Origin of the sequence: Chryseobacterium sp. KLBC 52 (assembly GCF_003347605.1) — a bacterium.
Classification (GTDB): domain Bacteria; phylum Bacteroidota; class Bacteroidia; order Flavobacteriales; family Weeksellaceae; genus Chryseobacterium.
In genome coordinates this window covers 57,672-173,014 of record NZ_QDFZ01000001.1, presented here as the reverse complement: position 1 = coordinate 173,014, position 115,343 = coordinate 57,672, and the positions used below count along the sequence as shown (strand labels likewise).

General features: G+C 35.7%; 80 protein-coding genes and 2 tRNA genes (2 of these 82 cut by a window edge). 28 read left to right on the top strand and 54 right to left on the bottom strand.

Translation table 11 applies throughout. From position 1 onward, the window contains the following. From DDF69_RS00705 to DDF69_RS00685, 6 genes are all read left to right on the top strand, one after another. Positions 1-160 carry the final stretch of a DUF6263 family protein gene (locus DDF69_RS00705; protein WP_114819091.1) on the top strand. 890 nt of this gene lie to the left of the window's left edge, so 160 of the gene's 1,050 nt are visible here — the last part of the coding sequence; the start codon falls outside the window, past its left edge; the stop codon is at positions 158-160. 62 nt (positions 161-222) lie between these two features. Further along, positions 223-453 carry a hypothetical protein gene (locus DDF69_RS00700; RefSeq protein WP_114819090.1) on the top strand — a complete coding sequence of 77 codons (231 nt, stop codon included), beginning with the start codon at positions 223-225 and terminating at the stop codon, positions 451-453. 29 nt (positions 454-482) lie between these two features. Further along, positions 483-3,014, top strand: coding sequence for a YfhO family protein (locus DDF69_RS00695; protein WP_114819089.1), 2,532 nt, complete (start codon positions 483-485; stop codon positions 3,012-3,014). A gap of 74 nt (positions 3,015-3,088) precedes the next feature. Continuing rightward, complete coding sequence (locus tag DDF69_RS22415) at positions 3,089-3,256, top strand: GIY-YIG nuclease family protein (protein ID WP_306594833.1); 168 nt, start codon at positions 3,089-3,091, stop codon at positions 3,254-3,256. Beyond that, positions 3,214-3,396, top strand: a complete 183-nt coding sequence (locus DDF69_RS22465; protein ID WP_410494284.1) for a GIY-YIG nuclease family protein — start codon at positions 3,214-3,216, stop codon at positions 3,394-3,396. Before DDF69_RS22415 ends, DDF69_RS22465 begins: the two co-directional genes overlap by 43 nt. A 55-nt stretch (positions 3,397-3,451) precedes the next feature. Next, positions 3,452-4,753: a glycosyl transferase family 1 gene (locus DDF69_RS00685; RefSeq protein WP_114819088.1), complete on the top strand. Its 1,302-nt coding sequence runs from the start codon at positions 3,452-3,454 to the stop codon at positions 4,751-4,753. 69 nt (positions 4,754-4,822) lie between these two features. On the opposite strand, the gene DDF69_RS00680 is transcribed toward DDF69_RS00685, so the two are convergent. Next, positions 4,823-5,464, bottom strand: coding sequence for a hypothetical protein (locus DDF69_RS00680; RefSeq protein ID WP_114819087.1), 642 nt, complete (start codon positions 5,462-5,464; stop codon positions 4,823-4,825). Between the two features lie 121 nt (positions 5,465-5,585). Between DDF69_RS00680 and DDF69_RS00675 the strand changes: the two genes are divergently transcribed. Then, the gene (locus DDF69_RS00675; RefSeq protein WP_114819086.1) at positions 5,586-6,551 is read left to right on the top strand and encodes a YpdA family putative bacillithiol disulfide reductase; all 966 of its coding nucleotides are present in this window, start codon (positions 5,586-5,588) and stop codon (positions 6,549-6,551) included. Between the two features lie 92 nt (positions 6,552-6,643). On the opposite strand, the gene DDF69_RS00670 is transcribed toward DDF69_RS00675, so the two are convergent. After that, positions 6,644-7,831, bottom strand: a complete 1,188-nt coding sequence (locus DDF69_RS00670) for an MFS transporter (RefSeq protein WP_114819085.1) — start codon at positions 7,829-7,831, stop codon at positions 6,644-6,646. Positions 7,832-8,132: 301 nt separating this feature from the next. On the opposite strand from DDF69_RS00670, the gene DDF69_RS00665 reads away from it, so the two are divergent. The 3 genes from DDF69_RS00665 to DDF69_RS00655 all read left to right on the top strand — a co-directional run bounded on the left by DDF69_RS00665 (position 8,133) and on the right by DDF69_RS00655 (position 12,127). Next, positions 8,133-9,011, top strand: a complete 879-nt coding sequence (locus tag DDF69_RS00665; RefSeq protein ID WP_114819084.1) for an AraC family transcriptional regulator — start codon at positions 8,133-8,135, stop codon at positions 9,009-9,011. Positions 9,012-9,100: 89 nt separating this feature from the next. Then, positions 9,101-11,029 carry an oleate hydratase gene (locus DDF69_RS00660; RefSeq protein WP_114819083.1) on the top strand — a complete coding sequence of 643 codons (1,929 nt, stop codon included), beginning with the start codon at positions 9,101-9,103 and terminating at the stop codon, positions 11,027-11,029. Positions 11,030-11,230: 201 nt separating this feature from the next. Further along, on the top strand, positions 11,231-12,127 hold the full coding sequence (locus DDF69_RS00655) for a 3-hydroxyacyl-CoA dehydrogenase (protein WP_114819082.1): 897 nt from the start codon (positions 11,231-11,233) through the stop codon (positions 12,125-12,127). A gap of 456 nt (positions 12,128-12,583) precedes the next feature. On the opposite strand, the gene DDF69_RS00650 is transcribed toward DDF69_RS00655, so the two are convergent. Continuing rightward, positions 12,584-14,257: a glutamine--tRNA ligase/YqeY domain fusion protein gene (locus tag DDF69_RS00650; RefSeq protein ID WP_114819081.1), complete on the bottom strand. Its 1,674-nt coding sequence runs from the start codon at positions 14,255-14,257 to the stop codon at positions 12,584-12,586. Positions 14,258-14,410: 153 nt separating this feature from the next. Between DDF69_RS00650 and DDF69_RS00645 the strand changes: the two genes are divergently transcribed. Then, complete coding sequence (locus tag DDF69_RS00645; RefSeq protein WP_114819080.1) at positions 14,411-15,541, top strand: alpha/beta hydrolase; 1,131 nt, start codon at positions 14,411-14,413, stop codon at positions 15,539-15,541. 625 nt (positions 15,542-16,166) lie between these two features. Here DDF69_RS00645 and DDF69_RS00640 read toward each other — a convergent pair. Then, entirely contained in the window at positions 16,167-17,171 is a 1,005-nt protein-coding gene (locus DDF69_RS00640) for an o-succinylbenzoate synthase (protein ID WP_114819079.1), read from the bottom strand. Beyond that, the gene (fbp, locus tag DDF69_RS00635) at positions 17,172-18,188 is read right to left on the bottom strand and encodes a class 1 fructose-bisphosphatase (RefSeq protein ID WP_034695188.1); all 1,017 of its coding nucleotides are present in this window, start codon (positions 18,186-18,188) and stop codon (positions 17,172-17,174) included. 324 nt (positions 18,189-18,512) lie between these two features. Between fbp and DDF69_RS00630 the strand changes: the two genes are divergently transcribed. From DDF69_RS00630 to DDF69_RS00620, 3 genes are all read left to right on the top strand, one after another. Further along, on the top strand, positions 18,513-19,751 hold the full coding sequence (locus DDF69_RS00630) for an aspartate kinase (protein ID WP_114819078.1): 1,239 nt from the start codon (positions 18,513-18,515) through the stop codon (positions 19,749-19,751). Between the two features lie 22 nt (positions 19,752-19,773). Further along, positions 19,774-21,615 (top strand): lysophospholipid acyltransferase family protein, encoded by a 1,842-nt coding sequence (locus tag DDF69_RS00625; protein ID WP_114819077.1) that lies wholly within the window; start codon positions 19,774-19,776, stop codon positions 21,613-21,615. A 109-nt stretch (positions 21,616-21,724) separates the two neighbouring features. Continuing rightward, a tRNA-Phe gene (locus tag DDF69_RS00620) sits at positions 21,725-21,797 on the top strand. A gap of 155 nt (positions 21,798-21,952) precedes the next feature. Here DDF69_RS00620 and DDF69_RS00615 read toward each other — a convergent pair. The 10 genes from DDF69_RS00615 to tssD form a co-directional block, all read right to left on the bottom strand. Beyond that, the gene (locus DDF69_RS00615; RefSeq protein WP_114819076.1) at positions 21,953-22,375 is read right to left on the bottom strand and encodes a hypothetical protein; all 423 of its coding nucleotides are present in this window, start codon (positions 22,373-22,375) and stop codon (positions 21,953-21,955) included. A gap of 51 nt (positions 22,376-22,426) precedes the next feature. Beyond that, the gene (locus DDF69_RS22235) at positions 22,427-23,662 is read right to left on the bottom strand and encodes a hypothetical protein (protein WP_228411893.1); all 1,236 of its coding nucleotides are present in this window, start codon (positions 23,660-23,662) and stop codon (positions 22,427-22,429) included. A 47-nt stretch (positions 23,663-23,709) separates the two neighbouring features. Beyond that, the gene (locus DDF69_RS00605; RefSeq protein ID WP_162800842.1) at positions 23,710-24,954 is read right to left on the bottom strand and encodes a hypothetical protein; all 1,245 of its coding nucleotides are present in this window, start codon (positions 24,952-24,954) and stop codon (positions 23,710-23,712) included. A gap of 15 nt (positions 24,955-24,969) precedes the next feature. Continuing rightward, the gene (locus DDF69_RS00600) at positions 24,970-29,202 is read right to left on the bottom strand and encodes a hypothetical protein (RefSeq protein WP_114819074.1); all 4,233 of its coding nucleotides are present in this window, start codon (positions 29,200-29,202) and stop codon (positions 24,970-24,972) included. Between the two features lie 18 nt (positions 29,203-29,220). Then, positions 29,221-30,015 (bottom strand): hypothetical protein, encoded by a 795-nt coding sequence (locus DDF69_RS00595; RefSeq protein ID WP_114819073.1) that lies wholly within the window; start codon positions 30,013-30,015, stop codon positions 29,221-29,223. Positions 30,016-30,047: 32 nt separating this feature from the next. Then, positions 30,048-30,530, bottom strand: coding sequence for a hypothetical protein (locus DDF69_RS00590; RefSeq protein WP_162800841.1), 483 nt, complete (start codon positions 30,528-30,530; stop codon positions 30,048-30,050). 337 nt (positions 30,531-30,867) lie between these two features. Continuing rightward, positions 30,868-31,410 (bottom strand): hypothetical protein, encoded by a 543-nt coding sequence (locus DDF69_RS00585; protein ID WP_162800840.1) that lies wholly within the window; start codon positions 31,408-31,410, stop codon positions 30,868-30,870. Between the two features lie 4 nt (positions 31,411-31,414). Continuing rightward, entirely contained in the window at positions 31,415-32,776 is a 1,362-nt protein-coding gene (locus DDF69_RS00580) for a hypothetical protein (RefSeq protein ID WP_114819070.1), read from the bottom strand. A 1-nt stretch (position 32,777) separates the two neighbouring features. Next, positions 32,778-34,658, bottom strand: a complete 1,881-nt coding sequence (locus DDF69_RS00575; RefSeq protein ID WP_114819069.1) for a type VI secretion system Vgr family protein — start codon at positions 34,656-34,658, stop codon at positions 32,778-32,780. A gap of 127 nt (positions 34,659-34,785) precedes the next feature. After that, on the bottom strand, positions 34,786-35,190 hold the full coding sequence (gene tssD, locus DDF69_RS00570; RefSeq protein ID WP_079242745.1) for a type VI secretion system tube protein TssD: 405 nt from the start codon (positions 35,188-35,190) through the stop codon (positions 34,786-34,788). 541 nt (positions 35,191-35,731) lie between these two features. On the opposite strand from tssD, the gene DDF69_RS00565 reads away from it, so the two are divergent. Next, positions 35,732-35,804: transfer RNA gene (locus tag DDF69_RS00565), tRNA-Phe, on the top strand. A 615-nt stretch (positions 35,805-36,419) separates the two neighbouring features. Here the strand turns inward: DDF69_RS00565 and DDF69_RS00560 are convergent. The 3 genes from DDF69_RS00560 to DDF69_RS00555 all read right to left on the bottom strand — a co-directional run bounded on the left by DDF69_RS00560 (position 36,420) and on the right by DDF69_RS00555 (position 40,694). Further along, entirely contained in the window at positions 36,420-38,597 is a 2,178-nt protein-coding gene (locus DDF69_RS00560) for a prolyl oligopeptidase family serine peptidase (RefSeq protein WP_114819068.1), read from the bottom strand. Between the two features lie 66 nt (positions 38,598-38,663). Then, positions 38,664-38,831, bottom strand: coding sequence for a hypothetical protein (locus tag DDF69_RS21970; protein WP_162800839.1), 168 nt, complete (start codon positions 38,829-38,831; stop codon positions 38,664-38,666). A gap of 123 nt (positions 38,832-38,954) precedes the next feature. Then, positions 38,955-40,694 (bottom strand): helix-turn-helix domain-containing protein, encoded by a 1,740-nt coding sequence (locus tag DDF69_RS00555; protein ID WP_114819067.1) that lies wholly within the window; start codon positions 40,692-40,694, stop codon positions 38,955-38,957. 322 nt (positions 40,695-41,016) lie between these two features. Between DDF69_RS00555 and DDF69_RS00550 the strand changes: the two genes are divergently transcribed. From DDF69_RS00550 to DDF69_RS00540, 3 genes are all read left to right on the top strand, one after another. Then, a complete protein-coding gene (locus tag DDF69_RS00550) occupies positions 41,017-41,325 on the top strand; it encodes a hypothetical protein (RefSeq protein ID WP_114819066.1) in 309 nt (102 codons plus the stop codon). A 77-nt stretch (positions 41,326-41,402) separates the two neighbouring features. Beyond that, positions 41,403-42,149, top strand: coding sequence for a GLPGLI family protein (locus DDF69_RS00545; protein WP_114819065.1), 747 nt, complete (start codon positions 41,403-41,405; stop codon positions 42,147-42,149). Then, positions 42,149-44,716 (top strand): hypothetical protein, encoded by a 2,568-nt coding sequence (locus DDF69_RS00540; RefSeq protein ID WP_114819064.1) that lies wholly within the window; start codon positions 42,149-42,151, stop codon positions 44,714-44,716. Before DDF69_RS00545 ends, DDF69_RS00540 begins: the two co-directional genes overlap by 1 nt. Before the next feature lie 307 nt (positions 44,717-45,023). On the opposite strand, the gene DDF69_RS00535 is transcribed toward DDF69_RS00540, so the two are convergent. The 5 genes from DDF69_RS00535 to DDF69_RS00515 all read right to left on the bottom strand — a co-directional run bounded on the left by DDF69_RS00535 (position 45,024) and on the right by DDF69_RS00515 (position 52,322). Continuing rightward, a complete protein-coding gene (locus DDF69_RS00535; RefSeq protein ID WP_114819063.1) occupies positions 45,024-46,079 on the bottom strand; it encodes an aldose epimerase family protein in 1,056 nt (351 codons plus the stop codon). Positions 46,080-46,082: 3 nt separating this feature from the next. Continuing rightward, on the bottom strand, positions 46,083-47,366 hold the full coding sequence (locus DDF69_RS00530) for a galactokinase (protein ID WP_114819062.1): 1,284 nt from the start codon (positions 47,364-47,366) through the stop codon (positions 46,083-46,085). Positions 47,367-47,398: 32 nt separating this feature from the next. After that, a complete protein-coding gene (locus tag DDF69_RS00525; protein ID WP_114819061.1) occupies positions 47,399-48,472 on the bottom strand; it encodes a UDP-glucose--hexose-1-phosphate uridylyltransferase in 1,074 nt (357 codons plus the stop codon). 19 nt (positions 48,473-48,491) lie between these two features. Next, the gene (locus tag DDF69_RS00520; protein WP_114819060.1) at positions 48,492-50,375 is read right to left on the bottom strand and encodes a beta-galactosidase; all 1,884 of its coding nucleotides are present in this window, start codon (positions 50,373-50,375) and stop codon (positions 48,492-48,494) included. A gap of 219 nt (positions 50,376-50,594) precedes the next feature. Then, entirely contained in the window at positions 50,595-52,322 is a 1,728-nt protein-coding gene (locus DDF69_RS00515; RefSeq protein ID WP_114819059.1) for a sodium:solute symporter family transporter, read from the bottom strand. A 245-nt stretch (positions 52,323-52,567) separates the two neighbouring features. Between DDF69_RS00515 and DDF69_RS00510 the strand changes: the two genes are divergently transcribed. Then, complete coding sequence (locus DDF69_RS00510) at positions 52,568-53,566, top strand: GntR family transcriptional regulator (protein ID WP_114819058.1); 999 nt, start codon at positions 52,568-52,570, stop codon at positions 53,564-53,566. Between the two features lie 65 nt (positions 53,567-53,631). Here DDF69_RS00510 and DDF69_RS00505 read toward each other — a convergent pair whose 3' ends face one another. The 11 genes from DDF69_RS00505 to DDF69_RS00455 form a co-directional block, all read right to left on the bottom strand. After that, positions 53,632-57,444, bottom strand: coding sequence for a TIM-barrel domain-containing protein (locus DDF69_RS00505; protein WP_114819057.1), 3,813 nt, complete (start codon positions 57,442-57,444; stop codon positions 53,632-53,634). Positions 57,445-57,762: 318 nt separating this feature from the next. Further along, entirely contained in the window at positions 57,763-61,830 is a 4,068-nt protein-coding gene (locus DDF69_RS00500) for a LamG-like jellyroll fold domain-containing protein (RefSeq protein WP_114819056.1), read from the bottom strand. 55 nt (positions 61,831-61,885) lie between these two features. After that, complete coding sequence (locus tag DDF69_RS00495) at positions 61,886-63,538, bottom strand: RagB/SusD family nutrient uptake outer membrane protein (protein ID WP_114819055.1); 1,653 nt, start codon at positions 63,536-63,538, stop codon at positions 61,886-61,888. 19 nt (positions 63,539-63,557) lie between these two features. Continuing rightward, on the bottom strand, positions 63,558-66,428 hold the full coding sequence (locus tag DDF69_RS00490) for a SusC/RagA family TonB-linked outer membrane protein (RefSeq protein WP_114819054.1): 2,871 nt from the start codon (positions 66,426-66,428) through the stop codon (positions 63,558-63,560). A gap of 754 nt (positions 66,429-67,182) precedes the next feature. Continuing rightward, complete coding sequence (gene nagB, locus DDF69_RS00485) at positions 67,183-69,117, bottom strand: glucosamine-6-phosphate deaminase (RefSeq protein ID WP_262510843.1); 1,935 nt, start codon at positions 69,115-69,117, stop codon at positions 67,183-67,185. Between the two features lie 181 nt (positions 69,118-69,298). Then, a complete protein-coding gene (locus tag DDF69_RS00480; protein ID WP_114819052.1) occupies positions 69,299-70,213 on the bottom strand; it encodes an NDP-sugar synthase in 915 nt (304 codons plus the stop codon). 651 nt (positions 70,214-70,864) lie between these two features. Further along, positions 70,865-71,626, bottom strand: a complete 762-nt coding sequence (locus tag DDF69_RS00475; RefSeq protein ID WP_114819051.1) for a LytR/AlgR family response regulator transcription factor — start codon at positions 71,624-71,626, stop codon at positions 70,865-70,867. Positions 71,627-71,705: 79 nt separating this feature from the next. After that, positions 71,706-73,025, bottom strand: a complete 1,320-nt coding sequence (locus DDF69_RS00470) for a RagB/SusD family nutrient uptake outer membrane protein (RefSeq protein ID WP_114819050.1) — start codon at positions 73,023-73,025, stop codon at positions 71,706-71,708. Between the two features lie 12 nt (positions 73,026-73,037). After that, positions 73,038-76,367, bottom strand: a complete 3,330-nt coding sequence (locus DDF69_RS00465; RefSeq protein ID WP_114819049.1) for a SusC/RagA family TonB-linked outer membrane protein — start codon at positions 76,365-76,367, stop codon at positions 73,038-73,040. Positions 76,368-76,373: 6 nt separating this feature from the next. Beyond that, complete coding sequence (locus tag DDF69_RS00460) at positions 76,374-78,947, bottom strand: zinc-dependent metalloprotease (protein WP_228411892.1); 2,574 nt, start codon at positions 78,945-78,947, stop codon at positions 76,374-76,376. A gap of 129 nt (positions 78,948-79,076) precedes the next feature. Further along, positions 79,077-80,660, bottom strand: a complete 1,584-nt coding sequence (locus DDF69_RS00455; RefSeq protein ID WP_114819047.1) for a histidine kinase — start codon at positions 80,658-80,660, stop codon at positions 79,077-79,079. Between the two features lie 295 nt (positions 80,661-80,955). Between DDF69_RS00455 and DDF69_RS00450 the strand changes: the two genes are divergently transcribed. Genes DDF69_RS00450 through DDF69_RS00440 form a run of 3 tightly spaced genes read left to right on the top strand, consistent with a single transcriptional unit; the run spans position 80,956 to position 82,989 of the window. Next, entirely contained in the window at positions 80,956-82,131 is a 1,176-nt protein-coding gene (locus DDF69_RS00450; RefSeq protein WP_114819046.1) for a thioredoxin family protein, read from the top strand. 14 nt (positions 82,132-82,145) lie between these two features. Beyond that, entirely contained in the window at positions 82,146-82,778 is a 633-nt protein-coding gene (locus DDF69_RS00445; protein WP_114819045.1) for a DUF3575 domain-containing protein, read from the top strand. A gap of 4 nt (positions 82,779-82,782) precedes the next feature. Next, complete coding sequence (locus DDF69_RS00440; RefSeq protein ID WP_114819044.1) at positions 82,783-82,989, top strand: hypothetical protein; 207 nt, start codon at positions 82,783-82,785, stop codon at positions 82,987-82,989. Here DDF69_RS00440 and DDF69_RS00435 read toward each other — a convergent pair whose 3' ends face one another. After that, complete coding sequence (locus DDF69_RS00435; RefSeq protein WP_114819248.1) at positions 82,990-84,186, bottom strand: exo-beta-N-acetylmuramidase NamZ domain-containing protein; 1,197 nt, start codon at positions 84,184-84,186, stop codon at positions 82,990-82,992. A gap of 4 nt (positions 84,187-84,190) precedes the next feature. Between DDF69_RS00435 and DDF69_RS00430 the strand changes: the two genes are divergently transcribed. Both DDF69_RS00430 and DDF69_RS00425 read left to right on the top strand, forming a co-directional pair. After that, entirely contained in the window at positions 84,191-85,420 is a 1,230-nt protein-coding gene (locus DDF69_RS00430) for an ABC transporter permease (protein ID WP_114819043.1), read from the top strand. Positions 85,421-85,587: 167 nt separating this feature from the next. After that, on the top strand, positions 85,588-86,580 hold the full coding sequence (locus tag DDF69_RS00425) for a PLP-dependent cysteine synthase family protein (protein WP_047434153.1): 993 nt from the start codon (positions 85,588-85,590) through the stop codon (positions 86,578-86,580). A gap of 59 nt (positions 86,581-86,639) precedes the next feature. Here the strand turns inward: DDF69_RS00425 and DDF69_RS00420 are convergent, their stop codons facing one another. From DDF69_RS00420 to DDF69_RS00410, 3 genes are read right to left on the bottom strand one after another with little or no spacing between them, the layout of a single operon-like run. Continuing rightward, positions 86,640-87,170 (bottom strand): YcxB family protein, encoded by a 531-nt coding sequence (locus DDF69_RS00420; protein WP_114819042.1) that lies wholly within the window; start codon positions 87,168-87,170, stop codon positions 86,640-86,642. A gap of 37 nt (positions 87,171-87,207) precedes the next feature. Then, on the bottom strand, positions 87,208-87,510 hold the full coding sequence (locus DDF69_RS00415) for a chaperone modulator CbpM (RefSeq protein ID WP_114819041.1): 303 nt from the start codon (positions 87,508-87,510) through the stop codon (positions 87,208-87,210). A gap of 3 nt (positions 87,511-87,513) precedes the next feature. Beyond that, the gene (locus DDF69_RS00410) at positions 87,514-88,425 is read right to left on the bottom strand and encodes a DnaJ C-terminal domain-containing protein (protein WP_114819040.1); all 912 of its coding nucleotides are present in this window, start codon (positions 88,423-88,425) and stop codon (positions 87,514-87,516) included. A gap of 93 nt (positions 88,426-88,518) precedes the next feature. Here DDF69_RS00410 and DDF69_RS00405 point away from each other — a divergent pair, with 93 nt between their 5' ends. Both DDF69_RS00405 and DDF69_RS00400 read left to right on the top strand, forming a co-directional pair. Next, the gene (locus DDF69_RS00405; RefSeq protein WP_114819039.1) at positions 88,519-89,718 is read left to right on the top strand and encodes a dicarboxylate/amino acid:cation symporter; all 1,200 of its coding nucleotides are present in this window, start codon (positions 88,519-88,521) and stop codon (positions 89,716-89,718) included. A gap of 28 nt (positions 89,719-89,746) precedes the next feature. Further along, positions 89,747-90,259, top strand: coding sequence for a hypothetical protein (locus DDF69_RS00400; protein WP_114819038.1), 513 nt, complete (start codon positions 89,747-89,749; stop codon positions 90,257-90,259). Between the two features lie 33 nt (positions 90,260-90,292). On the opposite strand, the gene DDF69_RS00395 is transcribed toward DDF69_RS00400, so the two are convergent. From DDF69_RS00395 to DDF69_RS00385, 3 genes are all read right to left on the bottom strand, one after another. Then, positions 90,293-90,676: a DUF779 domain-containing protein gene (locus tag DDF69_RS00395; protein WP_114819037.1), complete on the bottom strand. Its 384-nt coding sequence runs from the start codon at positions 90,674-90,676 to the stop codon at positions 90,293-90,295. A gap of 89 nt (positions 90,677-90,765) precedes the next feature. Next, complete coding sequence (gene adhP / locus DDF69_RS00390) at positions 90,766-91,800, bottom strand: alcohol dehydrogenase AdhP (RefSeq protein WP_047434164.1); 1,035 nt, start codon at positions 91,798-91,800, stop codon at positions 90,766-90,768. A gap of 208 nt (positions 91,801-92,008) precedes the next feature. After that, positions 92,009-93,538: an aldehyde dehydrogenase family protein gene (locus DDF69_RS00385; protein ID WP_114819036.1), complete on the bottom strand. Its 1,530-nt coding sequence runs from the start codon at positions 93,536-93,538 to the stop codon at positions 92,009-92,011. Positions 93,539-93,721: 183 nt separating this feature from the next. Between DDF69_RS00385 and DDF69_RS00380 the strand changes: the two genes are divergently transcribed. Then, on the top strand, positions 93,722-94,645 hold the full coding sequence (locus tag DDF69_RS00380) for a helix-turn-helix domain-containing protein (protein WP_114819035.1): 924 nt from the start codon (positions 93,722-93,724) through the stop codon (positions 94,643-94,645). Between the two features lie 75 nt (positions 94,646-94,720). On the opposite strand, the gene DDF69_RS00375 is transcribed toward DDF69_RS00380, so the two are convergent. From DDF69_RS00375 to DDF69_RS00315, 13 genes are all read right to left on the bottom strand, one after another. After that, a complete protein-coding gene (locus DDF69_RS00375; RefSeq protein WP_114819034.1) occupies positions 94,721-96,181 on the bottom strand; it encodes a RagB/SusD family nutrient uptake outer membrane protein in 1,461 nt (486 codons plus the stop codon). 14 nt (positions 96,182-96,195) lie between these two features. Beyond that, a complete protein-coding gene (locus DDF69_RS00370; RefSeq protein WP_114819033.1) occupies positions 96,196-98,991 on the bottom strand; it encodes a SusC/RagA family TonB-linked outer membrane protein in 2,796 nt (931 codons plus the stop codon). A 538-nt stretch (positions 98,992-99,529) separates the two neighbouring features. Then, positions 99,530-101,077, bottom strand: a complete 1,548-nt coding sequence (locus DDF69_RS00365; protein ID WP_114819032.1) for a RagB/SusD family nutrient uptake outer membrane protein — start codon at positions 101,075-101,077, stop codon at positions 99,530-99,532. 24 nt (positions 101,078-101,101) lie between these two features. Next, positions 101,102-103,936: a SusC/RagA family TonB-linked outer membrane protein gene (locus DDF69_RS00360; RefSeq protein ID WP_114819031.1), complete on the bottom strand. Its 2,835-nt coding sequence runs from the start codon at positions 103,934-103,936 to the stop codon at positions 101,102-101,104. A gap of 400 nt (positions 103,937-104,336) precedes the next feature. Next, positions 104,337-105,665, bottom strand: a complete 1,329-nt coding sequence (locus tag DDF69_RS00355) for a hydroxymethylglutaryl-CoA synthase family protein (RefSeq protein WP_114819030.1) — start codon at positions 105,663-105,665, stop codon at positions 104,337-104,339. Positions 105,666-105,835: 170 nt separating this feature from the next. Continuing rightward, on the bottom strand, positions 105,836-108,346 hold the full coding sequence (locus DDF69_RS00350) for a M1 family metallopeptidase (RefSeq protein ID WP_114819029.1): 2,511 nt from the start codon (positions 108,344-108,346) through the stop codon (positions 105,836-105,838). A gap of 25 nt (positions 108,347-108,371) precedes the next feature. Beyond that, complete coding sequence (locus DDF69_RS00345) at positions 108,372-108,590, bottom strand: hypothetical protein (RefSeq protein WP_114819028.1); 219 nt, start codon at positions 108,588-108,590, stop codon at positions 108,372-108,374. A 225-nt stretch (positions 108,591-108,815) separates the two neighbouring features. After that, complete coding sequence (locus DDF69_RS00340; RefSeq protein WP_114819027.1) at positions 108,816-109,610, bottom strand: thymidylate synthase; 795 nt, start codon at positions 109,608-109,610, stop codon at positions 108,816-108,818. A gap of 135 nt (positions 109,611-109,745) precedes the next feature. After that, positions 109,746-110,186 carry a hypothetical protein gene (locus DDF69_RS00335; protein ID WP_114819026.1) on the bottom strand — a complete coding sequence of 147 codons (441 nt, stop codon included), beginning with the start codon at positions 110,184-110,186 and terminating at the stop codon, positions 109,746-109,748. A 146-nt stretch (positions 110,187-110,332) separates the two neighbouring features. Then, positions 110,333-111,682 (bottom strand): alpha-amylase family glycosyl hydrolase, encoded by a 1,350-nt coding sequence (locus tag DDF69_RS00330; RefSeq protein ID WP_114819247.1) that lies wholly within the window; start codon positions 111,680-111,682, stop codon positions 110,333-110,335. A gap of 181 nt (positions 111,683-111,863) precedes the next feature. Further along, on the bottom strand, positions 111,864-112,460 hold the full coding sequence (locus tag DDF69_RS00325; protein ID WP_114819025.1) for an IS1096 element passenger TnpR family protein: 597 nt from the start codon (positions 112,458-112,460) through the stop codon (positions 111,864-111,866). A gap of 134 nt (positions 112,461-112,594) precedes the next feature. Then, positions 112,595-113,626, bottom strand: coding sequence for a sensor histidine kinase (locus tag DDF69_RS00320; RefSeq protein WP_079242785.1), 1,032 nt, complete (start codon positions 113,624-113,626; stop codon positions 112,595-112,597). A gap of 48 nt (positions 113,627-113,674) precedes the next feature. Further along, positions 113,675-114,349 carry a response regulator gene (locus DDF69_RS00315; RefSeq protein WP_076596113.1) on the bottom strand — a complete coding sequence of 225 codons (675 nt, stop codon included), beginning with the start codon at positions 114,347-114,349 and terminating at the stop codon, positions 113,675-113,677. Positions 114,350-114,674: 325 nt separating this feature from the next. Here DDF69_RS00315 and DDF69_RS00310 point away from each other — a divergent pair, with 325 nt between their 5' ends. Continuing rightward, positions 114,675-115,343, top strand: partial view of a TonB-dependent receptor gene (locus tag DDF69_RS00310; RefSeq protein ID WP_114819024.1) — the beginning only. Its footprint extends 2,121 nt past the window's final position; 669 of the gene's 2,790 nt are visible here — the first part of the coding sequence; its start codon is at positions 114,675-114,677; the stop codon falls past the right edge of the window.

The following is a 115,343-nucleotide window of genomic DNA, read 5'->3' as shown; positions in this document are numbered from 1 at the left end:
GAACGGAACCATTAAGTTTGACGAAAGCACAGGATGGATTACCAACCAGAATATCAACGTAAAAACAACTCAGATAGAAACCATTTCCGATGGAAAACAATCTCAGTCTATGAAAAGCGTTTCCAATTCTTCGGTAATGGTAAACCCATCTGCTAAATAACTGAAGTAAACATTCAGGGTTTACAATATACTTTAAACCCTGAACTTTAAATTTTTTAAATTATGAAGTACATTCTTGAGTTAGTACTCACTGCCATTATTATTTTCTTTGTCTGGAATATTCTGAAAAGAATTTTCTTTAAGACATTTTACAGCTATCGTTTCAATAATGATAACCAGAATAACAGACAGCAGGATCTACACAACTCGAATAAGAATAACCAACAAAACCTTAAGTGGGACGCAGAAACTGTAGACTACGAAGAGGTGAAAGAGAGTAATGACAAAAGGTAAATTCAAAGAAATAAAAGATAATAACCAGCATGGCAAAAAATAAAAACTTAATTTATATTGCAGCTTCATTAGTAGTATTTATAGTTTTAGCATTTTTATATTCCACTCCTGTATTTTCAGGAAAACAGCTTTTCCAGCACGATATTGTGCAGTACAGAGGAGGAGCAAAAGAACTGCTCGACTATAGAGCCAATACCGGAAATGAAACCTACTGGAGCGACTCCATGTTTGGAGGAATGCCGACTTATCAGATGGGAAGCCAGTTCAAAGGCGACATCATCAAAAAAATCGACAGCAATCTGAATTTCCTGCCAAGGCCAGTCAATTATCTCTTCCTGCTATTTGCAGGTTTTTTCCTTTTGGGAATGGTAGTGGTCAGAAACTGGAAGTACGCTCTCTTAGGAGCCACTTTCTTCGGGCTTTCAACCTATTTTTACATTATTATTGCAGCGGGACATAATGGTAAAGTCAATACCATTGAATATTTTGCTCCGTTGCTGGCCGGTATTTTACTGGTGTACATCAGAAAACAATACATCTGGGGCTTCATTGTCACTACCCTTTTTATGGGGCTTCAAATTGCTGCCAATCACATACAGATGACCTATTATCTGTTTCTTGCTTTAGGATTCTTATTCCTTTCTGAACTTATCAGAGCCATCCAGAAAAAGACACCGATGAAGCATTTCCTTATTTCATCAGGAATTATTGCTGCATCATGTATTATTGGAGTTGGAATGAATTCACAAAGAATCATGGCCAATTCAGAATATGTAAAAGAAACAGTTCGTGGAAAGCAGATTTTAAATAACGACAGCCATACTTCAGGAAAATCCGGAATGGACAAAGAGAGTATGCTGATGTGGAGTTATGGACAACTGGAAACTTTAAACCTTTTCATTCCAAGATTAATGGGTGGCGGAAGCCAGGAACCTGAAGGAAAAGAAATCATGAACAGAGTTCAGGAACTGGTTCAGGAAAATGTAGGCTCACAGGCTGAAATGGATAGAATTTCCAAAGGTTTCAGCGGAGTAACCTATTGGGGAGACCAGCCGGGAACATCAGGACCTGCTTATCAGGGAGCTATCGTATGTTTCCTTGCCCTATTAGGATTCTTTTTTGCTTCAAAAAAATACCGTTACTGGATTTTGGGAGCTTCCATCCTGACCATTTTACTGGCTTGGGGAAGTAACTTTATGCCATTATCCGATTTCTTTATCGATTATGTACCGTTCTATAATAAATTCAGAGCTCCTTCTTCAATCTTAGTGGTAGTAGAGTTATTATTCCCGTTAATTGCTATTCTGGGATTATACAGATTCTTTACAGATGAAAAACTGACTGAAGAATACAAACAAAAGATCCTTATGTATGTAGGAGGTGGAACGTTAGGATTTTTATTGATTCTTTTAATCTTTGGAAAGTCATTGTTAGGTTTTGCTACAGAAAGCGAAAAAACCTACTTCCCTCCTTTCCTGCTTGATTATCTTGTAGATGAAAGATATAAATTATTCAGAATAGATGCCATAAAAGCATTCATTTATGTAGCGATTACTGCTGCTGCGTTATTCTTAACTTTAAAGAAAAAGCTGAACCAGAATATTGCTTTGGTAGTGATTGGACTTGTAAGTTTATTCGACCTTTGGACGGTAAACAAACGTTATTTAAATGACGAAAACTACGTAGATAAAATCTTTGCTGAAAATCCTTTCCAGACAGAAAGCTCAGACCTGTTGGCTGAAAAAGTGCAGGGAAATCCGAATCTGGAATCTATTTTATCCAATGTCAACATCAATAAAACATTGGAAACTATTGCTGAAAAAGATAAAACACACTACAGAATCTACAACCAGACATTGGGCGTAACCAGTGAAACCAATACCTCTTATTTTAAGGCTTCCATCGGTGGTTATCACGCTGTAAAATTAAGAAGATATGACGATGTACTGAATGAATACATCAATAGTATTGACAGTGTAAAAACACCTAATGTATTAAACTTACTGAATGCTAAATACATGGTTTTCGGAGGTCCTGAACAGCCACAGGTTGTTCCTAATCCAAAAGCCAATGGTAATGCATGGTTTGTAAGTGATTTAAAATTTGCAGATACTCCTAATCAGGAAATTAAAGCTATCGGAACTATTGACAACAAGAAAACGGCTGTCATTGCTTCATCTGACAAATCCTATTTTGATAACAAACCTGTTCAGGCAGATTCTACAGCATTTATCAACCTAACGAAATACCAGCCTAACGAACTTGAGTTTAAATCTCAGTCGAAAACGCCTCAATTGGCTGTATTTTCCGAAGTGTATTATCCTCACGGATGGAAAGTTCTGGTAGACGAAAAAGAAGTTCCTTACATCAAAGCAGATTATTTACTTCGTGCAGTACATGTTCCAGCAGGAAATCACCACATCAGAATGGTTTTTGAACCTGAAGTGATTGAAAAAGGAAAATGGGTTTCTCTTCTTTCATTCGGATTATTTATCCTGTTGGCTGCATTTGGAATTTTCTGGATGAATAAGAAGAAGAAAAAAGAGATTGTAGCTGAATAAAAAAGCTTAAAATAATTATTGAAGTATGTCATTCTGAATGAAGCATAGCGTAATGAAGAATCTCAAAATCAAATATGAAAACGTTAGGTACTCATAATTACTATGTTTATATACTGACTAATAAAACAAAGACAGTATTATACACAGGGGTTACCAACGATTTGAAGAACAAATTATATTGGCATAAAACCCTGAAGCTATTGAAAAAAGCTTCACCTCAAGATATAAATGTTTTTATTTAATATATTTTGAACATTTTGGTGACATTGAGACAGCAATAAATAGAGAGAAACAAATAAAAGGCTGGACCAGACAAAAGAAAGAAAACTTAATTAAAGAATTCAATCCAGATTGGAAATTTCTCAATGAAGAGATAGAGTGAGATTCTTCACTGCGCTACGCTTCGTTCAGAATGACAAAGACCATTAAGAAAATAAATGGAACAAAAGAAAATACTGATTATCACCTATTACTGGCCTCCTGCGGGAGGTCCTGGTGTTCAAAGATGGCTGAAGTTTGCAAAATATCTGCCTGATTTTGGCTGGAAACCGATCATCTATACTCCGGAAAATCCAAGTTATCCATTGCTGGACGAAACACTGATGAAAGATGTTCCGGAAAATATTGAGATGGTAAGAACCAAAATATGGGAACCTTATCAACTGGCTGAAAAACTGAATAAGAGCAATAAAAAATTCAAAGCCGGACAATTTGATGTAGGCAAAAACCAAAGCTGGAAATCTAAACTTTCGATTTGGGTAAGAGGTAATTTTTTTATTCCGGATGCCAGAGTTTTTTGGGTAAAACCTTCCGTTACATTTCTGGAAAAATACCTGAAAGAAAATAAAATAGATACTATCGTTACTTCCGGCCCACCTCACTCACTTCATCTGATTGGTTTGGGGCTTAAAAATAAAATGCCGGAGCTCAAATGGATTGCCGATTTCCGTGATCCATGGACAGAAATTTCTTATTATAAACATCTGAAATTAACCAAAAGTTCAGATAAAAAACACCGCCAGCTGGAAAGTGCTGTATTTAAGAATGCAGACATTACCTTAGCGACAAGTTATACTGATGCTGAAAATTTCAGCAAAGCGGGAGCTAATGCCGTTTGTATTACGAATGGATTTGATGAAAGTGATTCAAGCGAAAAAGCAGAAGAACAAAAAAATTCTCAAATTGAACAGGCATTTACGCTAAGCTATATCGGGGTTTTGGAACAGCTGAGAAACCCTGAAAATCTCTGGAAAGCACTCGACGAACTGGTGAAAGAAAACCCTGAATTTGCGGCTGATTTTAAGTTGAAATTTGTAGGAAGAATAGATGATAAAATCCTTCAGGCTATCGAAAATTCAAGTCTGAAAAATCATATCCTGAATCTCGGATATCTTGCCCATGGGAAAGCTGTTGAAGAAATGCAAAATTCAGATTTGCTTCTTATTACCAATTTCCCGAATGAATCTTCAAAAGGAATTATCCCCGGAAAGATATTTGAATATCTGGCTTCAGGAAAACAGATCCTGTCATTCGGTCCGGACAAAGCGGATGTCGCAAAAATTCTCGAAGAAACGCAGGCAGGAAAACATTTCAGTTATCAGGATACTGAAACCATTAAAAAGTTTATTCTTGAAAAATATGAACTGTGGAAAAATGGCAGCCTTCTTGAAAACACTCAGCATATTGAACAGTTTTCAAGAAAAAATCTTACTCAACAACTGACTGAAGTTTTGAAATAAAAAGAGAAAGGAAGTTAGAGGCTGAAAACTGGAAGTTTATTCCATTTCCCTGCTTCTAACTTCTAACTTCTATATCGTCCACTGGTCATTCACAACAGCAATCAGGTAGTATTTACCCTGAAATTCTTCAAATACAAAACGAACGGTTTTCCAATCCATTTCGCCATATTTTTCTGTTCCTTTGATATAATTTTCCGTGAAATCAGCTTTAGGATAAATCTCCTTTAAATTATTCAGGGAGTTACCTCCTCCAATAAATTTATTCAGTGAATATTGTGATGTTGTAAAATCTTTAGAAAACACCCATTTACCAAAATAATCATTAATCGTTGCTTTATAAAGATCACCTGAGCCATCATGCGCTCCCCATGTAAACAAGGTTTTGGTAGGCTGGTATTTTTCAAAATCTGCTTTAGAAAAATGTTTGTCTTCCTTCAGGTTAATAAAAGCATACATTGAAAACCGGACTCCTTTTTGTGGATGAATTAAGGATGCAAAAGTTGCATAATCTTTAGCTTTCAGTGCTTTCAGTACCTCATCATTAGTCTGCTTTAAAACAGCTTCTTTCTCAGCATTACTCTGAACAATACCTGCACTGTCTGTTTTATTTTCTGCGATGGAATCTATTTCACCGGGAACAGGCTTTCCGGCTTCTTTTTTACAGGCTACAATCATAGTCAGGGCGAATACCGCAATCAATACTTTTTTCATAGTTTACATTTTGAAATTGGTAGAAAACACCAAAACTGATGCCAAGTACTAGAAGAAGTAAACAATCACAAATTCATCATTCATTATTGATAATTTGTAATTTCAGTCGTACATTTGTTAGATGGAAATGTTGGATATTCTGATTATCGGGGCCGGACCAATCGGTTTAAACTGCGCCCTTGAAGCTCAAAAAAACAATCTTAGTCATGTAATTATAGAAAAAGGAACGATTGTCAATTCACTATACAATTACCCTTTATATATGCGTTTCTTCTCTACTGCAGAAAAACTGGAAATTGACGAAGTGCCATTTATTTCTACGGCTCCAAAGCCGGGAAGACAGGAAGCTCTGGAATACTATCAGGGCATTGCAAGACAAAAAAATCTGAATATCAATCTTTATGAAAGGGTTTTGAATATCTTGAAAAAGGATGAAATATTTGAAATCAAAACTACCAAAGCAATTTATCAGGCTAAAAATGTAGTTATTGCTACCGGTTTCTATGATATTCCTAATTTTATGAATATTCCAGGAGAAAATCTTCCGAAGGTCAAACATTATTATACCGAGCCTTATCCTTATGCACAACAGAAAATTGTAGTAGTAGGATCAAGTAATTCTGCTGTAGATGCTGCACTGGAAACCTACAGAAAAGGAGCTGAAGTAACGATGATTGTCCGCCATGCTGAGATTTCAAAAAGTGTAAAATATTGGGTAAAACCGGATATTGAAAACAGAATTGCCGAAGGGAGCATTAAAGCCCATTTTAATGCCGAAATGATCGAAATTAAAGAAAATTCTGTTGTTTTTAAAGATGAGAAAGGAGAAACTCATGAAATTGACAATGATTTCGTACTGGCTATGACCGGCTACCTTCCGGATTTTGATTTCCTGAGAAATTCAGGAATCGAACTTCATGGAGATTGTCTGAATCCTTTTTACCATCCTGAAACCATGGAAACCAATATTTCTAATCTCTATCTTGCAGGAGTAGTTTGCGGAGGGAAAGACACTCACCTCTGGTTCATTGAAAATTCAAGGATTCATGCCAATATGATTATTAATTCGATTATTTCAAAATCTTAATTGTAAACGACTTATATATATTAAAAATGTTTCGGGCAATTTCTACGAAATTGCCCGAAACATTTTATTTTAAAACTCACGAATTAAAAGTATTATACAATCCCTTCTTCAGCTTCAGTTTTATTTTTATCCCCAAGCATCCACGGAATGATAAAATAAAAACCAAAGGCAATAAATACAGCAAGCAGCCCGGTCCCGATCCATAATACATTGAATCCCGCCTTTTCTGCAATCAGTGTTCCTATATAAGGCGTAATGATAAATGCAATGGAAAAAGACATTCCGTTCAATCCCATATAAGCGCCTTTATTGTTTTCTCCCGAACGTAATGCTGTAATAGTAGACATAAATGGAAGTGTCCATATTTCTCCCACACAAAGCAATGTCATAGACAACACAAGGGTAATTATACTGTAATCAAATGCCAGCATTGCATAGGAAACACCACACAGGAAAGTTCCGAACAGCATTGTAAAGGCTAAAGTAAAATACTTTTCAGCGACCTGTACCAATCCCATTTCCAACAATACAATCAGGAAACCGCTGTATCCCAGAATGTATCCGATATTTTGCTGACTTAAATGTGCTGTATCCTTATAAAATATGGTCAGAGTACTGAACAACTGAAAGAAACATATGGAAAACAGCATACAGAATACACAGTAAATCAAAAATTTACTATCGCGGTAAGGAGAACTTTCTTTTTTAATAATGATCACTTCTTTTACTTTTTTCGCTTTCTCTTTCGCCAGTCTTGCACGGCCTTTAAAGAACCAGATATACATTAATCCCGCCAGCAAAGCAGCCAGTGCATTACTGAAAAACAGAAATTCATAAGAAATAGCCGACAAAATACCACCCAGCGCAGGACCAATAGAAAACCCAAGATTTACGGCCATACGGTTCAGTGAGAAAGCTCGGGTAATATTTTCAGGTTTTGCATATTTGGTAATCGCCACCGAGTTCGCAGGACGAAAAGTTTCGCTTACAATACTTTGGGCTAAAATAATTCCCGCCAGACCAGCTTCAGTAGTAAAGAGAGGAATCATACAGAATAAGGGCACACTGAGAAGTAAGCTCAGACTCTGTACCCTGTACTCACCTATTTTGTCCGTAATCATTCCACCTAACCATGATCCGATAACCGAACCTATTCCAAAGAAGCTCAGTACAATTCCGGAATTTTCAATACTGAAATGCAAATGATTCGTCATATAAACTCCCAGAAACGGAAGTACCATAGAACCAGCCCTGTTGATGAGCATTACCAACGCCAGCATCCAACTCTCCTGCGAGAGTCCTTTAAAAGAACTCGTATATACGTTAATGAGTCTCACAATAATATTTTGGGGAATTTGAAAGTGCAAAATTAGATAAAAATAACCCAAAAAGCCTTTATTTAAACCTCTTTTTTATCAATAACATCTCTTACAACACAATTTCAAATGCATCCTGAATAAAATGTTTTTTTTAACATATAAAACCGAAAAACTTTCATAAAAATCGTAAATTGCAGTAACAACAAGCGTTTACAAACTAAAAATACTTAAAAACACAATAAAAATTTAACCGATACTGAGAATGGTAACCTACGAAAATTTACATGACACGCTATCCTTTTACAGTATTGACTGCCGGCAATCCTACTATATTTCTTCAGGAAAACCCATTTTTGAATTTCCAAAGGCTCCCTTCAGAATGGATTACTATGCGCTGTGTGTCTGTACTGCCGGAGAAATCAATATTGAGATCGATCGTCAGAAATATAAAGTAGATGTTCACAGTTTTCTTATCGCTGCACCATCTACGATTGTAAAATTTGGAAAAACCAGCGATGATTTCACAATGAAACTGCTGTTCTTTGACAAGAATTTTCTGATTAAAAACATCTCCAATCCTTTCATCATCGAGAAAATGAATCTTTTCTCTAAAGGTTCCTACAGCATTATAAAAACTAGTGAAAAAAACTCATCACTCCTTCAGAACCTTCTGGATTATCTTGATAAAAAATCTCAGAAGGAAGGGAAGTTTACAGAAGAAATTATACGTACTATTATTTTTAATCTGCTGCTGGAGACCGCTGAGATTATAGAACAGCAGAATTCTGCAGATCCGGCAAAAAAAGAAGAAAAAAAAGATCTCTATCTGAAGTTCGGCAAGCTGATCAGAGAAAATATCAACCGGGAACGAACCGTTCAGTTTTATGCAGATCAGCTTCATGTTTCCAATAAATACCTCATTGAAATCATAAAAAAAGCAAGCGGAAAAACACCTCATGAAGTGATTGATGAAGCCTTACTGAAAGAAGCTTATGTCATGCTTGGAAATCCTGATATGACGATTTCTGAAATTGCGTTTGAGTTACAATTTAATTCCGCCTCGGCATTTGGTCGTTTCTTTAAAAAACATACTACACTTTCCCCGTCAGAATACAGAATAAAGGAAAATATTCAATCATGAGAATTTGGGGATAATAATTCTGAACTTGGGGATATACATCGCTTTGTGAATAGAGCTACCTTTATACTGTTAATTAAAAACAATACAAAATGAGTACGATCAATTCAAAATTCGACAAAGTTTTAAATGCCTCTGACCAGTTCGGAAACGTAAACCACGAACCGGATTCAAGTAAAGAGGTTCAGATTAACACTCCTGAAAAAACAATGCCTTTTTCCGATCAGATCGGAAATTATCAACGTAACAAAGGTATTCCTTTACAGTCTTACGAAAACAGTAAAATCTATATTGTAGGAAGCGGAATTGCGGGTATGTCTGCCGCTTATTATTTTATCCGTGATGGCCGTGTACCAGGCAAAAACATTATTTTCCTTGACCAGCTGAATGTGGAAGGCGGATCTCTGGATGGAGCCGGTAACGCAAAAGACGGTTACATCATCCGTGGAGGTAGAGAAATGGATATGACCTATGAAAATTTATGGGACATGTTTCAGGATATTCCTGCTTTGGAGCTGCCTGCACCTTACAGTGTATTGGATGAATACCGTCTTGTTAATGACAACGACCCAAACTATTCTAAAGCAAGACTGATCCACAATCAAGGACAGATCAAGGATTTCAGTAAATTCGGATTGGAGAAAAAAGATCAGCTGGCGATTGTAAAACTACTACTAAAGAAAAAAGAAGAGCTGGATGATCTTACCATTGAAGATTATTTTTCTCCATCTTTCCTCAACAGTAATTTCTGGTTCTTCTGGCGTTCTATGTTTGCCTTCGAAAACTGGCACAGCTTACTGGAACTGAAACTGTATATGCACAGATTCCTTCATGCTATTGACGGAATGAAAGACTTCTCATGTCTGGTATTTCCAAAATACAATCAATACGACACCTATGTGACGCCTTTAAAAAACTTCCTGGTTGAAAAAGGAGTACAGATCCAGTTCAATACATTGGTAAAAGATCTTGATATTCATATTAATACGGAAGGAAAAACTATTGAAGGAATCATCACTGAACAGAATGGAGAGGAAGTAAGAATACCCATCGGTAAAGATGATTACGTTATTGTAACTACCGGGTCTATGACTGAAAGTACATTCTACGGAGACAATAATACTGTTCCTGAAGTTACGATAGACAACAGCAGCGCCGGACAAAGTGCCGGATGGAAACTTTGGAAAAATCTGGCTGCAAAATCTGAAGTGTTCGGGAAACCTGAAAAATTCTGTAGCCATATTGAAAAATCTTCATGGGAATCTGCTACATTAACCTGCCGTCCTTCTGCTTTTACAGAAAAACTGAAAGAACTGTGTGTAAATGATCCTTATTCAGGAAGAACAGCTACCGGAGGTATTATTACCATTACAGACTCCAACTGGGTAATGAGTTTTACCTGCAACAGACAGCCGCACTTCCCTACTCAGCCGGATGACATCCTTGTAGTATGGGTATATGCCTTGTTGATGGATAAAGAAGGTAATTATATTAAAAAAACAATGCCTCAATGTACCGGAAACGAGATTCTTGCCGAACTGTGTTATCACCTTGGAATGACTGATCAACTGGATAATGTCATAGAAAACACCATTGTACGTACAGCGTTCATGCCTTATATTACGTCTATGTTTATGCCAAGAGCGATGGGAGACCGTCCGAGAGTAGTTCCTGAAGGATGTACCAACTTAGGTCTTGTAGGACAGTTTGTAGAAACAAATAATGATGTTGTATTCACTATGGAAAGCTCTGTAAGAACGGCCAGAATAGCGGTTTACAATCTTTTGAATCTTAACAAACAGGTTCCGGATATCAATCCTTTACAATATGACATCCGACATTTATTAAAAGCTACTCAAGCTCTTAATGATTATAAACCTTTCTTAGGGGAAGGAATTTTAAGAAAAATATTGAAAGGAACCTATTTTGAACACATCCTTGTCAACCGTCCGGAAGAAAAAGAAGAACACGAATCTTTCCTGACCAGATTTCAGGAATGGGTAAAAGGAGTAAAAGATTGAAAATATTAGCTTACAAAACAATAGTTTTAAAGTAGTGCATACTTTATTTTTAACGCAAAGATTTATAAAAAACTTATTCTTATTTCAAGAGAGCAAAGGCAGATAAATCTACTCCGCAAAGCCTTTGCGTTAAAGGCAAAGTATCATTTTTTTAAAAAGTATCATCTACTTTAAAAACATTTTTAATTAAAAATAAATCTCATGGATTTTAAAAATATAACGATAGCAGGAAGTGGTGTATTGGGATATCAGATCGCCTTCCAGACTGCCTATCACGGTTTCAACGTTACCGTATATGATATCAATGATGAAGTATTGGAAAAAGCCAAAGGTAAATTTACTGCATTAAGTGAAGCTTACCAGAAAGATTTGGGAGCAACTAAGGAGCAACTTGATGCCACATTTAAAAATATCAATTATTCATCAGACCTTGCTGAAGCCGTAAAAGATGCCGATCTTCTGATAGAAGCAGTTCCCGAAGATCCAGCCATCAAAACGGAGTTCTACCATAAGCTGGCTCAGGTAGCCCCTGAAAAAACAGTTTTTGCCACAAACTCCTCTACCCTTCTTCCAAGCCAGTTTGCAAAAGATACAGGAAGACCAGAGAAGTTTGTCGCCCTCCATTTTGCCAATGAAATCTGGAAACATAATACCGGAGAAGTGATGCGCCACTCGGGAACTTCACAGGAGGTATTTGATGCAGTCATCCAATTTGCAAAAGATATAGGAATGGTTGCTTTACCTATCCAGAAGGAACAACCTGGGTATATTGTCAATTCATTACTGGTTCCCTTGCTTGGCGCAGCAGTCAATCTCTGGGTTGATGAAGTATCAGATATAGAAACAATTGATAAGACATGGATGGTAGCTACAGGTGCACCTGCAGGGCCTTTTGGTATTCTGGATGTTGTGGGAATTACAACAGCTTATAATATTAATAAAATGGAAGCTGAGGAAACTCAGGATCCATTAAAGATCAAAGCTGTAGAAAAATTAAAAGAAGAGTATATTGATAAAGGAAAACTGGGAGTATTGACAGGGGAAGGGTTTTATAAATATCCTAATCCTGCGTATCAAGACAAAGACTTTTTGAAATAGGATCTTATACTTCAGATTTTAAACTATTAAAGTAAAATCAGGACTTCATTTGGAGCCCTGATTTTACTTTATCAACTATTCTTAATATTAATTCTGACTTATAAAATTATAGGTTGGAAAACGCAAAGACGCAAAATTATTTTTTCTAACCGTTTTTAAGGCGCCAGGATTTTATCTTCGATACAATTAAAGGCTGCTGATTTTAAATTTTCTCGCAGATTTTGCAAAGTAAGCAGATGATAATAGAAAGTTTATTTCTGTGTAATCTTCCTACTCTTTGAGAACATGATAACATATTATTATTTATTATTTCTTGCCGGAAATCTTCGATTTTCCTTGCGTCTTAAAAATAATCACTAGGTATAAACTTCCTAGCGACTTTGCGTTTTCCAACAGAAACAAAAAAGCAGAACTCCAAATGAAGCCCTGCTGTTGTTTATGATCTATTCCTGAAAATTATTCAGGTTTATAGGAATCTTTCAACGTTACTGTACGGTTAAATACCAACGTATCTTCTGTAGAATCCTGATCTTTTGTAAAGTACCCGATTCTCTGGAACTGTAATGGTTCTCCCACAGCAACTTCTTTCAGACTTGGTTCAGCAAATCCCTTCACTGTAGTTACAGACTCAGGATTGATGAAGTTTAAGAAGTCTACATCTTTTTCCGCATCAGGCTGCTCCACTGTAAACAGTTGGTTGTAGATTCTTACTTCTACAGGAATAGCATGTTTTGCAGACACCCAATGTAAAGTTCCTTTTACTTTTCTTAAACTCTCCTCTGTTCCACTTCCTGACTTACTTTTCTCATCATAAGTCGCATAGATGGTAGTAATCTCACCATTTTCATCCTTCTCTACTCTTTCAGCTTTGATGATGTAAGCAGATTTTAAACGAACTTCTCCACCTAATTTAAGTCTGAAGAATTTATTGTTTGCTTCCTCTTTGAAGTCCTCGCGTTCGATATAGATTTCTCTTGAGAATGGTACTTCTCTTGTTCCTGCATTTTCCTGTTCAGGATTATTTTCAGTTTCTAACCATTCTTCTTTGTCTTCCGGATAGTTTTCGATCACTAATTTTACAGGATCTACTACGGCCATTACACGTTTGGCAACCTTATTCAGGTCTTCACGTACGCAGAAATCAAGCAGCTGGATTTCGATAAGATTTTCTCTTTTCGCCACCCCAACTTTTTCAATAAAGTTTCTGATGGAGGTGGGAGTAAATCCTTTTCTTCTCATTCCAGAAATAGTAGGCATTCTAGGATCATCCCATCCGGTTACCACTCCTTCTGCTACCAGTCTCTGTAGCTTTCTTTTGGAAGTAATCATATAGGAAACATTCATCCTCGCAAATTCTCTCTGCTTGTTTTTCACCCTTCCTTCTTCATAAACCTGATCCAAATACCAGTTGTACAATGGTCTGTGATTTTCAAACTCCAAAGAACAAAGTGAATGTGAAACCTGTTCTATGTAATCAGACTCGCCATGAGCCCAGTCATACATTGGATAAATTTTCCAGGCTGTACCCGTTCTGTGGTGAGGCTTATTCAAAATTCTGTACATCACAGGATCACGCATATTCATATTGGGTGAAACCATGTCGATTTTTGCACGAAGAGACATTGAACCACTTTCAAATTCTCCGTTTTTCATCCTTTCGAATAAATCCAAAGACTCTTCAACAGGACGATTTCTGTATGGTGATTCAATTCCCGGTTCTGCAGGATTTTTTCTTTGCTCGGTAATCACTTCAGACGGCTGCTCATCTACGTAAGCTTTTCCTTCTTTAATTAACCGCACGGCCCAATCGTAAAGCTGCTGGAAGTAATCTGATGCATACAAAACTTTATCCCATTTGAAACCTAACCATTCAACATCTTTCATGATAGAATCTACGAATTCCTGTTCTTCTTTTTCAGGGTTCGTATCGTCGAAACGAAGGTTTACGGGAGCATTGTATTTTTCACCCAGCCCAAAGTTGATGCAGATGGCTTTTGTATGTCCTACATGCAGATAACCATTGGGTTCAGGTGGAAAACGGAAACGGATCTGATCTCTTTTCAGGCCGTTTGCCAAATCATCTTCTATAATTTGCTCAATAAAATTGAGTGATTTTTTTTCTTCTTCCATTAAAGTAGCTTTTATTTTTTAGCAAAAAAAGTTTCACAAAGTTACGGAAAAATAAGCTTTTGTAAAAGTGATAATTTAAAAGCCTTATCTGTTGTATTCCAATATTTTTCACTAATTTCGGAAAGCTAATACCATTACAACCAATTACCTCTCATGGCCGTTTATATCTTAAGCAACCGGAAAATTATCCGGCACAAAGGCGAAAGAGTAGACTCTTTTTCCAACGAAGAATACTCGATTCCTAATTTCAGGATCGCTAAATGTGATTTTGATAATCTTAAGGAGCCTACCGCGCAGGACAAAAAGAAAAAAGACTATACCAACAGAAACATTTTAAATTACAAGCTTTTTTCTGAACCCGAAAAACAGGGTTATGAAGAAGTCTTAGACGTTCTGTTGAGCGAAAAAGGGATAAAAAAATCCTCTCTTACAGCTAATAATCTGGGCGGAACGCAAAGAATGTTTTATGAATTGTACAAAAACATGTCTTCTACCAAAGACAGAAGTGATGTCCTTATATTCATCCATGGTTATCTGTATGATTTTGATGATGAGTTAAAAGCTATACTAGATCTTAAGAAAATATTTATTGATAATCCGGCCTCTCCTGTAGAACATATCTTATTTGTAAGCTGGCCCGCTTCCGGCAGTATGATCCCGCTGAGTTATTTTGATGATAAGGCTTCCAGCATCAATTCCGGAACCTCTCTGGTGAGATTGTTTTACTTCTATACGCAGTTTTTAAAAGATATTTTTTCCAACCGGAATCTTGCTCCCTGTAATCAGAGGATACATCTTATGGCTCACTCTATGGGAAACAGGGTACTTCAAAGTATGTTATACAGTCTTAAAAGAGAAAATATACTTCGCGTTATCGACCAGGTTCTCCTGCTGAATGCCGATGTAAGTTATAAAGTATTTGAAGATTCCGAGGATTCATTTAATAAACTTCCTTTATTAGCCAACAGGATTTCCATTTATTTAAACAGACAGGATATTATTCTGGGAGCTTCTCAGTTTACGAAAAATATACTTACCCCAAGACTTGGTAAAAATGGCCCGAGCGATATTGCTCATTACAAAGACATTGTATCCGTTATCGACTGTACCTTCGTAAAGGATGATCTTCTAAACAGCCTTAAATATGAAGTAGGAAATCATTGGGGATACCTTTCAAGCTCGCAGGTACAGAATGATATTTTTCAAAATTTATATGGAATCGACAGAAATCTTATCAGCAACAGATCCCGGGATAACGAAAATATATTCACAATTATTTCTTAACAAATAATTAAAATAATTCTTAAAAAATAAACTCTATGTTAAAATTAGCCCTGATTTAAAGTATGGCACAAAGATTGCTAATTCAAACATTAGGGAATTACAAATTTTAATTATGGGACAGATTAAAAAAAGGTTTTCTGATATATTAAACTATATAAAGAAAGCCATTTTCGTAAAAGATGTGATTTAATTGAGTAACAACCTCTAAATCAACAAAATATTCGATCTATACCTGCCAGGTCTTCCTACAGACCGGATTGAAAAAAAATTCAAGCGTTCTGAACAGGAAGGGATTGTCAGAGTAAAAACTATAACCTTCCCCAATCCATATTCCACACTACTCAAATATTTCAAAGGAATTAAATACTATTACATAATTCCCCAAATGTTATATGAGTCAAAAAAGTTTCGACATTTACTTGTCAATCAATTAAAACCAATAACAGGAAAAATAAAAGAAAATCAAAAGGGGAGAATTAAATCCCATTCAAGGAGGACGACCACCAATTGGATGCAACAGCTGGAATCCGGCAGCGATGTGCTGCAGATCATGGGCCCCTGACTACTGTGGCCAGACTACATGTCCAGATTCACCTCCACCATTATGCTAATTACCTCTTGACAATTATATTTTGAACCACAGCAACTCATTTCTGAGTTCTAAATCGGATTCAAAATTATTAACAAATAAAGCTCCAGTACCTAAACCTTGAGGCATTGGATTTTTTTTGGTAAATGTATATTGAGCAATGGCATTTAATCCGATATTACTTTCCAGCGCTGAAGTAATCCACCATCCGATTTTCTGATTTTCCGCCAGAGAAATCCATTCATCAGAACCTGAAAAACCTCCTACTAAAGCAGGTTTCAGAATAATATACCGAGGGTTTATTGTTTCTAAAAGCTGTTTCTTTTTTTCAGGATCAATAATTCCGATCAGTTCTTCATCCAACGCAATTGGAGTAGGTGTTTTTGCACATAGCTCAGCCATATCATTCCAGTTTCCTGCTTTGATTGGCTGTTCAATAGAATGAATATGAAGATCAGCAAGCTGTTGCAAAACATTGACTGCTTCCTCTTTACCGAATCCACCATTGGCATCCACACGAAGTTCCAGCTGGTCTTTGGAAAATTTCTCTCGTAATTTCTGAAGAATAACATGCTCAGATTTCCAATCGACACCAATTTTTAATTTAATGCAATGAAATCCTTTATCCAGCTTTTCCTGAATCTGTTCTTCCATATAGTCTGCGTCGCCCATCCATATCAGACCGTTGATAGTAATCGCAGATTTTCCTTCGGTAAATTCACCAGGAAAATAAAGACTGTCACCATATTTCAGATTCTGAATTGCCTGCTCATACCCAAACCAGATGGAAGGAAATTCTTTCAGTTCGTCTTTCAAAAAGTCAGCATCCTGATTGATATTTTCACAAAGCCATTTCAGTTTTTCTTCATAATCAGGTCTGTCATCAAAACTCAGTCCTCTGAAAACAGCACATTCCCCTACTCCATTTCTTCCTTCTTCGGAAATGGTCAGAATAAAGGTCTCTTTATCAAGCAAAACGCCGCGAGATGTTCCACTCGGGCGTTTAAATTGTAATAAATATTGTAAGTATGTTGCTTCCATTTATTTCACGCTGTCGATACGCATAAATTCTTCAGCTTTTTCCACCATTTCAATACTTCCGCAGAAGAAAGGAATTCTTTGGTGAAGTTCAGTAGGTTCTATTTCAAGAATTCTTCTGAATCCGTCAGTTGCTTTTGCTCCTGCCTGTTCTGCAAGGAAGGCCATCGGATTACATTCGTATAAAAGTCTTAATTTACCATTCGGAGCCTGTGAATAAGAAGGATAGATATAAATACCTCCTTTCAGCATGTTTCTGTGGAAATCTGCAACTAAAGATCCGATATATCTTGAAGTGTAAGGGCGGTCACCTTCTTCCATCTGACAGTATTTAAGGTAATTTTTTACTCCCTGAGGGAACTTGATATAGTTTCCTTCGTTAATAGAATAGATTTTACCCGTTTTTGGGAAAGTCATGTTAGGATGAGAAAGATAATATGTTCCCAAAGATGGATCTAATGTAAATCCGTTTACTCCGTTACCCGTTGTATAAACAATCATGGTAGATGAACCGTAAATAACATATCCTGCTGCAATCTGATTGATCCCTTTCTGTAAAAAATCTTCAAGCTGTACGGGAGTTCCCGGCTCAGTCACTCTTCTGTAAATAGAGAAAATAGTTCCTACAGAAACATTAACATCAATATTGGAAGATCCGTCCAGAGGATCAATTAATACAACATATTTGCTCAAATGTCCGTTTTCACCACATTTAATATCAATAAAGTCATCATTTTCCTCAGAAGCAATACCACAAACAACCTCTCTCTGAGACAAAGCCGTAATAAAAATTTCGTTAGCAATCACATCTAGTTTCTGCTGCTCTTCTCCCTGAACGTTCTGGTTTCCTGCAGCTCCTGTAATATCTACAATTCCGGCTTTATTTACTTCTCTGTTTACCACTTTCGAAGCCAATCTTATTGCACTTAGAAGACGAGAAAATTCACCTGTAGAATACTGAAAATCGTCCTGTTTATCTATAAGAAATTCTCCTAAAGTCTGTAATGGTTGATTTGACATATTTTTCTTTTTACGTTTTGCCCAAATTTCGGAAAATTTATTGCATTAAGAAAATTTAATTAAAAAAGAGATTAACCACTGTATTTCAATACAATACAAATCAAAATCAACATAATACCTGGCCATTATTAAAAATTACATCTCCAAATTTGTTTGCTAAGACCCACAAAAAAATTAAATTATTTCATTATTTGTTGATTTTAAGGAAATCTTAATTCTATCTGCGCACCAGACTATTTCATATCTCGTTGTAAATTTATAATTTTGACGTCCGTAAAAAACTCATGTATTTTTTTATCTAACAATTTTATTTTTAACAATTTAATGAAAATTTTCAAGTTTGGTGGAGCATCGGTAAAAGATGCTGACAGTGTAAAAAACGTGTCCATGGTTCTAAAAAGCCAGGGATTTGCCAAATGCCTGCTGGTGATTTCAGCAATGGGCAAGACGACAAACGAGTTGGAAAAAGTTGTTGAACTTTATTTCAAAAAAGAAAACTATCAAACTGAGATTGAAAAGATAAAACAAAAACACATGGAAATTGCGGAAGGACTTTTTCCTGAAAATCATGCAGTTTTCGCCGAAATAAGCCTCTTTTTTGATGATATTGATTCTTTTTTAAGAAGAAATAAATCTCCTAATTACAACTTCGTATACGATCAGGTAGTAAGCTGTGGAGAAATGATTTCAACTAAAATTGTGAGTGAGTATCTGAATGAAATCCAATTTACAAACCAATGGCTGGATGCAAGGGATTATGTAAAAACGGATAATTCTTACAGAGAAGGTACAGTAGACTGGATAAGAACGGAAGAATTTATTTCCCACCTCAATCCTGAAATCTGCTATGTAACACAAGGGTTCATTGGTTCTGACGACAATAATTTTACGGTGACATTGGGAAGAGAGGGTTCTGACTACTCTGCCGCTATTTTCGCTTACTGCCTGAATGCTGAAGCGATGACGATCTGGAAAGATGTACCTGGAGTAATGACAGGAGATCCAAGAAAGTTCAATGATGTGACTCTTCTTTCCAACATCTCTTATGAGGAAGCTATTGAAATGGCTTATTATGGTGCAAGTGTTATCCACCCAAAAACATTACAGCCGCTACAGCAAAAAAACATTCCTTTTTATGTAAAGTCTTTTGTAGAGCCTACCAAAGAAGGAACAAAAGTGGGTGCTTCCGATAAAAATCAACAGGAAGAATCTTATATTCTAAAAGAAAACCAGGATCTTTTGAAAATCTCTACCAGAGACTTCTCTTTTATCGCAGAAGATCACATGAGTCTGATTTTCGGATACTTATCCAAATATAAAATTAAAGTTTCCCTGATGCAGAATTCTGCAATCTCTCTGGCATTGTGCCTAGAGGATAAATTTAATCATATTGATGAGCTCAACGAAGAGCTTCAAAAAATTTTTAAAACCGAAGCAATTAAAAATGTATCTTTATTCACAGTAAGAAATGCGAAGAAGGATCACATTGATAAATTTTACCATGAAAAAAATGTATTATTGGAACAAATCTCCAAGAATACTCTTCAAATGGTAACACAATAATATTAATTGCGACTAAACACACATGAGTTTAATTTCGAAAAACGATCTGATCAAAGCTTCCGGCTTAAGTAAACTTGGGTTCCTCAAGAACCCGGTAGCATCTGCTGTGATGAGCATTGCTAAAATAAACGAAGTAAATAAATTATACGATAAACTAAAAGACAAGGAAGGCAAAGACTTTTTCGACTCATTTGTGAGAGAAAGAAACCTAAGCTATGTAGCTTTTGAAGAGGATCTGGCAAAGATTCCGAAAACGGGACCATTTGTTTTGGTTTCCAATCACCCGCTGGGTGCTATTGACGGGATTCTGATGTGCAAGATCTTATCAGAAGTTCGTCCCGATTTCAAGGTAATGGGGAATTTCCTATTGGAAAAGATCAAACCTATGGAGCCTTATGTAATTGCTGTAAACCCTTTTGAAAACAGAAAGGAGGCCTACAGCAGCTCGTCGGGAATGCGTGAAACGCTCAAGCATTTGCAAAACGGAGGCTGTGTAGGTATTTTCCCGGCAGGAGAAGTTTCTAATAAAAATAATCCTTACGGGGAAATTTTAGATAAGGAGTGGGAAAAAACAGCGCTTAAGCTGATCAGAATGGCTAAAGTGCCGGTAGTTCCCATGTATTTCCATGCTAAAAACAGCAGACTTTTCTATCAGGTAGCTAAGCTTCACCCGAATTTACAGACATTGATGCTTCCTGCAGAAATGATGAATGACAGGGAAAAACCTATCAGAATCAGAATCGGACGTCCCATCACCGTAAAGGCAATGGATGAGATGGAAACGATTGAGGAATTGGGAGAGTTTCTGAAACGTAAGGTGTATATGATGAAATCTTACTATGAAAAGAGAAAATCTCTTGCTCAAAGTATCAATCTTCAGAATTTATCCGTAAAGTTCCCTTTATTGAAGGAAGAAAATATTGTTCAGAATATCATTGATGAAACCCCTCTGGAAGACATTATTAAAGATGTTGATAAACTGAGAGGAACTGATAAAATGCTTTTCAGTAACGGAAATTATGAGATCTACTTTACGACTTATGAAGAAATCCCGTCTATTATGAGGGAAATCGGACGTCAGAGAGAACTTACATTCCGTGCGGTAGGCGAAGGAAGCAATCTTCCATTTGACCTTGATGAGTATGACAAACATTACCATCACCTGTTTCTTTGGGATAACGGTGAGAAAAAGCTGGCTGGTGCTTACAGAATGGCATTGGGTAGAGAGGTGATGAAGAAATATGGCATCAAAGGCTTCTATACAAGCTCTTTATTTGAGTTTGAACAGGACATCCATCCTTTCTTCAAAAAGGTGATTGAAATGGGTCGTGCTTACATCTGCCAGGAATATCAGCAGAAACCACTTCCACTCTTCCTTTTATGGAGAGGAATTGTGCATGTATGTCTAAGAAATCCTGATCATAAATTCCTTATGGGTGGAGTAAGTATCTCGAATAAGTTCTCTGAATTCTCAAAATCGCTGATGATTGAGTTCATGCGTTCAAACTATTTTGATTCCGCAGTAGCCCAATATATCACTCCAAGGAATGAGTATAAAGTAAAACTTCGTGACAGGGATAAAAACATTTTCTTTGAGGAAATGGAGTCTGATTTAAATAAGCTGGACAAAATTATTGATGACCTTGAACCTGAATTGAGACTTCCTGTACTGATCAAAAAATACATCAAGCAAAATGCTAAAGTAATTGCGTTTAATGTGGATCCTAACTTCAATGATGCCATTGACGGATTGATGTATATCAGAATCAGTGATCTTCCGGAAAATACGATTAAACCTGTATTGGAAGAGATGAGCGAGCAGATCAGAAAGGAGCAGGAAAATAATCCGGCTGATAATCAGTAAGTTTTTAACTTTATCCAAAAAAAGTACGATGAATACTTGCTTTGTATACTAAAACTTACTACTTTTGCATCACTTTAAAACAACGAAGTAAGTCAAACAAAAATATAATGGTTTCTTAGCTCAGTTGGTAGAGCAATGGATTGAAAATCCATGTGTCCCTGGTTCGATTCCTGGAGAAACCACTTTAAAACCTCTGATTAGTCAGAGGTTTTTTTGTTTTCTATTTTTTTCTATAATTCCTTAAAATTATCACTTAAAAATAACAAGCCAGCTGCTTTAAATAATAGCTGGCTTTTTTATCTTGTCCTTTTTAAAGATCTATTTGAATTTTCATCAGTTAATCCGGAGCCAAAATATAAGTGCTGTATGGATTTGCATCGATACTATTCAAATTTTTATACAGTTTCAAGTCCTTCGAACATTTATCTTCGAAATTGACATGTAAATACTTTGATTCTGACTTCGGATCAATTACCCTATTGAATATTTGGTTAATCTTATTAGAAAAATCTTCCTGATTTGGCTTCCTATACACATTATCATCTAATTCTTTTGCTATAATAGATTCAGTAGCTTCTAAATCTTTTAATGTAAACTTATAGGTCGGGTAATCTGTTTCACTTTTCTCTCCACTTGCTCTGGCTGATAACTGTGATTTAAGAACAGGCAGAAAAGAGTTTTTCATACCCAATGATATATTTTGTGAATACAATTCATTCAATACTAAAATAGCCAGAGAAATTATAACCTTCTTTATCATTATTGTGTTTTTAAAATAAAAGCACAGTTAGATTTAACTGTGCTTGATATATTATTTTTTAGGATGTTGTTTTCTCCAATCTGTAATATTCATCGGTTGATTATCCGGGCCACATGTTCCATTGTATTCACATTCTTCAACAAAATATTCATCATAGTCTGCATTATCCCACCATTCTTTAAATTTCGGGAGATTGAAATAATTATTTTCCTGTAAAATATTTACTTCCTCCTTATCTAAAAAGAAGCGTAACCTCCCCATCAATTTAGAGTTGTCTCCGTATCCTGAAACAAATCTTTTGTCATACTTATATTGTTCACCAAAATAAACAATATTTGCAAGTATTTTCAACTTATCCTCCTTCGAAACACCAGTTTCTTTGTTATTAAAATCAGCAAAATATTCAAGATAATTTTTTATATGATCCAAAATAAATCTGTTTTCGGAAGAATCATTAGGAAGATAAAGTTTTTGCAATACTTTAAAGGTATTGGCATGAAGCCTTACACTTTCATCACAATTCTTTATCCAAAATAGTTTGCCATAATCAGAAGGATCTTTTTTATCAAATTTTGTTCTTTCAATAACCCATTTGAGAAGTTCAGTATCTTGAGTATAACCGAAGGTTTTAACTAAACTTTCCATGAAATTCTGATCATTTAAAACGAGCCATTTGAATTGTGGCTTACTATCATTAAAAAGATACATATTGCGTGCAATAATATATCGTGGAACTTTAATTTTAAAAGAATTATCACTACTAATATTTATTAATTCTTTTAATAAAAGCATGGGAAAAATAAACTGATTATTAGTATTAATGAAAACATTCTGAGTGGTTGAATAAAGTTCATATTTATTTTGTTCAAGTGTCGCAGGATTGCCATCAAGGCGATTACCAAATACTGTTATATATCCATCCTTCTTATCAATACTCACGCATTTATTAGAACTATGACTGATTGAAAAAATAGTTTCAACCTTATTGTTAAAGGATTCAGCGTTTGGCTTACTATAATTATTACTTATTAAATCATCATAAACAATATTTGAAACTAATTTTAAATCTTCTATATTAAGATTGTATGGATCACTGTACTCTACCTCATCAGACTCAACTTTTTCTTGCAATTTAATATGCTTTTTAACATCCTCAATATCAATTTTGGTATCTAAATTTTCTGATTTTGCATATTGTTTAGTTGTAGTGTTCATGTTGTTATCTTGTCCCATACTATTACAAGCAATGAGTAGTAGAATAATTGTGAAAATATTTGAAGTTTGCATCACTAATTGTGTTTAAAAATTAAAAGAAGCATATTTCAATTATGAATTTAATCCGGAGCGCCTACACTATCAAATCCTTCTGCATAATTAATTACTTCTTTTAAATTTGGAAGATTATAATAATTATTTTTCTGCATTTCTTCTTTCAACTTAGGCCATTTAACCTTACTCCTTGAATCATCTTCAAAATATGCTCCTAAAATATTCCATCTAGGATCCCAGCCATCCTGATTCCTATGATTATTTTTGAACAGGAAATCATAAGTATTTGCAAGATAAGCTACCATTTTAATTTTTTCATTCTCTGAATAATTATTGTATTCATCTGTTTCTAGTAATTTTGAACTCAACTCCATTAATCCATATAAATCTTTAGGATTTGAGCTTTTTTGATAAGCATTAGTCAAACTCTGCAATATTCCCTCCCGTACTTCTAATTCATTATTACAATTTTTAGCAAATACCAGTTCACCTATTTTATATTGATCTTTAGATTGAATATATTCATTAATAAGCATTTCATTAAATTTAGGTTCTTTATCGTAACCGAAATTTTTAACCAATAATTTTATAAAGTTTTTATCATGAGTTACTAACCAAATGATATATGTTTTATTATCATTGAACAAGTACATATTTCTTGCAATGATTCTTTGATTATTTACTTTTCTTTGCTCTTTTAGATTTGCCACGTCTTTCCAGTGTGGAATTTCAACATCGACTTTTGAACTTGATTTTCTAATAATTTTACTAGATTCGATATCACTTAATTTGGGATATTCTTTTTGATAATCAAGAATTTCAGGTAAATAGTAAAATTCGGTAAAAAGTTTTCTTTTTTTGTCAACATATCCTCCCTCATAATCAACACTATTATTACTATAACTTACAAAACTTCTGTCACATTTATCAAAATAGTTTACATATAAGAATGGATTACTTGAATTAATATCTATTGTCCTTCCAAAAACAGTTTTAATTTTATCAATAAATTCATTATTAGATATTTCCTTAAATCCATTTGAAAATAATATTTTTTGCACAGTTTCAGCTGATGCATCAAGTTCTTCAATATCAAATGGTATTTTAACTAGTTCAGCTCCCGCCTCATCAATTGATTTACTTGAACCCTCCTGCAACTGCTTCTTGAGAACTTTTGGTATTATAGTATCATCATTCATACTTATTGCTTTTTGATTATTTCCTGAGCTGGGCTTTTTTTCCTGGCAGCTTAAACTGCTCATTATTAATAAGGAATATATTGTTAGTCTAATTTTAATTTTTATATTCATAGAAATTATATTTTATTATCTGGAACTTTCTTTAGAATTTTCAGCATTTACATCATACTTTGGAAGTTGTTTGTCTTTTTCAGATATTGTATATTTTTTAGGTTTAGTAATCGCAATAATTGATTTACTCTTTTTATCAACAGAGCCTAAAATTATTTTTTGATGCCCTGCTGTTTTTTCGCCATTCCCCTGATTTCCTCCCAAATATACATATCTTGTTCCATCTAAATTTTCACCAGCTATTAATGCCACGTGTGAAAAATCAAAAACTATCAAAGCTCCTACAAAAGCTTCACAATCTTCTCCATTTTCCCATGTACTTCCTTTCCACCCAAAAGCTGCTGCACTTTTGGCAGTATTAATCCTTTTATAATCCTGAGTTTGATCGAAACACCATGCTAGAAATGCTCCACACCAAGGATTTGTATAATCATAGCCTAGCCCTGCAGCAGAAGACACATCAAAATATTCTGTGATCTTTTCTTTTAAAGGACTATCAATTTCCCTTAATCCTTTATATTTTTCATATTCTTTCCAGGCAACCTGGAACCATGGAGCATCTCCTACTAAATTTAATCCTGCGCCTTTACCACATTCTTCCACTTTAAATACAGATTTCATAGAATCACCAGATTTAACTTCCCAGTTACCTAGCTTACCTCCACGATACCAGATTTTACGGTTCAGCCTTGATGGTGTAAGCTTATTTAAAATATCAATAATAGAATCTACTACCACATCATCAGCTGATTTACCTGTATCATCAGCTTTCAAATACATAGAATCCTTATACCAATCTGCCATCCCAGTTATTGCCGCTTCCTTAGGCGTATAATCTCTATCTACTCCATCAACAATTTTAACACCAGAATCACTAGCTTTTTCATCTATTTTCTTCTGAATTTCTTTATAATTACCTTTTCCTGTTATTTGTAATAATCCTCTACCTCTAAAGTTCCAAGTATCATCAACTGATTCATTCCCAAGCCTTCCTCCATATGCTATTTCTGCTATCTTTTTTTCATTAGATTTATAACCGTTTTTGGAACTTCTACCATACTCATAAGCCAGATCATTTGGGGGACTTTGTTTACCCAGTTCAGGATTTGCCCTGAAGTTTTTAAAGTGTTTTGGTAGATCTTCTGCAGCATAATCTAAACTTTCCCCATGAAGACCTCCTTTTAAATTGATTCCTGCTTCTTGTAATGATTGCGCAAAAAAATGAGCTTTTCTTGCACATGTATTGAGTTCAAAGATATTTCTGTATTTATTTAAAGTTAGCGCTAATTCCTGAAGATCCTCATTTTTTGCATTTTTGTATACTTTTTTGAGAATATCAATTGTAATTTCTGCTTTGCATCGTGGACAACCACTTTCGCCATCCCTCTTCACCTCCGCCATTTCCACAACCACAGGCATCACATCATTATCAATAGCTTCAGGTGTTTCTTTCTGAGATACTTTAAGACATCCACTTTCGTAGAAGATAAATTGTTTTCTAAGTTCCAGCATTTCTTCTTTCGTAAAAGGAGTTCCGTCTTTTTTATAAGCTTTAATCCCCAGTTTTTCCATATCCTCTGTTCTAACCAGATCGGCCGGAAGTGTACTGTTGATCGTAAACTGGCTTTTTTCTATTTTCCAGACTTTCTTTTTGGGATCGGCAGGATCCTGAACCTGGCGGGAAACCTGTGCGATGTAGTAATCAAAGTTTTTGGGTGGATTTTTCCATTCTTCTTTTGCAGTGAAGGACACTTCCAGCAGACCATCTTTTCCGGTTTTTTCTTCGTTATAACTTTGTTTACTTTCGTGGGTATAGGTGATATGGTCTTTTTCGTTTAGTCCTTCTTTAGGAATCTCTTTCAGAACATCAATTTTCAGAACTTCTTCAGTCATATTAACGGTATGCACCCAAAGTTTGTGGGTTTTACCATAGAAAGTCTGCATACGCTGAATATCTTTACCATCCTCAGTAGAGAACATAATCGACACAATCTTCTGTTCGGAAGTAATGACCAGTTCTTCATTGGAATCTAAAACTTCCAGATACGTTGTGGTATTGTCTACCACCACAGGTTTCGTTCCCTGAATGGTAATGTTACCCGGAAGTACAATATCTCCGGATGAGCTTGCCTGAAGCTCTACTGTAAATACGATTCGATAAGACGGATTGGGATTTTCCGTTGTTTTTGGTATAGAGGCCAGCAATTTTTTCTTGTAATCGTCATTGGTGGTAATCAGGAAAGAAGCTTTACCTTCATTATTTAACGTGACTGTTTTCTCTTCCAGCATGTATTTGTCTTTCTCTTTATAGAAATCATCGCCTTCACCTTTTACCCAGATTTTTACTTTTAAAGCCTGGTTTTGCAGCCCGTCAATTTCAATAAATCCATAGGTTTCTTCACCGAATCCGGTTTCGGTTCGTTTCACACCGGTTCCATAAGCCCACAACGCTCTTTTTACAGCAGGTTCAGAAACTTTTACTTTCGCTTCTATTTTCTTTCCATCCGTATAATCTCCTGTTAAATAAGCAGAGAGAGTATATTCTCCGAGATCATTAAAGGTAATGGTTCCGTCTCCGTTATTGGTTACTTTATCGGGAACTTCTATTTTTATGGTTTCATTGCCTGCCAGCGTAGCAATTCTTGCCGTTGCTGTATATTTTATTTTTGTTCCTTTCGGAATATTGGCAGCCGGAAGGGTGAATTTATCTATGACATTTTGAATCACCTCAAAATTAAAACAGTCTGATCCGGAAAATCCGGGCTGTTTTCCAGTTCCTAACGGATTAGCGTAGGCTTCAAGTATATACTTTCCAAAATATTGATTACTGGCCAGTTTTGCATCATTATACAGAAGTTCGGCCACCTTTTTATTGATTGTGCCTGTTCTGAAGCAAGGAGAGTTTTCAAATAAAGCCACCCTTCCTATACCTTCTTTTTTAAGATACCAATATACAGAAGTTCCTGAAGGCATATAATTGACATTAAATTTCGAAGCCTGCACTTTGATCATATCACTGAATCTGAGCAAGCCAGGTTCTCCTTTAACTCCCAGTACTCCCAGGCTGTTTTCGATTTTAATTTCTACAGATTGCGGTTTGGGATCTGAAGGATCTGTAAAAGCTTCTATGGTATATTTTCCTGCATTTTTAAAAGTGAGAATAACACGATCGCCCGCACCAGCAACGGAAACAAGGTGTAATGAAGAAGCTCCGGAAGAACTGTTGTACAATACTGCATTTCCTTGTTTTATGGTCCAGTGAACAGTATTTACCGGCATAAAGAATCCTATGTTCAATATTTTTGCCTGATCTGTTGTGCTGTTGAGCTTACGTTCAATCGATAGCGGCAGAGGAATGTTAATCAGTGTTGAGGATCCGGGGCTGACAATTTTCTTAACAAAATCCTGTATAACTTCTACATTGAGAGAGCATTTAGCATCACCTGCTTTTTTACCATAAGCTTCCAGCCGGTACTTCCCTTCTGTAAGTCCGTCGAATATTTTACTCATGGACTGGCTGAAATTGCTTCCCAATCCGATAAATGTCTTTATTTTATCTTTTGTTCCTTCCCCTTTGAACAATGCCCAGATAATCTTTTTCTCATCACCTTTGAACAGAGCTTTCAGATCAAGATTATCTCCGCCAAAAGGGTTCATAACAGGAAGAAGCGGGCCATTCATTCCTTTGATATAATAGTAAGTACCATTAAGTTTATCAGTGGGTATCGGTCTTATCATTGAAATGGATGACACAGCTATACTCGCCTCGGACGATGAAGATGAAGGCCATTGCGGGGAAGTATTGGCAACGGAAAACTCATCGGCTTCTTTCACATCGATCTGTGAAACATTGTTGGCCTGCCCGGTGGTAGCAAAAGCAATTGTTCCAGGAACACCGTATCCCGGACAATTTCCAGTAGAAGCATCCAACAGGATTTTCATACTCTTGTTGAATTCTACATTTTCGTAATAGTCTTTATATTTGATATTACATTTGCCTTTGCAAGGATAAGTTTTACCATCCGAACCTTTACAATTTCCGAATCCGTTTCCTCCTCCGAAACTATCTGCCTTATCATCAAGATAAGTTGCTACAGGTTTATTCTGTGCAAAATATTTGTTTTTGCCCAGCTTTTTTTTCTGGCTTTTCACTTCCATCGGAACGGCAGTCCCATTGGAGTTGTTGGTTACAGAACTGCTGCAGTACGCAGTAGCTCCTTCTATAATGATGTATCCTTTATCCGCCATGTCATTTGTTCATAAAGTTTAAGTCATTGTGATCGTTTCCCGGTATACTGTTTTTTCTCCATCTGACAATATAAAGTCAGCTTTCTTTTTGGAATACTGTTTTTTGTGGGAATTGTATTCCATTTCTATATGCAGTCTTATCTGATACTGTCCTGCCTGATACAGGTATTTTGTATCTAATTCTTTTTTTATTGTTTCCGGAATTTCAATTTCAGAGGTAAAGAAAGCTTCAAAGCCATATTCTCTCTGTTCTGCAATGATAATTCCGCGGCATTCCACATCTCCGATTCCTTTGATATTCCAAACAATGGATTCTTCATTTTTTCCTCCGTTGTCAACATAATAAGGAGCAAATAAAAGGAGGTTCCAAAAGGGTTCTTTGAGCTTATTTTTATAAAAACCGGCTTCATCTTCCAGGGCAGACAAATATTGGTTTCTGAAAACATCCACATTCTGGTATTTTTCCTGAAGGTCTGACGTTTTAAGTTTCCAGTTTTCTATATTATTCTGATGATCTGCAGCGCCCAGAAAGTTTCCTTTTTCATCTACTTTTATTTCCAAAGGATAAGAGCTTTTTTCCAACACATGCAAGATTTCCATGAATTTATTTTCTGATGGAAAAGGGGAATCTTCTACTTTTTCTATCATCCAGATTTTGGTGAGATCTTCATTTACCTTTTCCTGCAGCGTAATGCTAAAAGATGAATAAAATCCTTTTGTTTCTCCAAACTGTATTTCAAGAGCATTTTCCACCTTATAATGATGGATTCCTGATGTATATTTCTGAAAAGGTTTTACTCTTGTTTCTACCATATGGGGTTATTATTTGGAAAAAATAAACAGCACTATTTATCACAGTTTTTGTTTACCACCGTCTCTTCCGGCAGATTGTAGAGGTATATTTTCTCTATTGTTCCTTTTCCACATTTGCTTACCAGATAATTGGCTATAAAATCCTGCTGATAATGTGATATTTCTTCTCCTAACAGCTCTCCGGCACTTTCCTTATTCGTGATAAAATATGAAGTATTATCCGTTTTTCTGTAAAAAACAAAGTTGAGTGAGGAGGTTTCCGGTTTTGCAAGAACCTTATTGTTTTTCAATCTGTTTTCTACATACTTTATAATTTCTTTTTTCAGAACACTTTCAGTAGGTTCCAGATTGTCTATAAGTATATAGTATGAAACCTTGACCGCATTTTTATAATAAGCATTGGTAAAAGTCATATGCTCAAAGGGAATAAAGTCATTATGTTTCTTGTCACAGCTCAAGGCTATTAAAAGAAAACATACAACGGTAATCATTTTTATAGATTGTAAATACTTCATTTTTTGTGTAAATCGTTAATCATTTAATATTCTCCCGGCCTTCTTCTGCCCATGTTACGAAGATGATCTTCTCTGCTTTTTTCTTCTTTATATTAATATCATTTTTGCTCTCTTTTAAAAATTAGAATACTTATAACTGATAAAAAAGCCATTATCAAAACAGAATATATCACTGTTGATAAAAATTCTATCATATTTAGCAATATTAGTAATACCATCTCCATACAATTCATCATTTTTATAAAAGGAATGAACAATATACGCTCTTGTTAAAAATAGAAGCTCGAGAAACATTATAATTCCAATGACTATCTTAGATCTTTTATCAATTATCATTCTATTTCTTTTCAGCTATTTCATCTGGAATATTAGTTATTTCATAAGATGTTTCTAAATCATTATATACCTTTTTTGAGTCAGATAAAAGCTTAACATCAATTTCATCATATTGTTTTTTAAAAATTGGATAATGAAGATCTGAAGTAAATTTATTAATGGTTTTATTTTTATCATTTATTATGTAAAACCTTAAACTTGCATAATAGGGCTGATCATAGCTAACATTGACTGTTATATCCTGATTATAATCTCCAAAATAAATGGTTTCATTTTCCAAACTGATTAATATCCTATTTCCTTTCAGATCAATACCGTCTGAATGGTTTATTTTAAAGTTTATTTTCTTGCTAAGCTGATGTACATTTTTATTAAATAATTGGGGAATTTCTCCTACAAAATTTTTAAATGCGACTGTATCAGTAGTGATAGAGCCATTTTCTAAACTATAATTTTCTCTATATCCACCCAGATCCTTATTTTTATTACAGGTTATCAAGATTAGAGTTGTAAAAATTAATGTGAGAAGAGTTTTTATTTTCATAATATTATTTTGGTAAAAATTTTTCATAAGTTGCTGGAACACCTACGGGCCAGGTCCCTGCTTTTACATCCAAATATGCTCCATCCGGATTCCAGATTGCTTTATCTAATTTTATTTCTTTTTTTCTGTATTTATTGTAAGTTTCCATATCATTTGGATCCGACTGATATGTATCTTTTAAATCTGTTTTAAAATTTTCCCAAGTTGAACCTCCCTCATCATGATCAGAAGCATAAGTATCCCTATGATTCTGTGTTCCCCATGCATCTTCATACAATGATCTCCTCATATAGCCATAGACTGTTATTTTACCATGATTAGCCATTTTTTGTGCTAAGCTTTTATCTTTAAAAGCATTTGTAGTTGTCTCTGAACTTGTTCCGATACCGGTTCTGCATGCATAAGAATAAAATACAGATGTGTTTCCATCTAAAAAAACAGCTGGATTAACTTTTGAAAAGCTCTTGGCATCAAGTTCCTGCTTATCAGCACCTTTACCTTCGTACCCAAATGCTATTACTCCCTCATTTGTTGTATTTCTTACATAACCATGTGAATATGCAAAAATTTCCTTAACTCTTCTTTTATTATCAAAAGCTGTACTATCCCTATTTCCAGAATTAATAATATTAACAACATCATCTATTGTAGTAACTCTTATCACTGTTAAGCTCTTGTTATGCTTAATTAAATCATTTGTTATTGTTGACAACTGATTTTCGGAATATCCATCAGTAAATAAGGCTACCTTAACAAAGGGGTAATTAGGATATTTAGTACGAACTTTTCTGACTGCTTCCCCGGGAAACATCAGCTTATTTGCAATATTTGTCGAGTGTTGCTCTGTACCTATAATTATTACTACCTCTTCTTTTATTAAATAAACTTCTGCTTTTACATTCGGGCTATATTCTTTAAAAAAGGCATACACTCTCAGTTTAGCAATATTTCTATCCTTCGGTACAGCATAAGAAATCTTCTCTTCACCCGTTACCTGTGGTGCATTAGCTATATTGGTATCATCATATTGTATCGCCCATTTAAGACTCTTCAATTCTGATTTTGTCGGCGTTCTGTTGTATTGAATGGCTTTAAAAAAATAACTTTTCCCTTTTTCTATAATTTTAATCTCTTTTGTACATGCAAAATCTTCATAGCATTTTACAGCCTTTACCTGTAATGGCTTTGTTTGCTCTTTCTCCTGATATTCATCAAATTTCTTCCCTCCTTTCTTCCCATAAAAGGTATTTTCCTGAGGAGATTTAAAATCCAGAGTTCCTTTGGAAGCATCTTTCATAATATGCTCTGCTTCCTTGTAAGATCTACCAAAGACATTTCGTACGATATTTCCGCCTTCGCCTGCCATATTACTGCATTTTTACCTGTTTACCACTATTGATAAGCACTTCCTTGGCACTTTCTACATTAATGGCATCTTTTGTACTGATGTAAGAACCTGCTTCCATATTCTCTGTAATATTTTTAGCAGTAGATTTTCTGCCAGCCTCTGCGGTTTCAATAATATTGCTTGCTGTCAGATTATAATCATCATTAGCCGTTTCTGTGATGTCTTCTCCAGCCATAATATTTATATTTCTCTGCGCAGAAGCAATAATGTTTTTCCCGGCATTGATCTGTACATTTTCTCCGGCTGTGAAAGTGATATTTTTGGGAGCATTCACCACAATATTCCCCTTTCCGTCCATGAGATAAGTATTTCCACTAGGATCTTCAATGAAGATACTTCCTTCCTGATCGTTAAAAATCACTTTATTACCACTTCTTGTCTGAATAGATTTAAGATGATTATTAATGCTTCCTCCCAATGCAACCTGCCCGTGGAACATTCCTCCCATCGCAAAGGGAAAATCGGGATGATGGTATTCAAAACCGACCATTACCTGATCTCCTACTTCCGGCACAGCTACAAAACCTCTGTTTTGAGTGACCATATCTGTACCTCCGGCATCAGGGCTCATCATTCTAATAAAATGGGTGGTATCCGGGTTTTTCTGCCAGTCGAATCTCACCTGTATTCTTCCCTGGTTAAGTGGGTCTGTATTGGAAATAACAGTGGCAACCTGTGGCTCGGCCCTGGGTTGTATAAAATCCGGTTTCGGCATAAAACCTGTTCCTTCAGCAATCGCTTCAAAACTGCCGTTATAATATCCTCTGGCGTTGACTTCATGAGTCACCTCCGTAATAGTAAGTTTTGTAAAGTAAGATGTCTGGCTGGTGTCAGGTTTCCGCATTTCCATATCAGCAAGGCAGCCTGGATACAGAAAAGGAACCGTAGTATTGCCTGCCACCGTAAAAACTTCCACAGCAGCACTTCCGGCAGCACTTTTCTGAGAATCGCTTACATCCACAAACATATTGGCATTGATGGGTACGGGTGACAGCGAAGGTGTTTTAAAGATGGTATTGTTAAGCTCATAAGCTTTTGAAGGGATTTCTCCCAGATGCCTGATATTATTTTCTGAACCCTCCATTTTAGTATGACTGCTGCTGTTATATCCAAAAAACTGAGGATTGGTATGAACAGCATTCAGTTCTACCTGAACATCTGTTGCATTGCTTCCATAGACAAGACGGATCGGTTTTTCAGAAGGCGGAAGTTTTCCGAAATGAAGGACTTCGCCATCGTAGTAAAACTGTTCTCCGTAGGCTTCGGCTGTTCTTGCAAGATAGTTATAATGGGTCTCGTTATATTGTGAGCTATAGTTGATATAGCTTTTATTCTGTGTATCTACTCGGAAATCAAATTTTTCTGATCCAAGGGCTTCTTTAAGTATTTTGTTGGCAATAATTCCTGTATTTACAGCCTGATCACCTCCAAAACTTTGAGTATGGGGAGCAGCATCCATCAAAATCGTAGGACTTTGGCCTCTCAGTACAATATTTCCCAGACTCATTTTTTCCTGGCTGAACGCGGCTTTGGTAATTACTCCTACAAAAGTCCTTTCGGGGCTTTCACTTTCATAATCTTTATATTTGAAAACAATGGTAATTCTTTTTCCCAAAAACTGACGGGCTTGTTCCAGCGTGTGGTTTTGAGCTTCCCCAAGAGAATCATGGGCCAGAATAAGTTCAAAATTGTGATGGCGTCTTGCACTTTGCTGCAGGCGGAAATGCTTGAAGTGTTTGATTATTTTGCCTTCAATCACAATATCCAATTTTACTACACGGTTGATTCCGGGAATATGATTCTCAGAAATCTTATCGGAATTCGAGGCATTTTTATTCATAGTAATTAGGTGTTTTTTTCAGAACTTTAATTTAAATAAACAGTCGTTCTATAAGGTTAAAAAAGGCAGAACAGCTTCCCTTGAAACGGATGTACTATTCTGCCTGATATTTAAATTCTGAATATGCTTAAGAAGGCCATGCTCCGAAGTAAGAAGAATTCCCCAGGTCTATCTGTTCTGCACTTACCACAAAACTGATATACATACTGTTCTCGTCTACCGCATCGAAATCTACTTCATGCTGGATTACATAACCATTGTTCCACTTTAATGTTGTGAGTGTTCCTTCTTCGTGAGATTTGTTGAAAGTAATCTCTCCTACTGTAGGCTTATACTTTCCGTTCAGTAAACTTTCCAGGATGTCTGATTTATCAGTAGCTTCCACTGTAATTTTGATAAGAGCATTGGAAGGATCTGATGCTACACGCCCTGATACATCTGTAGCTCTTGATACGCTATAATTAAGTTTTAATAGCTTTTGTCCTTCTCCGTTGTTGAATTTTAAAATTCCTCTTGAATTTCTTTCTGCCATGATTGTAAATTTTAATGGTTAATGTATTGTGATTGTTTGTTTTCTATATCACCAAATATAGATGTATTTGTAAAAAGCAAATAGCGTTTATTATTAAATTTAAAAAAATGTAGTAATAGTACGACTAACACTCGTTAGGTAGATTATATGTTATAAATCAAGCGTTTGCTGTTTTTCATAACTAAAAATCGGATTATTTTATGGTCTGTTTAACATTGTTTAAAGAAGCAGCAATTTAGCTCCGAAAGAAGTTCTGCAGAAAAAGTCATCTGCTCCATCCTTTATAAGTGCATATTTTTTGAGAAAAATTTTAAGTATCAGGGCTGAAAACCTTTTAATAAGGTTCTTTGAAAATTATATTCAAAAAAAACAGAAAAAAAATAACCATATAAAAGCCCTGATGAACAAGACATTAAACCTAGAATCCAGCTATACCTGCATATTTATTCAAAAAAATTAACCGAAAAACTTGCGCGGTATTATAAAATGTTATACTTTTGCATCACTTTAAAACAACGAAGTAATAAACAAAAACATAAATGGTTTCTTAGCTCAGTTGGTAGAGCAATGGATTGAAAATCCATGTGTCCCTGGTTCGATTCCTGGAGAAACCACTTCAAAACCTCTAATTTATTTTAGAGGTTTTTTTGTGTTTTGCATATAAACGGTCAATCATCGTATTCGATCAAGCGCAAAAGTTGGGACTACACTTCATGGAACCCGCCATATTCAAAGTGATCTCATTTACCTTCATCCGAAGTTTTCTGTTGATTTCTTTTTTCAGATGCTTTTACCAAATTTCGTGATGAACCTATCAGGAAATGCATATCCAGGTTAGTGTCCCGGATTTTATTGCCTCTGTAGATTGCGGTTTTTTAAAGGTTAGACTCAAAGTATCTTAAATTCCCCTGAACCAACTTCTGAAAACAAGCCGAAAGGAGTACATCGGGTACTCATCCGGCTATACTACTTAAATAAACTGTTTTTAAGTTTTTGAAAATCTCCTGATGAAAATTCTTTTTCTGAATTGAGTCATTAATTAAGTTCTTCATGCAAATATGGAGCTGCTAAAAAAACAGCTTCTTTAAAAATTGAATTAGTAAAAATTTCTCGGAACTCTGCATCTGATAATTCATTATTTCCTAATTTCTCTCTAAAGTTTTCATATGAAAATAAATGAGTCCGAATTACATACTCTTCAAAAAAAATGATAAGAAAAGCGAGACATATTATTTGTTTACACTTTCTTTAGGTTGATAATCCGGATGACCCAATTGCCATAAAGCGAAGGCGAAAATATCAGCTATTTCTTCATAAGCCTTTTTCTTAGTATTATCTCTCCCATGACCACCATCAAAATCAACCTTCAGCAAAATAGGATTTTTTGAAGTGTTATCAGCAATTAGTTTAGCTGCAAACTTTGCTGACATCCATACTGGAACTCTAGGATCATTATACCCAGTTGTTATAAGAGTTGCGGGATATTTTACACCTTTTTTGATATGTAGATAAGAGTCCATTTCATATAAATACCCAAATTCATCTTTATCCTTAACTGTTCCAAATTCCTTTACACTATTGGCTCCATTAGGAGAAGCCTCCCCTCTTACAGTATTCAGAGTCCCAGCTGCTACAATTACCGCTTTTATCAAATCTGGTCTTTCTGTCATAGTTCTACCTACTATGATTCCTCCGGCACTGATTCCCCAAATAGCTGTTTTACTTGGGTTTGAATATCCTTTTTCATGCATAAATTCTATACAAGAAATAAAATCCTTCCACGAATTAGGTTTTGTTTTTTTAAAGCCCCCCAAGTGCCACTCTTCTCCTTTTTCTCCACCACCTCTTACATGTGTGTATGCTACTATTCCTCCTTTTATAGCCCATAATAAAGCTATTCTGGCATAAAAAGGACTGTAAGAATTACTATATGCTCCATACCCTAAAACTAATAAAGGTAATTTTTCTTTAGGGTTTAATTCTTTGTTATAGATTATGGATAAAGGAATATCTTTTCCATCATGAGATTTTGCGGTTGTTTCTAAAACTTTAACATCCTTAAAATCAGCAAATTCTACAATAGAATTTATATTTTCAGGAACAAATTTGTTTTCGGATACATTATATCTATATCTTCTGTCTGGACTGTTCCATCCTGAACATGTAACCCAAAGATCAGAATAGCTGTTTGATTTTGTTGTTAAGTTTACATTACCGGCCGAAATTGGCAAAATTATTTCCTGAAGTTTTTTTTGCGAATTATAAAAGTAAAATTTAGCCTCTACACCATTTTTTGTTGTCGCAATAAATAAACCGTCTTTTGTTGAATAAACAGCTCCAATCACCTCATCTTTCATCTCATTTATAATGATTTGAGGCTGTGAGAAATTCGGGCTTTTTAAAGAAGTATGTGCAACAAAATTGTTCTTCGTACCTTTTGCCCCCACATAATACAGGTCATCTTTTACCAATGTATAATCAACAACTTTATCCTCTTTTTTATACAAAGGTTTCCAATTAATATGTTTACTATTTAATTCTGAAGAATAAGCATAGTAAGTGTCAGAAAAATTTGCAGCCCCCCCAATCTTTGCTATCAGGTAGTTTTGGTTATTTTTATTAATTGAAACAATAGGAAAATCTTCTTCTTTTAAATTTAGCTCTAAATAATCTTTTCTTGACAATATGGGATGAATTTGCTCAGGGTCATCTCCTATTTTATATACTACAGCAGCCATGTTTTTTAAAAATAAATCCGATTTATTATCCATTATTGGATAATACAGATAAATGAAGCCGCTATTATCAGGTAACCAAGAAATACCACCACCATCAGATGGCCAACAGTGGGTAATTGTATAAGGTAATATGTTTTTTTTCTCAACATCAATAATGATCATTTCTCCAATCTCCTTCCCTCCCTCGGTTAGGGCAACAACAATTTTGGATCCATCATAATTAGGTTTTATATAATTTATAACATACTCTTTGTTATTTTTTTTGTACTCAGAAGAGGTAAATAACAATTCTTCTTTTCCATTGAATCCATTACGAACATACAATTTTGGGGTATTTTCTTTAACCTGCCTTTTTAAGTAGAAGTATTTATCATTATCCGTAATCTGTAAATACGAGATAGAATACTCATTCTTACTATCCATCTCACCAAGTTTATCAATTAGATATTGACGATTTGAAATAGACTGTAAAATAAAATTAGCATAATTATTTTGGCCTTTCATCCAGTCAATAACAGATGAATCTTTAACATTCTCAATATTACGATATTCATCAATTATTTTCCTTTCAAAATATTGATCAGTTGAAGGCGTTGGTTTAATCACTGGCTGTGTTTGAGAAAATAAAATGTGATTACAAAAAATCAAAAATGTGATTATATATTTCATATTACTAAGTATGATGTAAATAAAGATGTAAGGTACAGTTTTGTACCTTACATCTTAAAAAAATAGCTAAATGTTATTAAGAGCATTTAGTGCTGTTGCTTGTCCCAGATCACCTGTATTATTACCACCATCTCCTCCATCTCCTCCTTTAATTCTTCTTAAATTAGTAACACTTACCAATTGGAATTTTTTAAAAGATAATTTCTTTTGTGTTTTTTGATCTTGTTTTTTCATTCTATTTGATTTTTTGTATTTTAATCGATCCAAAATAAATGCTTTTTTCCAAAATACATTACAATATGTTGCCGATATTGATCAATATAGTATCAGTCAAATATTTAATAACCTGAATACCAACTAAATACCGTTATCGCGTAAAATTTTTATATAATAAGAAGGTAAGGTACCTGTAACATTTTTAAATGCTTTTGTAAAGGATTCTACATTACTAAAACCCACATCCTCTGAAATAGCAGCTATCGTTTTTAACCTTAATTTTTTATTTTCCTTTAACTCGGTAATAGCAAAATTAATTCGTAATTCATTTAAATAATTTGAGAAACTTTTACCTTTTATTTCATTGATTACTTTAGACAAATAATCTCTATTCGTTTCAAAGTCTTTAGATAAAGAATACAACGTAATATTTTTGGTAATAAATATTTTATGTTTTTCAAAATCATTTAATTTTACAATAAGTTCTTGTCTTACATTTTCAGGAATCTGACTTTTAGCTTTATTAATTTTCTCACCTGCTATAAGTTCAGTAATCTCTATGGCGTGATCTTCTTCACTCAATTTTTTTAAACCACCTACAGCATTCGCTATCGAACTTTCATTCTGTGTATCTATTAATTTTTGAGCCTGAACACTATATGTTTTTAATTTTCGTTGGTTTATATTAAACAAATAGATAAATGTGAAAAGTAATAATGAGCCACCACCGAGCAACCAATATAATATTGTACTTCGTTTATCTAAATTTGAAATTAACTTCTCTTTTTGTTCAAGCAATTCAGGAGTATCAAACTTTTGGTGAATCTCTTTAGAAAATTCATAATTTGATTTATAAATGGTATCATTGAGCTTTATAAGCCGATCAATCAAATAAACTTGTTTTTCTTTATTTCCCTCCAATTCATAATATTGCAACGAATTTTTATATAAACCTATTAATTCGGGACGAATAAACTTGATCCTTTTTTGTATTGAATCCATTTTATTAAAAGAATTAAAATATTCACGTTTATTATTTAATTTTTGGTAGTTCATGGATAAATACATATACGTTATCCCGAGATTGGTAGAATCATATTTTTTGAAATAATCAATATTTTGTTTTAGCCCTTTAACTGACTTCGGATAGTCTTTTAGGTAAAACTTCATAATATTACAACTGAGATCATATACTTTGAAATAATATTTCTTGTTATAAAGAAGACATTTTGACCTGCCCATTTCCGCATAAGCATAAGCCGAATCATATTTTCCTACTGCATTATATGTAATTGCTAAGCTATGTAAAATGGATAAATAATTACTAGGATCTTTTTTTTCTTCATTCTTTATATAACTGAAAGTTTCTTTAAAAATTTTTAAAGCTTCTTCATAATCATATGTGAAATATTTTATTTTTCCAATTGCATGCTTTATGAGTACTATTTCTTTAATATTGTTATTCTTTTTTGCATATGGAAGTGCCTTCAAATAATAGGATAATGCCTGATTATATTTATTACAATTATAATAAATATCACCTATTTTATAATTCCCATATGATAATTCATCTATATTACCATTTCTCTTAATAACATTTTGTATACTGTCTATGTATTTGATATTTTTTTTGAATTTTGTAAAAAGAAAAAAGTATCCATCAAACTGTTTTTTTGCATTCTTCTCATTTTTAGCTTTTACTAAAAAAGTATTTGCATATAGTATTGCTATATCATCTTGCCGGAATTCTTTACTGTAAGATTTTTCTAGCTGTTCAAAGGTTTTATTTTTTAGTGAATCGGGAATACGAAACCCTTTTATACTTTGAGGAAAATATAAACTTGTACAAAAAAGAAATAAGATTATTATAATTCTATACATATGTGTTTTTTGAAATGCAAAAATACCACATTTTAATTGTTTTCATTAATAAACAATTTATCACATTTAAAATCAATACATTACAAATACACTAAATACCAATATTGATCAATTTTAATTTTGATTATCCTGAAAATTGGTCAATTTTGGAATGCTTTGCTTGTGAAAATTATTTATCCCTAGCATCTTTGCTGTCAGGAAACACAAATATTTTCCTTTTCATAATGCGCAGTATGAAAAGTATAAATAGAGCTGATCAGCAAAACCCATGTCAGGGTTTATATGACAAAATAATTTACTTAATTTTAAAAATTAAACTAAAATGAAAACACTATTATTCGCAGCATTCTTATTAGCAGGAACAACCTTAGGATTTGCTAAAAGCAATGCACAAGTTCATAATTTTTCTAATGAAAGCAAAGAAACTGTATCTTTGACTTCTACATCTGACAAAGTGAATTCTTTGGAAGATGTTAAAAATGATGAAAAAGCAAAAGATGTTAAAAACATCTGCCATCAAACAGTTTTCACTAATGAGGTTACATATAGTTATTTTGATGATGGTATGGGGAATCTTATTGTAACAAAATCAACTGATTTGGTAATGACTACCTATTGGTATGGTTGCTAAATAATAGTTACTGCAAGTATAAATGAAATAAGAGCGCCTACTTATCTAGGCGCTTTTATAAATACAATTTTATAGATATGAAATACACTCTCTTTGTCTCCTTATTTTTTTTAAATTTTATTAATGCCCAAAATTTAAAGATAGAATATGAATATGTAAATAAACAGGATCTTAGCGAATACTCTTCAGAATCTTCAGGCACATTTAAAAGCCAGGCACAGGCACAGCTTAAAAAAGCTCAAAAACAAATACTTTACTTTTATGAAGGAAATACATTTTATAAAAGCATTCCCACTGAAGGATTTGAAAACGAGAAAGAAAGAAAAAAGATAGATGAAAGAACTACTAGCATAACAAAAGAATCATTTGTTATTAAGCCGATTAAGATTTACCATAAGAAAAATGACCCCGGCTTTTATCAATATCAGAATTTTGGAGATGAAGAATATTATAAATATTATGCACCCAAGTTTTCCAAAATAGAGTATAAAGATAATGTTGAACAAATTGAAAAATACACATGTAAATTAGCAGAGGTTACATTAAATAATGGAGGTTTAGTAAAAGTATGGTATGCAGAAGATTTTCCAGTAAGTGCAGGTCCTTATGTATATAACTCTTTTCCTGGTCTTGTATTAAAGGTGGAATCTCCAAATTTTATTGTGTATGCTACCAAAATAAGTAATGACGGAAAAGAAACAGATTGTGAACCTATGAATCCAAAACTTAAGGTTTTAGATCAGGAAAAAGATCAAGATAAAATTCAGGAAATTATGAAAGAAGCATCAAAAGTAAAAGAAACCCATACAGATATTCGGTTATAATGAATTTTAAATTTTCAATCATTATTTTTCTGTTGTTTTTCAGCTACTCTTTTTCACAAGACATTAATATTAAAGTTAAAGAAGCGAACGGGAACTCTATATCGGAAGTTAACGTTCAGCTTCTTAAAAACGAAAAAACTTTAGACTTCCAAAAAACAAACGACAAAGGCATTTGTAATTTCCAAGTCTCCCAGAAAGGAAACTTTTCCTTAAAATTCACCTCCTTATTATACAAAACAAAGGTCGTAGAAATTAATACAAACGAAAAAAATGATTTTGAAATTGTACTAGAATCACAGGTTAAAACCATACCTACAGTAGAAATAAAAGCACGTCCTAAAATAGCAAGTGCAAAGGAAGACACAATAGCTTTTAACCTGAAAGCCGTAAGAGATGGTACAGAAAGAACAACAGAAGATCTCATTAAGAAACTTCCGGGCTTGAATATTAATGAGAACGGAAAAGTAACCTATAAGGGAAAAGCCATAGGACAAGTTTTAGTTGAGGGGAATGAGTTTTTCGGGAAAAACCATAAGATGGCAACTCAGAATATTTCGGCTAATATGGTTGAAAGTATTGATCTTTGGCAAAACTATACTACCATTAATGGAAACCGCTCCACAGCACTTAATTTAAAGCTGAAAGATGAATATAAAGGAAAGATTACCGGAAATATAGAAGGTAATTATGGTTCCAAAAATTCATATTCAGGGCATGCTAATTTGTTCCGTATTGGAAAACTTGGCAACCTAGCCCTGATTGCAGATGCAAATAATATTGCTAAAGATCCGATAAGCTTTATGGATTTTTACGAAATGAATACTCAGGAAGATATAGACAATGCAGATAATAATTCAAATATAGATATTCCTACTTTTCTTAATAATGATGGAAAAGTAAAATCTAAGGATAATCAGTTTGGAGCTTTGCAGTATTCTAAGTCAAAAAAAAATTTTAGCATTACAGCCTTTTCTATTTTCAACAACGCTCAGTTAAATAAATTTTCAACTTCTAAAAGGACTGCATTCGAAGGACAGTCAAAGGATTTTAATTTTTATGAGCAAAAGACCGAAAATAATAAAGGCTTTTTAGGGACTACTCAAATTAAGATAAAGAAGAGTTTTGCAGATGACAGTTTTCTTTATTATAATTTTGGCTATAATCCTACTCAGGATAATTTCAACCAAAATATAGATAGATATTCCACAGATATCAATTTTTACATTATTAATAACACCTCAAAAAATAATGGAATAAGTAATTTCCTTTCATGGAATAAACAGTTAAATAATTCAAAAATAATTTTCGCTTTCAACCAAATCAATGAGAATTATTTGGGAAGCTTAAATATACTTTCCAATAAAGATCTATTCCTGACTGATAACAATTCGTTATTTCAGCAATACGACGTGAATTCTAACAGATATGGACTGGACTTTTACTTGAAAAATAAAAACAAGCTTATCAATTTTAATTTTCACTCAGGATTTTCTTACAAAAATGAAAAATCGGAACTTACAGAGCTGATGTCACAGGCAAATGAGAATAGGACGTTAAAGACGTATCATTATATCAATGACCTAAATATGTACAAACAATTCGGGAAATTTGATTTGTCAGCTTCTTTAAGTTCCCATCTTCTGAATATCAATGAATATGAGAAGCATTATTTTGAGAAAAGGCTAAAATTTCAATACAGTCCTTCATCCAAAGCCAGCACAGAAATTAGCCTTGAATATAACTCAATATATAAGCTTCCCACTTTAAAGCTTCTGCAATACAACCCATTATATACAAAAGATTTATATTTTAATCAAAATACAGATCTAACCCCTGATTTGCTAAGCAATACAGACAGTTATAAATTAACCTTTCACAGAGCTTATTTAGAAAAAGGAAGCAGCACGTTTCTTATGCTGATGTATGATAAAACCAAACCTAGTTATACAACAAATACCATTAATTATGGTACATTTTCAGCTATGGAAAATACAATGGGAAGATATAGTGACCGATTGATATTTTTGTTTGCCAGTGATCGAAGATTTAGTAAAAATTATACATTAAAAACAAAGTTTACAAGTGCGATAGCCAGGAATGTAAATTTTATCAGTGACAATGAAAATATTTCTACCGTCCAAAATTTTGAACTGTCTCAAAAACTTTCTACGAATTTTAAAAACAAACCATTACAGTTTGATTTAGGCTACACTTTTACTAAAAGTATTTTTGAACAAAGTTTCTTCGATACTATGTCAAAACAAGATAATATAAAACTATCTTTTGGGATAAGAACCAATATTAAAAAAGAATGGATCGGGAATATTTTGGGGGAATATTTAATACAGAAAACGCAACAAAATACACTCAGGAATTTACTAATTGGTGGTCAGGTTTCATATAGAAAAGAAAAATCAAACTTTGAATATAACTTGCAGTTTAATAACATTCTGAATTTAAACTCTTTTCAGTATATTAACAGCTACACAAGCCAGCTAGGTGTAGATGAAATTTCTACAACAGCGTTACAAGGCTATGTCATTGGTGGTTTAAAATATAACTTTTAAGTAATATAAGTATTTTTTATTTTTAAAATATCTAACTAAACCTAACAGGTTTTGAAAACCTGTTAGGTTTAAAAATTATCAAAATGAAAAAGATAAATACCGGGGTAACCCGTGGGATAGTCGGCTACGTAGTAAATTAAAACTTCTTAAAACCTTTATTAAAAGGCAACAAGAAAGAAAACATATATTCCTGGAGAAACCACTTCAAAACCTCTAATTTAGTTTAGAGTTTTTTTTGTTTTATATCGGTTCGTTTCAGAAGTATCTAAAATTGAGCCGCATCAAAAAATTTCATCAACTGCTAAATCTAATTGGATATTGAGAATTTGTAAATCGTTGAATGTTTATACACATTTTCAGGAGTTAGTATGGGTGATGGAAAATGAGATTGATTAATTGCATTGGGAAAATTTTGCGTTTCTAAACAAAAAGCTTCTCTTTCCTGGTAGATATGATCTTCTTTTCCTTTTACATTTTTTATCCAATTGGCAGTATATAACTGCAAACCCGGCATAGTGGTAAATACTTCCATTTTTCTGCCGGACCGTGGCTCTATCACAGTAGCTGCTAAATCTAAACAATGCACAGGATGCTTTAACACAAAATTATGATCATATCCCTTTCCGATCATAAGTTGCTCATGATCCGTATTAATTCTATCTCCAATACCTGTTAAGGAGGTAAAATCAAACGGGGTATTTTTTACTGTTAAAATCTCACCAGTTGGTTCAAGATTTTTTGTGAGAGGAGTGTAAAAATCAGCCTCAATCTGCAATTGATGATTATTTATCGTTCCGCTGCCCTCTCCTGCTAAATTAAAATAAGAATGGTTTACCAGATTGAGTATAGTTTCCTGGTCTGTTGTTCCTGAATAATCTAACCGTAATTCATTATTTTCATTAATGGAATAAGTTACTGTTACAGATACTGTACCAGGATAGCCCTCTTCCCCATCAGGAGAAGTGTATTGAAAAGTCACTTTCGATGCAGAAGACTCTTTAACATCCCATACTTTTTTATCAAAGCCTATCAGACCGCCATGCAAATGATTATCTTCATCATTAACTGTTAATGAGTATTCTTTTCTGTTTAATATGAATTTTCCTTTTCTGATACGATTGGCACATCTCCCACAAATGGCCCCCTGGTAAAATTCATTATTGTCTATGTATTCTTGTGCTGTTTCATATCCCTGTACCACATCTGCCTGTTTTCCGTCTTTATCTTTCACATTAATACTCACGATAATTGCCCCATAATTTGTCACCTGTGCAATCATCCCATTTTGATTGCTTAGCGTAAATAACCGGACTTTTTGATGGTTGTGAACTGTATTAAAAGCCACTTCATTGATAACACCCATTTTTTAAAAATCTAATTTAACAACTCCTTTTTGTCTGATAAATAAAGGATGACAGGAACCCGCTCCAAATAAATGATTTAAAGAGGTGGTATATTTTTCAAGCAAATTTTCAGGAACGAAGGCCTGTATTGTTCCTGCAAATCCTCCACCATGCACACGCCATGCTCCGGCACCTTTCAGTACCAATTCGCTGTAAGCTAATCCCAATGAAACGGCTTGTTCATGTATATTATTTGCTACATAAACATTTTGATTGTACATATACGAACTATGTCCCGAGTCTATGATCAATTGTAAAAATTTTTTAAAATCATTATTCTCCAATGCAGTCACCTCATCTCGTACACGGTCATTTTCACATTCAAAATGAATGGCTCTTAAAATAGCCCTATCTCCTACTTTTTTACGGATAGAAGGGGCAATCTCCATTACTTTTTCCAAAGTGGTTTCTCTCAGCACACTACATCCTAAATGGGCTGCAACTTCTTTCATCTCTTTAGGTAAAACAGCGTATTCATCATTCAAATTGGTATGATCGCCCCGGGTATCTGTAATCACTAAAGAAAAACCAGTAGATTCAAAATCAAAATTTACTTTTTTAACAACAGGATTGGTGACGTCTGCAAAGTCAATAATTACCAAGCCTCCTACTGCACAAGCTACCTGATCCATTAATCCACAAGGTTTTCCAAAAAAAACATTTTCTGCATATTGTCCGATACGGGCATTTAATATGGGATCTATGGTCCCCTCATTAAATAAATGGCTCACAATTGCGCCAATTAAAACCTCAAATGATGCAGATGAGCTTAATCCGGAACCTTTGGGAACGCATCCATCAATTACAGCATCAAATCCTCCTATTGTATATCCCAACTCTTTTAGTCGGGCATTAATTCCACGAACAAGAGCATTTGAGGTTAAAAATTCGTTCTCATTGGGAATAAGCTGATTCAAATCTACTTCAAATGACTGATAGCCTGAAGATTCAATCCGGATTATATTGGAGTTATTTTTAGCGGCAATGGCTATATTATCTAAGTTTATGGCACTCGCTAATACGAGACCATGATTATGATCTGTGTGGTTACCTCCAATTTCGGTTCGTCCCGGTGAACTAAAAACAGAAACCTCTTTTTCACCAAAAATTTCTTTAAAACGGGATAATGTTCTGGTATAACGGATTGCCTGCTGATGTAGCAATTCTGAATTTTGTCCGTACAACTCTCTAAATTGAGGAACATCACCTTTATTAATTAAAGAATCAATATATTTATTATTTGACATGTATTGGTATCTGATTTATAAAACTGTCTATTTTATGAAGAGCTATTTTGCTGATTTTTATAATGAGTTGTTGAACTTTTCTTAAGAATCTCAGCACTTTGTTCCGGAGTAATATCTCTTTGGGCTTCTGCTAACATTTCGTATCCCACCATGAATTTTTTCACACTGGCTGAACGAAGCAAAGGGGGATAAAAATGCATATGAAAATGCCATTCTTCATGGGATTCCAAGTCTGTAGGTGCCTGATGTATTCCTGCAGAATAAGGGAAAGAGGTTGAAAAAATATTATCATATTTCGTCGTCAGATCTTTCAATATCTGAGCAAATAAAACCTGATCTTCATATGAAAAAGCCAATAAACTATTTAAAGGTTTCTTACTAATAATCATTGTTTCATAGGGCCAGGTTGCCCAAAATGGCACCAAAGCCACAAAGGCTTTATTTTCTAAAACAATTCGTTCCTGGCTTTCAATTTCTTTCTGAAGGTAATCTGACAAAAGGGTTGTTCCATGTTTATCATAATAGCATTTCAAATTTTGCTGTGTTCTGACCACTTGAGAAGGAATGGATGCCTGTGCCCAAATCTGACCATGAGGATGAGGATTACTACAACCCATCACTGCCCCTTTGTTTTCAAAAATCTGCACATGATTGATATAATCCAGTTTCCCCAGATTCTGATATTCTTCTTTCCAGACAGACACCACTTCTGTAATCGCTTCTACAGACATTTCAGGAAGAGTCAATGAATGATCGTTTGAAAAGCAGATAACCCGGTTAATTCCTCTTTCAGGTTTCATTTTAAACAACTCATCCTCTTCATCATCCGTTTTATCTGTGATTAGTTCTTCTTTCAATAAAGCTCCAAAATCATTATCGAATACATATACACCTTCATAGCGAGGATTTTGGGTCTCATTGGCTCTTGAATTTCCGGGACACAAGTAGCAATTTGGATCATATTGATCCTGAGTGCTTATTAATGGCTTTTCCTGTTGTCCCTGCCATGGGCGTTTTGCCCTTTGAGGTGATACCAAAACCCATTCATCCAATAATGGATTATATCTTCTATGCGGATGATTCTTGCTGTTAAATGAATTACTCATACTGAGTTTATTATTTATATCAGTTTGACCCGTTTTCTGGATTTAATTTGTCTACAATAGGTTCAGCTAATGTGTTTAGTTCGTTTTGAATTTTATTATTTTTCTGTTCAAAAATAACAATCTCATTATTCCCATTTTTCAGGTAACATCCCGGCAAATAAAGGGTTTGCTGTGGTCCTACCGACCAATATCTTCCCAAATTAATTCCATTGACAAATACGATCCCTTTCCCGAAAGGTCTCATATCTAAAAAAGTGTCTCCCACCTGCGACACATTAAAATTTCCTTTATAGATAACTGGTCTGTTTTCTTTTATATCAGATTTTTGTTTTGCATCAATTACCGGAGCCTTTTCAAAAGGAAGTCCGTACATTTCCCAATCTCCTGTTATTTTTCGGTCATTAATAAATACTGGAGAAATAATTCCTTTTGTATTTTTATTAATCTCAGACCCGTAATTAATTCTCCCCATGTTTTCTACGATAATGTCTAATTTTCCATTGAAGGGTATATTAACATTACATTCATATTTTTTATAGTAGCGGTTAAGTTCTCCTACTTTTTCCCCATTCACATATACAATCGCATAATCTCTTAATCCGTCAAGTTTTAAAGTTCCTTTAATGGGCTGATTAAAATTTTTGCTGTACCAAACATAGCCATGCCCCTGATTTAACTGTTCAAAAGTCAAAGGGTTGTCATTAATTACTGGTTTTACATTCTTTTTTAAATCTTCTAAATCAATTGCCTGAGATAGTTGAATACCCGGAATCTTAATAACCGGAATTCTAGAAGGAACAGGAGGTGTAGAGGAATCTTTTAACAATTCTCTTAATTTCATATACTTTTCGGTTTCCCAACCTGCCTCAGTAATAGGAGCATCATAATCATAACTGGTCATACTTGGCTGTATATCATGATCTTTATCGTAATTAGCTCCAGAGGTAAATCCGAAGTTAGTTCCTCCATGCACCATATAAATATTAAAAGAAATATCATTATTCATGAATTTTTCAATGTGGCCTTTTACTCTTTCCGCGGCTTTACGGGGAAAAGGCTCTGCCCAATGGTCTAACCAGCCGGGATAATACTCCGCTACCATAAAAGGACCTTTCCCATCATGGTATTTTTTTACCTCTTTCTTAATATTTTCAGGGTCTTCATCTCCATTTGCAGTTGGTAAGGCTCCAGGCAAAGCGCCTCCTTCAAATAACCAGTCTCCATCTGAAGTAAAAAACTCCATTCCTTTGAAACCAACTTCTTTTAATTGATCAAATACAGATGAACTGTATTTTTTATGATCTTCCAGCTTAATGTCTTCCCGCTGACTAACAAAAGACCCAAACTCGTTTTCTCCCTGCACCATAACAATAGGACCTCCGTTAACAATCAGATAAGGTTTTACCACCTTGTAAAGTTCTGTGAAATATGCTTTTGTTGAATTTAAAAAAGGAGTATTGTATTCTCTGATTTTCATATCCTTATCATTTTGCAAAAACCACGGATAGCCTCCGAATTCCCATTCTGCACATACATAAGGACCAGGTCGAAGGATTACCATTAAACCTTCTTCTTTTGCTATTTTTAAAAATTCAGCTAAGTTTCGATTGCCGGTTTGAAAATCCCATTTTCCGGGAGCTATTTCATGATAATTCCAAAAAACATAAGTAGCTATCGCATTTAAGCCCATAGCTTTAACCATTTTCAACCGGTGTCTCCAATAAGCCTGAGGAATTCTGGCATAATGAATCTCACCTGAATGTAATTTAATTGCCTTTCCGTTCAATTTAAATTCTCCGTCTTCAATTTTGAAAGATTCATATTTAACCGGTTTTTGCTGGGCATTTATCAAAGTGGTTCCCACTAAACAAAAGGCTAAAATTATGTTTTTAATAAACTTCATTGTATGTATTGTATTAGCTATTAAAATTGATTATGTATTAAAACAAATTTATAAATTTACCGGACGTTGACGTAGTGGTTACCACCGGTTTTTGCAGCTTTACCACCAGTTAAAAAAAATATTGAAAGATGATGGAAATAATTCCAGATCCGGTTGTCATCCAATACCGGCAAATTGTAAATTCTATTGAACCTGCACTTTCCCGCCAACTGCTAAAAATTACCAAAAACGAGCATAAATAGCAGTCAGAAGCAAAACAATAAGGACGATCAGGAATAATGTTCTATTGTCCACATTGAACATCTTTTTGTCTGTAACAAAAGCTTTTGGATTTACTTTTGGCCCTAAAACACTTAAGAGTACCATTACCACTACAGTAATGAAAAAGGACCAACCCATATTGATCAGGAAAGGAATTTCTGTAATGGTTTTTACCACACCATTTTCCAACTTTTCATAAGTAAATGCTGTATACATCCATGTTTCTTTTCCAAATAGCTCAACTGCAAAACTGTTAAAGAATACAGATAATAAGAAGCCGAGAATAACTCCAGCTATCGCAGCTGTTCCGGTAGTTCTTTTCCAAAACATCCCTAAAATAAACATCGCAAATACACCGGGACTAATAAAACCGGTATATTTTTGTATAAATGTGAAACCGCCTTCTCCACCGATTCCCAAAATATCTGTCCAGGTAAATACCAAAGCAATAAGCATCGCCACTATAATGGCGCAACGTCCTGTTCTTACCATTTGTATTTCTGAGGTGTTTGTTTTTATATATTTTTTATAAATATCTAAAGTAAAAATGGTGGATATACTGTTTACTTTTCCGGCAAGAGATGCTACTATTGCAGCCGTTAAAGCAGCCACAGCAAGACCTTTAAGACCAGATGGCAGCAACCCCAGGATGGCAGAATAAGCACTGTCTTTTTCCCCATTAAAATTGGACAAATGACCTTTTGTATAGAGTACGTAAGCCGCGATCCCGGGAAGTACAACAATTACAGGCATAAAAAGTTTTAAAAATCCTGCAAATAAAATTCCCGTTCTTGCTGTTTTTAAGTCTGCTCCTAATGCTCTTTGGGTAATGTATTGGTTGCATCCCCAATAATTAAGTTGTACAATCCATTGCCCAGCAAAATACATTGCTAAACCTGGCAAAGCTATATATTTCCGAACTTCTAAATTTTCTGGCATTGGTAAACAAGTGGTGGTAATTTGTGGTTTACTCAGAATGAGGTTGAAATGTCCCGGAGCTTCTTTCAAAAGGGTATTTAAACCCGTTAAAGCATTTCCAGCAGCAACACCATTAATTCTTTGATCCACAACCTGTAGTGCCATATAAACTGTAGCAAAGCCACCAATAATAAGAACGGCCACCTGGATAACATCCGTGTAGCCAATGACTTTCATTCCACCTAATCCAATAATCAAAGCCATTAGTAAAAGTGCAATCATAATGATATGCAGATGCCCTCCACCGAGCAATGAATCTATAGCTACAGCTCCTAAATAAAGAATGGAAGTAAGATTAACAATTACATATAAAAACAGCCAAAAGACAGCCATAATAAGAGAAACAGCCTTATTATACCGTGTTTCCAAAAACTGAGGCATCGTATAAATCTTATTTTTGAGATAAATAGGAATAAACCATACTGCAATAATTATAAGTGCAATGGCAGCCAGCCATTCGTAGGCGGCTACCGCTACTCCTGTGAAAAAGCCTTCGCCGCTCATCCCAATAAATTGTTCTGCGGAAATGTTAGATGCAATCAAACTCGCTCCGATTGCCCACCATGTAAGCGAGCCTTCTGCGAGAAAATAATCTTTAATTCCTGTAGTTTTGGATTTTTTTCGTTTGTATATCCATAGGCCATATGCTGTTACAACAAAAAAATAAATCAGAAATGTAGCAAAATCAAGTATCGATAGTTTTCCCACGCTTAAAAATTTTTATAGTAAGTTTATCATATATTTCTATACCTTTTCAGCAATTTCATGCACTATAAAGTATTCAATAGTTCAGCAATCCTATTGTATCATTTAGAATAAAATTTAAAATTTTAAACCGAAACCATACAAAAGAAAGCCATACACTGCCAAATGTATAAATTTGGAAAACACTTCCATACTTGATCCTACCAGTTTTTGTATATTTACTACTAGTTAAAAAAACCGGCAATAGTATGAAGCTTATTAAAATAATCCCCGATTCAGTTATTCCTAAATACCAACAGATTATAAATTCCATTGAACAAGCTCTTGCCCAACAACTTTTAAAAAAAAATGACAAACTGCCTTCTATCAATAAAGTGTGTATGGAATTCGGGGTTTCCAGAGACACTGTCCTGTATGCCTACGAAATGCTAAAAAAGAAAGGAATAGTAAATGCTATTTTGGGTAAAGGATACTATATAAAAAGTACTGATTGGAACTTTGAAGAGCGCATCTTTTTACTGTTTGATGAACTGAATGCTTTTAAGGAAAACCTTTATTATTCATTTTTGGAGGAGATACAGCAAAGAGCGAATGTACATGTATTTTTCCACTATTTTAATATTGATGTCTTCAAGAAATTAATAGAAGAAAACAACGGGAACTACACAAAATATATCATTATGCCCGGGAATATGAATGATACAGCTCCCATTATTAAGATGCTTCCCAAGAAGGATGTTTATATATTGGATCAAACCAATTTATTTTTAAGGGAATATTCATCGGTACATCAGAATTTCGCAAAGGACATGTACAGTGGGTTATTAAAGGCGAAAACGATGCTTGAAGCCTATCAAAGATTAATTCTTATTTTCCCGGGACAAAAAGAGCCTGTAGGTATGGTAGAAGGATTTACCAGTTTTTGTGAGCAGTATAAAATGAAGCATAAGGTTATCTGTAATTTCATTGATGAAGAAATACTGAATGGAGATGTATTTATTATTCCGGATGACAAGCATCTGGTCAACGTCATTAAACAATCTAAAAAGCAGAAGCTAAAGATCAGAAAGGATTTCGGAATTATTTCCTACAACGAAACGCCCCTTAAAGGTATTGTAGAAAATGGCATTACGACGATTTCTACGGATTTTTGGCAAATGGGAAAGATTTTAGCAGAAATGGTTCTTAATACCAAAGAAGGAAGAATTGAAAATGCTTCTAATTTAATCATAAGGAACTCGCTGTAATTATTTTTAAACAAAGGCTCAGATTATACAATCCGAGCCTTTATTTTTAGCTTTAAACTTCGTCATTAAAAATCAATAGAATTCAATGTTTTATCAACCAGTAATCCCTTCGTTGCTTTTATATTAAATGATCCGCTTCGTTTTGCTTTAAATTTAATGATGAACAAATCCGTTGTGCCTTCTAAAGGATGTTTTTGTCCTACATTAACGAGTGTAGGATATAGTACCTTCTCTTTATTGGTGTGCAGTCTGTCATAGGTCAGGTTTTCCATTTGTTCAATATGTACTGGGGTAATGCCTATATATTCCAGTTCCTGCTGGTCATATGGAATAGCAAAACTTAATGCATTTACAGATTGCAAGTTATTCCCTTTTACTACTACTTCAACAATATCATTTTTAGCATATTGTTGTTTTGAAGCAGAAATTGAAATGCTGCCCTGCAGTGGTTTCACTTCTTCATTGTTTACTCCTCCATCTATTTTTATAGCGACATTGGAGATGTCCAATGCATCGATAAAACCATTTTTATTAATATCTCCTTTACTGATATATCCTTCAAAATCAGAGTCACCTTTTCTCAACCCTGTATAATTCATATATGAAATAAAGTCATTCCTGTCAATTTTCTGATCATTATTAATATCTCCGGGAAGTAAACTGGTGGAACCCGGCACTTTAAATATGTATAATTCATTTCCGGTAGCAAAGTTTCTGAAGGCACTGCTGACTTCAATTTTAATGAATCTTGTGGCAGGATGTGCAGCAAAATCTAAAGATTTAGGTTTGTTATTTTTATCCCAGACAAAAGAGCCAAGCTCTGTCCAGTCTTTTTTATTATCACTATACGCAATTTTACCTTTCATCCATATTCCGTTGTAACCGCTGCTTCTAGGAATATATTCTAATTTACTTATTGTATTAACAGAGCCTAAATCCAAAATCATTTCAAAAGGAACCTTGCTGTTTTCATAATCGGAATGCCAGCCTGTACTCACTTCCTGATCAAAAAGGTTTTCTATCTCTTCTCCTTCCTGGCTTGGAATAGTGGCGGTGGCTTTTATTCCTTTAATTGCAAATTCGTAAGGATTTTTATTGGTGTGGGATGAAAAAGAAACCCAATCAGAAGTATTGGTTTTATTGACAGCTCTTACTTTGAAATCATATTTTGTTTCAGGAGCTAATCCTTCAAACAGGAAAGAATTATCTTTTATATTACTGTAAACCATATTTTTATGCAGTATTTCGTAGTAATCTGCATTAGGTATTGTATTCCAGGATGGCAATATGGAATTGGCGGTGTTTGTATTTTCTGAAGTGACAGGTTTTAAAGCTTCTGCCAATGCCCCGGAATTATTTTTCAATTGATTAGAACTAATAAATTGGTAGTCTTTAATGACAAGCTCTACTTTGTTTTTGCTGATATCGGTAATTTCTGTTTTTACCCAAAGTTGAGGGTTTCGGGTAATTGAAACCTTTGAAAATCCGGAATCTTTTGTAGAGAAATTATTGAATTCCGGTTGGCTGTTATAAAAAAAGACGTTTGCTCCTTTGTTGAATTCATCTAATGTATTTACTGCTTTCAGATTTACATTTTTACCTCCAACAGAAAGTTTTACACCGGATGGCTTTTGAGTAACGTTAACTCTGAATTCTGTCATTTTTTCTTTTTCAAAACCTTTAAAGTTACCTTGAGCAGGAGAAATACTTATGACAGCTGTATTTTTCACTACATTGCTTTCTATAAGCGTATATACAGATTCATTTTTCTTATAATTTTCGGTAATACCATCGTCATCATATTCTGTAAAACTGGATTTTTCTGAAGGATACACTTCATAAATCCTTAATTTTTTATTGATTTCATGAACATTATTATTAGCATTTACCATGGGAATAATAGCACCTGGCTTCACAAATAAAGGAAGCTTCCAAATGGGAGCATCGAAATGATTTAAGATAATTCCCCCTTCATACGTTTGTCCTGTGAAGTAATCAATCCAGTTTCCTTTAGGGAGGTAAATATTATTTCTGATATCATTCCCTTCTTTATCCGTTTTTGTGGCTTGATATATGGGAGCTACTAAAAAATAGGGACCATAGAGATACTGATACTGAGTAGATTTTCCGAGGGTATAATCATTAGCCTGCTGCAAAAACATTGCTCTGATGATTGGCAATCCGTCTACAGCTTCTTTAGCCACACTATAAGCATAAGGAAGTAAGCTCGACTTTAATTTTAAATAGTTTCTGTTGATAGAAGTAACCGGCTCACCTAAAGCATGCGGATACTTTTCATTGGCTCCCCAGCCATCCATATTCAGCTGCATGGGAGTAAAGGTTTTCCATTGGAAATCTCTGGTATTGACAACCGGGTTTTGCCCGCCAAAAATACCATCCATATCCGAAGTAATATTAGGCTGGCCAGACAAGCCTGAACCTATGTACGTAGGAATATGAAATCTGATGTATTCCCACTCTCCCCCTGTTTGGTCCCCTGTCCAGATACCTGCATATCGCTGTGAACCTGCCCATCCGTCCAGTGAAATGATAAAAGGCCGGCTTCCGTTACCATATCGTGGCATTATCTGAGCGACATCTGAAATACCATTCAAGCCGAATGAATAGCCATTACCTACCCAGGCTACATCGGTTTTTAACACTCTTACCCCGGCATCCTGCACTTCTTTTATAATATCTCTCTGCAAAAGAGCAGCGACTCCCTCTTTAGGATGTAAATCTGATTGTGTCCACAATCCTATTTCTACTCCATTTTTTCTGGCATAATCTCCAAATGATTTTAAATTGGCGATGTTGCCTTCCAACGTTTCTGTTTGTCCGTAGCCAGCACCATAACCATCATTTGGCAATATCCATCCTAAAGGCATATCCGTATTTTTATACCGGTCTATCACTGCTCTTGCAGAAAACTGATAATTGTTTTTTTCGCCGTTTAATGATTCTTTAACTCCGCCATTATCTTTTTGGCTCTCTTTATATTTTTTTCCGTCTTCAAATGGTATCCCTTTGTCATCCTGCTTCCAGTAATCTCTGTTGTACGCATTAAGGTGTCCTTCATAAAAACCAAATTTGGGTAAGAGCACAGGGTTTCCTGTTAGCTGGTAAAAATCATTCAACAAAGATTTGGGGGTATCATCTACCATAAAGAAAACGTCCAGATAATCGGTCTCATGAGCCAGCTTCACTTCATTTTTATTTTGTTTACCAAAATCATAGTATCCTTTTTTGAAAGTATGCCACATACAACCATATCCGTTTGTAGACCAATAATAAGGATTGGGAGATGCTACACCACCATCAGTCCAGTTATTCTGATTTACAATAAAAATAGTGTTTCCTTTATGAGAGAATCTCCCATTCTGTACGCCGCCCCCATAGAAATATTCATCTTTTCCCTGAGATAATGTCAGCACGACTTCTTTAGAATTAAATTCTATGGGAGCCATAAAGGAAAATACTTCTTTATGAAGATTCAGATCAAATACTTTAAATAAAGAGGTTGCTTTTTCAATTTCTATTTTAGTTTTAGCCGTAGAAACAGAAACAGTCTGTGATGAATTACTGACCGCAATTTCTTTTACTTTTTTTCTGGGCTGATCTGCCAGAATCTGAGCGGGAGGTGATGCTTCCGGGTTTCTCATTTCTCCGCCTTTGGGATCTAAAAATAATCTAAAAAGATTTTCTCCGTAAAAATCTATTAATAATTTTTTGTTGTCAGAAAACAAGACTTCTACAGAAGTTTCTCCTTTCTTAGAAACATTTTCAATTTTTTGAGCCTGAGTTCTTCCGGTGAAGAAAACAAGAAAAGAACTCAGGAGTAAAATTTTTTGATTTTTTGAATTTAAAACGGTATTCATGTACCTTGGTTTTTATATATTAATTTATATTGTATACTACTGTAAGAACGTGAGATCAATATTAGAGATAAAACAACTGTATCATCTTTTGTGATCGCAGGACTTTCAAAAATATAGATCATTTATTCACTACTTTATTTAATAAGCTGACTCTGTTTATTTCAGAAATATAGCTCATACAATAGGTCTGCTCAATTTACTGCTTAATTTTAATTCATCGGTTGGTGGAGAAATAAAATTCAGTTTCTGTCTGTAAATTGTGACGTCTGGTCATATAAAATTCCCACATCAAAAGTGTGGGAATTTATCAATTCAAATTTATTTAATAATGAATTTTTCGATATACTTATCTGATTGTTTAATAAATAATGCCGTGTAAGTTCCCTGAGGAAGGTTAAGCAATATATTTTCATCAGCTTTTAAATTGAATTTCTCAGCAATTTTTCTTCCTGAAGCATCATAAATGATCAGATGAGAACTTATCCATTTTTCTGGTAAACGTATAGAAATAGGAGTACCATGTAATATGGGATTGGAAACGATCTGGGGATGAGCAACCTTGGATTTTACAGGATTAAGAGCTGATAACACAGGTGAATTAACGGTTAGTATAAACTGACTGAAAGAGTTAACGTTAAGCCCGTTATTAAAGGTTACTTTTGTATTAAGCCCACTTCCTGAAACAGTATCTGCATTGTCAATACTGCTTCCCCAGCTATTTCCGAAATCATTACTTCCTCTTTTGAAAAGATGGTAAGAAGATGCTGAAGGATAATTAGCAAAATCAGCATTCTTATAAAAAGACAGTGAGGTAAGCGGAGCAAATGTTTGGTTAGCACCATAATTATTAACAATAGAATAAAAGCCAAAGTTCGTATTACTATCAGGCAGCTGATCAGGATTTATACTGCCTCTCGACACCCAAACATCACCATTAGGATAGGTTCCCGGAGCAAATTCCATAGATATTCCTGCGTTGGTAAAATCTTTTAACCCGGAAGAATTGATATTAATCTTCTCGCTTACTCCATGAAAAACAGGAACATTAGATAATAATCTTGTATACCCGCTGCCCTTATATGAGGCTGCAGTATTAGAGTTATTTTTATTGATCGTAATATTACCCACTGATTCATTAAACTGAAGATAATATACTAAACCGTTCAGTATAGGGCTTCCTGCTGTGCTTTTTGTAAGATGTCTCCATTGTCTGACCTCATCTATTGATAAAGCTCTGTTCCATATAGCCACTTCATCCATTTCCAATTTGGTGAACCTATTAGAAAAACCTCTTCCATAACTTCCTAAAAATAAAGTATTAACAATTTCTGAAGGCAATGCTGTACTGTTCACACTTTCTTTTCCATTAACATATATTTTTACGTTGATCCCATTGCTTACCAATGCTACATGTGTCCATTGATTTGGAGGAGCCTGCAAACCTGAAGACCACGACCACCCCGGGTGAAAACCTATGGTATTATTTCCACCGTTAAAATTCATTCCAAACGCACTCGTATCACCCTGAGACATAAAAATACCACTATAATCCGTCTGTACTCCATCCGGTTTAATCCAGCAGGAGAAGGTAAATGAGTTTTTGTTAATATTCAGATCATTGATTTCCACGTAATCTTTATTACTGTCACCGGTAAGTTTTATACTGTTTCCAGGGATACCATCGGGCTGGCTTGATCCACACTGATTATTGACTTCAATAAAATTATTTAATGTTTGTGTACTGGTACCATACTGATCTGTTACCGTTAATGTTACAGAATACAATCCATTCGGCGCATTTTTATAAGATACTATCGGATTTTCCAATGAAGACGTTGAAGGAGTTCCACCAGGGAAGCTCCATTGCCATGTTGCGACGGCATTACGGACTACTGAATAATCTTTAAACTGTACATTTTCTGTTACCGGACAATATATTTTGCTTTTATCAGCTGAAATCAGAGCACTAGGCGGGCTTATTTCATACAAAGTGTGTTCAAAGGCTCCTCTGGAAGTTCCTATTTTTAACTTATTTTCGTTATAATTAATAAACATAAAGCGTATATCACACATAGGAAGACCATTACCCAGCATCGTCCAATTGTTCATATTGTTATTTCTATAAAATACGCCAGCTTTATTACCTACGTATACTCCGCCATTAGAACCTCTTTGAAATATAATTTTAGTAAGAGGAGATGAGGTTAATACAGAAGAAGTAAGGTTCAGCCAGGTGGATCCGCCATCACTGGATTTTAAAATCTTACAGTCTTGCTGAACTCCACTGTAAGTAACCCAAATTTCATTAGGATTATTATCTCCGATAGCAATATCTGATATATTTTTGGGACCTAATGTGATGGTTGTATCGGGTGTTATATCTGTCCAGGTAACTCCCTGATCTGTAGTTTTCCAAAGCTTATTACTGGTAATACCTTCTACAACAATCATTATATTTGGATTCTTGGCAGAAATTTTTTCTCTGAAAACCTGTTTAGTAAAAGTCTTAATAATAGAAATACTGTTTCCGTTATCTTCGGTTTTGATAAGAGAGTTTTTCCAAGTTGCGAGATTAGGATTTCCATTCGGATATTGACCTGCATGATGGGTAATAATGCTGTAATATTTATTAGGATGAAATTCTATAGAATTGAAATAATCATAGATTCCTCCCAAATCTAAAAAATTAGGTTCTTCTACCAAAGTATGAACACCGGTTCTGAAATAACGATAATTACTATATCCCTGGCTGTAAATATAACGGTCATCCAAAGGATTTACATCTGTGTTCCCCTGATCTGCACCTGTACCGTTATACCATGTAAACCCATTTCCACTTTCTTTGATCATAGCAGGGCCATGGTTATTTCCTGACGCTACCAGATTACTTTTAAATGCACTGCCAAATCCCCACAATTCATGATTACTGATACTATTGGTTTTTGTTGTTAAAGTATTTCCCAAATCATTAGAATCTGTCATTTCCCCATCACTTCCTACGACTAACTTTCCGTTGACAAAATCAATGGCCCTGATATCGGAATGCGTAGTTCCTGATGCTAGTGAAAATGAAGCACCATTGTTGGTAGAAATATGTATTTTTTGATTTCCATAGCCTCCGTAGGCTATTTTATTTTCATCTTTACGGTCCATCTGAATATCTCCGTGGTGTAGTAACGGATCATGATTATACACATCTCCAATGCCGGAAACCATATTGATTCTGGTAAGCTCTACATTTCCTGTTAATTTATTGAATTTGTATAATTGAACTGCATTATGACCATAAGCACTTGAACCAGTACCTGCCGCTACGTAGAATGAAGTCGTATTATTAACAGGTAAAAAAACTTTCGTCCACCCAATGATCTGGCCATTTGCGGAAGTATCCAATGTGGTTGAATTCAACTGGGAAAAACTTGATCCCTGATCCACAGACTTATAAACTTTGAAAACATTAGTATTGGAAGTACTGGCAAAATAAACAGAATTACTGTCATTGGGATCCCATTCCAAACATTCGCTGTGTATGGATGAGTCCCATATTGAATAATTAGGAAGCCCAGTATAAACCTCATTCCAGGAATTCCCGCCATCAGTTGTACGATATAGCGATGTTCCCCAACGAACAACCACAATATCAGGATTCACAGGCGAAACGGCAATATCATATGCTTTACCGGGATAGTTAGCAGCGGTCATACCGGTTGAAAGCCAGTTAAGTCCTCCATCGGTAGATTTAATGAGCTGACTGTCGCTTAATGCATACACAATTTGCGGATTGGCAATGCAGACATCTACGTCATTATATTTAGAATCCGGAAAACCGTTATCTACCAGATTCCAGACTGATCCCCCATCGGTTGTACGCCATAAGCCACCGGTTACAAAAGATACAAATATCTTCTGAGGATCAGTAGGATCAATTTTATTCAGATATACATACCCTCCATGGTTTCCCTTACCTGAGTAAGATGTACTGGCACTGTTTAAAGGACCAATCATAGACCAGCTTCCCACCTGGGTCTGCGTAGTTATTAACGGGCTGTTGCTGGTTTTTGAATGGCTTATCAACAAAGGTTCCGGAACTACTTTTCCGTTTTCATCCAGATAAAACAGTTTGGTTCTGAGCCAGTCTTCACCGAGGCTTCGCGGCTTACTTTTTTCCCACCTGTGTTTTCCAAAATACTTGTCAAAATTTGCTTTGATTTTAAAATAGTCTGCATAATCTTTCATATCTGAGAACCAGGACATCGACTTATGTTTAATTTCATACTCAATATCTTCATCATCATCTTCTTCCCGTACGGCATTCTTTGATGAAAAATCCTGGCCTCTGGAGATTGCTGATATCAATAATATCAGAAAAAATAATTTGTTTTTCATACGTGTTTATTTAATTAATTGACAGTTGAATACTACTGATCTTTGTAATCTATATTTAGTATCCTTTTGCTGCCTGAGCTTCTTTTAATTTCGGATTTAAGTCCACGGCAGTCTGAGGGTAAGGGAATCTGTAAAATTTGTCATTCCACACTCTTGTTGCGACCTGTGTATTGGTGATATCATACACTGTTTTCATCACATCGGGTGCAATTTTCCATCTTCTGATATCGTAGAATCTTTGCCCTTCATTGGCTAACTCTATTCTTCGTTCATTTCTGATAATATCTCTCAAAGTCTCCTTTGTTTGTGTTCTGCTGACTACGGTCATACCTACTCTGCTTCTTATTTTGTCTAATGCATCATAAATGGAGGAATCTGGCCCGTACAATTCATTTTTTGCTTCAGCATAAGTAAGCAGTACCTCTGCAAACCGAATCAGCATAAAATTGTTACTTGCATTTAAGTTTTCATCTAATGATCCGTAATCTGCCATTTTTTTATAGTTATAGCCAATTTTTGATGTATTGTTTCCTCCTTTCCCCCATGTGAACAGGTTGCCTGTTCCGAAACCTTTCAGATAAGACCATGGGCCATTAGGATGCATAATACTTGCATACAATCGTGTGTCTCTGTTTTTGAACTCGTCCAGGTAGGCATTATTTGGGTTTCCATCATTATAATTTGCAGCCCTTGCAGCAGCAGAAGGGGGGATAAATGCGGTTCCATCTTTTTTCCAATAGGCATTCACCATATCGATTGTAGGAGTGATAGAGCTCCATCCGCTCTCTTCATTGGGCAATAGAAGAAGCGTCATGTAGTTGCTGTGTATTCCTTTTGAATCCGGTACATACTGAGCTTCTAAAATTGATTCTATACTACCTTCATTTTTAGCCCAGAATAATGCCTGATAATTACTTAAACCTTTATAAAAATTATCTCTATCTGTGGTAGAAGTAAAAGTAACGAAGCTGTCATAGTCTGTACTTGTGTCTACTGAAGACGTATTGAAAAGTCCGTAAGTTCCGGAATTCATTACCAGTTGAGCTGCTTCATAAGCTTCTTTATATTTTCCTGTATATAGATATACTCTTGCCTTAAATGCCAATACAGCTCCTTTTGTTATTCTACCTTTATCCTGACCGGAAGTATAGATAGCCGGTAAATCGTTTTCTATGGCATTTAATTCACCGGTTACAAAATCATCAATTGCGGCTTCAGAGACAGGTGTAAGAGAGGCGCCATCCAATTCGCCTGATTTCTGCACTAACGGAAGAGCTCCGAAGCGCTGAGATAAATCAAAATAATTAAAAGCTCTTATAAATCTTGCTTCTGCGATATATCTTTTAGCAAGATCTTTGTCCATTGGAATTTGATCAATATGCTCTAAAAAGGTATTTACACTTCTGATTGCAGTAAAGTCATATCCGAAATCTGTAGAAGGAAGTATATTTCCTGCAGATGCATCTACTGCCATTGTCTCCCAGGGATATTGAGCATATGAATTATCTGTGTAACAATCATTATATAAACTTAGGTAAGCTGCACCGGACAAGTATTTATAAATGCCATTCAGCGCCATGGTAGCGTCTTTTTCAGTTTTCCAGAATGTATCTTCGGATATTTTATCTTCCGGAAACCTGTCTAAATTACATGAACCAATAATTATAGTTAAGATCACTGACAGTAATATAAATTTTATTCTTTTCATTTTGATATTTCATATTAAGTTAAAAGGCTGCATTTATACCAAACGATATGGTTTTTAAGTTCGGGTATGAGGAACGTGCACTGGGCATTTCAGGATCGAAGTCTTTTACTCTTTTGTCACCTCTCAGCGTAAAGTAATTTTCTAAATTCGTATATATTCTGATTTTTTTCAACCCTATGCGGCTGATTACTTCCTGAGGAAGGGAATATCCCAATGTGACAGACTTGATCCTGAAGTAGCTGGCATCAAAAAGCCAGAAATCTGAAGTAACCCCTATATTCTGAGTTCCTCCTCCAGAAGGCAGTATCCTATGGTACAAAGCATCAGGATTGGGGTTTTCAGGAGTCCATCTGTTATCTAAAACATATTGTTTTACCCCTGCACCGTTGAAAAATGCCTGAGAGGATTCTTTATCAAGATATACCTGAACATTGGCTACCCCTTGCCCTACCACGCTGAGATCAAAATTTTTATATCTGCCACCTATGCTCAGACCATAGGTAAAACTGGGAACATCATTTCCAATTACTGTTCTATCGTTCTCATTAACGACGCCGTCTCCATTAATATCTACATACTTTATATCGCCAGGCTGAGAGGCACTGTATAATCTGGGATAATTATTATTAATATCCTCCTGGGTTAAGAGACCCGCAGTTTTATACCCGTAGAAATCACCAATTGGACCTCCTACCTGTGTGATCCAATAATCATTGTACAAAGGTTTGTTATTGATAAGTGAAAGAATATTATTCTGGTTTTTAGCAAAATTGGCATTGATGTAAAAGCCACCATTTTCAAAATTCTTATTATATCCCACAGTAACTTCTACCCCTTTATTTTCTACATTGCCTGCATTAATTGGCGGCGCCTGGTTTGGGGCCACACCTGTCTCGTATTCTAACTGATTGCTCATTAAAGCCCCTTTTGTAAGACGGTTATAAAAATCTACTGAGAAAGTGAAGGTATTATTGAATAAAGATCCGTCCAGGCCTATATTTTTGGTAACAATTTTTTCCCAGCCTATATCTGAAAAGCCCAGTTTGCCAGGTAACACTGCTCCTACTATAGCATTCCCCAGAACTGAAGAATCATTATCCATATAGGTCTGGCTGTCATAATAACCAATAGTATTGATAGAGCCAGCGGCTCCATAAGACCCTCTCAATTTCAGGGTATTGATAAAATTCAGGTTTTTAATAAAATTTTCTTTATCCAACCTCCAGGAAGCCATAAATGCTGGAAAATAGCCCCACCTGTTTTCTTTAGCAAAACGCGAAGATGCATCTGCTCTTATAATACCTTCTAAAAAATATTTTTCCTGATAATTATAATTGATGCGGGCGAAAGCAGACTGGAAAGCATATTGCTGTGTATTAGAATTCAATTCATCCAAGGTTCCATCCAGCGTACTGAGAGCACCTAAAGAATGCAATCCATCTTTGGGTATATTGGATTTTTTGCCATATATCGATCTTGCGGTATAGTCTTCATAAGAAGTTCCTCCCAAAATTTTAAAATAATGTGATGAGATATTTTTTTCATAACTCACCAGAACCTGGGTATTAAGTAATTCATCGGAATTCCAGGACTCAGAATAATTGTTAATAGCTCTCGCTGTTGCACTAATAGGAGCTTTAGTTAAAAAATTATATACAGGATTTAATGTATTTACGAAAGAACCTGTGCGGTAATTCCAGTTTGAATAACTGATCTGAGCATCTATATTGAAGCCTTTTGCAGGAGCGTAGCTGGCGGATAACGCCCCCATAAATTTTTGATCATTTGACCTGAAATCTCCACCTTCAGTATTATTTCTCACAGGATTGGTATTGGCAAATGTATTATCTACTTTGCCCGCATTAACGGATCCCCACCATCCATTGGATTGTTTAAGTGCCATGGTAGGAGACATTCTGGCCAATTCTATCGTATTAATACCACCACCCTGGTCAGTGATCATTTGTTTGATGAACGATATATTAGAATTTACTGTAAGTTTATCACTTAATCTGGCGGAGGTATTTGTTCTGAAAGAATAACGATCCATTCCCTTCGTAGGGGATAGAGACTCCTGTTTCAAATACCCTAAACTTGCAAAATAACGAACTTTATCTCCACCTGATACATTCACCTCATTATTAAGAACATTGGCCATTTTTCTATAAGTTGATTTATACCAGTCTGTGTTAGGATATCTGTCCGGATCTGTACCTGCAGCTGTAAGATCTATTTGCTCTTGCTTGTACTGGGAAAAAAGACCAACATTATGATCAGCATTGAAATAGGCTTCATTTTTTAATTTCATGTATCCAACAGCATCTACATATTCTGGCAAATAAGTAGGGGTCTGATAGGCATTATACATATTGTAACTTATACTCATCTTACCTCCGCCGCCTTTTTTGGTCTCGACAAGAATGACCCCATAGCCAGCTCTTGTACCATAGATGGCTGCCGCAGCATCTTTTAATATGCTTATATTTTCCACATCAGCCGGACTTATCCTGGAAAAATCTGCAGCACTGGAGAGAATACCATCGATAATATAAAGTGGTGAATTACCGGCAACACTTCTCCCTCTTACATTTAAATCAGGTACAGAACCTACATCTCCTAATTTAGACTTAATTGTAACCCCGGGCAAGGCTCCTTGTATACTGGCTGTTAAGCTTGTTGTAGGGCGGTCCTGCAGTATTTTTTTATCCACAGAAACTATAGATCCGGAAACAGTTCCTTTTTTCTGTTTTCCGTATCCTACTAAAACAACTTCTTCCACATTTTTCACTTTCTTCACGGTGTCCGAAGGCTTGCTTTTCGTTTCCTGGGCATGAACAAGTGTTATTGATGACATCAGGACTGCACTCAAAATAATCTTTTTTTTCTTCATATTTTTCTAAAGTTTTTATTGGAATATCATTTTATCTAAGAGTAGTTGCATTCGTACTCATCTTTCTTATTAGTTTCCTTGCCTGAGTGGGAACCGGCTATTACTTAAAAGTTAACTATTTGTTACTCAAATGTATATTTTTACCGTACACATCCATACTGGTAACCACCAGTTTTTGTCCTTTTACCACCAGTTTGAAAATTATTCCAATATGCCTTTGAGTCCACAACTGATTGATTGTGGTTGGCAGACTTTACATTTTCTGGTTTTCTTTTTAAAGAAAAAAGATTTATTTATTTTGTTGATTTCTGCATGGGAAGAGCGTTTGAATTTTATTTTTCATCTATTACAATTAAATATGGAGTTTTTTTAAAGATTAATAAATATCTTCATTAAGCACGTTTTAGACCTACTCGTGAAAGAAGAAGAACTGTGCATCAGCAGAAGAGGTTTTCCAAAACCATCATTAACTGCTTCAACAAAATCTACAGCAAGGTGTACCTCAATCAGATTGATAGATTTGTATTGATGAAGAATTACTTCCTGCCAAAGTATGGAATAGAATGCAAAGAATTTCGGTTACAATTACCCAACAACTTGCCCAACAGACGGAAATTTCTGCATTATATTCCATATATATGGGCATAACTCCTCCTATACCTTTAGGAAGTAGATTTCTTTAGCAGTGTCTGCTGCATCTACAAGAACATTGGGTTTCTACCCTGCTTATTGCTTAATCCGGAATTTTATTTTTTTAGAATTTCCACCTTACAAAAGCTTCCATGGCTGCATAAGTAGCAAGACCCATTTTGTGATAAGTCTCTGCTGTTTCTCTGTTTCTTTCTTCTGCTCGTTGCCAGAATTCTCTCATGTCTGTTCCCTGGAACACGACTCCATCTTTTTGAGACTGATGCTTGAAAATTCCATAGCGTTTCTCCAAAATCTGGTCCGGGCTCAGTGGAACTGCCATTTCTATTTCTTCTATAGACCATTCTTTCCAGGCTCCTCTGTATAGCCATAACCAGCAATCTTTCATGTATTCCTTCGATTTTAAATTTTTAACAGATTCAAAAACAGCATCTAAACATACTTTGTGTGTTCCATGAGGATCTGCTAAATCACCAGCAGCATATATTTGATGTGGTTTTACTCTGTCTATGATATCTGTTACAATTTCTATATCTTCTGTACTTAATGGCTTTTTTTCTATTCTGCCTGTCTCATAGAAGGGCATTTCCAGAAAATGAATCTGGCTGTCTGGTATTCCCACGTAATAGCAGGTGGATTTTGCTTCTCCTTTTCTTATTAAGCCCTTGATATGTCTTACTTCAGGAATATCTACATCACTATTTTTCTTATTTTGCAAAAATTTGGCTGCCTTGTTAAAAATTTTTTGTGCTGCATTATTTTCTATGCCAAACATTTTGTTGTAATCACACACAAAATTGGCAAACCGCAATGCTTCAGAGTCTGCTACGGCTATATTTCCGGAGGTTTGATAAGCAACGTGAACCTCATGTCCCTGCTGGTGCAGCCTTATGAAAGTTCCCCCCATACTGATAATATCATCATCAGGATGCGGACTGAATATTAGAACTCTTTTCCTGGCCGGGGCTTTTCTTTCTGGCCTATTGCTGTCATCTGCTCCTGGCTTACCTCCCGGCCAACCGGTTATGGTGTGTTGTAATTTATTGAAAATCTGAATATTGATATTGTAAGCTGGTCCTTTGTCTGCCAACAGATCGCTCATTCCGTTTTCTATATAATCCGAATCGGTAAGCATTAATACAGGTTTTTTTATTTTTTGGGCGAGTCCCAAAACGGCTTTTCGGATCAATGTATCAGTCCATTCTATTTTTTCTACCAGCCATGGTGTATTAATTCGGGTTAGTTTTTGAGCTGCTGCCTGATCTAATACAAAAGTAGCATTTTTGTGTTCCTGCAGATAGGAAGCCGGCACCAGATTGGTTACAGGGCCTTCTACAGACTCTTTTATAATATTTGATTTAGCTTCCCCCCACGCCAGGAGTATTACTCTTTTCGCTTCCATTATTTTCTTCACTCCCAGTGTAATGGCTGTTCTCGGAGTATTTGAAAGTCCCAAAAACTCATTGCTCGCTGCCACTCTTGTAATATGGTCTAAAGCTACGAGACGCGTTTTGGAATTTTGTAGAGAACCTGATTCATTAAATCCGATATGACCATTACCCCCAATACCCAGAACCTGCAAATCTATCCCGCCTAAAGCTTCTATTTTAAGTTCGTATTCTGTACAGTAGTCTGCTATTTTTTCTTTGGATAATGTTCCATCAGGAATGTGATAGTTTTCGGGAAGAATATCTACTTTATCAAACAATAATTCTTTCATAAAGCGAACATAACTATGTACGGAATCCGGTTCCATGGGATAATATTCATCAAGGTTGAAAGTAATTACGTTTTTGAAGCTCAGACCTTCTTCTCTGTGCATTCTTACCAGTTCTGCGTATAAACTCTTGGGTGAGGAACCTGTGGCCAACCCTAAAATACAAGGTTGTTTTTGAGACTGTTTGACGCGTATAAGATCAGAAATTTCTTTTGCTACAGATTTTGAAGCTGAAAGTGAATCTGTGAAGATTACTGTTTCTATTTTTTCAAATCTTTTTTCGAATCCTGTAGAGGAATCTATTGTGCTTTTTAACATATTAATTTGGTTTTGGGAAGTGCTAAAATTAAATTTATGTATAGAATTTGTATTTCTACATTTTTAATTAATTATTTTATCATTGAAAAGAATACTATTCTTACCTTTCACTATTCCATCTCTCATCATATTCTATTGTTTCTACTATTGCCTGGTCTAATGAATAAAGGGGTTTCCTAATGTCAGATTATTCCCATAAATTCTCCGGATAAAGTTTCTTCATTCTTAGTTCTGAAATATTCTTTTGTACAATTTCTTTATCTTCAGGATAGGTAACTCCAAACCACCTGTCATCAGATTTCAGGAGTTTTACGTTAACCTTTCCGGATGCTATACTGTCGGCAACCAAAGTAGGTAAATAATATTCCGCCTTTAAGCTCTCTCTGTTTTTTTCTAAAAAATGCTTAAAAGAATCGCCGCCAAATTCAAAACACCTGGGGGTGAATCCCCAAAAATTCATTGAGACGGTTACATCCTTATCAATTGTTATAAAGTGTTCATTTTCATCCTTATACCTTAACATATTATTATATTTCTCTATATATGTTCTTTCTGTGACGTTCAATAAGTTTCCATTACCATCTACTTCACATACTCCCCGGGAAACATAGCCGTGGTCTGAAACTGTATTCTTCAGTGAATAGCCTATCATGCTAAAATGATAAGAGTTGATATCTGTATTTTTTAGAAAATCGTACATCACCATAAAGGCATCTCTCCCATAAAAGTCATCAGCATTAATAATGGCAAAATTTTCGTGAACCACATTTTTTGTAAGCAGTAAGGCATGCCCTGTTCCCCATGGTTTGGTACGTTCCGGATTCAGATATTCCTGAGGAACACTGTCGATCTCCTGGTATACATATTCTAGTTCAGCTTTTCCTTTTATTTTACTTTCTATTAATGACTTAAATTCATTTTCAAAACTTTTACGGATAATGAAAACAAATTTCTTAAAGCCAGCCTGCAAAGCATCATATAAAGAAAAATCTATAATGGTATCTCCTTGCGGGGTAAATGTATCTATCTGTTTAAGACCTCCATATCTGCTGCCCATTCCGGCCGCTAAGACGATGAGTGTAGGATGGTGATTGGCGTTCATTCCTTTAATAAAATTATTTTGATTAAGTATTTGGTAAATTATTCATATTGCAGGTTTTCTTATGCACGCTTTCTATTTTGTATAAAAAAGTACATATTCATACAAATGAAACCTTATACAAAACTTAATTATTTTCAATAAAAAACAAAAAGAACAGATACTACAGAGATACACCATAACAATACATAACTGGCTTACAGCAACTTATAATCGTAAATATAATTAGTTGTGATGATCATAATGAATTTGTTTATATTTTCATTACAGGAAAAAGCATAAAGCTTTAAAAAAAAATAAGAGATTTAATGTAATCTCACGTACTGTTCGAAATGGGTTAAATTTAAAAAAAGAAGTAAAAACCGTGAATAAAAATTTTACTATAAAACCCTTATTAATTCATTAATTTGTGTATTACACCCAAGTCACAAGCAAAATACAAAACATTGAATAACAAAACATTACACTCAATAAAAACAGCATGTAGTATCAGTGTAGAAGATCTATTCCTTCTGGTTTTAATTAATAATTTTCACATTTAAAAACAGCAGATCACAAAAAGATCAAAGAATGAAAAAAATGTTTCGAAAACTTTTTGACTACAGAAGAACATCTTTACTTAATGATAGATTTATCTGCAACTGAAACACAAAATTACTTATTCAGCCAGCTTAAACATTCAGTAATCTGCATTTTACTGATAAAAACTTCGGTATTTACTTCCGGTTCCGGCGAGAGCCTCAGTTCTACTTTCTGACTTGAATGCTTGATAATTTCTGAAACGGCTTCTTTATTAATGATAAACTTGCGGTTTATTTTAAAGAAAATTTCAGGATTCAGCTTCTGAATAATATCTTTAATGGTATCATCATAAATATAGGTCTGGTGATCCTTTGTGGTGAGAAAAAGGTATTTTCCGGAGGCAAAAAAATAAGCGGTGTTATGTTCGTCTATTGATTTGAGTTTATTCCCTTCTCTTACCATAAAACGTTTCATGACCTCATCGCCTGCCTGCCGCAGTGAGGAAATAGATTTAAGAACCGGTTCAGGATCAAAATTATTTCTTATGGAGATAAATTTTCGCAAAGCTTTATGCAGATCCTCTTCTTCAAAAGGCTTCAGAAGATAATCAATGGTAAAATGTCTGAAAACCCTCATGGCATATTCATCAAATGCAGTAATGAAAATAATAGGGGTAAAAAGCTCTATCTGTTCGAAAATTTCCAGACTCATTCCATCTCCAAGATGAATATCCATAAAAATAAGATCTGCCGAATCTTTTTCAAAGAAATCAATTGCCTGTTTTTTGGAACGAAGAATAACAGTCTCTGTAACAGGGACTATGCTCTGTGTATCCAAAAGATTTTTCAGATAATTCACAGCCAGCAGTTCATCTTCTATAATGGCAATTTTCATAACGATGCAAAAGTACAAAAAAACCGCTAGAACGATTAAGTTCAAGCGGTTTCCTCTGTATTGAATTTGATATGAAGTTTTATAAATTAGGGTTATTCTTCTTCGCACTCATTGGATATTCAATGGTATATCGCGGATCATTCTGTTGAAGAATATACTCGTTGCCACTAATAGTGTGGCTTATTTTTTTCTGATTTGCTCTTCTTAAGTCGAACCATCTTTGTCCTTCTAAAGCAAATTCTCTGAATCTCTCATCCAGAATAAAAGTCATAAATGCAGCAGAATCCATTGAGTTTACCGCATTCTGTACTGAAGTATATCCTTCCGGCGTATATCTGTTTTTTAATACTTTCAGTAATGTTTCTTTAGCTTCAGCCAGTTTATTCAGCTTTAATAATGCTTCAGACTTGATAAAGTACTGTTCCGCTGTTCTGAAAGACACTTTGAATTCTAAACTTCCTCCTTTGGTGACTTTATACTTACTACCATTTTTTTCAAAATACATGCCAAACCTTTTATCTGCCGTAGAATTGTATGAAGAAATCAGTTCCGGAGATGCAAAAGATAAATTTTTGATTGAATTATCCCATGTATTATCCAAAGCCATGATAGATTCCGGGGAAGCATAATGGTTCGGAACAGTATTTACTGTATTCAAATTGCTTAACTCTCCTTTTACTGCCAGCACCTGATCTGCATAGTTTAAAGCTTTGTTCCAGTCTCCTTCATATAGAGCAGCCCTTGCTTCAAAAGCCAGCAATGCAATTTTTGAAAATCTGTAGTTCAATCCTGTTGCTTGTTTTTGTTCTACCATCAGATCTTCTGCTCTTTTAAGATCTGCATGAACCTGATTATAAACTTCCTGTACAGAAGATGGCTTCAATACCTGCTCAAGATCAATTTCAAGATTGATAGGAACACCTCTGTCCGCAGAAGCCGTAGCACTATTGTACGGTTTTCCATATAAATTCACCATATCAAAATACAGGTAAGCACGAAGAGCATAGGCTTCTGCTAAAATCTGGTTCTTCTCAGGAGAATCCTGCATGGTTTTGCTTCCTTCATTGATAATCTGATTCAGGTAGAAGTTCACGGAATAAAAGCTTACCCATGGAAATTCTGTAGATGCCTGATCATTGTTAGCGTCTTTCCACATCGCAATTTCACGATAGGAAATAAAATCTGTAGAATTATCATCGATATTCACCTCATCGGTACGAAGTGCCACCAGTGATTTGTGAACAGGATATTTTGAATAGGCAGATGTAAGGACTTTTCTATAGTCTTCAGTAGTCGTAGGAATCACTTTTCCTTCCGGCTGAATATCTAAAAACCTGTCGCATCCGATACTGCTAAAGCTGATTGCTGCAAGTGCTATGATTGCTGTAATTTTTCTCATTTTTCTCAAGTTTTAAAAAGAAACATTAAATCCTACGGTCACCGACTTGGTGATTGGCTGTGCATAAATATTACCATACGTTTCCGGATCGAAATATCCTTTGTATCCGTTACTGAATACAAACAGGTTACGTCCTTCAACACTCAGTCTCAAACTTGTGATTCCCATAGGATTTGTAAATTCTTTAGGAAGTGTATATCCCAAACGGATACTGCTGATTCTGATATAGCTGATCTCTTTTGCCCAAACATCCAGTAAGCTGTATGCATTGGAACGGTTTCCGGTAAACCATTTATTGGCCATCCATCCGTCTGGATTAGCTTCCATATCAGGACTTGTAATGCCCGGAAGCGAACCTCCAGCTTCATAAATTTCTCTTGTGTAGTTTCTTCCTCTGTCCAGCTCCATACCTCGGTAAGAAGGAGTTCTCATTACCGTCTGCTTCAGGTTGAATGTTGCAGAGATGGTAAGGTCAAAATTACTTACTTTAAATGTGTTGATAATACCTCCGGTAAACTTAGGATCTCTGTCTCCCACATACGTAAACAGACTTCTCAGCTCTGCATTTGAAAGTTTGGTATCAACAAGCTGCCCTGGCAGGAAATCTGCATATACATCATATAACTTAAAGAATTCTGCTGCTGAAATCTTCTGATCTCCTTTCCAGAATAATGGGTTTCCCTGTTCATCCATTCCTGCAGTTTTCAAAGCAAAAACAGCATTTACTGGAAGCCCTTCTCTTGATGGAAGTAATGCATTATCACGCGGCTGCTCGCTCAATACTCTACTCTTGTTATGAGCAAAGTTGATGGTGGTAGTCCATTTGAAATTATCATGGTTGATGTTTCTGGTAGATATGGCCAATTCAAAACCTTTGTTGGTCAAGCTCCCCCAATTCATCATCGTATATTCGAACCCTGTTTCCAAAGGAGTTTCTTTCATACTGATCATATCCGTCCCTTTTCTGCTGTAGACATCAGCGGTAAGGCTTACACGGTTATTGAACAATCCTAAATCAAGACCTAAGTTGGTATTCGTCGTTTTTTCCCATCTCAGTTTATCATTCGGAGGGCTGAGAACATTGATAATGGATTCTTTTCCTCCCGGAAGAATGGTGGCATCGTTATATTCACCGATAAAGAATGGTGAAGTGTTTCTGTCAATATTTCCCTGAAGACCGTAAGATGCTCTCAGTCTCAGGTTGGATACTGCAGAAATATTTTTCATAAAGTCTTCCTTCGTTACCAGCCATGATCCTGAAACAGCCCAGATAGGAAGGTATTTATACTTTTTGTTAACTCCGAAAAGGTTAGTACCATCATATCTCACACTTCCGAAGAATGTATATTTCTGATCGTAAGTATAAGAAGCTGTAGCAAACATAGACGCATAAGCATTCTCTATAGGAGCTGCTTCACGGTAGGTTTCATATCTTTTATCAGCTGCAAAACTTGAATTCGGGAATACAATCGCTGTAGCTCTTCTTGTTTTCGGGTCATATCCGAAAGCTCTTGTAATCGTTGTATTATCTTCTGTTTTACGGATTTCCGTACCGGCCATCAAATCAATTTCATGTTGATTGATCTTTGTGCTGTACGCTGCCTGTAATTTCCAGTTGTACTGGAAGAAATCATTATCCCAGTTTTGTTTTACCGCACCAGCAGGTAGAAAGTAATTGTATTTACCGTCTTTGTAGTAACGGGTATTTTCTCTCATTTTTCTGGTGAAGTAGGTATTTTCTGCTGCAAATTTCTCTGTTTTATTAGCATCATACTGAAGTCCCAACTGAGAAGTAAATCTTAAACTTTTTGAAGCTTTATATTCTAAATCTAAAATCGCTTTCAAAGAGTTATTTTTCAGTGAATAGTTGGTATTTTCTCTTTCTTCGAGGAAGTTGAAAGGAATATAACGGTCTTCAAAACCATCCATATCTCTATCATAGTTGTAACTTCCGTCTGCATTGAAAGGCTTCAGATATGGATTGGCATTTCTTGAATAGTTAACAGGGTTTATTGAAGCATCAGCGTCCGTTACAAAAGATTCACGTTCACTTTGCGTTCCGAAAATAGAGATTCCTGCATTTAACTTATCGCTTAATTTATAGTTGTTTTTTAAAGTAAGGTTATAACGCTTAAAACCTGTACCGATCGTTGTTCCTTCTTCATCATAGTATCCCAGGGAGAAATAGTAATCTGCACGGTCACTTCCTCCGGAAACACTTAATCCGTATTGTTTGTTGATGGCATTTCTGTATAACAGTTTGCCCCAGTCTGTATTGTTATTTCTTAAACCGTTAATTTGCTGGCGTGTAAAAGAATTCAACGCGTCAAAACCTCCGTTTCTGAAAGCATCAAGCTGGCTGTTCTGAGTCAGAATTCTCATTACTTCTCCTTTATCGGCACGATACGTAAGATCTGCACGCTTGGCAAGCATCAGTTCCAGGTCTACTTTTTCGGAAGCATTTAAAAGGTTCAGTTTATCAAAATCAGGACGTGATGTCACAAAGGTATCTGCTGAGAAATTCAGTTTCAGACTTCCTTTCTTTCCTTTCTTAGTGGTAATGGAGATTACTCCGTTTGCCGCTCTTGCTCCATAAATAGCTGTTGCTGCAGCATCTTTAAGGATGGTAATATCTTCAATATCATTAGGGTTTAAGCCTGCGATAGAGAAGTTCTGAAGCTGATCGATATTATCTTTATCCGTAAAGTTCGGAACATCATTTCCTTCTAACGGAAGACCGTCAATTACCCATAGCGGATCCTGAGGACCGGAAAGAGAAGCTGTACCTCTGATTCTAATCTTCGCCGGACTTCCCGGAGCTCCCGTTTCAGGAGTTACTGCCACACCGGCAATCTGCCCTGCCAGCATCTGATCTACACTGGCAACACCAGCCTGGCTGATGTTGTCCATTTTTACTGTAGAAACCGCTGAGGTCTGCTTACGCTTTTCAATTTTCTGATATCCGGTGATGATAACTTCCTGGATTTTATTTTTATCTGAAATCTCAGAAGTCAGTCTGATGGTATAGTTGGTCTGTCCTTCGTTCAGCTGAATGACTCTGGATTCATATCCAGGGTAACTTACCAATACCGTTTTTGTATCGGCAGGAATTTCCAATATAAATTTTCCGTCCTTATCGGTCACTGTACCTACTGATACACTTTCGATAATTCCTTCCAGTTCTGTTTTTGTAGAGACTGACTGTGTCTCGATTTTTATAGATGCACCGGTAATCATTTGAGATGTATTGGCATCTTCAATTTTCCCGGTGATGGTTTTCTTTTGCTGGGCCATTGCTATATTAGCAGCCAAAAGAGGTAAAAGTATTAGAGTTTTTTTCATTGCCGTTTATTTGTTTAAAGCCTCTTGTATACGAATGATTAAATCTGTGTAATGTGCTCTGGAAGCATCATCACCTCTGTACCTTGTTCTGTTCAGTAAGTCCAGAACTTTCTGAAGTTCCGCTCTCTTGTAAGTTGTCACTTCAGATACTCTTTTCATGGATGAATAATTGATATTCCTCAAACCATGATCATCTTCATGGAAATTACAGATGGTCGGGATATTCAAAGTATCATCTGTTTTCAATCCTTTTACTGCTGTCTTTTCAAATAGTTTGTTTACCGAAACAATCAAAGCATCCACATAATTTTTCTGCGTCATTTTCTCAAGCATCGTAAGGCTTCCTTTTTTATTGAAAATGGCCGTTCTTACCTGATCAAATAAATTTTCAACCGTATAGATTTCTTCTTTAGAGCCAGACACCTGATGTTTCAGCTCATTTTCAAGTAACCTCAACAGTCTGTCATCCATCAATAAGGAATAGATAGTTCCATATTGCATTCCTCTCGCCAGGGTATACGGCGTCTGCTCGAATGGTCCCATTGGTGAATCTTTAACCGGATACGTTTTTTCTGTAATCGGATTAAAGAATAACCATTCCGGAAGGTTGATGGCATTTTTAATAAGATAATCAACCGCTCTTCTCTGAGTTTCTGCAGGTACTGCTTCGTAAGCTTTCTTTTTGTTACCAAAAACAGTATTGTTCAGGTAAATTCCTCCTACGTTCGCCATCACATGACCTGTATACAGATCCCACTGCCCGATTACTCCCAGATACAGTTTTCCTGCATCTGTGTATTCTTTACCATCTTCATACGTCCATTTCAAGAGGTTGTTAATCACCACTTTCAGGTTTTTGATTCCGTATTCACTGGCTTTCATCGCATCATCACCTAAATCTTCAGACTGCGAACGCGGATCAATGGTTTCCAGGTAGCTTTGCTGCTCACCATAGAAATACATCGGGTCATCTTCGTGTTTTTCAATTAAGTTTTTCAGCGCTTTTTTCTCTACGAATTCATCCGGATACCAACGGTACCCCCACTCGATGGCATATTTATCGTAAAGACCAATTTTCGGGGTGATTGCTGTAACACCATCTTCCGGCTGAGCTACGTAATTGTAACGGGCATAATCCATAATGGAAGGTGCCGTACCGCCCATTTTGTCTGTAAACTCTTTGGAACGAAGCGACTCTACCGGGAATGCAAAAGATGCTCCCATGTTGTGCTTCAATCCGAAAGTGTGCCCCACTTCATGAGATGAAACAAAACGGATCGCTTCACCCATATGTTCATCACTGAATTTATTTCCTCTTGCTTTTGGATCAATAGGCCCTGTCTGAATTCTCATCCAGTCATGAAGAGAAGTCATTACATTGTGCCACCAGATGATATCTGCTTCGATAATTTCCCCACTTCTCGGGTCTACTACTGATGGTCCCATTGCATTTGACTTTGGCGAAGCGGCGTAAGTAATCACAGAATATCTTACATCATCAATATCAAAATCTTCATCTTTCTCATCCGGCATTTTCGCAATCACTGCATTTTTGAATCCTGCCTGCTCAAACGCCGCCTGCCAGTCATGTACTCCGGCAATGATTTTCTCACGCCATTGTTTTGGAGTTGCCGGATCGATATAATAAACAATCGGTTTCTTAGGCTCTACCAGCTCTCCTCTTAAATATTTTTCTTTATCTTCATCTTTGGGTTCAAGATTCCATTTGGTAATGAAAAACTTTTCATCCATTTTCTGCTGGTTGTCATTAAACGACCAGTGTTTTTCGGAGAAAAATCCTACTCTTGAATCTGATACTCTTGGTTTCATCGGTATTTTAGAAAGCAGAACCAGATTGGTTGTAACGCCTAAAGTAACCGGAAGATCTACACCGCCTTCATTGACAGAAGTAGACAATTGAGACTTCACCACAAGGTTCTTGGGAAATGTTTTCACTCCCTCTATATAAGAAAGACTTGATTTCACAGATCCACCCAATCCTACATTCGCCAAAACGTCGTTAAAACTTTTCTGATTTCCATCAAAAACTTTGTTCACTTTAATGGCTACCGCTGTAGAATCATTATTTTGTGCTTCAATATCAAAGACCTCAATTACAGATTCTGAAAAGTTGTCTTTTACAGATTTTGTAATGGCATCATTTTTTGGGGATGACACTTTAGGCACCACCGTTTTTACCCATACTTTTTTAGCTACAGGATCACGGTGAAAGGAAATGACTTTATTTTCATAATTCATTCCTTTGTTTAAACCTGCCTCATTCACCTGCATAGGTACCTGAGAAAGTTTGTTGACCACCAAAAACTGACGTCCCATCAAACTGTCCGGAATTTCAAAATAAATATCCGTCTTTACCTGAATGGTATTAAAAAGTCCCTTTTTATAGGTTCCCTTTTTAATCAGGTCTTCAATTTTTTTTGTTTTCTTTGAGGAAGAGGTCTCTGTCTTATCCGTTTTTTCTTTGTTGACCTTTACCGTATCTTTATCTTTTTTCTGTGCCAGTGCCATTGGTGAGGCCATAGCAAGACCGAGATACAGCGCAAGTCTGTAATTCTTCATTAAAATAGTCCGATTCATTCCAAATAGTAAATATCTTAGTTTCAGCAGGCAAAGCTATAGGTATCGTGAATCATATATATAATATTAGGGAGTGAATGGTGCTAATTCGGGAGTGAATGGATTTTATTTTTACTCCATTAAAGGCAAAAAACATACGAAATATTCACCATCTACAGAAATATGAAGAAGATTATTCTTAAAATATCCATAAATTTGATTCAAATAATCAATTCCGAATTTCTCTCCCTGTACCGTTTCTTCCTTAGGTTGCCACGTATTCTTTACCGTAATCCCACCCTCATCAACGGTAATGATGATTTCCAGAGGCTGATCTACGGTTGCAATATTATGTTTGGTCGCATTTTCTGTAACAATCTGAAGGGATAAATACGGAATTCTTTTTTCCAGACTTTCCGGAGCATTAATGATCAATTCAAACTTCAATTCCTCATCAAACCTGCTTTTCAGAAGTTCCATATATTGCTGTATAAATTTGATTTCCTGCGAAACCGGAACAATATTATCTTTGGGAGGAACTATGAGATACCTGTAAATCTTAGAGAGGTTCATGGTAAACTTCTGTGCATTTTCTTTATTAATCCCGATCAGCATATAAAGGGAATTCAATGAATTGAAAAGAAAATGAGGATTGATATTATTTTTAAGCTGCTGAAGCTGATTGATCACTTCTGCTTTGTGCATCTTTTCATTTTCTACCAACAATAAATTCTTCTCAGACTGTATTTTCTCTTTCTCCTGATAAGCCAGGCTGGTTGCTCTCTGGAACAATATAAATACCGTTACAATGAGAAACAACGCTGCCAGAAAAATATAAACAGTATAGGTTTTTATCTTGCTGATATTTTCATCAATAATAAAATTCACATGATTCACTACTGTATATCCATCAAAATTATCAGTCTTCAATGGCTTTATAAACCGTGTTACCTCCACTCCAAGATATTCTGAAACGGCCGTTCCTTTGGTATATCCCGCATCAGTTTTACTGGTTAATGTGTCACCAGGTTTAATATCTGTAAAATCAAAAATATTCTTTCCGATGTATTTTTTCTCCGGGTGGGTAATACAGATTCCTTCTTTAGTAAAAACGTAGGCGTACGTATTGGAACTTTTATCTACGTTAATAAAATATTGATGAAGGTCATCCAGGCTCACGGTAGATCCATAGTACAATTTGTTTTTGTCCGGCAGTACCAAAGAATCATAGCTTATCCAGTACATGCTGTCCTTTTTGGTAAGCAAAAGGTCTTTGAAATGTCCCGGACCGTTACTTTTTATGAAAATAGAATTGTCTTTAGTATCTGAATTCTTGAAAATACCGGATAGAGGATTATTGCTCTCAGACTTTCCTGAATCACTGTTTTCATAATAATACCAGCTGTAAGGGAGCAGGTTTCTTTTTTTGTTTAAATCATTTAAAACCAAAGAATACTCTTTATAGTTCTTCAGCCCGTCTTTCTGAATCAGGGCACGAAGCAGATATTGATAATCTTCAATATTTCTGAATTCATGTTCTATCGACTCATATTTTCGGAAGAATGTTTTCTTTGCGAAATCATCGGTATTTTTACGACTGTCTTCAGTGATCAGAAGACTGAGAACAGCAAATGCTGCCACAGCAATCAGGCAGGCAGACAAAGCAGTAATATAAATGGACTTTTTGGATAAAGCGTGTTTAAAATTAATAATCAAATTCTCTAAATTGTAGGTTCCTCAACATATAAATTATTCGTTTGCAAAGATATAACAAAGATTTCAGGACTGAAAAGTGAATTAAATTTAGATTTTAATTTTTTAAAAACCGGATACCGGATATTGAAAATTAACCGTTATTAAAAGCATCTGGGTTCTTTTATGTTTTACGGTAAAAAACAAAAAACCGGATAAGCTGAAGTCTTAAAGTTCGTTAATATCGTCATTGAGACCACCAATTCAGCATGCTATATTTTGAAAATTAATTATCTTCGCCTACAAATCTTATTTGAAAATGAAGAAGATCATCTCCGGGATATCTATTTTTTGTGCCATCGCGATCTCTGCTCAGGAAGCCATCCAGTTTCAGGAGCTCCCATTCAAAGATATTATTGCAAAAGCCAAGAAAGAAAAAAAATTGGTTTTTATTGATGCCTATGCTTCGTGGTGTGGCCCATGCAAAATGATGGAAAAAAATGTATTCACGCAGAAAGCGGTAAGTGATTACTACAACACCAACTTCATTAATGCAAGATTTGATATGGAAAAAGGAGAAGGAAGAGACATTGCTTCAAAATTCGGAGTACGTTCCTATCCTACTTATCTTTTCCTGAATGGTGAAGGTGAACTTGTTTCCAGAAATACAGGTTATATGGAGGAAAGTCTGTTTGTGGCAATGGCACAGGACATTAATTCACCCGGAAATAAGAAAGGTTCTCTTAAAGACCGCTTTGCAGCTGGTGAGAAAGACCCGGAATTCCTGATCAATATTATGAAGCTGAATGCCAACTCAGATTATGAATTTGCCAAAAAGGCTTCCGAAAGATATTTCCAGAATAAAAAGAAAACTGAAGAGCTTACAAAGGATGAAATCGGATTTCTTCTTTATTTCGTAAAATCATCAGAAGATACCAACTATACTGTTTTTGCTTCCAGAAAAGCAGAGATTATTAAATATCTTCCTGAAGAAACTTATACCGAATTTGACGCTCAGCTGAAGTTAGGAAAAATAGTAGAACAGTCGATTGATGATAAAAATAAAAAAATCAACGATGACTATTTCATGAAAGCTGCCGAACCACTGGTAGGAAAAGAAGATGCTGTAAAAAAACTGAATCAGACTAAACTCAGCTATTATGAACAGAACAGTAATTTTCCTGAATACGAAAAAGCCGCTTTAGACTATTATAAAAATTCTGATGCCTTTGATCCTAACGAGCTCCTGAGAGCAGCATGGATATTCGCAGATCGTATAAAAACACCAGCTTCATTAAAGAAAGCTACGGAATGGGCAGAAAAATCTGTCATGAGAAGCGAAACTTCGGAAAATACTTATATTCTTGCCAAACTTTATCACCTTACCGGAAATAAAGAGATGGCAAAAAACTATGCCGAAATGTCTAAAAATATGGCAGTTCAGGGCAATAAGGATTCTCAACTGGCAGATGAACTATTAAAGCAAATAAAATAAACATTATAAACCGGATGAAATATAAATTATTAGCAGCAGGCATATCAGCCTTCCTGTCGGCAACTACGTTGAGCGCTCAGGAACAGGAACAAGGAGGACAGGATAACAGTTTATACATAAAAGGGAATGCTTTATTTGCTCCGTTAGGGATTTTAAACCTTGGGTTGGAAAAACAAATTAGTCCGAAATATACCCTTCAGGGAGATGTTTTCATTTCACCATGGAAATCTTTCGCAGGACATGAACTACAGTTTTATTCCGTATCTGCAGAAGGAAGATACTATTTTACTGAAGCTTTCAAACACTGGTATATAGGAGCCAACATTAGTTTTGCGGCCTACAATGCTTCAAAATGGAATTATTGGAATGATAAAAGTTTTGAAAACTGGAATGGGGAAATCCTTACCAACTCTAATCTGTATCAAAGAGGGTTTTCTTTTATGCTGGGGGTAACAGCAGGGTATCAATTCCAGCTGTCCGAACGATGGAATCTTGATCTGTATGCTACTGTAGGTACATCACAGGGTTTTTACAAAGGATATGACCGCACCACCGGAAGACGCTATGATTCCGCAAAAGAGTTTAACAAAAGTGGCGAAATCATTCCGTACAGAGGAGGAATAATGATCTCTTACAAGCTAAAATAAGACCATGAAACTATTTGGAAAAAATCATATCATCATTTTAGTGATCACTTTTGTGATCCTTTTTTTAATGAATTATATCGGGAATGATCTGCCTGATAAATTACAAAGAGCCTTAATGACGGCTTTTGCGGGAGTTGTTGGATTAACTGTCGGACTTTTTATATTAAATAAGGGCAGAAATGATAAAAATCCGCCCCAAAATTTTGATTAATTAATCTTCGTATATCACATATCTGGTCCTGATCTTTTCGAAACTTTCCAGATCTTTTTTCCATGAATCTTTTATGTCCGGAATTGATTTTCCTGCGATAATCTGTTTTCTCAGTTCATCAGTTCCGGATAAAGTATCAAACCATAGATTTTTAAGGAAGAAATCCTGCTGCGGGTTTTTATAATTCTGATAAGCTTTGATGACCCATTCAAGATTCAACTCTCTTAGATCCTTGGGATAACTGGAAAGGTTTTCACCATAACACAGCTTCCCGTTCAGGAATGGATCTTTAGCTCCGTAGCTTGGTTTTGGTGTAAACTGATAAGGAAGGTTTTCCGTCCATGGAGAGCCATAAATCTGAAAAGGAAGGTCTGTTCCTCTTCCCACGGAAACCTGAGTGCCTTCAAAGAAACATAAACTTGGATAGAGATTGATGGCTTTGTCATTAGGTAAATTAGGAGAAGGTTTATCAAGTATCTGATAACGCTGTTTTTTATGATAATTCTTCATCGGAACAAGCGTATATTTAGCCTGGACTTCATTTTTAAGCCATTTTTCTCCGTTTACCATCTTTCCATACTCTCCTATTGTCAGTCCATATACTACGGGAACTTCGTGAAGTCCGACAAAACTTGCCCATTTTTTCCTCAATACAGGTCCGTCAGTATATCCGTCATGCGGATTGGGGCGATCCAAAACCATGATCTCAACATTATTTTCAGCTCCGGCTTCCATCAGGTAAGACAAAGTAGAAATATACGTGTAAAACCTCACACCCACATCCTGAATATCAAAAACAACGATGTCAATTCCGGAAAGCTGTTCCGGCTTTGGCTTTTTATTATTTCCATACAGAGAAACAATGGGAATTCCTGTTTTCACATCTACTCCGTTTTTCACTTTTGCCCCTGCATCTGCATCTCCTCTGAAACCATGTTCAGGAGCGAAAATAGACTTGATTTTAATTCCGTTTTTTACAAGAAAATCAACCAGATGGGTTTTATCATTCATTAAACCGGTCTGATTCGTCACCACTCCTATCGTTTTATTTTTTAACAGCGGCAAGTAGATTTCAGGCTGGTCGGCACCGGTTTTAAAATCCGGTTGAACTTGAGTCTGAGAATAATATTGGTTGAATACTCCTAAAAAAATTAGGCAAATCAGAAGTAAATTTTTAATTTTGAAATCTAAATTCATAAGCTTGAAATTTCCTTTATATTTCTCTAGAAAAATAGCATTTTCCAAAGATAACAAAAATAACCTTTCAAGGGTTATCATCTTCATTGGCAGGCTTTCCGTAGCATTGGGAATTATTGTTTCCTTAATTACTGTAGCCACTGGTTTTGGTTCTAAAAAAGCTATCAAGGAGAGGCTGGCTGATTTCAGCGGACACATTACGGTGAGATCTACACGATCCAATTCTTCATACAATACTTCTGTACTGGATAATCAGGGACTGAATATTGCCAAGATAAAAGAGCTTCCCGATGTGGAAAGTACCCAAAAATATGTGACTGTTACCGGAATTATGCGTAATGAGCACAATTTCGCAGGCATTATATTTAAGGGAATAGGAAAAGATTTTGACAGTTTAAGATTTAAAAAATTTCTTATTGCCGGAACAACACCGAAAGTAACGGAAAAAGGATTTAATAATGACGTTGCTATTTCCCAGAAAGTCGCTAAAGACCTTCATCTTAAAGTGAATGACAGCATCGTTACCGTATTTTTAAAAGCAGATCAGAAACCACTTTACCGTAAATTCAGAGTTATCGGTATTTACAGAACAGATATTAAATTAATTGACGAACAGTTTGTCATAGGCGGAATTAACCATGCAAGAAAAATTCAGGATATGAAGCCAGATGAAATTGGTGGCATAGATATTTTCCTGAAAAATGTAAACGACATCGACAAAGATTTTCCTGACATTGAGAAACTGATCGGATATAAAAACTATGCTGAAAAAGCGACAGAAAAATTTCCGCAGATTACAGACTGGATCAGTATTTTTGATACCAATATTGCTTTAATCATCATCATCATGCTGATTGTAGTGGTCATCAATATTATCATGGTTCTTTTGATTCTTATTATTGAACGAACCAATTCTATTGGTCTTCTGAAAACATTAGGCGCAAGCAATTCACAGATAAGAGCTACTTTCATCAATTATACCCTGATTATTATGATCCCTGGACTTTTGTATGGAAATGCTATCGGATTAGGACTGATTTTAATCCAGAAATTCTTTGGAATCATCAAACTTAATCCTGAAAACTATTATGTAAGTACTGTTCCGGTAGACCTTAATCCGATTGCGATTATCTCTATTTCAGTAGGAATTCTTATTATCTCAGGATTTGCTTTAATTATTCCAAGCTACCTGATCAGTAAGATTTCTCCGGTGAAGGCAATTAAGTACAACTAATACGATATTTGATAATTGATAATTGATAATTGATAATTGATAATTGATAATTGAAAGTTATTGATTGTTTATCAGTTGATTTCAGTGTTATCCACAACTTATCCACACGTTATCCACAGTACAGATAATTTTAAAAGCCTTATCTTTGCACCGCTTATAAAACATTTATGAAATACGCAAAAAATATCCTTGAAACGATAGGTAACACACCGCTGGTAAAGCTTAACAAAGTATTAGGTGAAGATTTTCCGGCACTGGTATTAGCAAAAGTAGAGACCTTCAATCCTGGAAACTCCGTAAAGGACAGAATGGCTCTTAAAATGATAGAAGATGCTGAAAAAGACGGCAGATTAAAACCTGGAGGAACTATTATCGAAGGAACTTCCGGAAATACAGGAATGGGACTGGCACTGGCTGCCATCATCAAAGGATACAAATGTATCTTTGTAACCAATTCTAAACAGTCAAAAGAAAAATGTGATATTCTTCGTGCTGTAGGTGCTGAAGTAATTGTTTGCCCTACTGATGTAAAGCCTACCGATCCACGTTCTTATTATTCAGTTTCCAAAAGACTGGCTAAAGAAACAGAAAACGGATGGTATGTAAACCAATATGACAACTTATCCAACAGAGCTGCTCACTACGAATCTACCGCTCCGGAAATCTGGGAACAGACAGAAGGAAAACTGACTCATTTTGTGGTAGGAGCCGGAACAGGAGGTACCATTACAGGATGTGGAACATTTTTCAAAGAAAAAAATTCGGATATCAAAGTAATTGGAGTGGATACTTATGGTTCTATTCTGAAAGAATTCCATGAAACGGGTGAACTGCATTATGATCATGCTTACACTTATATTACAGAAGGAATCGGGGAAGATATCATTCCTGAAAACTATGACATGTCTGTGATTGATCACTTTGAAAAAGTAACAGATAAAGACGGTGCTATCTACGCCAGAAAACTGGCAAAAGAAGAAGGTATCTTCTGTGGATATTCTGCAGGAAGTGCTATTGCCTCTTTAATTCAGATGAAAGATCAGTTCACGAAAGATGATGTAATTGTCGTTTTACTTCATGACCATGGTTCAAGATATGTAGGAAAAATCTACAATGACGAGTGGATGAAGGAAATGGGCTGGCTGGAAGAAAGCAAATAAACTTAACTTATAAATAATCGAAAACGGAGCAAAATTATTTTGCTCCGTTTTTGTTTTTATTAATCGGTCTTAACTTTCTCTTTCAATGTATTCTTAAGAAAGCTGTATTCTTTCTCACTCATTGATTTTCTGGGAAACATATAACTGTATTTTCCTTCAAGAGAAATAAATTCAGGGGTGCTGTCAAAATATTCAAAATCTTTCCATTCGCTGGTTTCTTTTTCGCCATCAATATTGACCGTGAAAAAATTCTTATCCAATCTGATTTCGTATATTTTACATCTTTCAAGCACGCTTAAATAATGATTCACCTGTTTTTTCCATCTTGAAACTTTATTAACGCTTACGGATAAAAAAACAGCACAAAGCAAAAATATAAAACTCAGGAAGTATAAAACGCCTGCATTTTCTTTAATCATAAGATCTTTTAAAAGAAAAACAATGAAAACAATTACTGCAGCAGCTATTGTAATAATCGTTTTACTTTTCGTAGTAGGAGAAAAAAGCAGACTTCCCTGATTACCGCTAAAATAAATATCTTCAAAAATCTTTCTGTCCGGTTTTAGTGTAATCACCTTTTCTTCATTCATAATTATAGAGTTTGCTTTAAAAAGCTACAAAACTAAACTAAATATCTTCATATTGATCACTTATGGCAGAAAGTTTATTCATCAGTTCTCTGTTTCTTCGGTTCAGGGCATCCAGTTTTTTCAGCATATTATAAATTACTTCAAGACCAGGCAGATTAATTTCAAGATCATAATGCCAGTTGGCAAATTTTTCCAGATCGGGCAGATCTTCATACATCAGGTAATGAATATTGTTTTCAATCTGAATATTCAGCAGCCCATAGTCTACAAGCTCATCAAAAAAAGTGATTTCTATATTATAGATTTTTACGAGTTCTTCCCGTGATATTCTTTCACTCATAGCTTAGGAATTTTTTAGTTGTTCAAAAAGTTCTTTCTGCTTCTCAGTAAGGTTGGTTGGCAGTTTCACTTCGTAGGTTACAAAAAGATCACCGTGTTCTCCTTCTTTTTTATAGACAGGAAAACCTTTTCCTTTGAGCCTTACTGTCATTCCGGTTTGGGTTTCCGGTTTTACTTTAAGGTTTACGCTTCCATTGAGCGTATGTACTTTTACTTCGCCACCCAAAACGGCTGTGTACAGATCGATGGTTACTTTGGTCTTTAGATCATCACCTATTCTTTCAAAATCCGGATCAGCAGGAATATTGAAGGTGATATATAAATCTCCGTTTGGACCACCGTTTACTCCGGGGTTTCCATGTCCTTTTAACTTAATCTGCTGTCCGTCATACACTCCTGCAGGAATGGTGATTCTTACTTTCTTTCCATTGATTTCAAAAGTTTGCGGATGCGTGGTTGCAGCGTCTCTTAAATTGAGATTCAATTCGGCAGTGATATCCTGTCCTTTGAATTTACCGGAGGCTCTTCCTCTTGAACTTCTGCCAAATCCACCGCCTGCACCGCCAAACATATCCTGGAAGAAATCTGAGAAATCTTCACCTCCACCAAAATCTGCACCGGAATATCCTCCGTTATAACTTTGCTGTTGATACTGTCTTTGCTGCTGCTGGGCTTTTTCATATTCTTCGCCGTGCTTCCAGTGTTCTCCGTACTTGTCATATTTTGATCTGTTTTCCGGATTACTCAGCACTTCATTCGCTTCATTCAGTTCTTTGAATTTCTTTTCTGCTTCTTTGTCTCCGGGATTGAGATCGGGATGATGTTTTCTGGCCAATTTTCGGTAGGCTTTTTTAATATCATCCTGTGTTGCGTTTTTATCTACGCCTAAAATTTTATAGTAATCTATATAAGCCATAGAAATGTGGTTTACCCAAATTTATGAATTTTAGGTCTGAAAATTGTATAACAGAATGTTAAAAATAAACCTATCTTTGATAAAAAGCCATACATGAAAGATGTATTGAAAAACTACTCCGGAATCATATTTTTACTTTTGGGAATCACTATTGGAAGCATCATAGGAATTGTTGCACCAGGGTTTGTGGAATACATTAAACCTTTGGGAGATATTTTTCTGAATCTTCTTTTTGTGAGTGTAGTTCCTTTGGTATTCTTTGCCGTTTCCAACTCTATTGCTTCTCTGGAGCAGCAGTCTAAATTCGGTAAGATCATTCTTGTGATGGCCCTTACCTTTTTATTTTTTATTCTTACGGCAGCAGTCTTTACGATCTGTGCAGTATATCTGTTCCCGGTTTCGGGTGTTTCAGGGAGTTCTGAGTTGATTACGGAAGCGGCCAATGAGGATACATGGGGCAACAGAATTGTAAGTTTCTTTACGGTGGGAGAATTTACGGAGCTTTTTTCAAGAAGGAATATGCTGGCTCTTCTGGTATTTGCTTTTCTGACAGGATTTGCAGCCCGAAAAACAGGAGAAAAGGGACAGCCTTTCAGGGTTTTTATTGCTTCAGGGTATGAAGTGATGAAAGAACTTCTTTTGCTGGTTATGAAATTGGCACCTATTGGTCTGGGCGCCTATTTTGCTTATCAGGTAGCGACTTTAGGACCACAGCTTTTTGGATTTTATGCTAAACCTTTAGGGTTATATTATATTGCAGGAGTTATTTATTTTCTGGTGTTCTTTTCTATCTATGCGTTCATGGCGAATGGGCAAAAAGGAGTCAAAAGTTTTTGGACCAATGCGATCTACCCTACTTTGACCGCCATAAGCACATGCAGCAGTTTTGCAACAATGCCAGCCAATTTACAGGCCGCTTCCAAAATCGGAATTCCGAATTCTATTGCCAATCTGGTGATTCCTATCGGGACTACTTTACATAAAAACGGGTCTTCAATGTCTTCGATTATCAAGATCTATGTGGCATTTTTAATTATTGGAAAAGATTTTTTCGATCCAGCCAATCTGCTTTTAGCTTTGGGAATTACCGTTTTTGTGAGTATTGTCGCCGGAGGTATTCCTAATGGCGGATATATTGGGGAAATGCTGATGATTTCTGTTTATAAACTTCCTCAGGAAGCCATTCCTGCCGTAATGATCATCGGAACTTTGGTAGATCCTTTGGCTACTGTTCTGAACGCTGTAGGAGATATCGTTGCCGCTATGTTTGTTAACCGGTTTGTGAAAGTCTGACTGTAGTTTAACCATTTTCTTTTAACCCATGAACTCATTTTTCAAAAGCATTGGCTTATACAACAGCCTCATTATTGATCTCAATATCAATAGTGCAGAACTGGTACAGAGATTAATGAAAGTCACTTATAAAACCAATACTACTTTCATATCATTAGAAAAAGACACCACAATTCCTACCCGTTTTGAATACCGGGGAATGATTGATGCAAACAGTTTTACAATCAAAAGAAGAGGAAGGCTATTTGATATGAACAGAAGTAATCCTGTGTTTCATGGAACTATTTCTGACAACAATGGGATATCATCTGTACTGATAGAATTTTTCCCTTCAGGATTTCAGATTTTGAATTGGTTTCTCATTTTGTGTTTTTGCTTTGTGATAGCATTTGTCAGTATAACAGGAGGTCAGCAAGGTCTTATGGCCGGGGCAGTCGCTTTGGTAATAGCAATTACTCAATATTTTATCTTAAAAAGAGGAATTTCGAGAGGGAAATATGAATTTGAAAGAGAGCTTATTTATATTGCTCAAAAACCTTAATTCTTAGCCTATCATTTTTGATTTCGAAGCTTTTTACTCACTGCGCTTTATCGGTTCCAGGTTTTCATATTCTTCAGGAGTGAAAAGCCTGTAATGAACTTTAAACGTTTTTCCCAAGGGAGTTTCCAGTGAAAATCCACCAGGCCCGAAACCATCTGTTATATCCAGAGTAAAATGTGAATATTTCCAGTATTCAAAAAGGTCTCGGTCTACCCAGAACTCATGCCCGTTAATAGTACCGATCATGGCATCATTCATTCTGGGAAAGAATCCTCCTTTTTCGAAGCATTGCGGTTGGGTTCCTTCACAACATCCTCCTGCCTGATAAAACATCAGAGGACCATATTGTTCTTCCAGCCTGTTAATTACTTCAAGAGCCTGTTCCGTGGCGGAGAGTCTTGATATTTTTGTTTCCATTGTTTTTATTTTGGTTTAATGCCAACCTTATACTGATAAAAGATCCCGGTAAAGTACATTCTAACCGGGATCAGCAACACATCATCAAATTAATTTGAGCCGGCAATATCTAAAACGATTCTGCCGTCAATTTGTCCTTTTTTCATTTTATCAAAAACATCATTGATATCTTCTAATTTTGCGGAAGTGACTGTAGCTTTTACCAATCCTTCATTGGCGAAATCCAGTGCTTCCTGCAGGTCTTTTCTTGTTCCTACAATAGAACCTCTAACGGTAATTCTTTTCAGAACGGTTTCAAATATGGGAAGTTCGAAAGATCCGGGAGGAAGTCCATTGAGAGCAATGGTTCCTTTTCTTCTCAATACATCGATTCCCTGCTTGAAAGCGATAGGTGAAACTGCGGTAATCAAAGCACCATGCATACCGCCGACTTCTTTATGTAAATATTCTCCGGGATCTGTGTTTTTCGCATTCACCACAAGGTCTGCTCCCAATTTTTTTGCTAGCTCCAGCTTATCATCTGCTACATCAATGGCTGCTACATGCATTCCCATTGCTTTTGCATATTGAACGGCTACGTGTCCCAGTCCTCCGATTCCAGAAATGGCCACCCATTCTCCGGGTTTTGTTTCTGTTTCTTTCAATCCTTTATAGACGGTTACTCCGGCACATAAAATAGGCGCAATTTCAAGAAAGTTAACATCGGATTTTAGATGTCCTACATATCTTGAATCTGCAATGACGTATTCTGCAAATCCGCCATCTACGCTATAACCTCCGTTTTTCTGGGCTTCACAAAGGGTTTCCCATCCTGTGATACAATAATCGCAGCATCCGCATGCACTGTACAACCATGGAACTCCTACGGCATCTCCTTCTTTTACAAAAGCTTCCGGTCCGCAGGCTACCACAATACCAACTCCTTCATGTCCGGGGATAAGAGGCATTTTGGGTTTTGCAGGCCAGTCGCCATCTACCGCATGTAAATCTGTGTGGCAAACTCCACAGGCGATGACTTTAACAAGCACTTCATATCTTCCGGGTTCCCTTACAGGTACTTCTTCTATTTTCAAAGGCTGACCGTAGCCCTGAACTACTGCCGCTTTCATTGTTTTTGGAATCATATTTTCTTTTTTGGATTGAGTTATTTGGGGTTATTTGTTTTTATCTCCACGTTTGACCAGATAATTTCTCTGCGTGAGGGATAGGAAGGGCGGCGAGGAACGAGCCGGTGCGGAATGCAATGGAGCACCGAAACGAAGTGCAGCCCTGGATAGCCCGACCGTGTTGCCCTGGGTAAAGCCAAGGCAATCGGGCACGTCCTACATAATATTAAAAGAAACCTAGCTTATTCTTGTTATAAGAAATCAGCATGTTTTTGGTTTGGCGGTAATGATCGAGCATCATTTTATGATTTTCTCTTCCGATTCCGGATTGTTTGTAACCTCCGAAAGGTGCTCCGGCCGGATAAGAGTGATATTGGTTTACCCATACTCTTCCTGCTTCAATCTGGCGTGGAATATTGTACAACTGGTGAGCATCTCTGGTCCATACTCCTGCTCCAAGTCCATAGATGGTATCATTGGCAATTTTTACAGCTTCTTCTTCATCTTTGAAAGTGGTAAATGCCAGCACCGGACCGAAGATTTCTTCCTGGAAGATTCTCATTCTGTTGTTTCCTTTGAAAATGGTAGGCTGGATGTAGTACCCGCCTTCAAGATCATCTCCCAGATCGTTTACTGCTCCTCCTACAAGCACTTCTGCTCCTTCGTCTATTCCCAACTGAATATAGGAAAGGATCTTATCTTTCTGAATCTGTGAAGCCTGTGCTCCCATCATCACGGTTTTATCCAGTGGATTGCCTACTTTGATGGCTTTTACTCTTTCAATCACTCTTTCGATAAAGGCATCTGCAATACCTTCCTGAACAAGAAGTCTTGAAGGACATGTACAGATTTCTCCCTGATTAAGGGCAAAAAGAACGGCTCCTTCTATGGCTTTATCTAAAAATTCATCATCTGCATCCATTACAGAGTTGAAGAAAACGTTCGGGGATTTTCCTCCCAACTCCAACGTTACCGGAATAATATTTTCTGTAGCATATTGCATTACCAGACGTCCCGTAGCGGTAGAACCTGTAAATGCTGCTTTGGCTACTTTCGGATTGGTCACGAGAGCTCTTCCAAGTTCTGCACCGAATCCGTTGACAATATTAATAACTCCTGCCGGTAAAAGGTCACCAATAAGCTCCATTAAAACCATAATGGAAACAGGTGTGCTTTCTGCCGGTTTCAACACTACGCAGTTTCCTGCAGCCAATGCGGGAGCCAGTTTCCATACTGCCATCAATATCGGGAAGTTCCATGGGATGATCTGAGCAATCACTCCAAGAGGTTCGTGAACGATTAAGGAAACGGTGTCTTTATCCAATTCGTTATGTGATCCTTCATCAGCACGGATGACGGAAGCAAAGTATCTGAAATGATCAATGGCTAAAGGTAAATCTGCTGCCAGCGTTTCTCTTACGGCCTTTCCGTTATCTATTGTTTCTACTGTTGCCAGGTATTCCAAATTCTGTTCTATTCTGTCTGCAATTTTGTTCAGAATGATGCTTCTTTCTGTGGAAGAAGTGTTCTTCCATGTCTGAAATGCTTTTTCAGCGGCGTCTACCGCTAGCTCCAAATCTTCTTTGGACGAATGTGCTACCTGGGTGAATTTTTTCCCATCAACCGGAGAAACTACGTCGAAATATTGTCCTTTAACAGGTGGAGTAAATTTTCCGTCAATATAGTTATCATATCTGTTTTTAAACTCCGGACGCTGTAAAAGTGTCGTTGATCTTGGTTCTGTAATAGTGCTCATATTAGTATTGTTTTTATTTTTTCGATAACGCCAAATTACACTGAGAAGCCAAAAAGAGTATAGCACAATCGTATAAAAAAAGTGGAAAATAGTGCAAGGGTTTCAATTTTAGTATTTTATTAACAGCAACGTACTCTCAAATTTTCTATATTTGAGTTAGTTCCTTTTCAAAAAAATTTAGAAATGAATAACAATAGTAAGATTTTATTAAATACTCCTGAATTGCGTAAGGAAAACCAACTATTGAGTCTTGTTGAAAACCAGACGAAATTCAATCTAAACAATTGTGAGTTCAGTATTTATGAGACTCATAAGGCGGCGTTTGATGTAAAACTTCATTTCGAAAATATTGCATTTACGGCAATGCTGAGAGGGAAGAAACATATGAAACTGGATAAGAAGACCAATTATTTTGATTACTACCCGGGGGAAAGTATCCTTGTTGCTCCCGGAGAAACGATGGTGATTGATTTTCCTGAAGCGGATGAAACGCCTACGCAATGTATTTCTTTAAGCCTTAACCCTGATTTCATTGAGGATTCTCTCAATTACCTGAATTATCATCTTCCAAAGGTGGATGAAACTTCACAATGGAATATTCAGCTGGATGAGTATTTTCTGTTTAATAATAAAGCGCTGGCTTCTGCTACCAACAATATCATGAGAATTGCGATGGATGATAATTCGCAAAAGGATATCATGGCAGATTTTGCACTGAAGGAACTTCTGATCAGACTGATGCAGACCCAGGCAAGAGGCATGGTGGAAAAGAATATTGTTAAAAATAAATCCAGGATAGGTTTTGTGGTAGATTATATTAAAAGAAATCTGCATCAGAAATTGTCTATTGACAGTATTGCCAAGCTGGCGTATGTAAGCAAGTCGAATTTCTTTAAAATGTTTAAAGATGAACTGGGAACTTCCCCGAATGATTTTATTTTGCAGGAAAGAATTACCAGAGCCAAAGAATTACTGGCCAGCCAGACCAGCATTAAGGAAACCGCTTTTCAGACGGGATTTTCAGATACCAACTATTTCACAAGGGTATTTAAGCAACTGGAAGGTGTCACTCCGAAAAGTTACCAGGACCGTAAGGTAATGAGATAATGTATTGCTAAAAATAGCAATAAAAAAGAGCCCCATTTCTGGGACTCTTCTTAAAAAATATATTAAAATTAAATCTTAATATTTGTCATTCTGCTTAATATTCGGGTTTGCCTGAATAGCAGAAATAGGAATTGGCCACTGCCACTTGTAGCTTCCAGCTTCAAGAGTCTGTGCAACTGCAGGGGTACCTGTACCATCAAAAAGATCTCCTTTACCTGATCTCTGAATGGCAAGGTTTAATCTCTTCAATGTATACCATCTGTCATTTTCAAAGGCAAGCTCCAGTCTTCTTTCTTTCAGGATAGCATCTAAAAGTGCCTGTCCCGTTTCTGTACCAGGAGTAAATACAGTATATCTTTCAGCTCTCAATTTATTTAAAAGAACTAAAGCCTGTGCACCATTACCTGTTCTGTAATATGCTTCAGCAACGTTTAGCAGCACTTCTGCTCCTCTTAAATATCTTACCGGAACGATATTAGATGGCAAACCGGTAATACCTGAGTATTTTGTAACGTGATTATACTTTTGTTTACTATATACATCCGTAGTAAAATAAGCAGATTTTCTTACATCATTATCTGTATATGCAGTATATAAGTCATAATCTACAACAAATTCTGATCTTAACGCCGGAACAGATTGATTGTAAGCAACTCCTACTGTGTTTTGCTCAGCTGCGGAATTCGATACCTGGAATAAAACACCATCATTAATATCTCCTTCTTTTTCTTTCCAAATCTTATAAAAATTAGATTTCTGAGTAACACTTGAAGAAATACCCAATGCCAGTTCACCATATTTGATGGTGTTAGCATAGTCTCCTCTGTAAAGGTTTACTCTTGACAATAGTCCATAGATGGCAGCTTTGCTCAATCTTCCTTTATCCAGATCATTTTGAGTAATATTATCCGCAGCAAATAATAAATCTGCTATCACTTTATCATAAACCTGATCAACGGTAAGATTTCTTGATGATGTATTATTTAGGGGAGAATAAGTCTCTGAATAATAAATTCCGATTGTATTTTTAGCTCCTGCAGATTGAGTTGGAATTTGAGAATATGCTCTTACAATATCAAAATGAGCTATTGCTCTTAATGCTCTTGCTTCAGCTTCCAAATTTGTTTTCTGTGTTCCAGATAATACTCCGTTATTGATATATTTCAAAACAAAGTTAGCTCTGCTGATCACAAGATAAGCAGCAGTATACAATCCTGTTGTCTGTGAATTATCGGATGAGAATTCAAAGTTCGAAGCAGCCAGATTGGTATTTCTTCCTGTAGTTGTACGAACAAGATTATCAGTGGTAAGATCTCCCATGATAAGCTGGTTTCCTGTATCACTGGTATAATATCCGGCTCCTTTAAGCGCTGTATAGGCACCATCCATAGCTTGTCTGAAGGTTTCAGGTCTGGTCATTGCCTGCTCCTGATCTTCATTGATTGATGAGATTTGATCTAAATTTCTGTCGCAAGACGTTAACGAAACAAAGATGGTTAACGCAGCTAAACTTATTTTTATTATATTCTTTTTCATAAGGCTATTCAATATTAAAATTCTAATTGCAGTCCTACCAGGATTGTTCTTACAGCAGGGTAAGTATATAGGTTATATGCTCCTGGAACGAACAAAGCTGTAGATTCATCTGATCCTACTGAAACTTCAGGTTCTCCGTGGAATTTAGTCACTGTAAATAAGTTTTGTCCCTGTACGTATGCTCTAAGCTTATTGATAGGAGATCCTTCACCAAGGAACGCTTTATCAAATGTGTATCCTAATGTAAGTGATCTTAATCTTAAGTAATCTGATTTTTCGATCCACTGATCAGAATCACGCATACCGTTTGAGTCAACTTTCTGGAATACTCCTGTGTCTCCCGGATTTTTCCAAACCTGAGCAGCAGCCTGAGCCATGTTTCTACCTGCAACAGCCAATGTTGGATCAACAGCAGCAGCATACATATTGTTATAAGTATAACCACCTAGTTTAAATGAGAAATCTGCGCTGAAATCAAGTCCTTTGTACTGAACGGTTGTTCCGAATCCACCAAAACTTTTTGGGAACGGAGATTTATCAGTAAGAGGAACTGCATTAGATGCACTGTAAACATCAGTAACATTTCCTTCTTTATCATAATATAATGCTTTTCCATTGCTTGGATCTACTCCGGCAAATCTTACATTATAGAATACATATGGAGTCTCACCTACTTTTAAATAAGTATCTCCTAAGTTTCTTTGTGTTTGACCGTCTGCTAGCTTATCAAGAATTGACTTCTGGAAAGATATGTTAGCATGTAAGTTCCATTGGAAATCCTTCTTTTTGATTACATCTACACTAAGCTCAACTTCAAGACCTTTCTGAGACATATCTCCCGCATTGATATACTGGTAGTATCCTCCTTCCTGTTTGTCCAAAGGAACAAGCTGTACGAAATCTTTTCTCTTATTTTTATATACTTCTACGGATCCACGAACTCTTCTGTTCCACATTGTGAAATCTACCCCTAAGTTGGTAATCGCATTAGATTCCCATTTCAGATTGCTGTTACCAATAATATAATATCCTTGTGAAGCTGTACCCGGATATGAGGTACCATTAGCACCATATAAACCGTAGCTGATATTATTGACATTATAGTAATCAGGCAAAGTACCATCGTTACCTGTTGTACCGTAAGATCCTCTAAGCTTTAAATCATTAATAAACCCACCTTTCATGAAGTCTTCCTTCGCGATATTCCAGGCTGCACTTGCAGACCAGAAAATACCACTTTGGTTATTGGCACCAAATCTTGATGAAGCATCTCTTCTCAATGATCCTGTTACCAAATATCTGCCTTCATAATCATAGTTTAACATACCCGCTAAACTGAACAGGGTATTTCTTACCTTAACCCCAGTAAATGTATTTCTGTCAGATGGTGTTGTAATCGATGGAACATTGATTACCGGAGATTTCAATCCGTAAGCACCACCATTCATTGTTTCATTGTAGTTATCGTTATATTCGATAAATCCTAAGAAATCAAAGTTGTGACCTCCAAATGATTTTTTATAATTAATGGAGTTATTCCAGGTATAGTTAAATGTGTAGAATGAGTCTTTGTTCAATGAACCTGTAGGAACTTTGTTCACTGTAATATCCAGGTTTGAACCTTTTTGCATCCATCGAGTTCTCATGTACCAATCGAAAAGTCCATTAAAGTTTGACTTAAACTTCAGTCCATCGATAATTTTATATTCAGCGAATAAAGTTACCGGAATTCTCAGTCTCTGCTCATCTGATCTATTAGTACGGATCTGCTCAACAACGTTAGAACCAGCTCTCATAGTCTGGTTGTAGCTGCCATCTGCATTATAAACCGGCTCATATGGGGCATATTTATACATGGCTGCAAATGGGTTCTGTGTGTTGTTTCTGTCTCTGAAATTCTGAGTTTCCTGATACTGAACCCCAAGGTTGACTCCTACGTTTAGTTTTTCACTCAGTTTATTGGTAAATCCAAAGTTACCTGTATATCTCTTAAGTCCGTCGATATCTCTGATAATCCCGTTATCAGAATCATATCCTAAAGAGTAATAGAAAGTACTTTCTCTAGACCCTCCCTGCGCACTGAATAAGTAAGACTGGATGCTTGAAGGCTTTAACAGATCTTTCTGCCAGTTGTGATCATAACCAGCAAGTGCATCGATTTCCTGTTGAGATCTTGGCTTAAATCCAAGGTACCCTAATTGATTCTGGAAATCCATCAACTCCCTGGAATTCATCATGGTATAATTTTTGTCTCTCAGCTTTTCACTGAAACCAAACTTAGTTTCAAATGAATAGTGAGTTTTCCCAGCTTTTCCGGCTTTAGTAGTTACTACTACTACCCCATTTGCTCCTCTCGCACCATACTGTGCTGTAGCAGCTGCATCTTTAAGAATTGAAATAGACTCAACATCTGCAGGGTTGATTGCACTGAACTGTCTTGCAGTCATATACATACCATTTACCACATAAGTAGGCTCTGAAGAACCACCAACACCGGCAATACCTCTTACCTGAATGGTAGCAGCAGCACCTGGCTGCCCGGTAGTACTTTGTACAAATACCCCTGAAGCTCTACCCTGTAAAGAGTTACCAATAGATGTTGTAGGAGAGTTTCTTCTGATTTCGTCACCCCCAACAACAGCCTGAGCCTGGGTAATTTCATCTGCTTTTTTCTTCTGGTATCCAGTAACGATTACCTCATCGATCTTATTCTCCTTCAGAACAGAATCATTCTTAGATTTTTGCGCAAAAGCAGCTTGTCCCAAAAAAAACAAAGCTCCTGCACTTAATACATGTAACTTCACATTCATATTAACAGATTTTAATATATTCAAGGGACAAATATGTAGATAAATATCTATACCATCAATTCATTAAACGCTGAAAACAGGCTTCCATAAAGGGGAAATTCACATTGATACTTAAAAAATGATGGAGAATCATTTTAATTGTATTTAAAAAATTAACAAAAAATAAGTCAATTTATATATTAACGGAATTTTAATAAATTTGAAAATTAAAATCAATTTACTTCAAGAATAAACAATAGGTTAAAAAAATAAAGTTAAAATAGCTTTTTAGCTAAAAAATTAAAACAAACCGGTTAGTAAATTTTAGGAAAATGGAGAAAAAAATGGTCTATTTTCTTAATTTTTATATAAAAATTACATTCATAAAAGCATGAAACCCCTCTTTTTCAAAGGGGCTCATGTTGATTAATATAAAAAAAATGTTAACGAAGTATATCTCTCAATCTGTTGAGATCTTTTGATTTTTTAATTTATAATAATAAAAATAAAACGCGTTTTGGCACTTTATGTATAATTATTATAAAACATAGTTTTGCCTTTAATATCCTGGATTTTGAACAATTCCTGGGTTTGCATTTAGCTCATCTTGCGGGATGGGTAATGCAAACTTATAACTGTTATTAGGAAGATTGACCGGATTCGCTGCAGGATAATTAGCGGAACTTGAAGAATAATCAGCCGGATCCCTATCAATAGTAACATTAGCTAATATTCCCAATCTTTTCATGTCTATAAAACGGTGTCCTTCATATGCTAATTCTAATCTCCTTTCTTTCAAAATACCTGCCCAGGCAGCTGTCACGTTTGTAAATACAGGAGGAGTTTGTGCAACAGGAAATCTAGCGTCTAGAATAGCTTTTAATGCCAGCCCTACTCCAAGTAAATCTCCAGCCGCAGCTCTAGCTTCTGCTTTAATAAGGTACATTTCGGAGATCCTCATTATTTTAAAATCATTATTAAAACCATTCGTTCCTGTAGTGGCAGCAGTAACAGTACCAGACTCAGTCCCTCCATGCTTCTGAATAATTAGCTTGTCTGTGTTTCTGTAATCAGCAGAGGTTGCATAGTTGGGATCAATAACAGAAGATGGTGCTACAATTACATTTCGTCTCACATCAGTTGAGTTTTGATTCAGAATATTAAACAAAGCACGACTTACTTCGTATAATGGAGAACCATTTAAATTAGGAGCAACAGAACACCATCCATTATGTAAATTAGTTGCTTGTGAGTTTTGTTGGGCTGTTCTCTTTAATCTGAAAATAACCTCTTTATTGGCTGGTTCATTATCAGTAAAAAAAACTTTCCTGTAGTCCGCTTGATTGGCTAAAGTAACACCGGATGTATTAATTACATCATCCGCCCACTTTTCGGCATTAACAAAATCACCTTTATAGGCATAAGCGCGGGCTTTTAAACCCTTTGCAAAGTTTTTATTAGCAAAACTATTGTTTGGAGTATATCCGGTAAGACCGTTATAAATTGTTAATGCAGCGTCAAGGTCCTTATGGATTTGTGCATAAAATTCTCCGTTCTTAACTCTTGGATTTTCTTTTTCAGCAGATTCAAATATTCTATCTGCCAATATTCCTGCCAAAGCATTATCATCTTTTAAATTTGTTGAATAATAAGCCAGTATCCTTAAATGTCCATAAGCTCTCATAGTAAGAGCCTCAGCTTTCAATTGGGAGATTAATGCAGCATCAGCAGTACTAACAGGTTGTACACTATCAGCATATTTAATGACTCTGTTAGCTCTTGCTAATGCTGTATAAGTGCCAACCCAAATATTTGCAGCAAGAACTGAAGAAGGAACCACTAAAAAGATATATTCTTGAGATATTCCTTGTCCTCCGTTCGCATATCCAATTCCAACTTCGTCAGTAAAAACAGAAGTAAACACAGCTTCTGATCTATTAGAAAAGAGATTATAGGTCGAGTTCATAAGTTTCTGAAGATCTGAAGATTGCGTAACAGTTGTTTCTTCAGTTAAGGATCCGGGTGTAAAGGGACTTATCAACTCATTATCACAGGAAGTAAGTAATATTCCCGATGTTATTACGATATATTTAAATATTTTTTTCATTGCAATTTATCTTAATTTATTAAACTAGAATTTAACGTCAAAACCAAACGTGACAACTCGAGGCGAAGGATACCTCTGTTGATCGGATCCGTTTGGACTTTCCACATCATAGCCTCGCCATTTTGTAAAGGTCAATAGATTTTCGCCTTGTAATGTAAATGACATATCACTGATAAAGGTGCCCTTCAGAAATCTTTTAGGAATTCTGTATCCTAACTGAACATTTCTCAGTCTGAGATAAGATGCATCTACAAGAAATCTATCTGAATTTCCCTGCAATCCAACATTAGCAGCTTTTAAAGAAGGCACGTCCGTATTTGTATTGGTAGTTGTCCATGCATTTAAAAGATCCCGATCTACGTTAAACGAAGCTAAATTATTAGGATTATATATATCAGACATATCACCATCAATGCGCTTCAGCTTAGCAACAAATGTAAAAGTAGACGAAACAAAAAAGTTTTTGTAGCTAAAATCAAATCCAAAACCTCCCTGATATTTTGGTAATTTATTAACTCCCATACGTTTTCTGTCAGAATCCTTAGGACTTTCTGTAGGGTTTCCATCAGCATCTTCAAACAATAAATTACCATCAGAAGGATTTACCCCTAAATATTTATACAAAAAATATTCTCTAAGAAGACCTCCATTCTCAGTTACTACCAGCCCGTCAGTTATCCTGCCATTACCGGATTGAATGCCACTTATCTTTTGATTATTGATTGACCCGTTTACCCTAAAAGTTAGTGAAATATCGTTTTCTTTATTTCTTATTACGTCATACGCCAGATTTAGTTCAATACCTTTATTTTGTAAAACAACGTCCGTATTTCTCACAATACTTAAAGTACCTGACACTGGTGCTGTCGGATCAGGCAAGTATAAATCATGAGTATCTTTCACATAATAATCAAACGACCCTCTTAGTATCCTTTTAAAGAATTCAAAGTCGGATCCAATATTGTACTGCTTTGTTGTTTCCCATCTCAACTCTTTATCACCAAAAGCGATAGCATACCCTTGGTTTCCGTTATATGTGTTATTGGTTACAGAATATATATTAGTATATGCAGGAGGATTTAATCCAGCATAAATACTTCCATCAACAATTCTCTGGTTACCTTGTGTTCCATAAGATGCCCGAATTTTAAATGCATCTACAAATTTTACGTTTTGCATAAACTCTTCTTCATCTATATTCCATCTCCCTCCTACAGACCAAAAAGTACCCCATTGTTTATCTCCAAAAAATCTATTGGTTCCATCTCTCCTAAGAACTCCGGTAATTCCATACTTCTTACTAAAATCATAATCTAAAGATGCAAAATATGAGATCATGGCCCATTTTAACTTTGAAGCACTTGTTGCTGAAACATAAAAATCATTATTTGAGGTGTCTGCAATATATCCGGATCCCGTTCCAGGAACAAAAGTTTTGGGGTCCAGGCCTTTCTGTCTGTTATTATTAGTATTAAGCTGCGAATAGTTATATTCTGCATTTCCCTGAAGAGTAAAAGTATGCTTTCCAAATGCTTTGAAATATTCAAGTTGCCATAGATTATTAAATAAAAACTCGCGTCTTTGGTTCATGTCTTCAAAACCTGAAAACTCCTGTGCTCCTTTAAATAAAAATGCATTAAAAGAAAGTGGATATTCTGCCTGATTAAACCAAGTATTAAGATACTGTCCGGACGTTCTCGCTTTCGCTGTTAAATCATTTGTAATTTTATAAGATAAATTAGCAGCCATATCCAGTCTCATTTCCTCTGTAAGATTATTATAATTCACTAACTTATCCATTAGCATTAAAGGAGTATATAACAATGTTCCATCTTTACTATATAAATCAAACAATTGTTGTCCATTTTGGTATAAATCAGGAGATAAATATGGAGCAGAACGGTATGCACCTAAAATAAAATTCCTGTTAACAGCTCCTGCATCAAGAATAGCTTCATTATTTTTTGAAAAACCTAACCCTGTTACCAAAGAGTACTTAAAGCGTTCATTCTCACTCTTGCCATTAATATTATTTCTTACGGTAAATCTCTTTAATCCAGTTGTTCTTAAAATTCCCTCATTTTCGAGATAACCAATAGATGTATATGAATTGATATTTCTTCCCCCAGATTCTAATGATAAGTCATGGCTCTGAGTAATAGCAGGCCTAAAGAAAACTTTCTTCCAATCAGTGTTTATATTATAGCTTGCAATCTGCTCATCAGTCATTTTAGCCCCAGCACCTACTCCATATATTTTTTGAAGACTTAAAAATTCCTTAGAGTCAGAAAGATTGTATTTCGGATCTTGTAAAAATGAAATACCAAACTGATTGCTATACCTGACACGCATATTTTGGTTAAATTTACCTTTTTTAGTAGTGATCAATATAACTCCATTTGATCCTCGAGATCCATATTCCGCAATAGCGGCTGCGTCTTTCAATACAGAAAATGTATCAATGTCATTGGGATTAATTGACCTAAAATTATCACTGTTGGAAGGAAACCCATCTATCACATATAGAGGGTCTGAATTACCACTATATGTACCTACTCCTCTAATAACAACCGTAGGTTTTGCACCAGGCTGCCCTGTGCTCGCTGTAACATTTACTCCGGCCAACTGTCCCTGTATAATATTCATCACATTGGCGTTTGGCCTGTTTTCTATAGTTTTGCTGTCAATGGTAGCTACTGAAGTTGCAGCGTTCTTCTTGGTCATACTCCTATAACCAAGAACAATCACTTCATCAATATCTCTTACTTTTACAGTATCCTTTTTCAATTTTTGTCCCGCAACTATCTGTCCTATAAAGAACAAAGCTCCGGCACTTAGTACGCATGATTTCACATTCATATTAACAGTTTTTAATATCCTGAGCAAATATGTTAATAATCCTTAACAGATTCAACTCACAAAACACTGTAATACAATACCTTAAAAAATATTTAATTCTTAATAAAGACAAATAAATGCCAGCCCAGATTGGGAATTATTATTATTAATTAAAAAAATAAATCAGAATAGACATTTGACTATATTTTAACAAGTGAAAAAAAAACCACAAGGTTTAACTTTATCAAAAAAAACAGCACAAAAAATTAACAGAATAAAAAAAATATCTTAAAAAAATTCAAAATCAAGCAATACAAATTCGCATAAAAGTATCAAAATGATAAAAATATGACATAAAAAATATTCCCAAAAAGAAAGCACCTCAAATTTTGAGGTGCTTTCTTTTATATATAGTAAACTACTACTTCTTAAAGCTATAGTATCTTGCCCCGATTAAAACCGGATTTTTCTCTTCAATAGAATCAAGCCCAAAACCTTTATAATTACTGTTTACAGATTCTTTCAATTGCTTTCTGTGAAGTTTTTCATAAGTTTCAAAGTTTACTGCTGTTCTTTGAGCCAAACTTTCAAACAAATTCCATTTTTCTGCTACCTTTCTCCAGTTCGCAGAAACTTTTCCAGCAAATACTTTTGATTTTGAACCACTTCCATAACCTACAAAACCAATTTCTTTTCCAGAAAGATCTTCATTTTCGTTAAAAGATGTTTCTAATGCGGAAAGAAATGCCATAAAAATAGAAGCGGTGTACATATTTCCTATCTCAGAAGAAGCTCTCTGTGTTTTTTCTATCTTATCATTAATAAGTTTCAGATAGTTTTCTGATTTAGCAACAGCTTTTTGTTCATCTGCTGTTTCGTAGGAAAGACCGTTCTCAAGGCTATAGATTTCTGTAAAAACCCTTTTCCCATGGAAGGCATAAGGAAGATGGAAAATAATATACTGCCAGTTTTCGTAGGGCTTTTCCTGTCCGGTTATTTCTTTATAATGATGATAAGCTTCTTTTATTCTATCCTGATAGCACTGGTTAGAATATTGTCCGTCAAAAACAGGTTCATCCGTGAAAATTTCAATCTTGTCAGGATAGGCTTCCGGAGCTCCATTCAAATCTTCTTTATTATATGATCTTCTCGGTTTGAAAAAATCGAAGACACTTTCTGAAGCAACTCCCCAGTTATTTTCTATTTCAAGAAGATCGGGTTTTGACGAAACCAACAGAGCAACAGCGCCTCCTCCCTGCGTGTATTCTCCTGAAGAAGCCAATTCATATTTTGCATAATCACTGGCAATGACTACTGCTTTTTTATCTGGATTTACTCTTACAAAATCCAGAGCGTTATGCAATGCATCTACTCCTCCTACACAGGCAAAAGTCATATCAAGTACGTCACAGTTTCTGAAGCATCTTGTTCCAAATTCTTCTTCCAAAACTTTTTCTACCATTTGTACAGCATAGGAAGCTGTAGGTTTTGCAGCGTCAACAGCGCTTTCTGTTCCCAGGTATACTCTTGCTATTTCTTCAGGATTGATTTGATAGTCTTTTATAAGCTTCAGTAATGCTTCTGCTGCAAAAGTAGCAGCGTCTTCGTGAACATCAGAAAGTCCCATTTTATGAAGACCTAAGCCTTTTTCCAATTTTGCCGGTTCTATTCCTCTTTTTTCTGCTAAATCCTTAATTTCCAAATATAAACCAGGCACATAATACCCCGCTGCTTCAATTCCAAAACTCATAATTGTCTAAATTTTAAACGAATTTATGAAAGATAATGCAAAAAACAGTGGTAAAAAATGCTAATTTTTGCAACATCGTTAAAAACCAATGTATTTAAAAACGATAATCCAATAATTTATATACACTTCATGATCAAAAGAAAGCCGGCAAATCTGCCGGCTTCATTTATTTACTTATAATTTTCAATAGCTTTATTAATGACATCGATCTGTTTGTTGATACTTGCTGCATTTTGTGGATTCTGTTTCAGCAGTTCCATTTTTTTGCTCAAACCATCTTTCAGCATCTGAACCATCATCATTTTAGCTTGCGGATTGCCTGCCATCTGATTTTTGGCATATCCTGCTATTTTTGTAACGCTTTCTGTTGCTTTCAGATTATCTGAGGTCATGATCCAGTTGAAACCATCTTCAGCTGCTTTTCCCAATTCCGGATTCTGGAATTTAATAAAAGGATAAAAGGTAACAAGAGGTGCAATATTTTCTATCTGGGAAGTAATTTTGTTTTTCACAATAATGGGCAGTAATTGTGCCTGCAATTCTTCTGAAGCTCCCTTCATATCAATTTTATCAGCCAGAGTGCCGGCTCTTGACGGATCAATAGAAAGAAGTGCTCCCATTGAACTACCTTTTACAGCATTAGAAACTGCAGTCGATCCTTTTTCAAATAAAGGAAGGTATTTTTTGTCTTTTGTTTTTCCTAAAGCCGCAATAGCCGCAGCCTGAGTTAACGTTTTCGGATCATTGGAAGCCATTTTTTCCACTTCAGCACCCAATGCTTTCATTTGTTCAGGATTAGTAAGGTCTATTAAGTTTAATGCTTTTATTCTGACTCTGAAGAAAGGATCTTTTAATGCGGCAGCCAATAATTTTACAGCGGCAGGACTTTTTCCGGCCTGATCTTTAATTCCGTTTAAGGCCAGGTATCTGCTTTTGAATTCTTTGGAATTGGTAAACTGCATCAGGTTCTGTTCCGGGGTTTTAGTATCTGTAATATCAGCCAGTAAAACTCCGTCCGCATTGATATTGATAAGATCCGGAGCCTTGGAAACATCAAAACTGAAAGTATTTTTAGCTTCTGCATTTACCCAGACATTATATCTTTTAGGTTTTCCGTTATCGTATACATCTATTGCCAGAGGAAATTCAAATGGTTTTTCCTGAGTTTGATTAATGGTTACAGCAACCTGTTTTTTTACCGGCTCAAAGGTGGATGAATAATTAATCTTTGGGTTTCCGCTTCCAAAATACCATTGATTAAAGAACCAGTTTAAGTCTTTCCCGGAAACTTTTTCAAAAGAGAGTCTTAATTGGTGGGCTTCAGCATTTTGGTATTCATTGGTTTTCAGGTAATCGTTCATTCCGGCAAAGAAAGCGTCATCTCCCAGATAATTTCTCAGCATATTTAAAATGCCACCTCCTTTCTGATAGGTTACCAGATCAAAAACATCTTCACGGGATTCATAGTTGAATCTCACCAGGTTTTTATTAAAATCGCCCGGGTTGTGAAGATAGTTATTCACATCAGTCATCAGGTGATAATCTGCCTGATCTTTTCCGTACTTGTATTCATTCCAAAGGTATTCGGAATAGTTGGCAAAAGATTCATTCACGGTAAGATTACTCCAGCTTTCTGCAGTTACCAGGTCTCCAAACCAATGGTGAAACAATTCGTGAGCAATGGTATCTTCCCAGGTATTTTCATCAATAAGTTGTCCCGGTTTCTGAAGGATATCGCTTCCATGAAGTGTGGCTGTGGTATTTTCCATCGCACCACTTACATAATCTCTTCCTGAAATCTGAGCATATTTTGCCCATGGATAATCATAGTTCAGTTTTTTGGAGAAAAAGTCGATCATTTCCGGAGTATTTCCGTAGATCTGCCTGGCATAGGGTTCGTATTCTTTTTCGATATAATAATCAACCGGAATATTTTTCCATTTGTCTTTTACCACTGCATACTCTCCTACACCCATAAAGAAAAGATAGGTAGAATGTCTTTTATCCATCACCCAGTGATCTGTTCTGAGTCCGTTCGATTCTTTTTTTGAATCTTTCATAAGACCATTGGAAAGGGTAACATATTTATCAGGAACTGTCATATAGATTTCCTGTGTAGTCTTTTGGTTGGGTTTATCAATTGTTGGGAACCATGCGGAAGAAGATTCGGTTTCTCCCTGTGTCCAGATTTGTGTAGGCTTATCCGGTTCTGTTCCCTGAGCATTAATAAAATACAATCCTTTTGCATCATTGATCGCCATACTTCCTTCCTGTTTCACTTCATTCGGGCGGGAGGTGTATTTGATGTAAACGGTATAATCCTGGTTTCTCTGATAGGTTTTATCCAGAGTAATTTTTAGAATATCGTCTTTGTATTCGTATTTTAAAGGAGATTTTTTGCCACTGTTATCAAGAGCCACTTCATGAATCAGCATTCCTTTTGCATCAAGAGTAAGCTCGTTGGTTGCATAGAAGTAAGGAGAGGCAGTAAGCCATTCTTCCCCGTTCATCTGTTCTTTCTGATAATCAAAATTTACTTTTAGCTTGGTGTGTTTAAGTTCTGTTACTTTAGTGTGGGTAGCTCTGTACACTTTTTCCCTTCCTGAAGTTTCAGTTTGTGCTGATACATTGGCGGAAAATAAAATTCCAAGTATAGCAATTGATAAAATGGCCTTTCTCATCGGTCTACTTTATTATTTTTTAGAATTATTTTTTGATGATAATGTCGAAAATATCATTGACTAATGTTTCATAGTCACCTGTTTTAAGCTGTTCTTTCGTTTTTGCGAAGGCTTTTTTGAGTTCACTTTCCGGATTTTCGTCATCCACTATTTCTGCGGATGCTACACCTTTCAATTGAAGTACTGCGTTTTTCAATGCTTCCATATCTGCCTTGTCTTCTATATTAATTTTTAAATACTTCATAATTTGTTCTTAAGCATTTGGTATTTATGATTTACTGCAAGTCTACAGATTCTTTTACAAAAAAGGATCCGATGGAGTTGTTCTTTCAAATGTAAGAAACTATTGTCAAAAGAAAGTCTACCAAAGGATTTATATTCTGATTTCCCGACTTATGAGCACAGATAATGCTTCTATTACTGTTAAAATAATAGAAGTAAATTTAAAAAATAAAAAGATATAAAAATATTAAATCGCTACAGGAGCTTTGATCCCTGGATGCGGATCATAATTTTCCAACGTAAAGTCTTCGAAATTGAAATCAAAAATGTCTTTAACATCAGGATTCAGTTTCATTGTAGGAAGTGCTTTTGGTTCTCTTCCAAGCTGTCTGTTTACCTGTTCAAAATGATTGTTGTAGATATGAACATCTCCAAAACTGTGAACGTAATCTCCTACTTCAAGATCACAAACCTGGGCTACCATCATCAACAGTAGTGCATAACTTGCAATATTGAAGGGTACGCCAAGGAAAACGTCGGCACTTCTCTGATATAGCTGTAAGGATAATTTACCATCAGCTACATAAAACTGGAATAAAGCGTGACAAGGAGCCAAAGCCATGTTAGGAATTTCTGCCACATTCCAGGCTGATACGATCAGTCTTCTGGAATCCGGATTTTTTTTGATCTGATCGATTACTTCTGTAATCTGATCTACCACTTTTCCGTCTGCTCCACTCCAGCTTCTCCACTGCGCTCCGTAGACAGGTCCCAGATCTCCATTTTCATTGGCCCATTCATCCCATATGCTTACTCCGTTATCTTTAAGATACTTAATATTGGTATCTCCTTTCAGAAACCAAAGCAATTCATAGATAATGGATTTCAAATGCACTTTTTTTGTGGTTACCAAAGGAAATCCTTTAGACAGATCATACCTCAGCTGATAACCGAAAACACTTCTTGTTCCAGTGCCTGTTCTGTCGGTTTTATCAGTTCCGTTGTCTAAAATATGCTGTAAAAGATCCAGGTAGTTTTGCATTTTGAATGAGATTTTAAGTTCCAAATTTAGTAAAAACCAACAAAAAAAGCACTCACTTTTATGAATGCTTTTTATAGAGACAATGTTTATTTTCTATTAAACAACTGTATATCTGCAATCTAACAGATCTTAATTTTACCATATATTTTCAATAGTCTGATGAATGGTGTTGACAATGAAATTTTCTCCTGCCTTTTTACTATACATGATTTTAACCAAAGGAGATTCTGCAGAAACGGTCATGATTTTCTGGTTTTCAAAAACAATTTCTCCCATAGAAACTGCTACGTAAAAGAGTCCTTTATCGGTTTTTACCAAAGCTCCGTTCTGAACTTTTTCTGAAGGATCAGATGTTATTTTTTGCAAAACAGCCTGCTGGTTCAATACCTCATTCAACTGTCTCTGCAGATTATTGATTTCCTGCTGAAGCATTTCTCTTCCGGTTTCATATTTGTCCCCCATTGAGCTTTTCGTATCGTTGTTGGAAGCTCTTGTTTCTGCAATAAGATTTTCAAAATACCGGATTTTGTCTGCCGCTTTTGCTTTTATGATATTGATTATTTCCTGTTTGTTCATTGGATGATTGTTTTTTATTGCGGGCAGATAAACCACCCCGTCAAAATCATAGATTTTGACACCCCTCCAGCGGAGGGGAATTGAGCACCTTTAAAGACAAATTGTTAAAATTTACTGTTTAAGCTAAGTTTCAAAGGCATTGCTTTTTATTTTTCAAATACGGCATAATCAGAAACTTTGAAACTGAAGTCTTTTCCGTTGCTGAAATCTCTTTTTGTTTTATCAAAAATATTTCTGAATGTTCCGGACAGATGGTCGTCTTCAATGGAGAAATTAACCGGTTCTTTTGACATGTTCAGTACTACCAGCACTTCATCTTTTCCATTTTTCCTTACATAAGCGAGAATTTTATCATTGGCTGTCGTATTGAGAAGATAGGTTGTTACATTAGCATCTCCGCCTCTTAAGGCTGGATTGGAAGCTTTTAAATCCAATAGTGTTTTATAGAAATCAGCAACCTGATACGTATTCGTCCACTTGATAACATCTTTCTCGAAAAATTCCAATCTCTTCATATTGGGAAGTTCCTGTCCTGAGTATAATAGCGGTACACCATTCCATGTGGCAGAGAATACTGCCATAGGCTTGGTGATCACTCCATATTTCTCATATTCGGTTCCGTTCCACGAGTTTTCATCATGATTTGTGGTAAACCAGGCTCGCATTGAGGTATCTCCGATATTGGAATACTGTCTCAGAAGATCTTTTAATTCCTGAAGAGGTTCATTATTTTTGTAATAGTCGGCAGATTTATGCATCCATTTCCAGGAATAACTGGCGTCAAAAACTTTACCATATTCGGGACTTTCCAACTCATCAAATTCTCCCAACCAGAAAAGGGGTTTCACTTTTTCCACTTCAGGACGTGCCTGTTCCCAGAAATCAACTTCTACCCATGAAGCAAGGTCACATCGGAATCCGTCGATATTGGTTTCCTGCACCCAGAACTTCATAGCATCTATCATAGCCTGTCGCATTTCCTGGTTTTTATAATCCAATTCAATAATATCATCCATTCCGGAAGCAATATGGAATTTTCCGTCAGGATCTTTAAGATAAAATTCAGGGTGTGTTTTTGTCCAAACGTGGTCCCACCCTGTGTGATTGGCTACCCAATCTATGATTACTTTAAATCCTAATCGGTGGGCTTCATTCACCATATCCTTAAAATCCTGTAGTGTACCAAATTCCGGATTAACAGAGGTGTAATCTGCCGCAGCATACGGACTTCCCAGACTTCCTTTTTTGTTCTGCTGGGCAATGGGTGTGATAGGCATGAACCAAAGGGTTTTTATTCCCATCGATTTCAGGCGGGGCATCTCTTTTGCAAATGCTTTGAAAGTTCCTTCCTGAGTATATTGTCTTATGTTTACTTCGTAGATATTTGTAGTATGTTTCCAATCTTTTGGCAGTTCTGTCATCTTCCGGATATTTTTTTGAGTGGTACAGGAAACAATTCCCAGACCAATTACAGCTAACAAAATTAATTTTTTCATTAAACTATTTTTAACAAAAGTAAGGATTGTTTTTGGAGAGAAAAGGTAAAAACGTGAAATTATTACATGGAGAAATGATAAAAACAAAAAGGAAAATTCATCAATCAGCTTATTTTTGAATTCGCATTTTTCAGGCATAAAAAACCCCGGGTTACAACCCAGGGCTCATATATTTTATTGACTATCTTTCGTCGTCATTGTCATCCTCATCATCAAAGACATCGTCATTGTAGTCTTCCTCTTCCTCATCATCAAAGTTGTCGTCATCTTCATCTGAAAAGTTTCCTCCTCCGAAATCGTCATCAAAACCAAACTCATCATCTACCAACGGCATTGCTGACTTCTTTTTTCCACCTCCTGCATTTCCGTTTTTGCTAGGAGCCTTTAACGGAACATTTCCGAATCTGTATACTGTGATTGGATAGTTCACGCCTTTTGTTTCTTCGATCACTTCAATAAGCTCACAGAAGAATTCCCAAAGATCAAGAAGCCCATACTGGAACTGTGCCTTGTCTCCTACATTTTCAAAAGCTTCATCAATATAAACATCTGACATGATCTCACCATCACCATCATCACTCATATCTTCCAATGGGACACTTTTTACGATTGTTCCGTCATCTTCCAACAGATTAAAAGTAGAAAGCTCATCTCCCTGCAGACTGAATGCACTTTTAATTCCTAAATGTAAGTTCCATAACGTTTGTTTTCCCTTAACTTCGACATCACGGAAAATATCCTCTTTCGCATCTAATATTACGCGGATTTTGTAAACCATATCAGTTTCTTAAATTACTTTTTTGCCTTTATAATTATGATAAATCTCTGTTGCAAATATATAATAAATGACATGTGACAAAAAAATATTTCAGGATTTTTTAAAATATTTTTTTTTCTTACATTTTGCCGGAATTATTTACTTTTTTCGAGCATAAAACTGAACTTCGTTCCTTCAAGGTACACACTTTCTACGGTAATGTTTTCGTTGTGTGCTTCAAGGATGTGCTTTACAATCGCCAGCCCAAGTCCGGAACCGCCTTCTCTTCTGCTTCTGCTGGTTTCCACACGGTAAAATCTTTCAAAGATTCGCGGAAGAATTTCAGATTTTATTCCCATTCCGTTATCTATCACCTCTATCAGCACCTTATTTTTCAGAATACTGGTTTTTACAATCACTTTTGCTTCCTGTCTGTTGGCATAATGAATGGCATTGGAGATCAGGTTAATAAAAACCTGAGAAATTTTCTGTTTATCGGCTTCCACAAAGATCTGCGGGTGAAGGGTCTGAATTTGTAATGTTGTATTTCTTTTTTCAGCTTCAAGATCAAGAAGGTCAAAAATTTCTTTGATCAGAAGGTTGACATCAAATTTTGAAACGGTAAGATTGATTTCACCGGCTTCCAGCCTGTTAATCATATCAAGATCTGTTACAATAGCGATTAGTCTTTCTACCGATTTATCAATTCTTTCGAGATATTTATCCCGGATGGTAAGGTTATCTACTCCGCCATCTCTCAGAGTTTCTACATATCCCTGAATAGAAAACAAAGGGGTTTTAAGCTCATGGGAAACATTTCCAATGTATTCTTTACGATAACTTTCCATCTCTTTCATCATATCAATTTCTGATACCTGCTGTTGATTGAGATCTGAAAATCTTTCTCCTAATTCTTTAATGGTTATATTTTCGTCATGATTCTGTACTATTTCCTGCGGAAGAAATCCGGAAAGGCCTTTAACCTGTTTTCTGCTGTAGTAATTGAAGAGGAGCTCCAGTACTACACAGTTGATCAGGAAGATCAGGACAATACAGATGAAAAGACCCGTTTTGAACAAAGGGGTCTCATAATAGATATCTTTCAGCGAATCGAATACGACACCTAAAAGGAGCATTACCAGTGTCAGCAGACAGGAGGCAACGAGAGTAAGTCTGTAAAATTTCAATTTTACAACGTTTTAATGATTGAACGTAAAGTTAAGATTTTTAAATAATTAAACGATCAGTTTATACCCAATCCCTTTTAATGTCTGAATCGTATTGATTCCCAGTTTTTCTCTCAGTCTTCTGATGTGAACATCAATGGTTCTTTCTCCTACGATCACATCATTACCCCAAACTTTTTCCAGGATCTCTTCTCTTTTGAAAACTTTTTCAGTATTGGAAGCCAAAAGGTAAAGCAAATCAAATTCTTTTTTAGGAAGAAGAAATTGCTGCCCGCTTTTGGAAACTCTGAAATTATCTTTGTCAATAACAAGGTCTCCGATTTCGATGAGTTTAGCATTGTCAGAAACCTGAGAGGTTAGCTGCAATAATGCATTTACTTTAGAGATAAGGATCTTTGGTTTGATCAGTTTTACGACATAATCATTGGCTCCCGCCTGAAAACCTGCTAACTGAGAAAACTCTTCGCTTCTTGCAGAAAGGAACACAATAAGTGTTTTTTGCAGTTCTTTCACTTTACGAAGTTCCTGACAGGTTTCTATCCCATCTTTTTCAGGCATCATGACATCTAATAAGATAAGATCCGGAACAATTTCCTTCGCTTTTTCTATACCTTCGTTACCATTGGTAGCGGTATAGATATCATACCCTTCCTTTTCCAAATTGTAAGACAGAATCTCTAAAATGTCCAGTTCATCGTCTATTAAAAGAATTTTTTTGCTCATCTTCTAGTTTAAGAATTCCCACAAAATTAATTATTTCAATTGATTTCATCTATCTGCCAAATGTTAACTAATTATTAAAAAATAACACCGCAGTTATAAATTACAAAATCAATAAAAAAATCAATAAATAAATATACACAAATCAAATATAAGGAATAATAATTAACATTAAAACAAAAATTATAATTATATAAATTAAACATCGATAAGTATAAAATCTATTCTTTCGTTAATACAAACTTCATAATTAATTAAGATTCTCCTAAAGTTTTCTTAAAAACTTAGCCTTTATTTTGCCCTTGAAAAAGAAGTAAAAGAAGTAATAATGAAAAAACAACTCCACAAGAGCATCATGCTACTTGCCTTGTTTTCTGCTGGCTATGCTTTTGCACAAAGTCAGATTTTGGAAGGTAGGGTATTGGACGAGAAAGACAATACTCCTATAGAAGGGGTAAAAGTAAAAGTAAATGGTCAGGAAGTAACGACTGACATTTCCGGATACTACTCTATCAACCTTTCTCCCGGTGCCAATTACATTGTAACGGTAAGTTCCAACGGGTATAACAGAAAAGAAATCAGTGAAGTTATTATAAAGAATGAAGGTAACACTCATCTTGATATCGTTCTGGATAAACCCTCTACCAAAGAAAAAGAAATTGAGGGAGTTGTCATAAAATCAAACGCAAGAAAAGAAACGATAGCCTCTACCATCGGATTACAAAAGAATGCCGGTGTAGTTTCTCAGGTTATTGGTGTTGAAGCTATTAAAAGAAGTCCGGACAGAAACACGGGTGAAGTTCTGAAAAGAGTTTCCGGGGTGAGTTTATTTGACGGAAAATATATTGTCGTAAGAGGTTTATCAGACCGTTATAACCAGGCGATGCTGAACGGTATTCAGTTATCCAGTACAGAACCTGACAGAAAGACTTTCTCTTTTGACCTTTTCCCTGCTAACGTTATCGAAACCCTTGTCATCAACAAAACGTTCATTCCT

Bases quoted from the DNA above. Each gene is read 5' to 3' on its own strand.
- DDF69_RS00460 (WP_228411892.1), bottom strand. From the start codon at position 78,947: ATGAAGAATTACAGACTTGCGCTGTATCTCGGTCTTGCTATGGCCTCA.
- DDF69_RS00700 (WP_114819090.1), top strand. From the start codon at position 223: ATGAAGTACATTCTTGAGTTAGTACTCACTGCCATTATTATTTTCTTT.
- DDF69_RS00490 (WP_114819054.1), bottom strand. From the start codon at position 66,428: ATGAAGAAAAAAAAGATTATTTTGAGTGCAGTCCTGATGTCATCAATA.
- DDF69_RS00380 (WP_114819035.1), top strand. From the start codon at position 93,722: ATGAATAACAATAGTAAGATTTTATTAAATACTCCTGAATTGCGTAAG.
- DDF69_RS00575 (WP_114819069.1), bottom strand. From the start codon at position 34,658: ATGAATAAAAATGCCTCGAATTCCGATAAGATTTCTGAGAATCATATT.
- DDF69_RS00400 (WP_114819038.1), top strand. From the start codon at position 89,747: ATGAACTCATTTTTCAAAAGCATTGGCTTATACAACAGCCTCATTATT.
- DDF69_RS00560 (WP_114819068.1), bottom strand. From the start codon at position 38,597: ATGAAATATATAATCACATTTTTGATTTTTTGTAATCACATTTTATTT.
- DDF69_RS00655 (WP_114819082.1), top strand. From the start codon at position 11,231: ATGGATTTTAAAAATATAACGATAGCAGGAAGTGGTGTATTGGGATAT.
- fbp (WP_034695188.1), bottom strand. From the start codon at position 18,188: ATGTCAAATCAACCATTACAGACTTTAGGAGAATTTCTTATAGATAAA.
- DDF69_RS00595 (WP_114819073.1), bottom strand. From the start codon at position 30,015: ATGGTAGAAACAAGAGTAAAACCTTTTCAGAAATATACATCAGGAATC.
- DDF69_RS00395 (WP_114819037.1), bottom strand. From the start codon at position 90,676: ATGGAAACAAAAATATCAAGACTCTCCGCCACGGAACAGGCTCTTGAA.
- DDF69_RS00665 (WP_114819084.1), top strand. From the start codon at position 8,133: ATGGTAACCTACGAAAATTTACATGACACGCTATCCTTTTACAGTATT.
- DDF69_RS00510 (WP_114819058.1), top strand. From the start codon at position 52,568: ATGAAGCTTATTAAAATAATCCCCGATTCAGTTATTCCTAAATACCAA.
- DDF69_RS00520 (WP_114819060.1), bottom strand. From the start codon at position 50,375: ATGAAGTTTATTAAAAACATAATTTTAGCCTTTTGTTTAGTGGGAACC.
- DDF69_RS00605 (WP_162800842.1), bottom strand. From the start codon at position 24,954: ATGAATATAAAAATTAAAATTAGACTAACAATATATTCCTTATTAATA.
- DDF69_RS00590 (WP_162800841.1), bottom strand. From the start codon at position 30,530: ATGAAGTATTTACAATCTATAAAAATGATTACCGTTGTATGTTTTCTT.
- DDF69_RS00385 (WP_114819036.1), bottom strand. From the start codon at position 93,538: ATGAGCACTATTACAGAACCAAGATCAACGACACTTTTACAGCGTCCG.
- DDF69_RS00685 (WP_114819088.1), top strand. From the start codon at position 3,452: ATGGAACAAAAGAAAATACTGATTATCACCTATTACTGGCCTCCTGCG.
- DDF69_RS00450 (WP_114819046.1), top strand. From the start codon at position 80,956: ATGAAGAAGATCATCTCCGGGATATCTATTTTTTGTGCCATCGCGATC.
- DDF69_RS00435 (WP_114819248.1), bottom strand. From the start codon at position 84,186: ATGAATTTAGATTTCAAAATTAAAAATTTACTTCTGATTTGCCTAATT.
- DDF69_RS00465 (WP_114819049.1), bottom strand. From the start codon at position 76,367: ATGAAAAAAACTCTAATACTTTTACCTCTTTTGGCTGCTAATATAGCA.
- tssD (WP_079242745.1), bottom strand. From the start codon at position 35,190: ATGGCAGAAAGAAATTCAAGAGGAATTTTAAAATTCAACAACGGAGAA.
- DDF69_RS00470 (WP_114819050.1), bottom strand. From the start codon at position 73,025: ATGAGAAAAATTACAGCAATCATAGCACTTGCAGCAATCAGCTTTAGC.
- DDF69_RS00415 (WP_114819041.1), bottom strand. From the start codon at position 87,510: ATGAGTGAAAGAATATCACGGGAAGAACTCGTAAAAATCTATAATATA.
- DDF69_RS00500 (WP_114819056.1), bottom strand. From the start codon at position 61,830: ATGAAAAACAAATTATTTTTTCTGATATTATTGATATCAGCAATCTCC.
- DDF69_RS00675 (WP_114819086.1), top strand. From the start codon at position 5,586: ATGGAAATGTTGGATATTCTGATTATCGGGGCCGGACCAATCGGTTTA.
- DDF69_RS00360 (WP_114819031.1), bottom strand. From the start codon at position 103,936: ATGAATGTGAAATCATGCGTACTAAGTGCCGGAGCTTTGTTCTTTATA.
- DDF69_RS00425 (WP_047434153.1), top strand. From the start codon at position 85,588: ATGAAATACGCAAAAAATATCCTTGAAACGATAGGTAACACACCGCTG.
- DDF69_RS00545 (WP_114819065.1), top strand. From the start codon at position 41,403: ATGAAATACACTCTCTTTGTCTCCTTATTTTTTTTAAATTTTATTAAT.
- DDF69_RS00440 (WP_114819044.1), top strand. From the start codon at position 82,783: ATGAAACTATTTGGAAAAAATCATATCATCATTTTAGTGATCACTTTT.
- DDF69_RS00530 (WP_114819062.1), bottom strand. From the start codon at position 47,366: ATGTCAAATAATAAATATATTGATTCTTTAATTAATAAAGGTGATGTT.
- DDF69_RS00340 (WP_114819027.1), bottom strand. From the start codon at position 109,610: ATGCAAAACTACCTGGATCTTTTACAGCATATTTTAGACAACGGAACT.
- DDF69_RS00495 (WP_114819055.1), bottom strand. From the start codon at position 63,538: ATGAAAAGAATAAAATTTATATTACTGTCAGTGATCTTAACTATAATT.
- DDF69_RS00525 (WP_114819061.1), bottom strand. From the start codon at position 48,472: ATGAGTAATTCATTTAACAGCAAGAATCATCCGCATAGAAGATATAAT.
- DDF69_RS22415 (WP_306594833.1), top strand. From the start codon at position 3,089: ATGAAAACGTTAGGTACTCATAATTACTATGTTTATATACTGACTAAT.
- DDF69_RS00355 (WP_114819030.1), bottom strand. From the start codon at position 105,665: ATGAGTTTTGGAATTGAAGCAGCGGGGTATTATGTGCCTGGTTTATAT.
- DDF69_RS00410 (WP_114819040.1), bottom strand. From the start codon at position 88,425: ATGGCTTATATAGATTACTATAAAATTTTAGGCGTAGATAAAAACGCA.
- DDF69_RS00580 (WP_114819070.1), bottom strand. From the start codon at position 32,776: ATGGCAGGCGAAGGCGGAAATATCGTACGAAATGTCTTTGGTAGATCT.
- DDF69_RS00555 (WP_114819067.1), bottom strand. From the start codon at position 40,694: ATGTATAGAATTATAATAATCTTATTTCTTTTTTGTACAAGTTTATAT.
- DDF69_RS00630 (WP_114819078.1), top strand. From the start codon at position 18,513: ATGAAAATTTTCAAGTTTGGTGGAGCATCGGTAAAAGATGCTGACAGT.
- DDF69_RS00405 (WP_114819039.1), top strand. From the start codon at position 88,519: ATGAAAGATGTATTGAAAAACTACTCCGGAATCATATTTTTACTTTTG.
- DDF69_RS00325 (WP_114819025.1), bottom strand. From the start codon at position 112,460: ATGGTTTACAAAATCCGCGTAATATTAGATGCGAAAGAGGATATTTTC.
- DDF69_RS00680 (WP_114819087.1), bottom strand. From the start codon at position 5,464: ATGAAAAAAGTATTGATTGCGGTATTCGCCCTGACTATGATTGTAGCC.
- DDF69_RS00475 (WP_114819051.1), bottom strand. From the start codon at position 71,626: ATGAAAATTGCCATTATAGAAGATGAACTGCTGGCTGTGAATTATCTG.
- DDF69_RS00350 (WP_114819029.1), bottom strand. From the start codon at position 108,346: ATGAGAAAGGCCATTTTATCAATTGCTATACTTGGAATTTTATTTTCC.
- DDF69_RS00445 (WP_114819045.1), top strand. From the start codon at position 82,146: ATGAAATATAAATTATTAGCAGCAGGCATATCAGCCTTCCTGTCGGCA.
- DDF69_RS00370 (WP_114819033.1), bottom strand. From the start codon at position 98,991: ATGAATGTGAAGTTACATGTATTAAGTGCAGGAGCTTTGTTTTTTTTG.
- DDF69_RS00550 (WP_114819066.1), top strand. From the start codon at position 41,017: ATGAAAACACTATTATTCGCAGCATTCTTATTAGCAGGAACAACCTTA.
- adhP (WP_047434164.1), bottom strand. From the start codon at position 91,800: ATGATTCCAAAAACAATGAAAGCGGCAGTAGTTCAGGGCTACGGTCAG.
- DDF69_RS00330 (WP_114819247.1), bottom strand. From the start codon at position 111,682: ATGAAAAAATTAATTTTGTTAGCTGTAATTGGTCTGGGAATTGTTTCC.
- DDF69_RS00645 (WP_114819080.1), top strand. From the start codon at position 14,411: ATGGCCGTTTATATCTTAAGCAACCGGAAAATTATCCGGCACAAAGGC.
- DDF69_RS00650 (WP_114819081.1), bottom strand. From the start codon at position 14,257: ATGGAAGAAGAAAAAAAATCACTCAATTTTATTGAGCAAATTATAGAA.
- DDF69_RS21970 (WP_162800839.1), bottom strand. From the start codon at position 38,831: ATGAAAAAACAAGATCAAAAAACACAAAAGAAATTATCTTTTAAAAAA.
- DDF69_RS00335 (WP_114819026.1), bottom strand. From the start codon at position 110,186: ATGAACAAACAGGAAATAATCAATATCATAAAAGCAAAAGCGGCAGAC.
- DDF69_RS00615 (WP_114819076.1), bottom strand. From the start codon at position 22,375: ATGATAAAGAAGGTTATAATTTCTCTGGCTATTTTAGTATTGAATGAA.
- DDF69_RS00695 (WP_114819089.1), top strand. From the start codon at position 483: ATGGCAAAAAATAAAAACTTAATTTATATTGCAGCTTCATTAGTAGTA.
- DDF69_RS00420 (WP_114819042.1), bottom strand. From the start codon at position 87,170: ATGAATGAAGAAAAGGTGATTACACTAAAACCGGACAGAAAGATTTTT.
- DDF69_RS00505 (WP_114819057.1), bottom strand. From the start codon at position 57,444: ATGAATACCGTTTTAAATTCAAAAAATCAAAAAATTTTACTCCTGAGT.
- DDF69_RS00660 (WP_114819083.1), top strand. From the start codon at position 9,101: ATGAGTACGATCAATTCAAAATTCGACAAAGTTTTAAATGCCTCTGAC.
- DDF69_RS00540 (WP_114819064.1), top strand. From the start codon at position 42,149: ATGAATTTTAAATTTTCAATCATTATTTTTCTGTTGTTTTTCAGCTAC.
- DDF69_RS00375 (WP_114819034.1), bottom strand. From the start codon at position 96,181: ATGAAAAAGAATATAATAAAAATAAGTTTAGCTGCGTTAACCATCTTT.
- DDF69_RS00600 (WP_114819074.1), bottom strand. From the start codon at position 29,202: ATGGCGGATAAAGGATACATCATTATAGAAGGAGCTACTGCGTACTGC.
- DDF69_RS00345 (WP_114819028.1), bottom strand. From the start codon at position 108,590: ATGAAGTATTTAAAAATTAATATAGAAGACAAGGCAGATATGGAAGCA.
- DDF69_RS00625 (WP_114819077.1), top strand. From the start codon at position 19,774: ATGAGTTTAATTTCGAAAAACGATCTGATCAAAGCTTCCGGCTTAAGT.
- DDF69_RS00365 (WP_114819032.1), bottom strand. From the start codon at position 101,077: ATGAAAAAAATATTTAAATATATCGTAATAACATCGGGAATATTACTT.
- DDF69_RS00585 (WP_162800840.1), bottom strand. From the start codon at position 31,410: ATGAAAATAAAAACTCTTCTCACATTAATTTTTACAACTCTAATCTTG.
- DDF69_RS00670 (WP_114819085.1), bottom strand. From the start codon at position 7,831: ATGCTGGCGTTGGTAATGCTCATCAACAGGGCTGGTTCTATGGTACTT.
- DDF69_RS22235 (WP_228411893.1), bottom strand. From the start codon at position 23,662: ATGCAAACTTCAAATATTTTCACAATTATTCTACTACTCATTGCTTGT.
- DDF69_RS00480 (WP_114819052.1), bottom strand. From the start codon at position 70,213: ATGAACGCCAATCACCATCCTACACTCATCGTCTTAGCGGCCGGAATG.
- DDF69_RS00535 (WP_114819063.1), bottom strand. From the start codon at position 46,079: ATGGGTGTTATCAATGAAGTGGCTTTTAATACAGTTCACAACCATCAA.
- DDF69_RS00315 (WP_076596113.1), bottom strand. From the start codon at position 114,349: ATGAGCAAAAAAATTCTTTTAATAGACGATGAACTGGACATTTTAGAG.
- DDF69_RS00640 (WP_114819079.1), bottom strand. From the start codon at position 17,171: ATGGAAGCAACATACTTACAATATTTATTACAATTTAAACGCCCGAGT.